106 protein-coding genes, 1 tRNA gene and 5 pseudogenes (1 of these 112 only partly in view) are annotated in these 114,975 nt (G+C 58.6%); 58 read left to right on the top strand and 54 right to left on the bottom strand.

The window, feature by feature from the left end; genetic code table 11:
- The 3 genes from B2M20_RS15545 to ppk2 all read left to right on the top strand — a co-directional run.
- Positions 1–747, top strand: partial view of an efflux RND transporter periplasmic adaptor subunit gene (locus tag B2M20_RS15545; RefSeq protein WP_079447989.1) — the 3' portion only. 366 nt of this gene lie to the left of the window's left edge; the window shows 747 of its 1,113 coding nt (coding positions 367–1,113); the start codon falls outside the window, past its left edge; the stop codon is at positions 745–747.
- The gene (locus tag B2M20_RS15540) at positions 744–3,815 is read left to right on the top strand and encodes an efflux RND transporter permease subunit (protein ID WP_079447941.1); all 3,072 of its coding nucleotides are present in this window, start codon (positions 744–746) and stop codon (positions 3,813–3,815) included. The genes B2M20_RS15545 and B2M20_RS15540 overlap by 4 nt, the downstream gene beginning before the upstream one ends.
- A gap of 118 nt (positions 3,816–3,933) precedes the next feature.
- On the top strand, positions 3,934–4,794 hold the full coding sequence (gene ppk2 / locus B2M20_RS15535; RefSeq protein ID WP_079447940.1) for a polyphosphate kinase 2: 861 nt from the start codon (positions 3,934–3,936) through the stop codon (positions 4,792–4,794).
- Positions 4,795–4,860: 66 nt separating this feature from the next.
- On the opposite strand, the gene B2M20_RS19810 is transcribed toward ppk2, so the two are convergent.
- Positions 4,861–5,154 (bottom strand): hypothetical protein, encoded by a 294-nt coding sequence (locus B2M20_RS19810; RefSeq protein ID WP_079447939.1) that lies wholly within the window; start codon positions 5,152–5,154, stop codon positions 4,861–4,863.
- A gap of 2 nt (positions 5,155–5,156) precedes the next feature.
- Between B2M20_RS19810 and B2M20_RS15525 the strand changes: the two genes are divergently transcribed.
- From B2M20_RS15525 to B2M20_RS15505, 4 genes are all read left to right on the top strand, one after another.
- Positions 5,157–6,809, top strand: coding sequence for a Na/Pi cotransporter family protein (locus B2M20_RS15525; RefSeq protein ID WP_079447938.1), 1,653 nt, complete (start codon positions 5,157–5,159; stop codon positions 6,807–6,809).
- A gap of 51 nt (positions 6,810–6,860) precedes the next feature.
- A complete protein-coding gene (locus B2M20_RS15520; protein WP_079447937.1) occupies positions 6,861–9,596 on the top strand; it encodes a cation-transporting P-type ATPase in 2,736 nt (911 codons plus the stop codon).
- A gap of 711 nt (positions 9,597–10,307) precedes the next feature.
- Positions 10,308–10,754 (top strand): universal stress protein, encoded by a 447-nt coding sequence (locus B2M20_RS15515; protein ID WP_079447936.1) that lies wholly within the window; start codon positions 10,308–10,310, stop codon positions 10,752–10,754.
- 380 nt (positions 10,755–11,134) lie between these two features.
- Positions 11,135–11,407, top strand: coding sequence for a hypothetical protein (locus B2M20_RS15505; RefSeq protein WP_079447988.1), 273 nt, complete (start codon positions 11,135–11,137; stop codon positions 11,405–11,407).
- Positions 11,408–11,437: 30 nt separating this feature from the next.
- Here B2M20_RS15505 and B2M20_RS15500 read toward each other — a convergent pair whose 3' ends face one another.
- The 3 genes and pseudogenes from B2M20_RS15500 to B2M20_RS20385 form a co-directional block, all read right to left on the bottom strand.
- The gene (locus B2M20_RS15500; RefSeq protein ID WP_079447934.1) at positions 11,438–12,721 is read right to left on the bottom strand and encodes a cystathionine gamma-synthase family protein; all 1,284 of its coding nucleotides are present in this window, start codon (positions 12,719–12,721) and stop codon (positions 11,438–11,440) included.
- A 101-nt stretch (positions 12,722–12,822) separates the two neighbouring features.
- Positions 12,823–13,046, bottom strand: a pseudogene (locus tag B2M20_RS15495) (DUF3147 family protein); the annotation flags it as partial.
- A 20-nt stretch (positions 13,047–13,066) separates the two neighbouring features.
- Positions 13,067–13,156, bottom strand: a pseudogene (locus tag B2M20_RS20385) (phosphatase PAP2 family protein); the annotation flags it as partial.
- A gap of 23 nt (positions 13,157–13,179) precedes the next feature.
- Here B2M20_RS20385 and B2M20_RS19205 point away from each other — a divergent pair.
- From B2M20_RS19205 to B2M20_RS15485, 4 genes and pseudogenes are all read left to right on the top strand, one after another.
- Positions 13,180–13,303, top strand: a pseudogene (locus tag B2M20_RS19205) (TrbC/VirB2 family protein); the annotation flags it as partial.
- Positions 13,304–13,404: 101 nt separating this feature from the next.
- Entirely contained in the window at positions 13,405–14,319 is a 915-nt protein-coding gene (locus tag B2M20_RS15490; RefSeq protein ID WP_244553555.1) for an efflux RND transporter periplasmic adaptor subunit, read from the top strand.
- Between the two features lie 17 nt (positions 14,320–14,336).
- Positions 14,337–14,552 (top strand): efflux RND transporter periplasmic adaptor subunit, encoded by a 216-nt coding sequence (locus B2M20_RS20380; protein ID WP_244553554.1) that lies wholly within the window; start codon positions 14,337–14,339, stop codon positions 14,550–14,552.
- A 31-nt stretch (positions 14,553–14,583) separates the two neighbouring features.
- A complete protein-coding gene (locus B2M20_RS15485) occupies positions 14,584–17,757 on the top strand; it encodes an efflux RND transporter permease subunit (RefSeq protein WP_079447933.1) in 3,174 nt (1,057 codons plus the stop codon).
- Between the two features lie 237 nt (positions 17,758–17,994).
- Here B2M20_RS15485 and B2M20_RS15480 read toward each other — a convergent pair whose 3' ends face one another.
- From B2M20_RS15480 to B2M20_RS15465, 4 genes are all read right to left on the bottom strand, one after another.
- Positions 17,995–18,447 (bottom strand): VOC family protein, encoded by a 453-nt coding sequence (locus B2M20_RS15480; RefSeq protein ID WP_079447932.1) that lies wholly within the window; start codon positions 18,445–18,447, stop codon positions 17,995–17,997.
- A complete protein-coding gene (locus tag B2M20_RS19625; RefSeq protein WP_158081550.1) occupies positions 18,448–18,591 on the bottom strand; it encodes a hypothetical protein in 144 nt (47 codons plus the stop codon).
- Positions 18,592–19,138: 547 nt separating this feature from the next.
- A complete protein-coding gene (locus tag B2M20_RS15470) occupies positions 19,139–19,561 on the bottom strand; it encodes a DoxX family protein (RefSeq protein ID WP_079447930.1) in 423 nt (140 codons plus the stop codon).
- Positions 19,562–19,664: 103 nt separating this feature from the next.
- Positions 19,665–20,744, bottom strand: coding sequence for an alkene reductase (locus tag B2M20_RS15465; RefSeq protein WP_079447987.1), 1,080 nt, complete (start codon positions 20,742–20,744; stop codon positions 19,665–19,667).
- A gap of 123 nt (positions 20,745–20,867) precedes the next feature.
- Between B2M20_RS15465 and B2M20_RS15460 the strand changes: the two genes are divergently transcribed.
- Entirely contained in the window at positions 20,868–21,797 is a 930-nt protein-coding gene (locus B2M20_RS15460; RefSeq protein WP_079447929.1) for a LysR family transcriptional regulator, read from the top strand.
- A 99-nt stretch (positions 21,798–21,896) separates the two neighbouring features.
- Here the strand turns inward: B2M20_RS15460 and B2M20_RS19620 are convergent, their stop codons facing one another.
- Positions 21,897–22,070, bottom strand: coding sequence for a hypothetical protein (locus tag B2M20_RS19620; RefSeq protein ID WP_158081549.1), 174 nt, complete (start codon positions 22,068–22,070; stop codon positions 21,897–21,899).
- 93 nt (positions 22,071–22,163) lie between these two features.
- Between B2M20_RS19620 and B2M20_RS15455 the strand changes: the two genes are divergently transcribed.
- Positions 22,164–22,757, top strand: coding sequence for an ankyrin repeat domain-containing protein (locus tag B2M20_RS15455; RefSeq protein ID WP_244553553.1), 594 nt, complete (start codon positions 22,164–22,166; stop codon positions 22,755–22,757).
- 33 nt (positions 22,758–22,790) lie between these two features.
- Positions 22,791–23,126: an MFS transporter gene (locus tag B2M20_RS15450; protein WP_244553552.1), complete on the top strand. Its 336-nt coding sequence runs from the start codon at positions 22,791–22,793 to the stop codon at positions 23,124–23,126.
- A 94-nt stretch (positions 23,127–23,220) separates the two neighbouring features.
- On the opposite strand, the gene B2M20_RS20375 is transcribed toward B2M20_RS15450, so the two are convergent.
- Positions 23,221–23,520, bottom strand: a complete 300-nt coding sequence (locus tag B2M20_RS20375) for an IPT/TIG domain-containing protein (protein WP_244553551.1) — start codon at positions 23,518–23,520, stop codon at positions 23,221–23,223.
- Between B2M20_RS20375 and B2M20_RS20370 the strand changes: the two genes are divergently transcribed.
- Positions 23,510–23,713 (top strand): hypothetical protein, encoded by a 204-nt coding sequence (locus tag B2M20_RS20370; RefSeq protein WP_244553550.1) that lies wholly within the window; start codon positions 23,510–23,512, stop codon positions 23,711–23,713. The genes B2M20_RS20375 and B2M20_RS20370 overlap by 11 nt on opposite strands.
- Before the next feature lie 36 nt (positions 23,714–23,749).
- Here B2M20_RS20370 and B2M20_RS15440 read toward each other — a convergent pair whose 3' ends face one another.
- From B2M20_RS15440 to B2M20_RS15415, 6 genes are all read right to left on the bottom strand, one after another.
- Positions 23,750–25,522 (bottom strand): putative bifunctional diguanylate cyclase/phosphodiesterase, encoded by a 1,773-nt coding sequence (locus tag B2M20_RS15440; RefSeq protein WP_201789030.1) that lies wholly within the window; start codon positions 25,520–25,522, stop codon positions 23,750–23,752.
- 347 nt (positions 25,523–25,869) lie between these two features.
- Positions 25,870–26,514 (bottom strand): maleylacetoacetate isomerase, encoded by a 645-nt coding sequence (gene maiA, locus B2M20_RS15435; protein ID WP_079447925.1) that lies wholly within the window; start codon positions 26,512–26,514, stop codon positions 25,870–25,872.
- 14 nt (positions 26,515–26,528) lie between these two features.
- Entirely contained in the window at positions 26,529–27,875 is a 1,347-nt protein-coding gene (hmgA, locus tag B2M20_RS15430) for a homogentisate 1,2-dioxygenase (RefSeq protein WP_079447924.1), read from the bottom strand.
- A 4-nt stretch (positions 27,876–27,879) separates the two neighbouring features.
- Complete coding sequence (locus tag B2M20_RS15425; RefSeq protein WP_079447986.1) at positions 27,880–28,836, bottom strand: MBL fold metallo-hydrolase; 957 nt, start codon at positions 28,834–28,836, stop codon at positions 27,880–27,882.
- Positions 28,837–28,863: 27 nt separating this feature from the next.
- Positions 28,864–29,073 (bottom strand): DUF2783 domain-containing protein, encoded by a 210-nt coding sequence (locus B2M20_RS15420; protein WP_079447923.1) that lies wholly within the window; start codon positions 29,071–29,073, stop codon positions 28,864–28,866.
- Positions 29,070–30,695 (bottom strand): FAD-dependent oxidoreductase, encoded by a 1,626-nt coding sequence (locus tag B2M20_RS15415; protein ID WP_079447922.1) that lies wholly within the window; start codon positions 30,693–30,695, stop codon positions 29,070–29,072. Before B2M20_RS15415 ends, B2M20_RS15420 begins: the two co-directional genes overlap by 4 nt.
- A gap of 64 nt (positions 30,696–30,759) precedes the next feature.
- Between B2M20_RS15415 and B2M20_RS20695 the strand changes: the two are divergent.
- Together B2M20_RS20695 and fahA are read left to right on the top strand one after the other, a co-directional pair.
- Positions 30,760–30,885, top strand: a pseudogene (locus B2M20_RS20695) (MarR family winged helix-turn-helix transcriptional regulator); the annotation flags it as partial.
- A 123-nt stretch (positions 30,886–31,008) separates the two neighbouring features.
- Positions 31,009–32,280 (top strand): fumarylacetoacetase, encoded by a 1,272-nt coding sequence (fahA, locus tag B2M20_RS15405; RefSeq protein WP_079447920.1) that lies wholly within the window; start codon positions 31,009–31,011, stop codon positions 32,278–32,280.
- Between the two features lie 234 nt (positions 32,281–32,514).
- Here the strand turns inward: fahA and B2M20_RS15400 are convergent, their stop codons facing one another.
- Positions 32,515–33,252: a GGDEF domain-containing protein gene (locus tag B2M20_RS15400; RefSeq protein WP_244553548.1), complete on the bottom strand. Its 738-nt coding sequence runs from the start codon at positions 33,250–33,252 to the stop codon at positions 32,515–32,517.
- A 1,414-nt stretch (positions 33,253–34,666) separates the two neighbouring features.
- Here B2M20_RS15400 and B2M20_RS15390 point away from each other — a divergent pair.
- From B2M20_RS15390 to B2M20_RS20585, 6 genes are read left to right on the top strand one after another with little or no spacing between them, the layout of a single operon-like run.
- Entirely contained in the window at positions 34,667–35,560 is an 894-nt protein-coding gene (locus B2M20_RS15390) for a branched-chain amino acid ABC transporter permease (RefSeq protein WP_079447918.1), read from the top strand.
- A complete protein-coding gene (locus tag B2M20_RS15385; protein WP_079447917.1) occupies positions 35,557–36,600 on the top strand; it encodes a branched-chain amino acid ABC transporter permease in 1,044 nt (347 codons plus the stop codon). The genes B2M20_RS15390 and B2M20_RS15385 overlap by 4 nt, the downstream gene beginning before the upstream one ends.
- A 27-nt stretch (positions 36,601–36,627) precedes the next feature.
- On the top strand, positions 36,628–37,899 hold the full coding sequence (locus tag B2M20_RS15380; RefSeq protein WP_079447984.1) for an ABC transporter substrate-binding protein: 1,272 nt from the start codon (positions 36,628–36,630) through the stop codon (positions 37,897–37,899).
- Positions 37,896–38,708 carry an ABC transporter ATP-binding protein gene (locus B2M20_RS15375; RefSeq protein ID WP_079447916.1) on the top strand — a complete coding sequence of 271 codons (813 nt, stop codon included), beginning with the start codon at positions 37,896–37,898 and terminating at the stop codon, positions 38,706–38,708. The genes B2M20_RS15380 and B2M20_RS15375 overlap by 4 nt, the downstream gene beginning before the upstream one ends.
- Positions 38,708–39,127 carry an ATP-binding cassette domain-containing protein gene (locus B2M20_RS20590; RefSeq protein ID WP_338013176.1) on the top strand — a complete coding sequence of 140 codons (420 nt, stop codon included), beginning with the start codon at positions 38,708–38,710 and terminating at the stop codon, positions 39,125–39,127. The genes B2M20_RS15375 and B2M20_RS20590 overlap by 1 nt, the downstream gene beginning before the upstream one ends.
- Positions 39,115–39,411 carry an ATP-binding cassette domain-containing protein gene (locus tag B2M20_RS20585; RefSeq protein WP_274533969.1) on the top strand — a complete coding sequence of 99 codons (297 nt, stop codon included), beginning with the start codon at positions 39,115–39,117 and terminating at the stop codon, positions 39,409–39,411. The genes B2M20_RS20590 and B2M20_RS20585 overlap by 13 nt, the downstream gene beginning before the upstream one ends.
- Positions 39,412–39,435: 24 nt before the next feature.
- On the opposite strand, the gene B2M20_RS15365 is transcribed toward B2M20_RS20585, so the two are convergent.
- Positions 39,436–39,708 carry a response regulator transcription factor gene (locus B2M20_RS15365; protein ID WP_079447915.1) on the bottom strand — a complete coding sequence of 91 codons (273 nt, stop codon included), beginning with the start codon at positions 39,706–39,708 and terminating at the stop codon, positions 39,436–39,438.
- Positions 39,709–39,950: 242 nt separating this feature from the next.
- On the opposite strand from B2M20_RS15365, the gene B2M20_RS15360 reads away from it, so the two are divergent.
- From B2M20_RS15360 to B2M20_RS19805, 4 genes are all read left to right on the top strand, one after another.
- On the top strand, positions 39,951–44,267 hold the full coding sequence (locus B2M20_RS15360; protein ID WP_079447914.1) for a hypothetical protein: 4,317 nt from the start codon (positions 39,951–39,953) through the stop codon (positions 44,265–44,267).
- 239 nt (positions 44,268–44,506) lie between these two features.
- Positions 44,507–44,782, top strand: coding sequence for a hypothetical protein (locus B2M20_RS15355; protein WP_079447983.1), 276 nt, complete (start codon positions 44,507–44,509; stop codon positions 44,780–44,782).
- 170 nt (positions 44,783–44,952) lie between these two features.
- A complete protein-coding gene (locus B2M20_RS15350; protein WP_079447913.1) occupies positions 44,953–46,548 on the top strand; it encodes a serine hydrolase in 1,596 nt (531 codons plus the stop codon).
- 134 nt (positions 46,549–46,682) lie between these two features.
- A complete protein-coding gene (locus B2M20_RS19805) occupies positions 46,683–46,853 on the top strand; it encodes a hypothetical protein (protein WP_173816033.1) in 171 nt (56 codons plus the stop codon).
- A gap of 215 nt (positions 46,854–47,068) precedes the next feature.
- On the opposite strand, the gene B2M20_RS15345 is transcribed toward B2M20_RS19805, so the two are convergent.
- From B2M20_RS15345 to B2M20_RS15330, 4 genes are all read right to left on the bottom strand, one after another.
- Positions 47,069–49,273 (bottom strand): xanthine dehydrogenase family protein molybdopterin-binding subunit, encoded by a 2,205-nt coding sequence (locus B2M20_RS15345; RefSeq protein WP_079447912.1) that lies wholly within the window; start codon positions 49,271–49,273, stop codon positions 47,069–47,071.
- Positions 49,274–49,307: 34 nt separating this feature from the next.
- Positions 49,308–50,324 carry an FAD binding domain-containing protein gene (locus B2M20_RS15340; protein WP_079447911.1) on the bottom strand — a complete coding sequence of 339 codons (1,017 nt, stop codon included), beginning with the start codon at positions 50,322–50,324 and terminating at the stop codon, positions 49,308–49,310.
- Complete coding sequence (locus B2M20_RS15335; RefSeq protein WP_079447910.1) at positions 50,321–50,827, bottom strand: (2Fe-2S)-binding protein; 507 nt, start codon at positions 50,825–50,827, stop codon at positions 50,321–50,323. Before B2M20_RS15335 ends, B2M20_RS15340 begins: the two co-directional genes overlap by 4 nt.
- 184 nt (positions 50,828–51,011) lie before the next feature.
- Entirely contained in the window at positions 51,012–51,944 is a 933-nt protein-coding gene (locus tag B2M20_RS15330; protein ID WP_079447909.1) for a hypothetical protein, read from the bottom strand.
- Between the two features lie 381 nt (positions 51,945–52,325).
- Between B2M20_RS15330 and nirB the strand changes: the two genes are divergently transcribed.
- The 3 genes from nirB to B2M20_RS15310 all read left to right on the top strand — a co-directional run bounded on the left by nirB (position 52,326) and on the right by B2M20_RS15310 (position 55,929).
- Positions 52,326–54,788, top strand: a complete 2,463-nt coding sequence (gene nirB / locus B2M20_RS15325; protein WP_079447908.1) for a nitrite reductase large subunit NirB — start codon at positions 52,326–52,328, stop codon at positions 54,786–54,788.
- Positions 54,785–55,114 (top strand): nitrite reductase small subunit NirD, encoded by a 330-nt coding sequence (gene nirD / locus B2M20_RS15320; protein ID WP_079447907.1) that lies wholly within the window; start codon positions 54,785–54,787, stop codon positions 55,112–55,114. The genes nirB and nirD overlap by 4 nt, the downstream gene beginning before the upstream one ends.
- A gap of 335 nt (positions 55,115–55,449) precedes the next feature.
- A complete protein-coding gene (locus B2M20_RS15310; RefSeq protein WP_079447905.1) occupies positions 55,450–55,929 on the top strand; it encodes a VOC family protein in 480 nt (159 codons plus the stop codon).
- 50 nt (positions 55,930–55,979) lie between these two features.
- On the opposite strand, the gene B2M20_RS15305 is transcribed toward B2M20_RS15310, so the two are convergent.
- The 5 genes from B2M20_RS15305 to B2M20_RS15280 all read right to left on the bottom strand — a co-directional run bounded on the left by B2M20_RS15305 (position 55,980) and on the right by B2M20_RS15280 (position 59,948).
- Positions 55,980–56,303, bottom strand: coding sequence for a hypothetical protein (locus tag B2M20_RS15305; RefSeq protein ID WP_079447904.1), 324 nt, complete (start codon positions 56,301–56,303; stop codon positions 55,980–55,982).
- Between the two features lie 66 nt (positions 56,304–56,369).
- Entirely contained in the window at positions 56,370–56,687 is a 318-nt protein-coding gene (locus B2M20_RS15300; protein WP_079447903.1) for a hypothetical protein, read from the bottom strand.
- Positions 56,688–56,825: 138 nt separating this feature from the next.
- On the bottom strand, positions 56,826–57,074 hold the full coding sequence (locus B2M20_RS15295; RefSeq protein WP_079447902.1) for a hypothetical protein: 249 nt from the start codon (positions 57,072–57,074) through the stop codon (positions 56,826–56,828).
- 298 nt (positions 57,075–57,372) lie between these two features.
- On the bottom strand, positions 57,373–57,789 hold the full coding sequence (locus B2M20_RS15285) for a DUF1236 domain-containing protein (protein WP_079447900.1): 417 nt from the start codon (positions 57,787–57,789) through the stop codon (positions 57,373–57,375).
- Positions 57,790–58,847: 1,058 nt separating this feature from the next.
- Entirely contained in the window at positions 58,848–59,948 is a 1,101-nt protein-coding gene (locus tag B2M20_RS15280; RefSeq protein ID WP_079447982.1) for a M15 family metallopeptidase domain-containing protein, read from the bottom strand.
- Positions 59,949–60,209: 261 nt separating this feature from the next.
- Between B2M20_RS15280 and B2M20_RS15275 the strand changes: the two genes are divergently transcribed.
- The 3 genes from B2M20_RS15275 to B2M20_RS15265 all read left to right on the top strand — a co-directional run bounded on the left by B2M20_RS15275 (position 60,210) and on the right by B2M20_RS15265 (position 62,515).
- Positions 60,210–61,772, top strand: a complete 1,563-nt coding sequence (locus tag B2M20_RS15275; protein WP_079447899.1) for a L,D-transpeptidase — start codon at positions 60,210–60,212, stop codon at positions 61,770–61,772.
- A 266-nt stretch (positions 61,773–62,038) separates the two neighbouring features.
- Entirely contained in the window at positions 62,039–62,254 is a 216-nt protein-coding gene (locus B2M20_RS15270) for a hypothetical protein (RefSeq protein WP_139372926.1), read from the top strand.
- Positions 62,255–62,302: 48 nt separating this feature from the next.
- Positions 62,303–62,515 carry a hypothetical protein gene (locus tag B2M20_RS15265; RefSeq protein WP_139372925.1) on the top strand — a complete coding sequence of 71 codons (213 nt, stop codon included), beginning with the start codon at positions 62,303–62,305 and terminating at the stop codon, positions 62,513–62,515.
- A 593-nt stretch (positions 62,516–63,108) separates the two neighbouring features.
- On the opposite strand, the gene B2M20_RS15260 is transcribed toward B2M20_RS15265, so the two are convergent.
- Positions 63,109–63,309 carry a hypothetical protein gene (locus B2M20_RS15260; RefSeq protein ID WP_079447896.1) on the bottom strand — a complete coding sequence of 67 codons (201 nt, stop codon included), beginning with the start codon at positions 63,307–63,309 and terminating at the stop codon, positions 63,109–63,111.
- 378 nt (positions 63,310–63,687) lie between these two features.
- Here B2M20_RS15260 and B2M20_RS15255 point away from each other — a divergent pair, with 378 nt between their 5' ends.
- The 5 genes from B2M20_RS15255 (at position 63,688) to B2M20_RS15235 (ending at position 69,217) form a co-directional block, all read left to right on the top strand.
- Positions 63,688–64,506, top strand: a complete 819-nt coding sequence (locus B2M20_RS15255) for an AMP nucleosidase (RefSeq protein WP_244553547.1) — start codon at positions 63,688–63,690, stop codon at positions 64,504–64,506.
- Positions 64,507–64,667: 161 nt separating this feature from the next.
- Entirely contained in the window at positions 64,668–65,192 is a 525-nt protein-coding gene (locus tag B2M20_RS15250) for a hypothetical protein (protein ID WP_079447895.1), read from the top strand.
- A 3-nt stretch (positions 65,193–65,195) separates the two neighbouring features.
- Entirely contained in the window at positions 65,196–65,576 is a 381-nt protein-coding gene (locus tag B2M20_RS20355) for a hypothetical protein (RefSeq protein WP_244553546.1), read from the top strand.
- Positions 65,577–65,631: 55 nt separating this feature from the next.
- Entirely contained in the window at positions 65,632–68,502 is a 2,871-nt protein-coding gene (locus B2M20_RS15240) for an Eco57I restriction-modification methylase domain-containing protein (RefSeq protein ID WP_079447894.1), read from the top strand.
- Positions 68,465–69,217, top strand: a complete 753-nt coding sequence (locus tag B2M20_RS15235; RefSeq protein WP_244553545.1) for a hypothetical protein — start codon at positions 68,465–68,467, stop codon at positions 69,215–69,217. The genes B2M20_RS15240 and B2M20_RS15235 overlap by 38 nt, the downstream gene beginning before the upstream one ends.
- Here B2M20_RS15235 and B2M20_RS15230 read toward each other — a convergent pair.
- Complete coding sequence (locus B2M20_RS15230; protein WP_079447893.1) at positions 69,214–70,539, bottom strand: restriction endonuclease; 1,326 nt, start codon at positions 70,537–70,539, stop codon at positions 69,214–69,216. The two genes, B2M20_RS15235 and B2M20_RS15230, sit on opposite strands and share 4 nt — an antisense overlap.
- A 2-nt stretch (positions 70,540–70,541) precedes the next feature.
- Entirely contained in the window at positions 70,542–71,345 is an 804-nt protein-coding gene (locus tag B2M20_RS15225) for an AbiJ-NTD4 domain-containing protein (protein ID WP_079447892.1), read from the bottom strand.
- Between the two features lie 613 nt (positions 71,346–71,958).
- Between B2M20_RS15225 and B2M20_RS15220 the strand changes: the two genes are divergently transcribed.
- A complete protein-coding gene (locus tag B2M20_RS15220) occupies positions 71,959–75,759 on the top strand; it encodes a hypothetical protein (RefSeq protein WP_079447891.1) in 3,801 nt (1,266 codons plus the stop codon).
- A 206-nt stretch (positions 75,760–75,965) separates the two neighbouring features.
- Here B2M20_RS15220 and B2M20_RS15215 read toward each other — a convergent pair whose 3' ends face one another.
- From B2M20_RS15215 to B2M20_RS15185, 8 genes are all read right to left on the bottom strand, one after another.
- Positions 75,966–76,691 carry a hypothetical protein gene (locus B2M20_RS15215; protein WP_079447890.1) on the bottom strand — a complete coding sequence of 242 codons (726 nt, stop codon included), beginning with the start codon at positions 76,689–76,691 and terminating at the stop codon, positions 75,966–75,968.
- A 1,918-nt stretch (positions 76,692–78,609) separates the two neighbouring features.
- Positions 78,610–79,743 carry an AAA family ATPase gene (locus B2M20_RS15210; protein ID WP_079447889.1) on the bottom strand — a complete coding sequence of 378 codons (1,134 nt, stop codon included), beginning with the start codon at positions 79,741–79,743 and terminating at the stop codon, positions 78,610–78,612.
- Entirely contained in the window at positions 79,736–80,461 is a 726-nt protein-coding gene (locus B2M20_RS20805; protein WP_079447888.1) for a DUF7146 domain-containing protein, read from the bottom strand. The genes B2M20_RS15210 and B2M20_RS20805 overlap by 8 nt, the downstream gene beginning before the upstream one ends.
- 2 nt (positions 80,462–80,463) lie before the next feature.
- Positions 80,464–80,763: a hypothetical protein gene (locus B2M20_RS15200; protein ID WP_079447978.1), complete on the bottom strand. Its 300-nt coding sequence runs from the start codon at positions 80,761–80,763 to the stop codon at positions 80,464–80,466.
- 240 nt (positions 80,764–81,003) lie between these two features.
- The gene (locus tag B2M20_RS18785; protein WP_244553544.1) at positions 81,004–81,228 is read right to left on the bottom strand and encodes a helix-turn-helix domain-containing protein; all 225 of its coding nucleotides are present in this window, start codon (positions 81,226–81,228) and stop codon (positions 81,004–81,006) included.
- A 94-nt stretch (positions 81,229–81,322) separates the two neighbouring features.
- Positions 81,323–81,979, bottom strand: coding sequence for a hypothetical protein (locus B2M20_RS15195; RefSeq protein ID WP_139372924.1), 657 nt, complete (start codon positions 81,977–81,979; stop codon positions 81,323–81,325).
- A gap of 273 nt (positions 81,980–82,252) precedes the next feature.
- A complete protein-coding gene (locus B2M20_RS15190; protein WP_338013175.1) occupies positions 82,253–83,488 on the bottom strand; it encodes a tyrosine-type recombinase/integrase in 1,236 nt (411 codons plus the stop codon).
- A 183-nt stretch (positions 83,489–83,671) separates the two neighbouring features.
- Positions 83,672–83,756 (bottom strand) — tRNA-Leu (locus tag B2M20_RS15185).
- A gap of 216 nt (positions 83,757–83,972) precedes the next feature.
- Here B2M20_RS15185 and B2M20_RS15180 point away from each other — a divergent pair.
- The gene (locus B2M20_RS15180) at positions 83,973–84,512 is read left to right on the top strand and encodes a disulfide bond formation protein B (RefSeq protein ID WP_087881201.1); all 540 of its coding nucleotides are present in this window, start codon (positions 83,973–83,975) and stop codon (positions 84,510–84,512) included.
- A 245-nt stretch (positions 84,513–84,757) separates the two neighbouring features.
- On the opposite strand, the gene B2M20_RS15175 is transcribed toward B2M20_RS15180, so the two are convergent.
- Positions 84,758–85,021 (bottom strand): PsiF family protein, encoded by a 264-nt coding sequence (locus B2M20_RS15175; protein WP_079447886.1) that lies wholly within the window; start codon positions 85,019–85,021, stop codon positions 84,758–84,760.
- Positions 85,022–85,205: 184 nt separating this feature from the next.
- On the opposite strand from B2M20_RS15175, the gene B2M20_RS15170 reads away from it, so the two are divergent.
- A complete protein-coding gene (locus B2M20_RS15170; RefSeq protein ID WP_079447976.1) occupies positions 85,206–85,643 on the top strand; it encodes a hypothetical protein in 438 nt (145 codons plus the stop codon).
- Positions 85,644–85,649: 6 nt separating this feature from the next.
- Positions 85,650–86,316, top strand: a pseudogene (locus tag B2M20_RS15165) (DsbA family protein).
- Positions 86,317–86,467: 151 nt separating this feature from the next.
- Here the strand turns inward: B2M20_RS15165 and B2M20_RS15160 are convergent.
- The gene (locus tag B2M20_RS15160; protein WP_079447884.1) at positions 86,468–86,890 is read right to left on the bottom strand and encodes a group III truncated hemoglobin; all 423 of its coding nucleotides are present in this window, start codon (positions 86,888–86,890) and stop codon (positions 86,468–86,470) included.
- Positions 86,887–87,069 (bottom strand): hypothetical protein, encoded by a 183-nt coding sequence (locus B2M20_RS15155; protein ID WP_158081546.1) that lies wholly within the window; start codon positions 87,067–87,069, stop codon positions 86,887–86,889. The genes B2M20_RS15160 and B2M20_RS15155 overlap by 4 nt, the downstream gene beginning before the upstream one ends.
- Before the next feature lie 104 nt (positions 87,070–87,173).
- Here B2M20_RS15155 and B2M20_RS15150 point away from each other — a divergent pair, with 104 nt between their 5' ends.
- Positions 87,174–87,626, top strand: a complete 453-nt coding sequence (locus B2M20_RS15150) for an RrF2 family transcriptional regulator (RefSeq protein ID WP_079447882.1) — start codon at positions 87,174–87,176, stop codon at positions 87,624–87,626.
- 79 nt (positions 87,627–87,705) lie between these two features.
- Here the strand turns inward: B2M20_RS15150 and B2M20_RS15145 are convergent, their stop codons facing one another.
- The 4 genes from B2M20_RS15145 to B2M20_RS15130 all read right to left on the bottom strand — a co-directional run bounded on the left by B2M20_RS15145 (position 87,706) and on the right by B2M20_RS15130 (position 91,950).
- Positions 87,706–88,677 carry a S1C family serine protease gene (locus tag B2M20_RS15145; RefSeq protein WP_079447881.1) on the bottom strand — a complete coding sequence of 324 codons (972 nt, stop codon included), beginning with the start codon at positions 88,675–88,677 and terminating at the stop codon, positions 87,706–87,708.
- A 129-nt stretch (positions 88,678–88,806) separates the two neighbouring features.
- Positions 88,807–89,364, bottom strand: a complete 558-nt coding sequence (locus B2M20_RS15140) for an HNH endonuclease (RefSeq protein ID WP_079447880.1) — start codon at positions 89,362–89,364, stop codon at positions 88,807–88,809.
- 304 nt (positions 89,365–89,668) lie between these two features.
- The gene (locus B2M20_RS15135) at positions 89,669–91,189 is read right to left on the bottom strand and encodes an ATP-binding protein (protein ID WP_079447879.1); all 1,521 of its coding nucleotides are present in this window, start codon (positions 91,187–91,189) and stop codon (positions 89,669–89,671) included.
- A gap of 107 nt (positions 91,190–91,296) precedes the next feature.
- Positions 91,297–91,950, bottom strand: coding sequence for a DNA-3-methyladenine glycosylase family protein (locus B2M20_RS15130; protein ID WP_079447878.1), 654 nt, complete (start codon positions 91,948–91,950; stop codon positions 91,297–91,299).
- Between the two features lie 45 nt (positions 91,951–91,995).
- Between B2M20_RS15130 and gluQRS the strand changes: the two genes are divergently transcribed.
- Both gluQRS and B2M20_RS15120 read left to right on the top strand, forming a co-directional pair.
- Positions 91,996–92,868, top strand: coding sequence for a tRNA glutamyl-Q(34) synthetase GluQRS (gene gluQRS, locus B2M20_RS15125; protein ID WP_079447877.1), 873 nt, complete (start codon positions 91,996–91,998; stop codon positions 92,866–92,868).
- A 120-nt stretch (positions 92,869–92,988) separates the two neighbouring features.
- Positions 92,989–94,245 (top strand): ATP-binding protein, encoded by a 1,257-nt coding sequence (locus tag B2M20_RS15120; protein ID WP_079447975.1) that lies wholly within the window; start codon positions 92,989–92,991, stop codon positions 94,243–94,245.
- On the opposite strand, the gene B2M20_RS15115 is transcribed toward B2M20_RS15120, so the two are convergent.
- Positions 94,172–95,065 (bottom strand): YihY/virulence factor BrkB family protein, encoded by an 894-nt coding sequence (locus tag B2M20_RS15115; RefSeq protein WP_079447876.1) that lies wholly within the window; start codon positions 95,063–95,065, stop codon positions 94,172–94,174. The two genes, B2M20_RS15120 and B2M20_RS15115, sit on opposite strands and share 74 nt — an antisense overlap.
- A 143-nt stretch (positions 95,066–95,208) precedes the next feature.
- On the opposite strand from B2M20_RS15115, the gene B2M20_RS15110 reads away from it, so the two are divergent.
- The 6 genes from B2M20_RS15110 (at position 95,209) to B2M20_RS15085 (ending at position 99,180) form a co-directional block, all read left to right on the top strand.
- A complete protein-coding gene (locus B2M20_RS15110; protein ID WP_079447875.1) occupies positions 95,209–95,403 on the top strand; it encodes a twin transmembrane helix small protein in 195 nt (64 codons plus the stop codon).
- Between the two features lie 29 nt (positions 95,404–95,432).
- A complete protein-coding gene (locus B2M20_RS15105) occupies positions 95,433–96,005 on the top strand; it encodes a cob(I)yrinic acid a,c-diamide adenosyltransferase (RefSeq protein WP_079447874.1) in 573 nt (190 codons plus the stop codon).
- A 149-nt stretch (positions 96,006–96,154) separates the two neighbouring features.
- On the top strand, positions 96,155–96,904 hold the full coding sequence (locus B2M20_RS15100; RefSeq protein ID WP_079447873.1) for an electron transfer flavoprotein subunit beta/FixA family protein: 750 nt from the start codon (positions 96,155–96,157) through the stop codon (positions 96,902–96,904).
- Positions 96,904–97,848: an electron transfer flavoprotein subunit alpha/FixB family protein gene (locus B2M20_RS15095; RefSeq protein WP_079447872.1), complete on the top strand. Its 945-nt coding sequence runs from the start codon at positions 96,904–96,906 to the stop codon at positions 97,846–97,848. The genes B2M20_RS15100 and B2M20_RS15095 overlap by 1 nt, the downstream gene beginning before the upstream one ends.
- Before the next feature lie 112 nt (positions 97,849–97,960).
- On the top strand, positions 97,961–98,833 hold the full coding sequence (locus B2M20_RS15090; protein WP_079447871.1) for a 3-hydroxybutyryl-CoA dehydrogenase: 873 nt from the start codon (positions 97,961–97,963) through the stop codon (positions 98,831–98,833).
- 155 nt (positions 98,834–98,988) lie between these two features.
- Positions 98,989–99,180: a YjfB family protein gene (locus tag B2M20_RS15085; RefSeq protein ID WP_079447870.1), complete on the top strand. Its 192-nt coding sequence runs from the start codon at positions 98,989–98,991 to the stop codon at positions 99,178–99,180.
- Here B2M20_RS15085 and B2M20_RS15080 read toward each other — a convergent pair.
- The 3 genes from B2M20_RS15080 to tlpA all read right to left on the bottom strand — a co-directional run bounded on the left by B2M20_RS15080 (position 99,177) and on the right by tlpA (position 100,723).
- Positions 99,177–99,575, bottom strand: coding sequence for a VOC family protein (locus B2M20_RS15080; RefSeq protein ID WP_079447974.1), 399 nt, complete (start codon positions 99,573–99,575; stop codon positions 99,177–99,179). The genes B2M20_RS15085 and B2M20_RS15080 overlap by 4 nt on opposite strands.
- Positions 99,576–99,601: 26 nt before the next feature.
- A complete protein-coding gene (locus tag B2M20_RS15075; protein ID WP_079447869.1) occupies positions 99,602–99,961 on the bottom strand; it encodes a DUF1428 domain-containing protein in 360 nt (119 codons plus the stop codon).
- A 90-nt stretch (positions 99,962–100,051) separates the two neighbouring features.
- Positions 100,052–100,723, bottom strand: a complete 672-nt coding sequence (gene tlpA / locus B2M20_RS15070; RefSeq protein WP_244553543.1) for a thiol:disulfide interchange protein TlpA — start codon at positions 100,721–100,723, stop codon at positions 100,052–100,054.
- A 111-nt stretch (positions 100,724–100,834) separates the two neighbouring features.
- On the opposite strand from tlpA, the gene argH reads away from it, so the two are divergent.
- From argH to B2M20_RS15050, 4 genes are all read left to right on the top strand, one after another.
- Positions 100,835–102,223: an argininosuccinate lyase gene (gene argH / locus B2M20_RS15065; RefSeq protein ID WP_079447867.1), complete on the top strand. Its 1,389-nt coding sequence runs from the start codon at positions 100,835–100,837 to the stop codon at positions 102,221–102,223.
- 92 nt (positions 102,224–102,315) lie between these two features.
- Entirely contained in the window at positions 102,316–102,597 is a 282-nt protein-coding gene (gene lptM / locus B2M20_RS15060; RefSeq protein WP_374708889.1) for an LPS translocon maturation chaperone LptM, read from the top strand.
- Positions 102,598–102,755: 158 nt separating this feature from the next.
- A complete protein-coding gene (lysA, locus tag B2M20_RS15055) occupies positions 102,756–104,021 on the top strand; it encodes a diaminopimelate decarboxylase (protein ID WP_079447865.1) in 1,266 nt (421 codons plus the stop codon).
- Between the two features lie 376 nt (positions 104,022–104,397).
- On the top strand, positions 104,398–104,952 hold the full coding sequence (locus B2M20_RS15050; RefSeq protein WP_079447864.1) for a c-type cytochrome: 555 nt from the start codon (positions 104,398–104,400) through the stop codon (positions 104,950–104,952).
- Between the two features lie 610 nt (positions 104,953–105,562).
- On the opposite strand, the gene B2M20_RS15045 is transcribed toward B2M20_RS15050, so the two are convergent.
- The gene (locus tag B2M20_RS15045; protein WP_079447863.1) at positions 105,563–105,970 is read right to left on the bottom strand and encodes a DUF59 domain-containing protein; all 408 of its coding nucleotides are present in this window, start codon (positions 105,968–105,970) and stop codon (positions 105,563–105,565) included.
- Positions 105,971–106,726: 756 nt separating this feature from the next.
- Between B2M20_RS15045 and B2M20_RS15040 the strand changes: the two genes are divergently transcribed.
- Positions 106,727–107,407: a hypothetical protein gene (locus tag B2M20_RS15040; protein ID WP_244553542.1), complete on the top strand. Its 681-nt coding sequence runs from the start codon at positions 106,727–106,729 to the stop codon at positions 107,405–107,407.
- 1,382 nt (positions 107,408–108,789) lie between these two features.
- The gene (locus B2M20_RS15035; protein ID WP_244553541.1) at positions 108,790–108,951 is read left to right on the top strand and encodes a hypothetical protein; all 162 of its coding nucleotides are present in this window, start codon (positions 108,790–108,792) and stop codon (positions 108,949–108,951) included.
- A 935-nt stretch (positions 108,952–109,886) separates the two neighbouring features.
- Here the strand turns inward: B2M20_RS15035 and B2M20_RS15030 are convergent.
- From B2M20_RS15030 to B2M20_RS19605, 3 genes are all read right to left on the bottom strand, one after another.
- Positions 109,887–110,939: a CobW family GTP-binding protein gene (locus B2M20_RS15030; RefSeq protein ID WP_079447860.1), complete on the bottom strand. Its 1,053-nt coding sequence runs from the start codon at positions 110,937–110,939 to the stop codon at positions 109,887–109,889.
- A 267-nt stretch (positions 110,940–111,206) separates the two neighbouring features.
- Positions 111,207–111,479 (bottom strand): hypothetical protein, encoded by a 273-nt coding sequence (locus tag B2M20_RS15025; protein WP_079447859.1) that lies wholly within the window; start codon positions 111,477–111,479, stop codon positions 111,207–111,209.
- 438 nt (positions 111,480–111,917) lie between these two features.
- Positions 111,918–112,115 (bottom strand): hypothetical protein, encoded by a 198-nt coding sequence (locus tag B2M20_RS19605; protein ID WP_158081545.1) that lies wholly within the window; start codon positions 112,113–112,115, stop codon positions 111,918–111,920.
- A gap of 396 nt (positions 112,116–112,511) precedes the next feature.
- Between B2M20_RS19605 and B2M20_RS15015 the strand changes: the two genes are divergently transcribed.
- Positions 112,512–113,780, top strand: a complete 1,269-nt coding sequence (locus B2M20_RS15015; RefSeq protein WP_079447858.1) for a P-loop NTPase family protein — start codon at positions 112,512–112,514, stop codon at positions 113,778–113,780.
- 77 nt (positions 113,781–113,857) lie between these two features.
- Here the strand turns inward: B2M20_RS15015 and tsaA are convergent, their stop codons facing one another.
- On the bottom strand, positions 113,858–114,298 hold the full coding sequence (gene tsaA, locus B2M20_RS15010; protein WP_274533971.1) for a tRNA (N6-threonylcarbamoyladenosine(37)-N6)-methyltransferase TrmO: 441 nt from the start codon (positions 114,296–114,298) through the stop codon (positions 113,858–113,860).
- Between the last annotated feature and the right edge of the window lie 677 nt (positions 114,299–114,975).

Raw genomic sequence — 114,975 nt, 5'->3', positions numbered from 1 at the left:
CAATTGACGCAGGCGCGCAATCACTTCAACCGTCAGGAGACGCTCCTGGCGCAGGGCTGGACAACGCGTGCCAATTTCGATGTTGCGACCCAGGCGCAGCAAACCGCGCAATCGCAGGTTGACGCGGCGGAAGCGCAACTAAGTGCCGCGCATGATCTCGTTAGCTTCACCGAACTGACGGCCGATGCGCCCGGCGTGATAACCGCAACCGGCCCGGGGGCTGGCGAGGTGGTCCAGGTCGGGCAGATGATTGCGAGGATCGCGCGGCAAGACGGCCGCGATGCGGTCTTCGACGTCCCCTCTCAATTGGTCAGGTCGGCATCCGCCGATCCGGAGGTCGAAGTCAGCCTGGCTGATGATCCGACAATAAACGCGAAAGGGCGCATTCGGGAGATCGCCGCGCAGGCCAACGCCATGACGCGGACCTTCGAGGTCAGGGTCGGTCTAACTGACCCCCCGCCGGCGATGCGGCTGGGCGCGACGGTCGTCGGGCGGGTGAGCACGAGTGCGGGGCCGATGATCGATATTCCATCGTCCGCCCTGACCCGGATGAACCAGCGCCCCGCAGTATGGATCGTCGATCCGGCTACCAATACCGTCGCGGTGCGCAACGTGGACGTGCTTCGGTTCGATGAAGCTCAAGTGGTCATTTCTCAGGGGCTTGATACCGGTGAGATCGTCGTCACCGCCGGCGTCCAGGCGCTTCATCCGGGTCAGAAGGTCCGCGTTCTCGGGTCAGAGCAATGAACAGAATCAATCTTTCTGATTGGGCGCTGAAGCACCGCTCGCTGGTCGTCTACATGATGATCATCGCGGTGGTTGCCGGTGCGCTGTCCTATTTCAAGCTGGGCCGCAACGAGGATCCCGCCTTCATCATCAAGACCATGGTCGTCCAGGCCGCCTGGCCCGGCGCATCCGTGGAAGACACCATGAAGCAGGTGACAGAGCGTCTCGAACGTCGCCTGCAGGAGACACCGCATCTCGACTTCCTGCGAAGCTTCACGAGAGCGGGGATCTCGACCGTCTTCGTGAATCTGAACGGGAGCGCAAACGCGAAAGAGGTTGCCGACACCTGGTACCACGTGCGCAAGTCGATCGGTGACATGCGTCATACGCTACCCGCCGGTGTGATCGGGCCCGGGTTCAATGACGAATTTGGCGATACATTCGGCATCATCTACGGCTTTACCAGCGACGGATTTTCCCAGCGTGAGCTGCGCGACCAGGTCGAGGATATCCGCTCAAAGCTGCTTCTCGTGCCTGACGTATCGAAGATCGAGCTCTTGGGCGAGCAGGACGAGGTGATCTTCGTCGAATTCTCTACCAAAGAGCTTGCGGCCCTCGGAGTCGATCGGTCCGCCCTCATTGCGGCGCTCCAGTCGCAAAACATCGTGCGTCCGGCGGGAACGATCGAGACGAGTGCGGAAAGCATCTCGATTCGTGTGTCGGGCAGCTTCCAGTCCGAACATGACATAGCCGACATCAACTTCTCCGCGGGCGGGCGCATGCTTCGCTTGAGCGATATTGCGCGGGTGCGGCGCGGATACACCGACCCGCCCCATCCGATGTTTCGGGTCAACGGCAAGTCGGCAATAGGGCTCGCAATCGCCATGCGAGATGGCGGGGATGTCCTTGCGCTTGGTGCCAACGTCACAAAGGCAATGGCGCAGATCACTGCAGAGCTCCCGATCGGAATCGAGCCAAACCTGGTCGCGGACCAGCCCGTTGTGGTCGACCACGCCATCCGCGAGTTCATGGTCTCGCTGATTCAGGCGATCGCCATCATTATGGTGGTGAGCTTCATCAGCCTCGGCGTGCGACCGGGCTTGATCATCGCGCTCGCCATACCGTTCACGCTGGCGATCGTGTTTCCGATCATGGGCCTGCTCAGCATCGACATGCAGCGAATATCGCTTGGCGCGCTGATCATCGCGCTTGCATTGCTGGTCGACGATGCGATGACGACGACCGACGCGACGCTCACCAAACTGGCGGAGGGCGCCAGCAAGATCGAGGCGGCAACCTTCGCGTACAGGACCCATGCGATGGCGATGCTCGCGGGCACGCTGGTGACGATCGCGGGCTTCATCCCGGTGGGCTTTGCGGCAAGCTCGGCCGGCGAATACACATTCTCGCTCTTCGCCGTGGTTACGATCGCGCTGCTGGTGTCCTGGTTCGTTGCGGTCATCTTCACGCCACTGCTTGGCGCTGCGATCCTCGTTCCGCCCAAGCAGAGCAGGTCGGCGGATCAGGGCAGGATCTTCGGTATGTACCGGAGCTTCCTGACGTTCGCGATGCGCGCCAAGTGGCTGACGATCGCGATGTCGGTGGCGCTCTTCGTTGCCTCCGTCCTCGCGATGCCATTGATCCCGCGGCAGTTCTTTCCGTCGTCGGATCGTCCGGAACTGCTGGTCGATGTCAGCCTGCCGCAGAACGCTTCGATCTACGCGAGCGAGGCTGCCGCGAAGCGCCTGGATGCCGCGCTTGCGGCCGATCCCGATGTGGCGCGATGGAGCACTTATGTTGGACGCGGCGCCATTCGCTTCTATCTGCCCCTCAACGTCCAGCTCCCGAACGACTTCTTCACGCAGACCGTGGTGATCGCGAAGGACGTTGCCGCACGGGAACGCTTGCATTCCAAGCTCGAAAAGCTGCTGGCGCAGGAATTCCCTAAGGCCATTGCGTTCGTTTCGCCGCTCGAGCTTGGACCACCGGTTGGATGGCCGATCCAGTATCGGGTCAGTGGGCCCGACGTGGAACGGATACGCGAGATTGCGCTCAAGGTTGGACAGATCGTTGCGTCCAGTCCGGACACCAAGCAGATGAATTTCGACTGGATGGAGCCTGATCGGCAGGTGCGGATCCGCGTCGACCAGAACGAAGCGCGTCTTCTCGGTCTCAGCTCGCAGGCGATCGCGACCGTCCTGAACGCAGTCATCACGGGCACACCCATCACCCAGGTCCGCGACGATATCTATTTGGTCAACGTGGTGGCGCGCGCGACCGACGAGCAGAGGGTTTCGCTTGATGGCCTACGCAATCTGCAAGTGGCGTTGCCAGGCGGACAAACCGTTCCTCTCAGCCAGTTTGCTTCCTTTGAATATGACCAGGAGTTCCCACTCATCTGGCGGCGGGACCGCATCCCGACCCTGACGGTCCAGGCTGCGATCGTCGGCGACAAGTTGCCGGAAAGCATCGTCACGTCGTTGTCGCCGGCGATCGAGAACTTCAAGAAGACGCTACCTCAGCCCTACAACGTGGTCGTGGGCGGCACGGTTGAGGAGAGCCAGAAGTCGCAGGCATCCGTGTTAGCCGTGGTGCCCGTGATGCTGTTCGTCATGTTTACGGTCCTCATGGTGCAGCTCCAGAGCTTTCCGAGACTATTCATGGTTCTGAGCGTGGCGCCGCTCGGCCTAATCGGTGTCGTTGCAGCGTTGATGCTGTCCGGCAGGCCACTAGGCTTCGTCGCGATTCTCGGTGTGCTCGCGCTTCTCGGCATGATCAGCAAGAACGCGGTTATTCTAATCGGTCAGATCGACGCCGAACGCACCATGGGCAAGTCGCCGTGGGAGGCAGCGGTTGACGCCAGCAGCTCCCGGTTTCGGCCGATCATGTTGACCGCCGTATCGACCGTGCTTGGCATGATTCCAATCGCGCCGACGGTGTTCTGGGGACCGATGGCATTCGCGATTATGGGCGGCTTGCTGGTTGCAACGGTCCTGACGCTCGTGTTCTTGCCGACGCTTTATGTCGCGTGGTTCGGCGCGCCCGAGAGGACCGACAATCCCGCATCGCGCAAACCGCAGGAAGGATGAGCACCAGCGCGTGCGCCTCGCACTGGAAAGACTCGGTATCCAAACTGTGGACCGCCTGCACGTTGTGATCGCGCAGTCGGTGAGGGATTTGTAGGGAGCAGCCAAGGCGGAGACAGAGATGACCAAGCGTAAGACGAAGAAGGAGGCTTCCGAAAACCCGGTTGCGGCAGAACCGTTGGTGTCGGCGGCGCGACCCGAATCGGCGCAGAAGCTCTCCCGCGATGCGTATGAAAAAACGCTGAAGCTCCTTCAGGGCGAGTTGGTGAAGCTTCAGAATTGGGTGAGGAAGAGCGGCGAGCGCATCGTGGTGGTGTTCGAGGGCCGCGACGCTGCCGGCAAGGGCGGCGTCATCAAGGCGCTGACCGAGCGCGTGAGCCCGCGGACATTTTGCGTAGTAGCTCTGCCCGCGCCGACCGAGCGGGAGAAGAGCGAGATCTATCTCCAGCGTTATATTCGGCATTTCCCCGCAGCCGGCGAGATCACGATCTTTGACCGCAGCTGGTATAATCGGGCGGGTGTCGAGCGGGTGTTGGGCTTCTGCACAGACGAGCAGTATGAGCGCTTTTTGCGCATATGCCCCGCCTGGGAGCGTGACTTCGTTGAATCCGGTTTGCGTCTCGTCAAATATTGGCTGGAGGTCGGCCCGGACGAGCAGACGAAACGCTTCAAGGCACGCGTCACTGATCCGAGAAAGACCTGGAAGCTCAGCCCTATGGATCTCGAATCCCACAGGCGATGGTACGATTATTCGCGCGCCCGCGATGCGATGTTCGCGGCCACCGACACGCCGCAAGCCCGCTGGCATGTGGTGGACGCCGACGACAAGCGCCGTGCGCGGCTCAATATTATCGCGCACTTTCTCAGCCTTATGCCTTACGAGGAGATGGAGCTCGGGAAGGTCAGGCTGCCAAAGCGGCAGAAATCAAATGGATACGACGAGCCCGACCTCAGCCGCATGAAGATCAAGAAGAAATTCTGAAGAGGAGCCTTTGCGAGTCAGTACCATATTTGACCCCTCTTTTTCCCCGGAGACTTCTAGGAGTCATCAGCCATGTCCGGTATCGACGATCTCATCCCGAGTGCGACGCAAATTCGGAAGGAAGCTGCCCTCAAAGAGGCCAAAAAGGCAGTAGGACGCTCGCCGTGCGACCGCCTCGAAGGCTTTGCCCTGGTTCGTGGTGCCCGCCGACAGCAAATGATTCACGCGTCTCGTCGTTGCCACCGCCGTCGAGGTCGTGAACGATCTCAACCTCGAATACCCCAACGTCTCGCCGGAGTAGATGAAGGATTTTGCCGTGGCGCGGATGGAACTCAAGCAACAAAAATAGGCGCGGTCCATCCATGTTGACCGCGATTGCCATTCTTGGGGGTGTCGGACTGTTCCTGCTCGGCATGACTGTCATGACCGATGGATTGAAGGCGCTGGCAGGATCCTCCTTGCGAACCGTGCTTGGCAAAGCGGCGGCTACACCGCTCTCGGGCGCCTTCTGGGGCGGAATCATAACCCTGCTGGTGCAGTCGTCGAGCGCGGTGACCATGACGACGATCGGTCTCGTCAACGCCGGGCTGCTGACCTTCCCGCAAGGGCTTGGCCTGGTGTTCGGCGCCAATGTCGGCACAACCGGCACGGGCTGGCTGGTGGCGCTGATCGGTGTGCGCGTCTCGCTTTCGGCCTACGCGCTGCCGTTGATCTTCGTCGGCGCTCTGACCAAGCTGCTGGCCAGCGGACGGATCGCGTCGGCAGGCAGCGCGCTCGCAGGCTTCGCACTGGTGCTTTATGGACTGACCACACTCCAGCAGGGCATGGGCGGCCTTGCAGAGAGCCTGCACCCGTCCGACCTCCCGGCAGTGATCGGCATGCCGGGGATCAGTTGGGCGGCCGGTTGGGGAGGCCTTTTCATCCTGATCGTTGTCGGCCTCGCCATGACAGCGGTCATGCAGTCCTCCACGGCAGCCATCGCCGTCACCATCGCGGCCTTCTACGCCGGGGCGGTGAGCCTGGAACAGGGCATCGCTCTGATCATCGGGCAGAACATCGGAACGGCGACGAGTTCGGCTATGGCCGCGCTCGGCGCGAGCGTGACGGCCAAACGTCTCGCCCTCGCTTATGTGCTGTTCAAGCTCATCGCGGCACTTATCGCAATCCTCGCCTTCCCACTGACGGTGGCGTTGATGACGCGCTTCAACTCGTCTGTCGATGGGACGACGCTCCTTGCCGCCTACCACACCGCCTACAACGTCGTCGGCGTTGCGGTGCTGCTCCCCGCAACGCAGTGGTTTACGCGCGTCGTGGAACGGCTCTTGCCGTCGAAGGAAACCGCGCTGGAGTGCGCGCTGGATCCGAGCGCGCTCTCCAATCCGGTGATCGCCGTCGAGACCGCCCGGCGCGTCGTGGCGGATATCCTTGGGACAACGGCCGCTTCGGCCGCCTCCAGCGGAACCCCGCAGGGTATCGCGGCGGCGGCCGCCACGCTTGAGCAGGTTCGGGAATTCCTTTCGGGTATGAACGATCCGCCCCAGACGGAAGCCGAGCGGCACCGCATGACGAGCACCTTGCACGCGCTCGAGCACGCCTCGCGGCTTATCGAGATTCTCGGGGACAGCGAGCCCGCAGGGACAGGGCCTAGAGCCTCGCATGATCCGCGCGCGACCGCGCTTTGCAAGCAGGCAATGCGGGCCACGCAGACGATAAGCGCATCCATCACCGCCGAATCCGCTCTCACCGTGCAGGCAGAGCCGATCGGATGGGCGGCGTCGGCCGAGGTCGCCGCAGCTCTTGCCGAGGCCGAAAAGGCGTCGACCGCGCTTGACGCCATGCAGCGCGATCACCGCGCCGCCACCCTCGCCGCCGTGGCGCCGGGCGAACTGACCGCAACCGAAGCCTTCACCCGGATTGACGCCGCGCGCCGGATCGACCGGATCGTACACCACGCCTGGCGCTCGGCGTCACATCTTCTCGGCCGTGCCGGCCCTCGAGCGAAGGCAACGGCCTGAGCCGCGCGAGGCTTCCACACCAGAACACATCGCAACCGGAGAAAAACCAGCATGCACTCAGGCGATGTCACGTTTTTAGGGACAGCATCGATGCCGTGGCACGCGATGCCGGCCGAGGAGGTCGAAAGGCAACTGCATGTCGACCGCGCGCTCGGCCTTGATGCGGCCGAGACAGCCGTGCGGCTGAAGAGCCAAGGGCCGAACCGCCTGCCTCAAGGCAAAAAACAGGGACCGCTGATGCGGCTCCTCGCCCAGTTCAACAACATCCTCATTTATGTCCTGCTCGCAGCGGGCTTCGTGAAGCTCATGCTGAGTCTGTGGCTCGACGCTTCCATCATCTTCGCGGTCGTCATTCTCAATGGGCTTCTGGGTTTCCTGCAGGAGGGACGGGCGGAAAGGGCGCTCGATTCCATCCGCAACATGCTCTCCGCTGAGGCCCGCGTGGTGCGCGCCGGAGAAACCCGCGTGATCCCGGCGGAGGATCTCGTTCCGGGCGATGTCGTGCTTCTGGAATCGGGCGACAGGATTCCGGCGGACATGCGCCTTCTCGACGCCAAGAATCTTCGCACGGAGGAAGCGGCGCTGACGGGCGAATCCGTTCCTGCCGAGAAGGTCACCACACCGGTCGCCGCCAAGGCGACCGTCGGGGATCGCGAGAACATGGCGTTCTCCGGCACCATGGTCGTGTCGGGCCGAGGGACCGGCATCGTCGTGGCGACGGGCGGCGAGACGGAGCTCGGCCGCATCAACCAGATGCTCGCAGACGTGCAGGTGCTCGAAACGCCCCTGCTGCGTCAGATCAAGAAATTCGGCTACGTCATCACCGCAGCTATCGCCGTTGTTGGCGTTCTGCTCTTCGCCTGGGGCCATTGGCTCGGTCATAAGACCTTCGTCGAGCTGTTCCAGGCCGTCGTCGGCATTGCCGTTTCGATGATCCCGGAGGGGCTGCCGGCGCTGATTACTATCACGCTCGCCATTGGCGTACAGCGCATGGCCGAACGCAACGCCATCATCCGTCGTCTTCCGGCGGTCGAAACCCTCGGGTCAGTCTCCCGTATCTGCTCGGACAAGACGGGTACGCTGACGCTGATGGAGATGATGGTGACCTCCGTCATCACGGCAGGCGAAGCCTATGAAGTCACTGGAGATGGCTACGCGCCCGAGGGTGAGGTCAAGGCGAACGGTCAGCCGGTCGGCGACACACCCGAGACGCTGGTGTTGATGGGCCGCGTATCGCTGCTGTGCAACGATGCCGAAATTTTCCAGGACGACGGCAAGTGGAAGGTCGAGGGCGACCCGACCGAGGGCGCGCTCTATCCCTTCGCCGCCAAGCTCGGCATGGACCGTGCGGCGGAAACCGCTGCTGCGCCACGGATCGACGGGATTCCCTTCGAATCCGAACATAAGTTCATGGCCACCTTCAACCGGGGGGCCGGCGGCGAGATGCTGCTCGTGAAGGGCGCGCCGGAGGTGATCCTCGATCACTGCGACCGGCAGCAGACGGCGGACGCTCTGGAGCCCCTCGACCGCGGCCGTTTCATGCGGGAGGGCGATCGGCTTGCCGCGCAGGGCGAGCGCGTGCTGGGGCTCGCCTGGCTGCCTGCCCCGGCCCTGGCCGCAGGCAACCTCAAGGCTGAGGACCTTCCCAGAAATCTAATCCTGCTGGGCCTCGTGGGACTGATGGATCCGCCGCGCAAGGAGGCGATCGACGCCGTCAGGGAATGTCACGGCGGCGGCATACGGGTGACGATGATCACCGGCGACCATAAGATCACCGCGGCAGCCATCGCGAAAATGCTCGGCATCGGCGATGGCACGACCGCCGTTGCTGGCACCGAGATCGAGGCCATGAACGATGCGGCCTTGCAGGAGTGTGTGCGCGACGTGGACGTCTTCGCCCGTGCAAGCCCGGAGCACAAGCTACGGCTTGTGAAGGCGATCCAGGCCAACCGACAGATCGTCGCCATGACCGGTGACGGCGTGAATGATGCTCCGGCGCTCAAGAAGGCAGATATCGGCGTGGCCATGGGCATCAAGGGCACCGAGGTTACGAAGGAAGCGGCTGGGATGATTCTCGCCGACGATAATTTCGCCTCGATCTCGGCGGCAGTGAAGGAGGGTCGCACCGTCTACAACAATATCGAGAAGGCGATGCTTTTCCTGCTGCCGACCAATGTCGCCCAGGGCGCGGTGATCGCGGTCGCGATTCTGTTTGCCTTTACCTTGCCGATCACCGCCCCGCAGGTGCTGTGGGTGAACATGGTCACATCCGTCGCCCTCGGACTCGCCATTTCCTTCGAGCCGCATGAGGCGGACGTGATGTTGCGGACCCCGCGCACAATGGATCGGCCGATTGTCACCGGATTCGGGATATGGCGGATTCTTTTCGTCGGCGCGGCGCTCGTGCTCTATACGCTCGCGGCGTTCTTCTGGATGAAGGCGCAGGGCGCCTCTGATCCGTTGGCGCGCACGGTCGCCGTCAACGCCATCACGATGGGGCAGATCTTTTACCTGCTCAACAGCCGCTATTTGCTCGACTCTTCCCTGTCGGTGCGCGCCCATATGGGCAATCCCTATCTTTGGTACGGAATTGGCGTGGTCGTGGTGCTGCAGCTTCTGTTCACCTATGCGCCGCCGTTTCACGCAATCTTTGACACCGAAGCGCTGCCACAGTCCGCCTGGCTTTGGCTGCTCGCCGGAGGAATCGTCTTTTTCCTCGTGGTGGAGATCGAGAAGTTCATTGTCAGATCCAGTCCCGCGCTAAGAAAAGCCGCGACGTCTCGTTGACGCATCCCGCAGGCACTACCTCGCTCGGCAACTTGACGTCGAGCGAATTCGTAGGACTGTGATTTTTCGTGGAATTAGGGCTCTGACGCATTTCGCTGCGGCCCAGCATCTGCCGGACGAATTTCAAATATATGACTGGTCGTCAGAGGTTGCAGAGACAGTGGAGGGTTTCCTTTTAGCTTGATCGACCTCAGGTCAAGCTTCATCGTGAATCTGCGATTCCGATCATGATGCAGCAATATTCGATCCACAAGACGGGAAAGCAGTATGTCGTGCAGGCCAAAGGTAAAGACCGGCTGGGTCGTTATGTGTCGCCTAAATTTGGTCTGATCCGCCACGTATCGTCCAGCTCGGACAGGTTAGCAATCCCCTTTGTCCCACCCCAAAACCGTCGGCGAATCTCCGCGCCGACGGTTTTTGCTTTGGCTGCTAACGCCACAAAACACACAACGCTGCGCGGCAGAATATGCTCGACGGCGGCGTTGGCTGATACGCACCGGGCCCTGAAATCCCCAGCGCTAATGAGACGATCGAACCCGTGAAAAGGTTCAAGGCCACACACGCAAGCGCACGAGGCCGTAGCAAAAGACAATGGCATTGCATTGCGCGTTGTCAAACTGCGACAACGTAGCGGCCGGCACAGCGGCTCCTTGTTGAGGTCAGATATGATTGCTATGATCGTAGCAGGATTTCCGAGTGCGGAGCGGCACCATGTACACTCACATTCTCATTTCCACTGACGGCTCCGAACTGGCGCAGAAAGGTGTCGACCATGGCTTGTCGCTGGCCGACGAAAACGGCAGCAAGGTTACAATCATCACTGTGACGGAGCCATTTCCAGTTCCTTCCATCAGCGCAAGCGGATGGGGTATGGCGGGAATGGACCCGGATCGGCTTAAAGATGCCAACACACGGCATGCACAAGCTATCCTTTCCGCAGCGAAAGCGGCGGCGGAAGAAATGGGACTGACGGTCGAGACACTCCATATCCCGAATGCCTTACCGGCCGCAGCTATCGTTGACGCGGCGAAGGCGCAGGGGTGCGACCTGATCGTCATGGCCTCCCATGGTTACCGTGGGATCAAGAGGGTCCTTTTGGGCAGCCAGACTGCCGAGGTTGTTGCTACTGCGCATATTCCGGTTCTTGTGGTCCACTAGATCGGCGGCCGGCGACGCACACCCCGCCGATTTCGACGGGGTGCGCAGGTTCGCTACGACCGGGCCAGTGCCACTTTCCGTTTTTCGCGAAGCCGGGTGGCAGTCACCGACCCGGTGGCCTAAGCTGGATGCGTTTGTTTCGACGATTGATCACTGGCTTGATGAGGACATGAAGGTACCGCGCAAGCAGCGCCCTTTCGATACGACGAAAGGCACCTTACGAGGTTCTCCGTGCACGACAATCATCGACGAGCGGATGTCTCATAAGTGCGACGTCATTATCACACTTGATATCGAACGATTTAATGCCCTCTGGAAGTGCTGACTGAAGCATCCAGCGTATCGTGAGGGAGAGGCCATCGCTATTTAAGAGGAAGCAATTGCGCAATTTCTTGCTGTGGTTCTTCCGAAATCGTGAAACGGGCGAGGTCACGATCGTCCAAGCGCCCAATCTCGCTTTGTGGGTGGTCATCGTAGCGGGCGTTCTGCTTTGGATTTGGCCTGAACCTGGCAGCCCACGCTTTGCTTTAGAAATTGTCTTTAGGGGTGGTCTCATCGTTTGGGCAATCGATGAGATTGTCCGCGGGGTAAACCCCTGGCGGCGCTGTCTCGGAGTGGCCGTGTTGATTTATGAGCTCACGACCATTCTATGATCGGTCGTTCGAATGAATTGCAGCCCGCGGTTATCGCGCGTCCAGGGCTTGAGCGACATCCGCGATCAGATCGTCCGGATGCTCGATGCCGATCGAGAGCCGGATTGTGGAATCGAGAATCCCTATCCTCTGCCGGACGTCGGCCGGTACGCCGGAGTGCGTCATGCTCGCGGGCAGGCTTGCGAGCGACTCCGTGCCGCCGAGGCTGACGGCGAGTTTGAAAATCTGCAACGCATTGAGAAATCTGAACGCGGCGGCCTTGCCGCCCATGATGTCGAATGAGAACGTGGAGCCGGCGCCAGTGCATTGCTGCTTATAGAGCCGGCCGGCCGACGAGTTCTCGTCGAGGTGACCGAGGTAGTGTACTTTGGCTACCCCGGCGTGGTCGCGCAGGTAGTCCGCGACGAGCCGCGCGTTCGAGTCGGCTTTCACCATCCGGATGCTCAGTGTCTCCAGTGATCGGCTGAGCATCCAGCAGGAGTGCGCTTCCAACTGTGTGCCGATGGCTCCACGCAAAGCCTTCACGTCCTTGATGACGGTCTTCGAGCCGAGTGCGGCGCCTGCGATGAGGTCAGAATGGCCGCCGACGTATTTGGTCAAGGAGTACAGGGAGATGTCCGCGCCGTGTTCAATGGGCCGCTGAAAAACCGGGCCAAGCAGCGTGTTGTCGCAGGCGACGAGCGGCGTATGACCCTGCGCCTGACCGATCATATCGGCGATGCGACGCACCATAGCGATGTCGACCAGGCCGTTCGTTGGATTCGCAGGCGTCTCGATGAAGATCATGGCTACCCGACCTTTGCGCATGGCGTCCTCCGCCGCCGCGCTGACCGAGGCTTCGTCGACCCCATCGGCGAACCCAACCGCGCCGATGGACAAACCCGCAAGCGTCTTGGCGAAGAGGGTCTCGGTCCCGCCATAAAGCGGTTGGGAATGAAGGACCACGTCGCCCGGACGCACGAACGCGAGAATGGTGGTCGCTATCGCGGACATGCCGGATGAAAACAGCGCGCACTTGTCGGCGCCCTCGTAGATAGAGAGCCTGTCTTCGACGATTTCGCTGTTGGGATGGTTGAAGCGCGAATAGACCAAGCCTGCACCACTTCCCTCGGGCGGCTCGCGACGTCCGGAGACATAATCGAAGAAGTCCTGTCCGTCCTCGGCGGTCCTGAAGACGAACGTCGACGTCAGGAAGACGGGGGGCTTGACGGAGCCTTCCGATAATTGCGGATCGTACCCGTAGTTCAGCATCAGCGTTTCCGGATGCAGCTGATGGTTGCCGATGTGTGTCTTCGAAGGAAAGGGCTTGACCATGGACCGTCTCGATTTTTGCATTCACCGGAGTGAGTTTGGCAGAATTTGAGCGGGAGTGCCTGAGAGATTGGCCCCTTTTCCGCGGAGAGCACGCCCCCGTCGCTGTAGCACAGCAAAGCAATGCCTCCCAAAATCATGAGCTCGCCTGAACGCCGGCATAATGGGAGCCGTGTTGAGCCCAGGCGATGCCGAGAGTGGCAAGCGCGACAGAGGGAGCGGCGCCGAACAGTCCCGCAAAGCTCTTCGGTCGAACAACGTCTCCGATGATGGCGAACAGCGAGACAAAGAGGCCGCCGGCAATAGATCGAAGAATATATTCGGTCAGGACTTCCGCCCCCGCGAGGTGGCCGAAGCGAGCGCGCCCATGTGAACCGCATGGCCCGACGGAAATGCGTCGAGACTGTCTCCGGACAACGGGATGCCATGGAGATGACCTTATCGATGCCGCAGGAAAATGGCCGCTCCAGAAGATCCTCCAGTCGATCGAAGGGCAGGTCGCGAAGATCATCGCGGTAATCATCAATCATCATCGTCACTAGCCTGACGCTGGCCTTCGGCGACACCTCGGGCGACTTCCGCCGCCGGGGTCGTTAGTGCAGAATGAACAAATTGAAAATGGACTCGCTTTCACTACAGTATTTCGAAACACTCTCAAGGACTGACGCGTGTTGGAGGCGGCTCTGATGGTACGAGCTCCATTTTTAATAATTGTCTTGTTTCTGGCCGGCTTGCTTTCCGGTTGTGACACCAAGCCGGCGGCGAGCACCAATCATCCTCCGCTGCCATCCGTCACCGTTTCGAAACCAATTCAGAAGTCGATTACCGAATGGGATGAATACACTGGCCGGTTCGAGGCGCTGAAGACAGTCGTTGTTCGTGCACGCGTCTCCGGTTTCATAGACTCCATTCATTTTAAGGACGGTCAGATTGTCAAAGAAGGTGATCTCCTGTTCGTGATCGACCAGCGGCCCTATAAACTCGCGGTCGATCAGGCTAAGTCCGATCTCGAACGTGCGCGAGCCAAGCTTGATATCGCCACGGCCGACGTGGAGCGGGGGACGCCGCTAATCAGCCATCAGACCTTAACCGCGCGTGAGTTCGACACGCGAAAGTCCACGCAGCGCGAGGCCGCAGGCGGAGTTGGCGCGGCAGAAGCTGCGCTCAAACAAGCCGAACTCAACCTCGAATGGAGCGAGGTCCGCGCCCCCATAACCGGGCGTATCTCCGATCGGCGCGTCGATGCCGGAAATCTAATCACGGGTGGGCAGAGCGGGGCGACGTTGCTGACCGTAATTGTTTCGCTTGATCCCATTCACTTCATATTCGATGGCAGCGAATCTGATCTTCTGCACTACCTGCGTCTCGCCGCATCCGGAGGGCGACGATCGTCGCGCGACGTGGAGAACCCGGTTGCCGTTCGTCTCGCCGACGAGACTGATTTCAAGCACACGGGCCGAATGGATTTCGTCGATAATGCCATTAACCCGAAGACAGGTACGATTCGCGGTCGTGCCATCTTCGATAACAAGGATGGATTGCTGACGCCTGGTTTTTTGGGCGGCTGCGGTTGTACGGCGGCAACAGCGAAGCATTCCTGATTCCGGATAGCGCGATCGTGTCCGATCAGGCGAGCAAGATCGTATTCGCGGTCGCTGAAGACGGCACGGTTGGCGTCAAGAAAATAGAACTGGGCCCGATCGTCGATGGACTGCGCGTCGTTCGCTCGGGCCTTGCGCCAAATGACCGTATCGTGATCGAAGGTTTAGCCCGCGCGCGGCCCGGACAAAAGGTCGAGGCCGAGGACGGAACGATCAAGGCCGCCGCGAAATAAGCGTCGCTCAGCGCGGGGTGGTGAGGTTCGAATGCGCTTTTCTCATTTCTTCATCGACAGACCAATCTTCGCTAGCGTGCTTTCAATTATCCTGACGCTTGTCGGCGCGATCGCTCTTCGCGCGCTTCCGATTACTGAATATCCTGAAATCGCTCCGCCCACTATCCAGGTGACGGCGACGTATGCTGGCGCCGCGGCAGATATCGCGGCGGATACGGTGGCTTCGCCAATAGAGCAGGAGATCAACGGCGTCGACAACATGATCTATATGGTGTCGCAATCGACGGGCGACGGCACGACACAGATTAACGTCGTCTTCAAACCCGGTACAAATATCGACGACGCGCAGGTCTTGGTGCAGAATCGAGTCTCGATCGCGTTGCCGCGTTTGCCGGAAGAGGTGCAGCGTATCGGCGTAACCGTCAAAAAGAAGTCACCTGACCTGATGATGGTGATTCATTTGATTTCGCCCGATGGCACGCTCGACCAAGCGTATATCTCGAACTACGCGACTATCAATATTAAAGACGTGCTAACCCGGGTCGACGGGGTTGGTGATACGATCGTGTTCGGCGCGCGTGACTATTCCATGCGCATTTGGCTTGATCCGGCCAAAGTGCAATCGCGCGGTTTGACCGCGAGCGATGTGATCACCGCATTGCGCGGCGCTAATATTCAGGTTGCCGCTGGCGCCATCAATCAGCCGCCTGCGAAGTCGCCGGTTGGATTCGAGCTAGCGGTGCAGACATTGGGTCGGCTCTCTAGTCCGGAGCAGTTTAGCGACGTCATTGTCGCGACGGATCAGGACGGCCGGGTGACGCGCGTGCGGGATATCGCCCGTGTGGAACTGGGCGCTTATACTTACACTACGAACGCTTATCTTGACGGCAAGGTCGCAACCGGAGTCGGCATTTACCAGCGTCCCGGCTCAAATGCGCTCAAGACCGCAGCCGCTGTAATCGCGACGATGGACGACCTTGCGAAGAATTTTCCCCCCGGTCTTAGCTACCGCATCGCATACAACACCACCCAATTTATCGAGCAATCAGTTCACGAGGTGATCAAGACCTTGTTCGAAGCACTGGTTCTTGTAGTACTCGTCATCATTCTATTCTTGCAGACCTGGCGCGCCGCGATCATTCCTGTGGTCGCTATTCCGGTGTCGCTGATCGGTACGTTCTTCGTGTTGGCCGCCTTTGGTTTCTCGCTGAATAACCTGACTCTCTTTGGACTTGTCTTGGCTATTGGCATCGTAGTGGACGATGCTATCGTCGTGGTAGAGAACGTCGAACGTTATCTTCGCCAGGGCCTGATCCCGCGTGACGCCGCACACAAAACCATGGATGAGGTGGGTGGCGCACTGGTTGCAATTGCCCTGGTTCTTTGCGCTGTATTCATTCCCACCGCATTCATTACTGGCATTTCCGGCGCGTTCTATCGACAGTTCGCTATCACCATTGCGTCTTCCACGATCATCTCGGCCATCGTGTCATTGACGCTATCGCCAGCGCTAGCTGCGCTGTTTCTGCGACCGCATGATCATGAGGAAAAGCCTGGCTTTTGGATGACCTTCGGCCGACCGTTCAATGCCTTCTTTACCGTATTCAACAATGGGTTTGAGAAGCTTTCGAACGGTTACGCGGGATTGACACGACGGATCGTGCGAGTCGTGGCGTTGATGCTCCTAATCTATGTCGGTCTGATTGGCCTGACCTACTTCCAAATGTCCCGCACGCCGTCTGGGTTTATCCCACCGCTGGACCGTGGCTACTTCATCACGGCCATCACTTTGCCGCCGGGATCTAGTCTCGAACGCACCGACGTCGTTATGCGCAAGGCGTCGGACCGTCTCTTATCACGGCCAGGAGTCGCCCACACCGTGACTTTCGCCGGGTTCGACGGCGCGACTTTCACCAACGCTCCCAATTCCGGCGTCATCTTCGTCACTCTCAAGCCTTTTGAAGAACGGGAAAAAGATAAGCTTAAAACTGAAAAGATCCTTGATGATCTGCGCGCGCAGATGCAAGCGTTGCGCGAGGCTTTCGTTCTAGTCATTCCACCACCTTCGGTCCCCGGCATCGGCACGGGCGGCGGCTTTAAACTGTATGTCCAAGATCGCGGCGGTCGCGGTCCCCGTGCGCTTGAGCGAGTCGTCAACGCGATAACTGGCTTGGCCAATAAGACTCCTGGGCTCATTCAGGTCTTTACGTTATTCAACGCCTCGACGCCGCAGGTTTTTGCCGACATCGACCGCACGAAGGCCGAAATGCTCGGTGTGCCGATATCGCGTTTCTTCGACACGCTGTCGACCTATATGGGGTCGACCTATGTCAATGATTTTAACATCCTGGGGCGCACTTATCGGGTGACAGCGCAGGCCGACAACCCATTCCGGCTTTCGACGCGCGATGTGGAAGCCTTACGGACCCGCTCGAACGCGGAGGAAATGGTGCCGCTTGGTGCGGTTGCGACTTTCCGTGACATTACCGGGCCGTACCGCGTCCCGCGCTACAATCTCTTTCCCGCCGCAGAGGTGCAAGGTGCCACGATCCCAGGGTTTTCGACCGGTCAGGCGATCGGTACTATGGAAGATATTCTCGCCAAGAACTTGCCGTCCGGCTTTGGCTTCGAATGGACCGAGATCGCCTTGCAGGAGAAAGTTGCTGGAAATACCGCCGTTGTCGCATTCAGCTTTGCGGTGGTGTTCGTGTTTCTATTGCTGGCCGCGCAATACGAAAGTGTATTGCTGCCACTTGCAGTAATCTTGATTGTGCCGATGTGCCTGCTTGCGGCAGTGACCGGCGTGCTGTTGCGCGGCATGGACAACAACATCCTCACTCAAATCGGCTTTGTGGTGCTCATCGGCCTCTCCTCAAAGAATGCCATTCTCATCGTCGAATTTGCCCGGCAAGCGGAGAATGACGGCGCCAGTCGCTGGGATGCAGCAGTACAGGCGGCGCGTACCCGGCTTCGCCCGATCCTGATGACCTCGATCGCGTTCATCCTTGGCGTCGTACCATTAGTGATCGCCACCGGCGCAGGTGCCGAACTTCGACAGGCTCTCGGGACCGCCGTCTTCTTTGGAATGCTTGGCGTTACGCTGTTTGGCCTCGTGTTCACGCCGTTATTCTATGTTTTGGTACGCTGGATTGCGTCAATTTTCTCCCGCTGCGGTACGGCCGACACGACGCAACATCCTTCATAACCGCGTCGCCGTCATGGCACGTTTACATCGAAACGCCTCGCCGAAGACGTGGAGCGGTTCGGATACAAGGTAGCCGCGACGATTCTCAGCAAGACGCCTCCCTTTTGTTGCAAGAGCGAGCGCGAAGTAGCAGGTGTGTTTTCGACTGTATGGGGTGAGGATTCGACTCATCGATATTACCTCATTCGTTGATTGCTGAAAGCGTCGAACGCCCAACGTCCCGAGCGGCTACCACCTCTAGCTCGTAGCCATCCCCTTTCCCGCCAGCTCCTTTTTCGCGCTTTCGTTCTTAGTCAGGTGCGTCAGACCCATGCCGCGCAGAACGTTTGGAGCCTTGGTGAACTGGATATTGTCATAGCCCACGATCTCGATGCGATTGCCCCAGGGGTCGCGGAAATCGAGAAACGGACCGTCGATCGGCTCGACCCCCGCAGCCTTCAAGGCGCTACGCGCCGCCTCTTTGTCGTCGACAACGAGGCCGAAATGCCGACCATCATCGGCGGACTGTTTGCGTCCCGCCATCAACGCGATGAATTGGTCGCCGAGATCGATGAAGGCCATCGCCTCGCTCTTACCGCGCAATTGAAAGTCGAAGATGCGACTATAGAATTCCAGCGCTTCCTCTATATCACCGACCTCCAGCGCCACGTGGTTGAAACCGATGGCGCGCGGCTTTGTGAAACTAACCATTTAGTCCTCCTCTTGGTCGATCTGCCGCTCCTTGACTAGCCAGGCGGGGTTCGCTGCCGAGCCATAAGCACTGCCGGCGGCAAGATGCCGGGGCTTGAAGATATCAATTTCGTTGCGCGGTCCAGTAGCCCGAGCATCGCTCATTCCCCTCGTGGCCGTTCCATGTCCCGCGGCCAGAAACACTGGAGAGTCGGCCGGAGCCGGAGGCGTATTTATCTTGAACGGTCACCGAAGCGCGAACCGCGCCAGATTTCGCGACGTATCCTCTGAACCTTACGAGATTAGGATGCGTCACAACTCCATTAGAAATATTGACAGTGAAGTTGTAGGTAGGATCGCACGCGCCTCGTTGCGTCACGAAGACGAGGTCCCAAGAACCATCATAAGCCGATCGCGCGTTTGCGGTATGCGATAGGACAACAAAACAGATTGTTGCCATCGCGCGGAGCGAAAGCATCTTCATAATGATTTCTCCCAACGTTAGCGTACTTCTTTAACGAAACTAAGTTCCTTGAACGATTTTCAAAAGGCCTGAATGGCGATGCAGCGGCTTGAGGTGAACCGACCTGCGATTGTTCTGTTGCAGGAAGATCAGGGAGCGAGCGCCGCGACGACGTCCTCAATGTGATGTCTGCGATCTGACTTGGTTCGTCACGGTCGAAACTGCGAGTGAGAACGTCGTGGCGGATGGTCAGGCGGTCGCTCCGAGGCTTGAACCTATGCCACCGGCCTCGCGCTGGTTGTCGATGCTGAATGCGCCGGCGCCAAATGCCGCGATCTGCAGAAGCCCGCCCGCCATCATCACGTTCTTGAGGAAATGGATCATCTGGTTCTGGTCGGCAAAGTTGTTATGAAACGACACCGCTGCTGCGAGCGAGAACAGGGCAAGAGCAGCGGCGACGGAGCGAGCACGATAGCCGGCGATGAGAAGCAAACCGCCGCCGAGTTCGACGGCTACGGCCACCGCATAGGCAAGCGGCGGAATTGGCAATCCGACGGCGTTGATCATGCCGGTTGTGGCGCTATAGGCACTGAGCTTGCTCAAGCCGCTCATTGCAAAGGGAAGGCCGATCATCAGCCGACCGGCGAAGGGAAGATAGCGGATAATGCTCATGGCAATGACTCCTGTAATTGGAACGTTCTATTAAGTTCGGGCCTGGCGGTCCTGAACTGCCCGCACTGCGCAGCTCGATCTGTGACGGACAACGTCGCGCGGCTCAGGCGGCGGCGACCTCAAGCGCGGGATAATCGGTGTAGCCTTGTGAGGTGCCGCCAAAGAAGGTGGTGTGGTCCGCCTGATTCATCGGCGCATCGCTCTTAAGCCGCGCGACGAAATCAGGATTGGCCAGCACCATCTGGCCGTAAGCCTCAAGGTCGGCCAGTCCCGAAGCCACATCAGCGCCGATTTCCTCGCGCGGGCGTCCGGGTCTGTTCAGGATCAGCGCCTGCTTCCATTGCGCGCGCAGGTCGGCCATCAGCCTATCGTCGCCGTTGTGCATGACGTGGATGTAGGCAAGGCCGAGCTTGTTGAGTTGGGCGACGAGATGGCGATAGAGATCGGGGCCGCTCGCTCCCTCGTCGAGTCCGCCGAGGGGTGATCCGGGAGACAGGCGGATGGCCGTCCGGTCGGCGCCGATTTCCTCTGCGATTGCCTTGGCGACTTCGACCGCGAAGCGGGTGCGGTTCTCGATCGAGCCGCCATATTGGTCGGTGCGCGTGTTGGCGTTCGGGGCGAAGAACTGCTGAACGAGGTAGCCGTTGGCGCCGTGGATCTCGACGCCGTCGGCGCCAGCCTCAATGGCCGCGCGCGCCGCGTGACGGAAGTCGGCAACGGTCTGGTGGATGTCTTCAGTCGACAATGCGCGCGGCGCCGGAATCTCCTGCATCCCTGTCGCGGTGAACATCTGCGATGCGGGTGCGATTGCGGATGGCGCAACAGCTTGGCGATGGTGCGGTGTGTTGTCGGGATGCGACATCCGCCCGGCATGCATGAGCTGGATGAAGATTCGACCGCCTTTGTTATGCACGGCCGTTGTCACCTTCTTCCATCCCGCGACATGCGCCGCTGTGTAGATGCCCGGCGTCGTCAGGTAGCCTTGCCCGTCGTCCGAAGGCTGCGTGCCTTCCGCGACGATCAGGCCGACGTCGGCGCGCTGCCCATAATACTCGGCCGCGAGGTCTCCCGGCGTGCCGTCGGGCTTGGCGCGGCTGCGGGTCATCGGGGACATGACCAGACGGTTTTGCAGGACGTAGCGTCCGAGACGGACCGGCGTGAATGTGTGGATGCGAAGTGTCATCGTGTGCTCCTTCGGCTGCTTGGGCAGCGGCGTTGCCTTCACGCACAATATGAGGGATGGCTTATATCGGGTGGAGCCAGTATATTTTGATATTATCTATCGGCTGTACCGATGGAGTGATCGATGCTTGAAAGCGTGTCGTTCGACCAGTTGCGGATGTTCGTGGCCTCTGCCGATGAAGGCAGCTTTTCGGCCGCAGCGCGCCGCGTGCGAAGAACCCAATCAGCGGTGAGCGAAGCGATTCTGAGTCTGGAGGCTCAGCTTGGCGTCGTGCTGTTCGATCGTGCGGGGCGTTATCCCAGGCTGACGAAGGAAGGTGTTGTCCTGCTGGCGGATGCGCGCGCGGTAATCACCGGCGTCGACGCCATGAAGGCGCGGGCGAAGGGGATTGCTGGCGGACTCGAGGCTGAGTTGACGGCTGTCCTCGACGTGTTTCTGCCGATAGAGGTGATCGCCGAGGCGGCGCGAGAATTTCGTATCCAGTTTCCGGCGACGCCGTTGCGTCTCTATGTCGAGGCGCTCGGTGGCGCGGTGCAGCCGGTTTTGGATGGGCGAGCGAGTTTTGGTGTCGTGGGTTCTCTGCCGACGCTTCCAACCGGTTTGATCAAGGAGCGCCTGTTCGATGTCAAACTGATGATGGTGGCTGCAGCGAGCCATCCTCTTGCATCCTACCGTGGCATCATCCCGAAAGAGGAGTTGGCGCGGCATGTGCAGCTTGTCCTGACGGATCGATCCACGCTCACGGAAGGCCGCAACATCGGCGTGATGTCGCCGTCCACCTGGCGCCTGGCGGACCTCTTTGCGAAACACGCCTTCCTTGTCAGTGGCCTGGGATTTGGGGGCATGCCCCTGCACACCGTGGCAAGGGATATTGCCGAAGGGCGGCTCGCCGAGCTTTCGATTGAAGAGGCACCGCCTGGAGGGCTGCCTCTTCCCATGTTCGCTGTTTATCGGGAAGGCGAACCTCCAGGACCGGCCGGGCGATGGATCATCGAGCATTTAAAGAAATGCTCGGAAGGCGTCGCGGCGAAGGAGGGGCCACGAGCATGCTAAACGGAGCGCGCCGTTAGGGTTGCAGGCTTCTAAATACGAGCTGCTGCCGACTTGTTGGACGGCTGACTGAAATGCATGTTGTTGTGTTAAGGCAGTATCCTATGTGCGCCGGGCGCATCTGGCAGCGAGGATCGCTTCCATCTGCTCGACCAGTTCCGCGGCCCTGCGCGTTCCCAGGCGTAGATGGAGACGGCCATCGCCGGCCGCCGTCGGCTCGACCAGTCGCGCCGCGCGGTCGGTGATCGCGCGGGTCAGGCAACCTGACTCCGTCATCACAGGAAACAGACGATGCTTCGCCGTTCCGTCCTTGTAGGTGTCGCTTCCCTGTTGTTGACGGCTGCCCCTCTCGTTGCGGCAGGAGAGACCATGCGTGGAACCTCATTGCTTTTGGCGGCGAGCAAGGATGATGTCGCCGCCATCAAAATACTTCTGGCGGACGGCGTGCAGATCGATGCGCGCGACGACAGCGGAGCGACCGCGCTGCTGGTTGCAACCCACGTCAACGGAATCGAGGCGGCCAGGGCGTTGATCGAGGCTGGCGCCGACGTCAACGCCAAGGATAAAATCGAGGACAGCCCGTATCTCTATGCCGGAGCGCGCGGCCATCTCGACATCCTGAAGATGACTTTGGCGCACGGTGCCGACCTGAAAAGCATCAATCGCTACGGCGGCACAGCGCTCATACCGGCTTCGGAGCGCGGTCATGTCGAGACGGTGCGCACGCTGATTGAAGCGGGAGTCGATGTTGATCACGTCAACAGGCTCGGTTGGACCGCGCTACTGGAGGCGATCATCCTCGGCGACGGCGGCAAGCGGCACCAGAAGATCGTCGATCTGCTCGTCAAGGCCGGAGCCGATGTCAATCTGGCCGACGGCAAGGGCGTGACACCGCTCCAGCACGCCCGCGCGTACGGCCACGATGCGATCGAGCGGATTCTCGCCGTCGCCGGAGCGCACTGACAAAGGAAGGCGCCATGAATGACAGGATGAGCGATGCAGCGAGGTTGTTTCGCCATATCGATGATTGTGGCGCTCGACCACCTAGCCGATCCGGCCGAGGCGGGGGCGCTGTCGGCGCTGATGCAGGGCGGCGGCTTCCTGATCACGGCGCTGCCGCCATGGATCGTCGCGATGCTGCACGATCTCACCGGCAGCTTCATGGCCGGCTGGCTGCTGCACCTCGCTTCAGTCGCTGTTGTTGTCGTTCTGTACTGGCGCATGAATCCGGGAAGCTATGCCGCGGCGATGAGCCTGCCCGCGGTTTCGATAACACTTTTGAACGGTTCGTCGGCGAACAAACCGATAAATAAAAAGACAGCGCGTGCTTAAGTGCGGAATTCCCTGATTGCGGGCACCTTCACCCGCTGACCCTGTGTCGTTCGTTTAAGGAAGCCCAAAGTCATGTGTCGAAAATCATCGTGACTTAACTCGAATAAATTCGACACTTTCGATTCAAAGCCGAATAGGTGAAACCATTCGGAACGGAGCCGGTGCCCCCTGGCGTGGTCACCGCGACTGCGCCCGCCGCGTGCGGCGGCGTCGACGCAGTGATCGTGGTGTCATTGACCACGGTGATGCCCGTCGCCGCCGTTCCGCCGAATGTCACCGCCGTTGCGCCCGTGAAGCCGGTGCCTGTGATCGTGACCGAGGTGCCGCCGATCGAGCCGCTGTTCGGTGCGACCGAGCTGACCGTCGGCGTGCCGGCATTGATAATGACCGTCACATTGGCGGGGGCCGATGAGAACGTACCCGTTCCTGTCGAACTGTCCGTTGCTCTGACCGTGAAGTTCAAAGTCCCGGCAGCGGTCGGCGTACCGCGTAGCGTACCGTTGCTTTGCAGCGTGGTGCCTGCCGGAAAGGCGCCGGAGACCAGCGCGCGGCAACTTAACCCGAAAGAAGCTGAAGCGTTGATATGACCTCAAAGGGAAACGCGCCGGCAGACTGGATCGGTTCTAAGCCCTCCTAGGCGCAACTATTTGAAGCGCATTATCGCTATATCTCGACCTGGGCAACAGCTGGAGCAGCACGTAACGCAAGCGCTCCATGGTACAGGCTTTGGAAAAATACCAACCCTGAAGACCGTCGGCACCGAGTTGCTGAAGAAGCGTCGCCTGCTCTTCAGTCTCGATTCCCTCAGCCGTTACGGATTTACCGAGAGCATGGGCGATATCAATAATACCTTTGACAAGGACCAAGTCTTCTCCACTCGCTGGTAGGCTGGAAATGAACCCTCGGTCTATTTTGACACGGTCGATCGGTATGCGCCGGAGATGGGTAAGGGACGCAAAGCCTGTTCCGAAGTCATCGAGCGCGAGTTCGACGCCGGCATCGTGCAGACGTAATAGGCGGTCTTGAAAGCTCTGGAAATTGGTTCCCAGAAATACCTGTTCAACGACCTCGACGCAAAACCGGTCGGGTGAGATGCCGGTCTGGGCCGAAAGTTCGAAAAATCGATCTACAAAGCGGTCGGATCGAAAGTCCGCATTGGCCACGTTAATGGCAACGCGGTCCACAGGAAGGCTCAATTCCAGTATGCGTGCCATGTCTTTGAATGTTCGTTCGACAACAAACATTCCGATTTCCGACTCCAGTCCAGGATCATTGATCTCCGTTAGAAATGCATCGGGCGTGAGGAGACCGCGCTCGGGATGCTGCCATCGCAGCAGACCTTCCAGCGAGATCAACTTGCCGGGAACGGTTGGTACAACAGCTTGATAGTGGAGACTGAACTGGTTCCGATCGAGACCCGCCTCAACAGCCTGCAGCAACGCGCTTTTGTATTCGACCGCTAGTTGGAGGCGCGGTGCGAAACATTGGCGTTGATCTCGCCCTGAAGCTTTTGAGTGATAAAGCGCCATATCGGCGGCCTTGAAAAGCCCATCAGGTGTCTTGGCATCCTTAGGAAAGGCAGCCACGCCAATACTGGCCGTATATCGGTGTTTAATATCACCTAGCCAAACAGGCTGTTTTATGCTGTCCAGCACCTCGTCCAAAAGAGCTGGAACATCTGCACACGCCTTGTCAGATATCACAATTCCAAATTCGTCGCCGCCAAGCCTAGCAATAAAAATATTCTCCGCCTCAAAAGCGCGAAGCCGCTCTGCAAAATTTTTGAGGAGATTATCGCCAGCAACATGGCCGAACGTATCGTTGATTTCTTTGAAGGCATCGATATCGATCAGGGCTAGGTAAACCGAAGTGTGAATGGAATTTCTCAGTTCGAGCGTGGCCGTCAGATACTCCTGAAACCGTCTTCGATTGGCAGTGCCGGTTAAGGCGTCTGTACTGACGGCATGACGCAAGTCTTCCTCAATCTGATGGCGCCTCGTAACGTCAAAGCGAATAGATGTGTAACTATCCGGATTGCCGGCGGCATTCAGATGGGGAACGATAGTCGTATCGACCCAATAGGTTGTCCCATCCTTCCGACGATTGCAGATTTCGCCGCGCCATACCTGCCCTCGGGCGATCTGCCGGTACATTTCGCGAAAGAACGCCTTGTCATGAGCATCCGAGCGCAGGAGTCGGTGATTTTGCCCGATAAGTTCGTGTTGCGAATAGCCCGAAATTTCACAGAATTTATTGTTGACGTGTGTGATTGTGCCCTGAACATTGGTAATGGCCACGATGGCCGTGACATCGAGCGCGTAGTGAATGAATCCCGTTTCGGATTTGACTACCTCTACCTCACCGAGATCATTCGGCCCGTGAGAGTGTTGAACCACAATCATCCTCCCGTCACTTCTCCCTCCAGATTACGGCGAAACGTTTAACAATACTCTGGTGGCGTCCCGATTGATCGGACACGCGACGTGTTGGATTAAGCACCAGCGGCCTTGGCTCTGAACGAGGAAATACCTATCAATTAGCTATAACTTTAATTTGGTCGCCAGGGAGCGATCATTGGTCGAGGTTCGCGCCAATACTATTTAACGGACCGACCCTGAATGGGTTGCGCCGGGCCGGGCGCCAAAACATCTCCCGCGAATACCCTCAATCTGCGAACCGCCGGCAACGACATGGATTCGACCCGCGGCATCGCGGGGGCCAACTAGTTCCTTTATTCCGAGTTCTATTCTGCGTCGGGCTGACGGCTTGGTTCAGCCATGGCAAATGCCTTGAGACCGGACGCTGTCGCGTCGATCTCAAGGATTCGTTTGTATGGAGAAAGATCAACACCGAAACGTCGCGCATTAAACACCTGCGGGATAATGCAAATATCGGCTACCGTCGGCTGTTCACCGAGCGCAAATGGCCCCGGCAGGTGCGCAAGGCGGGCTTCGATTGCTTCGAATCCGACTTTGATCCAGTGCTGCGACCATGTTGTACGGGCGGCCTCGTCGACTCCCATTTCGGCCAGCCGATTTAAAACACGAAGGTTTCCGATGGGATGAATGTCGCTTGTCACAACCAGCGCGATTTCGCGCGCGATAGCGCGTGCTCTCGGGCTGGATGGCAGCAAAGGGGGAGCCGGGTGCATTTCATCGAGATATTCGATGATCGCGAGCGATTGAGCGAGGCGAAAGTCGCCCTCGATCCAATAGGGCACCAGTCCAGCCGGGTTGATGTCGCGATAGGCCTGCTGGGCTTGTTCGCCTTTGCGTAAATGTACGAATTTGGTCTCCGCGCTCAATCCCTTGAGTCCGAGCGCTATGCGGACGCGGTAGGCTGCGGTTGACCGGAAGTATCCGTATAGCAAAGCGTCGCTGTTGGTCATCTCGCGGTTGCACCTTACGGCTTGGTCGGATCGAAACGGCGCTCAAGCCCTTGCCAACAATCCGCATAGTCGTCCTGCAGCGCGTCGGATGTTGCGGCATATTCGGTCACGCGCTGTGGGAAGCGTGTTTCGAACATGAAGGCCATCGTGCCGGTTAGCTTGACGGGCTTAAGCTCGGTCTTGCTGGCATGGTCGAACGCCTCGCGGTCCGGCCCGTGAGGAAGCATGCAATTATGCAGGCTAATGCCGCCAGGTAGGAATCCCTGCGGCTTGGCGTCGTAAACGCCGTATATCAAGCCCATAAACTCGGACATGATGTTCATATGATACCAGGGTGGACGGAACGTGTTTTCCGCGACCGCCCAGCGCTCCGGGAAAATCACGAAATCGATATTCGCCGTGCCAGCGATTTCCGAAGGCGACGTCAGCACGGTGAAGATCGATGGATCGGGGTGATCGAAGCCGATTGCACCGATTGGCGAGAACGTCCTTAGATCGTACTTACAGGGCGCATAATTGCCGTGCCATGCCACGACATCAATCGGCGAGTGAGGCAGAGCCGTGGACCATAACGCTCCACCCCATTTCACGAACAGCTCGGTTGGCTTGTCGTCGTCCTCATAAGCGGCGACGGGGGTAAGAAAGTCGCGTGAATTGGCAAGACAATTCGCGCCGATGGGTCCCCGTTCAGGCAGCGTGAACGCGCCGCCGTAGTTCTCGCACAGATAACCGCGCGCAGGGCCGGATGGAATTTCGACGCGAAACTTCACGCCGCGCGGAATGACGGCAATTTCGCCCGGCTCGGCGTCGATCACGCCGAATTCAGTGACGAAGCGAAGGCTGCCCTCCTGCGGTACGAACAGCATCTCGCCATCGGCATTGTAAAAATGCTGATCGACCATGGATTTCGTAATGAGATAGATATGCGCGGCCATGCCGACCTGAGTGTGGGCGTCGCCCGCGGTGGTCATCGTCCGCACGCTCTGCACGAAAGTCAGCTCGTCCTCTGGGATGGGCGTGGGGTCCCAGCGCAGTTGCGCGATCGGCATGTCGTGCTCGAGGCACGGCGCTGTGCGCCAGAGTCTTGCATCGGCCTTAACGAAACGCCCGGAATGACGAACCGAGGGGCGGATACGATAAAGCCACGAGCGTTCGTTAGCGCCGCGCGGCGCGGTGAACGGCGAGCCGGACAGTTGTTCGGCGTACAATCCGTAGGCGCAGCGTTGAGGTGAATTGCGACCGATCGGCAATGCGCCCGGTAGTGCTTCGGTCTCGAAGCTATTGCCAAAGCCCGACATATAGCCGGGCGTCTCGTTGGTACTGCTACGATTGACGGCGACCGGATCGAAGTTGGTGTTCATCGCCTTATCCTCCCTGAAGGGCCGCCCACATCTCGCGGTCACGGTCCGCGGTCCAGATCACCGGATTGTCGATGCCCGATGCTTCATCGAAAGCCCGGGAGACGTTGAACGGCAGGCAGTGTTCATAAATGGCGAAGGTCGAGAATTTTGGGTCCATGATTTCGCGTGTCGCGGCGACCGTCTCCCTCAGGCTGTGCCCTTTGGCGACGGACAATTCTGCCGAGCCGTATAATGCGGTGACGAAATCACGTGTCATCGCAATTGCCTCCCGTGTGATGGACTGCCCATTGAGGGCGTCACCGCGGCCGGGAGCGACCGCCTTGGGATTGAATTTGCGAATTTCATTCAATGTCGTCGGCCATTCACGCAAATAGGCATCTCCGCAATAGCAAGCGGAATGGTATTCAATCAGATCGCCTGAGCACATCACTTGCGCATCGGGGACCCATGCCACGATATCTCCGGATGTGTGGCCGGCGCCCAGATGCATCAACCTCACCGCGCGCTTGCCGAGATAGATTGTCATCTCAGTCTCGAACGTAAGTGTCGGCCAAGTCAGACCCGGGATGCTTGCGGCATCACGGAATAGCCGCGGAAACCGGCCGAATTCGGAATCCCAATCCTGTTGTCCGCGCTCTTCGATCAACCTGTGCGTTTCTTTCGAGGCGACGATTCCCTGTGCGTGATATGCAGAAGCGCCGAGCACGCGCACTGCATGGTAGTGCGATAGAACAACATACTTGATGGGTTTGTCGGTTACGATCCTGACGCGTTCGACGACGCTGGTCGCCATCGCGGGCGTCGCCTGCGCGTCAAACACAATGCAGCCGTCGTCGCCGACAATGACCGCCGTATTTGGATCGCCCTCGGCGGTGAACGCATAAATGTCCGGGCCGATTTCGGAGAATGTGATTTTCTTCTCCGCCATATCAGTCGTGGAAGCGAAACTCTTGGCGCTCATTTGTTTTCTTTCGTCTTCGAACTCCACTCACCCGCACTGATCATTCCCGAGGCGTCGCTTTGCTAACAAAACCGCCTCGCGAAGGACCTCTACATCCCCGATATGATTGGCAAGAATCAAAACGAGGGCGGTATCGAGCGACGCGCTCTGCTCATCGCTCAGGCCACGATGCGCCTCGACCACCAGGCGGTAAGCGGCGTCCGGGTCAGGAAAGTTGGACTGCGTCGAAAGCGTCATGGCATGCCCTCGATTAGCGCACTCGCCCGCGCGATTGCGGCTTGCACTACGGGTAACGTGGGATGTCTGAACCGCGCCGCAACGTATCCATCCGGTCGAAGCAAATAGGCGGACCCATCGGAAGCATCATAGCGCTTCGCGAATAGTCCGGATGTGTCGCGGAGTGGTGCATCGGGTCCGATGCTGATGCAGTGACAATCAAGCGGATCGAGAGCCGATCCGTTCCCGGATTCCAGCAGAACAAAATTGTCGCAGGCTGCTTTGAAAGCTTCGGTAAGATAAACACGGTCGCCGCTCGTTGCCGTCAATGGCGCGTCCACGATCGGCGCGCCCGGACGTGGGCCGGCACGCCATGTGTCGACGTCGCTGGTAGACAATGGCGTATTGTAAGTTGACGGCGTTGCTAGCCGTCCGCCGTTCACCATGCGCCTGGCGAAGTCGACCTCCTTGGCAAGTCGAAGCACCGCATGACGCATTCGCCGTTCGTGGTTTGAATGGGGGGCAATGAAATCTGTCGAGCGAGTCGACGCGCGAATATTTTCGTCCGCCGCTGCGCTGCGCTCGCTCTCATAACTATCGAGCAGGGAAACCGCGGCCTTGCCCCGCAAAACGAGGGCGAGCTTCCAGGCAAGGTTTTCGGCATCCTCGAGCCCGGAATTCGCACCGCGTGCTCCAAACGGGGAGACCTGATGAGCGGAGTCGCCTGCGAAGACAACCCGCCCATGAATAAACCTCTGCATGCGCCGGCACTGAAACTTATAGATCGATATCCATTCGAATTCGAATTCCTTGTGTCCCAGCATGCGTTCGATCCGCGGCCGCACATTCTCCGGAAGCCGTTCAACGGTGGGGTCCGCGTCTGGGCCAAGTTGCAGATCGATGCGCCATACGTCGTCGGGCTGGCGGTGAAGCAGCGCGGACTGTCCGGAATGGAATGGCGGGTCGAACCAGAACCAGCGTTCGGTTGGAAACGCGGCCGTCATTTTTACGTCTGCGATCAAAAATTGATCGTTGAAGGATTCGCCGGAAAAATCCGCACCCACGAAACCCCGCAAGGCCGATCGTGCGCCATCGCAGGCGATCACGAAATCAGAGTTCAGTTTGTATCGTCCGTCCGGAGTTTCAATCTCAACAACGGCGTGGTCGTTGTGCTGCTCCAGGCCAACGACCCTGTTTCGCCAGCGCAGATTGATCAGCGGCAATTCCTGAACGCGGTCGACCAGATAAGCTTCGGCATAATACTGCTGAAGATTGATGAAAGCCGGCATCTTGTGCCCTTCTTCGGGCAACAGATCGAACCGGTAGACCATCTCGTCCTTGAGGAATATCTTGCCGACTTTCCAGGCAATCCCCTTTTCGACCATCCGTTCGCCGACACCGAGGCGATCCCACAATTCCAGCGATCGCTTGGAAAAACAGATCGCCCGCGACCCGTCACCGATCCTGTCTGTATCATCGAGCAGTACGACGGCTTGTCCGCGCTGTGCCAAATCGATCGCGAGTGAGAGGCCAATCGGCCCGGCACCGACGATGATGACCGGATGGTGCGCAGCTTTACCTTCAGTGCGCTCCTGATCGGGGTGCGGGCGATAAGCAAATTGCCTGACAGACCGCTGGGTCATGGTCGCTCCGGATCAAGCTCCGTCGCAATTGAAAATCTGGCAAAGAGGCTAGACCATCGCTAAAATGGTCGCAACTGCAACTATGAAAGTGCCGCTGAATTTTGCCGCCGACACGGCATCCGTTGCGAAGCTCGACCTGTTCAAATTCGTGCCATTTCGGCTGAACCGGCTGGCTGCCGAGGTCAGCGCTGATCCTGAACTGGCGCTGTCGATTGCGATCATTAAATATCTCGACGAGACTTTCCGAAGCCGCTGCTGAACTGGGCTAGGAGCGCCGCGCAGAATAGTAAGCAAGAGCAATCCGGATGAGAAAATGCACCCGAACGATCCCAGGCTTCGCACCTTCGTTGACGTCGATGCGGCATCCGACTTTCCGATCCAAAACCTGCCTTACGGGGTGTTCTCAATGCCGGAGCAGCCGGAGTTGCGCGTCGGCGTGGCGATTGGCAGTCAGATTCTCGATCTCGCCGTGCTGGAATCCGCCGGTCTGATCCGTTGCGACGAGGTTAGAGGAGTTTTTGCAAAGCCTTCGTTGAATGCCTTCATGGCGCTCGGACCGAAGGTGTGGTCGCAGACGCGCGGACGGATCAGCGAATTGCTGCGTCATGATAATCCGGAACTGCGCGACAACGCGGACTTGCGCATGCGCGCGCTTGTACCTCGGAATCGCGCGCAAATGCATATGCCGATCCGCGTCGCAGGCTTCACTGATTTCTATTCCTCGAAAGAACACGCCACCAATGTCGGCACCATGTTCCGCGATAAGGCCAATCCATTGCTGCCGAACTGGCTGCATATTCCTATCGGCTACAATGGCCGGGCATCGACCGTCGTAGTCAGCGGCACGCCGATCCGCCGTCCACGCGGGCAGTTGAAGCCGCCAACGGCGGAGCTTCCGAACTTCGGCCCGTGCAAGCGGCTCGATTTCGAACTGGAAATTGGCGTCGTGATCGGGCAGGGCTCCGCGATGGGCGAGATGTTGACCGAACGACAAGCGGAAGAGATGATCTTCGGCTTCACGCTGCTGAATGATTGGAGCGCGCGCGACATCCAGCAATGGGAATACGTGCCGCTGGGGCCGTTTCAGGCGAAGGCGTTCGGCACCTCGATCAGCCCGTGGGTCGTGACGCGTGAGGCATTAGAGCCGTTTCGGGTTCATGGTCCGGCGCAGGATCCGAAGCCGTTGCCTTATCTGCGCCAGACACAACCGAACAATTACGACATACGGCTCGAGGTAGACCTGCGAACGGAGAAGATGGCAAAGTCGGCCAGAATCTGCCGGACCAATTTCAAATACATGTACTGGTCGTCAGTGCAGCAGCTCGTGCATCATGCCTCTTCAGGTTGTGCAATGAATGTCGGCGATCTTTTGGGGTCAGGCACCATCAGTGGTCCCGAAAAGGCCGAGCACGGCAGCATGTTGGAGCTGAGCTGGAACGGGACCACGCCGCTTGAGATTGATGGTGGCGAGCGCCGTTCGTTCCTCGAAGACGGCGATTCGCTCCGCATTCGCGGCTGGTGTCAGGGAGACGGCTATCGCGTTGGCTTCGGCGAGGTCGAGGGCTCGATTGTAGCCGTAGAATAGTTGCTGAGGTGTGACCTGACGGATGTGGCGTTTTCGCTGATGATGTTTGCGGGCACGGAGACCGATATTGCAGCGATGCATGCGGTCGTTGGAATGACCTAGCCGCCACATCAAAGCCACGTTCGCTTCTTGTAGACGTTCGTGCGGGCTGCTGCGCAAGTCGAGACTTGGCTATGACACTGGCTATGGCCGAAAGCGGCGCATATACACTTCGTCATACGCGCGCTGATTTGTTCAATGCGCAGCTGAAAGTGGAGCGCTGCTGGCTAACTGACAAAGCTCAACTCGATTTCGCCCTTTCCGCTTTGCATCGTAGAGCTGTTTATCGGCGAGCTTGTATAGCTCCGAGAACGATGTTCTTTGGACAAAGGTCGCTCCGCCGATGCTGATCGAGAGATCGCAGGAAACCCCTTCGAAACAAAATTCCGCAGCCTTCACAGTTTCCCGGATTCGCTCGGCAACCACGACGACCCGGTCCGAAGCAATGCCTGGAAGGAACACGCTAAATTCCTCGCCGCCCATGCGACCGACAAGGTCTACTTCGCGCAGCGTCGATCTGATGCTTTGAGCGATCAGTTTGAGAGCCTCGTCGCCTGCATCGTGACCGAAATTGTCATTGACGTTTTTGAAGTGATCGACATCCATGACTAGCAGCGCGCCATCGCAGCGCCTTTCCTGCTGGTTCACCCGTTCAAGATAGGCGTCTACCAGGGTCGTGAATGCAGCGCGATTGAAACAGGATGTCAGGCCGTCGGTTGAGGCTATAACTGTCAGTTGCTTATGCGCGATTGCCAGCTGGCGCAATTTGCTGAGAAGGTAGAAAAAGAACGGTGGCGCGATCAGCAGGGGAATGATCACATCATTCTCGGGGCTGGTCCCCAATCTCCATACGCCTTCCTTGAAGGAGTAGCTGTCGATCGTAAAGGCCAAGACGACGCAGCAGAGCGTCCCGGCGATCGTCAGCAGGATCACTCGGGCCCAGCTTTGAACCGAGGGTTCGACGGCTTTCGATGTGAACCAGCCATTCATACGTTAGGCGCTAAGGGACGAATATTAACAAACTATTCGGATTGGTAGCAGCATTTAGCGCTTCATCCGAATATCGAGCCGACAATCTAGGCGACTGTGTCCAAGGTTCTCCATCGCACTCGGCGCAAGAGCATATGATGCCAGACGGAGGGCCAAGTCTGAGGCAGGATTGAAATCGTCAGTAGGAGCTTTTGGCTATCGCATCAAGTTTGCGTACGGGCATATTCAAGACACGGGCCGCGACGCGAAAGGCAGAAAGCACTATCGCTACGAGGAGGCAGCGGTTCTAGCTATGCTACGGGGTCGGTTAGCCCGAGAACTCTCAGGCAATGGGCGGGCGAACAATCGCATGAGCGTGAACGCTGCCTAGCGATATTTTGCATTTCCCCGCTGAGGCGATCGACATCCTCCTCCTGACCGTTGCGCCGGATCGCATGGGGCAGCGTCGACTTGTCGTCGAAGGTAATCGAAGCATCGTCGAAGAGAGAAGCGGCGGGAGCTCTGTCATGATAGGCGTGAGATAACGAGAAGCGCCGGCCGTACGTCTTGTGGCTTACTGACTTTCCAACGCAGAACATCGCGCTTTATTTCGCGGATGTCGTAAACCGGGTTCCTCGCCTCGTTTCGTGTCCGATTGCAGCCTTGACGGCTCGCGCGGGACTCGTGAACAGCTGGCCTTCAAGAACGTCGAACTCCTTTTTTGCTGAAAAGAACATGAAACCGCGACCGCTGCGAACGACTAGGCCCGCCGCGCCTTGAGACGGTTCAATAATGTAGTTGTCGGCCATGGACGTGTTATCCGTTTCAACGACTGTGCCAAGTACTCCTGCAATCGAGCCACGCGTTCGAATGGTGGTCAAGCTGCCTGGAAAAATAAGAATAACTCTGTCGCCGAAAGCTATAACCGGCGAATGACCGCGATTTGATCGTTGAAACGTTTGGCAATTGTTTTTTCAACATCCGCCTCGCGAGTATCCTGCGAAGAGCATGTCGATGCGCTTCCATTTGCAAATTGCGAGCATCGATCGATCACCCTGCGAATCGACCGGCTGAATTGTGAGATGCTAAAGCAGGAGCGTCGATGGTGTCCGTTACGTCTGAAGCGCCACCTGTTTCCCAGGAACGAGTCCGAAGAAGCATTGGCTTCCGTAACGCCGGTCGCCATTCGAAGCGCTCGAATCTGATTGGCGTCACGGCCGCTCTCAAAAGAAGATTATGTATGAGCGCCGAATAGTCAGACGGACAAGATCACTTAACAACAAGCAAAATACGTAAAATAAATCTGCGGTCTGTTTGCTATAAAACGTGCGCGCACAAAAAACAGCGTGCGATGAGTCCGAGTGGTGGAGCGTGAGGCTTGAACCTCGAATTGTTTCTCACGGTGGCGCTCAACGGTCTTACCGTCTCCGCTCTCTACTTCATTGTAGCGATCGGATTTTCGCTGATCTTCGGCTTGATGCGCTCGGTGAACATGGCGCACGGAACGCTGTTTCTTGTCGGTGCTTACGCCGGCGTTGCCGTTTTTTATCCGCTTTACGATGCCGAAAATGCATATGCCTGGATTGTAGCTCTGGTCGTGGGCATGGCTGCATCGGCGATTCTTGGCGTCGTGCTGCAGGTTGTCTTTCTTGGTTGGATGCAGGGTCAGGAGTTGCGCCAGACGCTGGTGACGATCGGCATCTCCATCATCGTTGCGGACCAGCTTCTGGCGATTTTTGGCGGGCTGAGTCAGCAATTCTACGCGCCCGACATTTTGTTTGGGTCGGTTCCGGTCCCGTTCGTGCAAGGCGGTCAGTATTCAACCTTTCGTCTGTTTCAGGTGGTGGTGGCGATCGGCGTTGGTTTCGGCCTCTGGCTGATCTTACAGCGGACCAAGCTCGGCATCGTCGTGCGCGCCGGTGTCGATGATCGCGCCATGCTGTCGGCTCAAGGCGTCAACGTCCCGCTCGTCTCTGTTGTCGTTTTTGCAATCGGCGCTGCTCTTGCCGGTTTGGCCGGAGTCGTAGGCGGCACGGCACAACCCTTCGGCCAGGAGAAGGATATCGAATTCCTGCTGACCTCACTCGTGGTTGTGATCGTGGGTGGCATGGGATCCTTGCCCGGGACGGCGCTTGGCGCCCTTCTGGTTGGCATGGCCGAGCAGTTCGGACAGTCGTTGTTCCCGGCCTACTCGGTGATGCTTACGCTGCTCATCATGGTGGCAGTGCTCGCGTTCAGGCCTCGCGGTCTGTTGGGAAGAAAGTTCTCATGAGTGATGCGGTTTCCACATCTGCAGCGTTCAGCGGACGATCCTTGGCCTCGCCTGCTTTGATGTCGACGCTTCTTCTGATCGTCCTTGTCTCGCTGCCGGCTGTGCTACCGGAGTTCTGGACGGTCAACATATTCGTGCGGGCTATGATCTTCGGGATCGTGGCGCTCTCGCTTACGTTCCTTGCTCACTATGGCGGGTTCATCTCGCTTGCCCAGATGGTTGCCGCGGGCGTTGCCGGATACACGATAGCCGTGACGGTGCCGGATGCCATACCGGCCAATCGCTTCCAGCTTCCTTATGCGCTTGCCATCGCTCTGGCGCTTGTATTCTCGACTATTGCGGGGGTCGTGATCGGTGCCGTCGCGGTACGAACACGCGAGATCTATCTGCTGATGATCACGCTCGCGACCGCAGTGAGCTTTTACTTCTTCGTGCAGGCCAACGTCGAGTTTCTCAACGGCTATGAGGGGATTCGCAATGTGATGGGTCCGGATATTCTGGGTGTTCCCTTGCGTACGCCCGCGATCTTCTTCTATGCGGTTCTTGCCGTGTCCGCGGCCCTCTACGCACTTGTGATCTATGTCAGCCGCGCTCCTCTCGGATTGGTCCTGCAAGGCATTCGCGATAATCCGCGCCGTGTTTCAGCGCTCGGTTTTAATGTTGCTCTACATCGAATTGCGGCGTTTGGCCTTGCCGGCTTCATTGCAGGGGTCGGCGGCGTGCTGCTTGCCTTTTACAACATTGGAATCTCGCCAGGTACCGTGTCCACCCATGCCACGATCAGCATCTTAATCATGGCTGTGATCGGCGGCTTGGGTCATCCAATTGGTGCGTTCATAGGCGCACTCATTTTCACGATCTTCGACACTTTCGCTGCTGATATCTACGACCGCGATCGTTTCAATACACTCATCGGTATGGTCTTTCTGACGATCGTGGTTGCCTCTCCCGACGGAATTATCGGCCTAATAAAGCGTAGCAAAGCTTTTTTGCGCGATCGCAGATTCGCATCCCATTCGGAATCCACCACAGCTATTTAACGAGATGACCATTTGAGGATCATGATCATGGCAACCAATCCTACCAGGAGGCAAATCCTTCAAGGAGCTGCGGCTATTGCCGGCTCTGCCGTCTTCGCTCCGGCCGTTCATGCCTCTCAAGTTCCTATCAGACTGGGTACACTGGCTTCGCTGGAGGGACCGCTTGCTGTCAATGGGCAGGATTCTTATCGCGTCATAGAGCTTCTTCTTGAAGAGGCTGGTTACAAAGCGGGCGGTCGCAAGATCGAATGGATCCGGGAATCCTCGAACGCCAAGCCGGACGTCGCGCTTGCACGGACCCGCAAGCTGATCGAGCAGGATCACGCTGATGTTGTGATCGGGCCATTGTCGGGGGCCGAGGGTATCGCGGTTCGGGATTATTCGCGCACGGTTCCGAACAAGACCTTTATCAATGGTTCGTCTGCCTCGCAGGACAACACGCTCCGCAATTCGTCGCCGAACTATTTTCGCTTCAGCACGGATGGCACGCAATGGACCGCAGGACTCGGTGAATACACCAAGAATACTCTTAAGATCGACGAAGTGACCGTTGTCGCCTCCGACTACGCCTTTCCTTACTCACAGGTGTTTGGATTTAGTCTTGAGTTCACGCGGGCAGGCGGCAAACTCAACTATCTCTGGACGCCGTTTGGAACGTCCGACTACACTTCACTGATTGCGCAAATTCCAAAATCATCCGGCGCGCTCTATGTCGTCTATGGCGGGTCCGACGGACTGGCCTTCCTTACCCAGTATGCGCAAGCTGGCGGCTCGCTGCCGCTTCTTGGCGGGACCCTCCTTGCCGATCAGACGCTGTTCTCAGCCCGCGGCCCCCATCGCAAGGTGCTTGAAGGCACCATTTCCGCCGGCCCGATCGGGGACTATTACGACAACCCGGTCTGGAAGGATTTCCAGGCGCGCTACGTCAGGCGCTGGAGCAAAGATGTCGGGCAGCAGACACCGGGCACACTTGCGTTCTCCTATTCCACCAACTTGCAAGCGGCACTGCTCGCCCTCAATGCCGTAGAGGGCGATCTTTCCGGAAACCAGGAGGCTTTTCGTGAGGCGTTGCGAAAGCTTGAATTCAAAAACTATATCGATGCCCTGGTGAAGCTTGACCACAACAGGCAGGCAATTTCCGACAATTTCCTCACCAAGGTCGAGGTGCGTGACAAGCGGTTGCAGTCGGTGGTGTTCAAAAAAGTGCCGAACGTGAACCAGACGCTTGGATTTCCTGAAGACAAGTATGTCGCGCTTGGCGCTCCATCCCGCAACAACACCGGAAATGTGAAGATATGACAGCTTTGAGACAATCGGGCGCCGCCGTCGTCTCGACGTTTCTTGCGGATGCAGTGCCCCAACCCAGTCCACTTGCCCTCGAGCTATCGGGAATCAGTCTCAGCTTCGGAGGATCGCGGATTCTCTCGGGTGTTCAGCTTGCCGTCGCTCATGGTGAGCGTCGCGTTATTCTGGGGCCGAACGGCGCCGGAAAGACAACGCTTTTTAACGTCGTTTGCGGTGATTATTCGCCGAACGCTGGGTCCATCCGCTATTTCTGGCGCGACATAACGCATCTGAAACAGCATATGCGTGCGCGCGCCGGTATTGCGCGTACCTATCAAAGCTCGCTTCTGTTTGACGGGCTTACCGTGCTCGACAACATCTTTCTAGCTATACGTGGTGTCAAAGGAAACAGGCTCTCGCTTCTGCGTCCCAGGGCGAGTGATCTCGATCTCGCGCGAGCGCGCGAAATCGCAGACCGTGTGCGCATCCGCCATAAACTCAATACTGATGTGCGTGATCTGTCGCACGGGCAGCGCCGCCAGTTGGAGCTCGGTATGGCTCTCGCTGCGGGACCGAAACTTCTCATGCTGGACGAGCCCGCCGCAGGTCTTTCGCCCGGCGACAGACCAGAGCTGCTATGCACATTGCATGAACTGCCGCGCACCTTGACGCTGGTGATTGTCGAGCACGATATGGATGTTGCCTTGCCAATTGCTGATATTGTTACGGTGATGAAGGACGGTGCGGTCGTGATCGAGCGGACCCCGGACAAAGTCGAGCACGACTCCGCTGTGCAGGCGATCTATCTGGGGGAGGCCGCGTGATGTTGTCGGTCACCAATTTGCACGTCAACTATGGTCGCGCTGAGATTCTCCATGGGGTCTCGCTCGACGTCGGCGAGAAGCCAGTGTCCGTCGTCGGGCGCAACGGCATGGGAAAGACGACGTTCTGTTATGCCATTATGGGAATGATACCGATTCGGAGCGGCGCTATCGTGCTTGATAACGTGTCTCTTGATCGTAGATCTGCGATGCAGGTCGCGCGGCGGGGAATCGCGATCGTTCCGCAGGGGCGGCGAGTCTTTCCCTCGCTCTCCGTCGATGAGCACCTCAAGCTCGCAAGCCGGGGCCAGAAAGCGGCATGGACCCGGAGCGGATCTACGACACTTTCCCTCGACTCGCGGAGAGGAGGTCGAACGGCGGCGCTCAATTGTCGGGTGGAGAGCAGCAGATGCTTGCGATAGCTCGCGCATTGCTTCGTAATCCCAGGCTGGTCATCATGGATGAACCCTCGGAGGGATTGGCGCCGGTGATTGTCGATCAGTTGATTGATGTTCTGAAGAGGCTGTCTCTCGACAAGATCGGTCTTTTGTTGATTGAGCAGAACCTGCGGGTGGCCACTTCCGTTTCCGACACGGTCGCTATCATGCTGGGAGGCAGAGTTGCAGCTACGCTTCCGGCCGCTCAATTGAGTGCTGACGCGAGACTCCAGCGTCGCTACCTAGGCGTCAGTTCGACTATGCATTGATTCCGTTCATTTAAGGTGTGCCTGTTAGCTGATGTTACCGTTCGCTGTCAGGAAGATGATCGGCAAAATGTTGCCAGCGCTACTCAGACGCTCCTGCAATCCGAATCCGTCGATGCCGGCCATCTGGAGATCGAGCAGGATGCAACCGGTCTCGTCGGCTGGTGGCTGTTTCAGAAACGCATTGCCGGACTCATAAAGCGCCGTTTGATAGCCGGACGCGCGCAATAACCGTGACATCGACGTGCGAAACGACAGATCGTCATCGACGATGTGTATAAGCGACGCCGGCACGGTCATGCGGCGGACCTCGCGAGCGGTAGAACAAATCGAAAGGCCTGCTGCAGATGCACGCGGTTTCAAACGTACAAACACGTCTTGATGGCCACGTAAAACAATCCCGTTGCTTTCCCGTTCGCGTTTCTCTTATGAATACATCCGTCCTCAATTTCCAATGATTGAGGCGCACAGCGAAAATACTTACGACTTGATTTAATCGCTCGGATTTACTCGACGAAATGGTCAGGGAAGGGGGATGCGTGATGCATATCGACCGTAAAGGAAATCGGACGGGCCTACGCAAATGCCTCCCTTACAGCGCCTTTCTGTTGCTCGGACTTTCAATCTCGCCGGCGTTTTCGGCTGAAACCGGAAGCCGCGCGCAACAGGGCGCCATGGTCACATGCTCAAGCGGATTTCTGCCGGGCGCGGGAGTCGTCAATAATCCGCCCGACCTTCTGGTCAACGGCGAGTGCCACGTCAAACCTAATCAGACGTACTACTTCGAGAACGTCAACGTTCTCGACAAAGGTCGGCTCGTGTTCGATGAACTTGATAAGACGATTAAGCCCACGGCCACTCACTTCTGGGCTCAATCGATGGTGATAGAGAATGGCGGGACAATCGCCGCCGGTTCAGCGAGACAGCCCTATGGGAATTATGGCAGTGTTCTGACCATTCATCTCTACGGAGCCGACCGCAACGCAAGTGGTCCCGCGCTCGGCGCGCTTTGCCGGACCGCGCAAAATGCCGATACGGGCCCTTGCGGTATCCCCAAGTCGGCATGGAGCGACAACGGCAAGACGAAGCTTGAATTGCCTGGCGGCGTCTCGGACTTCTTCTACCGCTACGGCCCGCTGCACGGCGATGGCAAATGCTCCGACGGCTCGGTCTGGTCGAGCACATCGCCTTGCGATGATAGTCAAGGCAAGCAGGTTGGGTATTTCGGCTACAAGGTTCTTGCCGTTTCCTATGGCGGGAGTCTTGAGCTCTGGGGCGCAACAGGCTCCTGCAACTCGATGGGCTGCTCCAATCCGCAACTGACCCATCCGAGCTGGACCCGGCTGGAAGGTTCGGTCGCGGCTGGCGGCGGCACTGGGGCGAATGATCCGCTCGTCGTCGCCGGTCCGAGCAACGAGCATCCGGAAAACCTCTATGTCAAAGCCGGCGATCAGATTGTCGTCACGACGACAGACTATCTGCCCGGTCATTCCGAAACCTTCGTTGTCAAGGACGCCAGCACGGGCGTTGGTCCGGCGGGACGATGGCTCGAGAAAATCCGGGTCGATCACGGCGCGGGGTGGCACCATAACGGCGAACGCTACGCGCTCACCGACAAGCTGGCGCCATCGCAGGGGCGCCTCGACCTTGATCCCGATCTTGTCAAGAACGGCGTCGAGACCCGCGCCGCTGTCGCCATCCTGAATCGTAGCATCCGGATCGTGTCCGGAGGCGACCGGCCGGGCGAGGAGTTTCCGGCCTCGACACCCGAGAACCCCTGCGTCGCCCAGGACGGCAAAGGGCCGTGCTATTCGCTCGGCGGCCATGTCGTGTTCCGGCAGGGGTTCAAGGCGGTGCACGTCAAGGGAGTTGAATTCAAGGAGCTCGGGCAGGGCGGGCGGATGGCGCACTATCCGGTGCATTTCCATATGGCTCGCCAAACACCGGCAGGAACATACGTGCAGGATTCGTCGGTCAACGAATCGATGACCCGCTGGATCGTCCTTCACTCGACGCAAGGCGTCCTGCTTGCCGGCAACGTCGGCTACAAGTCCATCGGCCACGGCTTTTATCTTGAGGACGGCACCGAGACCGACAACAAGCTTTACGGCAATCTCGGGATCCTCGCGCGCGCCGCGGTCGCCAATGAACAAAATCCGCGACGGATTCCTGGAATTCTTGCGGCTAATGAAGATCACAAACCCGTGCCGAAATTTCCGTTCCTGACCGACTCGACCTATCCGTCGGTGTTCTGGATCACGAACGGCTGGAACGAGTTCATCGGCAATATGGCGGCCGGCGCCACGGCCTGCGGATCGGCCTACTGGTTCGTGCCGACCTGGAATAGCGACAGACCGGATGTGATGACCCCGAATAACAGCCCCGATCAACGGCATATGAAGTGGTCCGGTTATGCCGGACTGCAAAAGGACGGCGCTTATCGAGGCTCGACGCCGCTCAAGGCATTCGTCGGAAATTTTGCCACATCGACGATGATGTCGTTTCAGACGACCGGCGACGCACCGGAGTGTTCGGGCGTCGTCAAGCCTGACACAGCAAAGGTGAGCGCGCCCGCCAACAACGTTCTTACGGCGGTTCGCAGCCTTGCGCCGGATCCGAACGATAATGAGGCCAACGATCATTACTATCCGCATGCGGTCGGTGGAAACCGGCACGCGACGGCCTGCAACAGGAAGGATGACGGCACTTATGATTGCGAGGGCATCAAATTCTGCGATCCGGGTCACCCTGAAAATTGCGCGGTGACCGTCATTGACAAGTTCACGTCGATGTTCCATTGGGCCCAGCACAATGTCGCGGCGATCTGGCTGCGCAATCAGTGGTATCTCGTCGCCAACAGCGTGCTGTCGGATGTTCAGAACGGCGGCCTGACCTTCATCACGGGCGGCGATTATACCCATGCGTCGGTGATCCGGGGCTATTGGGCGCTTGCGCGCAAGAGTGTTTTCATCGGCCATACCCAGCCGCAGGACGACATCCATGCCTTCGCGCTGGATGCCGGACCCTTCAACGCGCGTTCGAAGCTCCGCTGCGATTGGCAGGTGGCGGGCCTTGCGCCGAGCAATTATTGCCTCAGCGCGAAAGAGGGCGTCTCCATTCCGCTGGTCAATTTCGACTCGGGGCAGCGTCTCTTCAACATCTACGACGGTCCCGCCTATCAGGATTCCAACGCCTACCTCGACATCACAAAATCAGACTGTCCCATTCCCATTACCGAGCTGAGTACCGATCCGGGCTGCATGTATGGCTCAGGCGTGGTCCTGGGCGTCACCAAGGATCCACTGAACGGGCAATGCTATCTGCCGAACGCGGCCATCGGTTGGAAACAGAACAACGGCTTCTTCTATCCACCCGCTTTTCACTCGGCGAATCTCTTTTTCAGCAACGTCGACATCCGTCATTTCGTATTCGATCCGTTGTTTCGGGCGCCCGATGGCGTGACGGGTGAAAAGGACTTTGGTCAGGGCGGCACCTATCGCACGGCGACCTCCGGCCCCAACGCAGTGAAGAATTTCTATTGCACCTCGACGGAAAACATGTTCGACGGCTGGAGCGGTATCGACCGGCAGACCGAGCTCACCGACGACGACGGGACGCTGACGGGACTCATCAGTTCAAAGCCCGGCGGCGAGACGGTGTCGATCAACGAGGATCAGTTCTTCACCGCCAAGCTTGAAACCTCCGAGTGCAAATCGAACCTGAGGGTCAGTCCCTCGCTGGTATGTCCGCAGAAGCCGCCGCCGCCCGCGCCGACGCCATCGACCGCAAAGACGAGTCCCTATGATTACGTGGCCACGGCGATCGCACCGGGGTGCTCGGAGAAGTCCCCACCTGATCCGTCGAAACCCTATGGCCGCTGCGGAGACTCGCCGGATCTCGGTCAGGGAGGCGAGTGGTCGAGCGAGTGCTCCAACGGAGCCTGCTACGGCGTGCCGCTGTACCGCCAGTATCTGACCACGTCCGAGCAAGGTCATTGGCAGACCAACGGCTGCGTCGGAAATCCCGATACGCCCGCGTGCCGCTGGCCCTTCATGCGCATGGGCGGCCAGAACATGTATCAGCGCGAAACGCTGACCGTGAACAACGGTGTCTACTACGTCGACACGTCCGTTTCCAAGACCACGCAGAATACGGAGAACTATACGACAATGAAGCCGCGGGACGTGAATGTCTTCGCCCCCGGCCAGACCTATTACATGTTCTTCCTCTATGCGAAGCCGAGCACGGCCCAGACCTACCAGATCTATGTCGGCGAGGGCTTTGATACGGGAACAGTGAAGCCCGTGCGTGGAAGCCTGGCGACCGCGCCGATCAAGTTCAGCCCGGACGCCTCACCCAATGCGGGGAAGTGGTTCGCCGTGAAAGGAGTCTCCAGGGGCGTTTTGACCATCGAGACCAATTTCGCGGGCCAGTCCGAGCTCGATCCGAAGCAACCGAAAAACGGGCTTTGCGGTCCGGCGACCTTTTGCGGTTGGAAGAAGGACGGGAGTTGCGGTTCAAAGCTCGCGGCCACAGATCCGGGCAAGGAGCCGTTGCTTGTCGCCGATCCGGCGCTGGCCAAGGAAGCGGACGCTGTTTGCCGGACCTGGGCTGTCAAGGATCTCGATTGTCCGTCGGCCGGATGTTTCGGCTTCTCGTTCACGCTCCCGGCCGGTTTCAAGACGCAGAATCAGGGACAGGCGGCGCGCCCGACCCCGGTCGCGTTCCCCGCGACGGGTGACTTTGCAACGCGCTTCCTCAACACCAAAGCCGTCCCCGACAACGCCAGTCATGCCAAAGACGGGGTCGAGACGGAATGCTTCTATCCAAGACTGCCCGGCAGTTGCCCGGCGCAATAGCCGGACCCGTTTTCCGTTCCGGAGCGGCGTCAATGTCACGATGGCTTTGGCGCTGCCGATCCTGAAACGGATTATAAGTGTAACAGGTTGGAGAGTGGCCCATCCGGACCGATGTGAGGTGTCCACTGCCGGGATCGTTTTTAATCAACGCCGACACGCGCAGGTAAATAATATTGAATGTGCGCGATTGGATAAGGATCCTCCCGAGATCAGTTCGAGGTCAACGAAACATGCAAGACATGCGGTTAAACTTCTACGGTTATTCCGCTGCCCTTGTGGTCCTCATTTCATGTGCGGCAAATGGCGCGATGGCGCAGTCTCTCACGCCGTTCCGGTATGAATCCCAAGCGCAACGCAATTGTCCCGGCGATACGATCGTCTGGCTCGATTTCAGAAAAGAACGCTATTATCTGAAAGGCCAACGACGCTATGCGTCGGGAAATACCGGCAGCTTCGTGTGCAGGAATGAGGCCCGCGATAGTGGATACCGGCGCTCGCCCTTGGGATTGAGATAAACCCGCTCGCTACCCCATACGCAACGCGCAGCAGGTGGGCATCGCGTCTGCCAGAGGTTCATCTCTGAAATGATATGTAAGCCTTCGCGTTTGTGATTGCAGTGGACCGATGGTAATCGCAAAACGTCATCATGCATCAAAGTGACGGTACAAACAGCTGAAGGCCGCATATGTTCTTGCAGAAATCTGTTGTCGCATTTCGCCTGAGGGCAATCCTCGTCAAGCTGGTAGCTTCCTGCCTAGTCTGGGCGTGCGCGACAACATCGAGTTTTGCGGAGACCTCTCCGCCTCAGACCTCCGGCGTACCCATTACCCATGATCAGATCGAGAAGGCGATCACGAGCCTCGACGCGATCGTCGGCGACATCATGAAGAAGAGCGGCATTCCGGGCATGGCGATCGCGGTGGTCCATGATGGCAAGATCGCCTACGCGAAAGGCTTTGGCGTCCGGAAAGTCGGCGAGAACCAGCCGATTGACGCGAATACCGTTTTTCAGATCGCATCGCTTTCGAAATCCCTTGCGGCCAGCGTCGTGGCCCGCCAGGTCGGCGTGGGCGTTGTCAAATGGAATACGCCTGTCCAAGCGCACTTGCCCTGGTTCAAGTTGATGGACCCGTGGGTGACGCAGCATGTCACCATTGCCGACATGTTCAGCCACCGTTCGGGCTTGCCGCAGCATGCCGGCGATGATCTCGAGGATCTCGGCTATGATCGTCGAACGGTGCTGGAGCGCCTTCGTCTGCTACCGCTTCGCGGATTCCGGGACGTCTATGCCTACACAAACTTCGGGTTGATGGCGGCGGCGGAATCCGTTGCTGCCGCATCGGGCAAGGACTGGGAAAGCCTGTCTGAAGAAGTCCTTTACAAACCGCTCGGCATGAGCGTGACCAGTTCGCGCTTTGCTGATTTCGAAAAGCAGACCAATCGCGCCATTGGACATGTAAAGGTCGGCAACAGCTTCCAGCCCAAATATCAACGCCGGCCCGATGCGCAGTCAGCCGCAGGCGGCGTCAGCTCGTCGGCAAACGATCTTGCGCGATGGTTAGCGTTGGTGCTGCAGAACGGCGAATTCGAAGGCCGGCAGATCATCCCGGCAGATGCGCTGCTTCCAGCCATGACGGCCGAAGTCGTTTCTATTCACTCCCCTTCAGCCGATGCGAGGCCCAGCCTGTACGGATATGGATTCGGCGTCGGAATCACGCCGGCGGGCCGGACAACGATCAGTCATTCCGGAGCCTTCGCGCTGGGTGCCGGAACTTATTACGCGATCATCCCCTCGGCCGGGATTGGAATTGTCGTGCTGACCAATGCAGAACCAGGTGGCGCAGCGGAGGCAGTCGGCACCTCTTTCACGGACATTGTCCAGTTCGGGATGGTGACGCGGGATTGGTTTGCTGCTTATGGCACGGCTATGACGCAGCTCACGGCCCCGGCGGGGGATCTCGTCGGCAAGTCGCCGCTCACCGCGCCAGCACCGGCTGCGCGTTCTTCATCCTATGTTGGTCGCTACGGCAATCCTTACTTCGGAGACGCTGAGATCGTCGATGCAAATGGTCATCTAGAATTAAAGATCGGCCATTTGAGCCAATCCTATGTGCTGACGCACTGGGATGGTGATGCGTTTTCGGTCCGCCCTTCCAGCGAAAACCAAACCGACGGTTCGTTGTCGTCGGTTACGTTCAAACGGGCTGGTGACGAGCCAGCCCGCGAACTGACGATCGAATATCTCAACGGCAACGGGCTCGGCCAGTTTATGAGGCGCTGAATAACATTGTGCGGGTGAGCTTCTGATCCGCAATCCTCACGCGAGTTGCGCCAGGATAAACTGCCAGCCCGAAGTTTCATCGGAACCAATCCGGAGGGGAACCCATTGTCCTTTGCAAACGAAGGAGTTCTCCAATGACCAACCCGAATGAGAAAAATCCGGACCAGAAGCGTGATCAAGGCCAAAAGGCAGGCCAGCACACGGAAACCAAGCAGAAGTCCGAAATCCGGAAGGGTGTCCAGGAAGATATGCCTGACAACAAGCCTCAGGGCCAAGAGAAAACCGGATACAGCGGCGGCACCTGATAGGCTGCTTTAGCCATGGTAAAGGTCGCAGCCATGGTAAGGGCCGCCCCAACGGGCGGCCTTTTTCTTATAGGAGTTTATGTCGCTTGAGATGGGAAGATTTTATCAAAGTTGGAAAAAAGGAACCTGCGAGCAAAGTTCGGTCTCGCTGCTTGCAGCATATGAGATCAAGAAGTTGTCGGCTTGCGCTCGCCAGCTGCCAAGATGAAATGCGCCTAGGCGTCACGTGTTAACTTGTCGAGAGTGATCGGAAGGTCTCTCACACGTTTGCCTGTGGCATGATAAACCGCGTTGGCAATCGCCGCGGGAACGCCGACGATGCCGATCTCGCCCAGCCCCTTGATGCCCATCGGGTTGACGATGTCGTCCTGCTCATCGACGAAGATCACCTCGATGTTGTGGACGTCGGCATTCACCGGCACATGATACTCGGCGATATTGGCATTCATGATCCGGCCGAAGCGGTGGTCGACGAGCGTCTCCTCGTGCAAAGCCATACCCATGCCCCAGATCATACCGCCCATCACCTGACTGTGCGCGGTCTTAAGGTTGAGGATACGTCCCGCAGCGACCGCGCCGACGAGCCGAGTGACGCGTATGACCCCCAACTGCTCGTCTACTTTTACTTCGGCAAAGATTGCTGAATGGGTGTTGTGGGCGTGCTTGCCTCCCTTCTTAAACTTTGTGGCCTTTTCCTGAGTGACGCGCTCGATACCGGCGTGACGCATGGCGTCGGCGACCATGACGGTGCTGCGCGGATTCTTCTTGGACATGATCGAGCCGTTGGTCAGCATCACATCGTCGGCCAGCGCGCCTTTCAGCGCCGAGTTCGGCATGGCCTGCGCCATCTTCAGGAGTTCGTCGCGGATGGCGTTACTGGTGGTGACGATGCCGTTCGACACCGACGCGGCGATCCACGACCCTCCTTCGACAGGAGACGGTGGCAACGTCGAGTCACCGAGCTTGACAGTGATGTTATCGATCGGAAGGCCGAGCATATCGGCGGCGACCTGTGCCATGATCGTATAGGTTCCGGTCCCGATGTCCGACGTCGCGCACGCCACTTCGGCGTGGCCGTTTCCAGTCAGCGTGATCCGCACCGTGATAGGCACCTGCAGCGCTTCCCAGATGCCCGTGGCCATGCCCCAGCCGATCAGATCGTTACCGTCACGCATCGATCGAGGCTCGAAACTGCGTTTGTTCCAGCCGAACGCCTCCGCACCTTGGCTGTAACATTCGCGCAGGTTCTTGCTGCTGAAGGGCAGGCCGGTAGACTGGTCGCTGTCCGAATAACACTTCAGCCGCAGTTCGAGCGGATCCATCTTCAGCGCAACCGCAAGTTCGTCCATCGCCGCTTCGAGCGCGTAAACGCCGGTTGCCGCGCTCGGCGCGCGCATGTCGCACGCTGTCGGAAGATCGAGGCGGACTAGGCTGTGCGCGTAACTGGCGGCTTCGCTCTTGTAGAGCAGACCGGACCATGTCGTCTCATTGCGATGAAAGTCCTCGTATTGCGACGTCATTGTGGTGGCGTCGTGTGTGATCGCATTCAGCGTGCCGTCCGGTTTTGCGCCGAGCTGGATGCGCTGAATCATCGCCGGGCGATAGCCGATCATGTACATTTGCTGCCGCGTCAGGACGAGGCGGACCGAGCGTTTGAGTGCGCGGGCGCCTAGCACCGCGAGCACCACCTGATACTGCGGCCGCAGACCGGAGCCGAAGCCGCCGCCCATGAACGGCGACATCACCCTGATTTCGTCGGGCTTGGTCTCGAACACGCCGCATAGATAGCGCTGAACGTTCTGCACCCCTTGCGTCTTGTCGTAAACCGTGAGCTTGCCGTCGTGCCACACGGCGGTCGATGCGAACAGCTCCATCGGATTGTGATGCTCGATGGGCACGGAATAGTCGGCCTGATGCTTGATATCCGACGTTGCGAACGCCTTGGCCGCGTCGCCACGCGGTTTGGCCGGTGGATCGAGCGCAACGGCGTTGCCGAGTTGGCGCTCCAGATCGGTGACATGCGGTTGCTCGTCGTAGTCGACCTTCACGAGAGACGCTGCATAAGTCGCGGTCTCGAAATCCTCCGCCAGCACCAGCGCAACCGGCTGGCCGTTGAATTTGATTTCGCCGTCATAAAGCGGACGATAGGGCGAGCCTTCGGGCGCGACATCATCCTCGTATGCCTTGTCGCTATCGGCCATCGGCGGCCGATTCTCATGGGTGAGAATGACGAGGACGCCATCCACCTTCATGGCTTCGTTGGTGTCGATCCGCCTGATACGGCCTTTGGCGATGGTCGACGTGACCACGCTGCCATGTGCAAGATCGGGTGCGTCGTACTCGCCGGCGTAACGAGCGGCGCCGGTGACTTTGTCGCGTCCATCGACGCGCAATGTCGCCGTACCGATATAGGTCGTCATGGCTGTGCTCGATGGATGGGGGTGAAGCACCGGCTCATGCGATTTTCTTATCGGATTGAGATTGCGGTGTACCGTTCGCGGCTTGCGTCAGCGCTCGGGTGATGACTCGACGGGCGAGGCCGATCTTGAAGGTGTTGTGGCCGAAACCCTTGGCCTCGTGCAAAACGATGTCGGCCGCGCGAGCGAAGGCATCGTGAGTGGGGGGCTGTCCGTTCAACGCCGCTTCGGCTTCCGGATTCCGCCACGGTTTATGGGCAACGCCGCCGAGCGCCAGTCGCGCGTCGCGAATCGTTCCGTTATCCATCTTGAGAGCTGCCGCGACAGAGACCAGCGCGAAGGCATAGGACAGACGATCCCGGATCTTGAGATAGGTATAGTGCGTGTTGAAGCCCTGCGCCGGCAATTCGATGGCCGTGATGATTTCTTTCGGGTCGAGATTGGTGTCACGCTGCGGCGTATCGCCGGGCAGGCGATGGAAATCCACCATTGCAATGGCGCGCTCACCATTGGGGCCGGCGACATGCACCTTGGCATCAAGCGCCGCCAGCGCGACGCACATGTCGGAGGGATGGGTGGCGATGCAGGCATCGCTGGTGCCAAGGATCGCATTGATCCGGTTGATGCCGTCTTTTGCCGAACAGCCAGAACGGGGATCTCGTTTGTTGCATGGTGTCGCGACATCATAGAAATAGAAGCATCTGGTCCGCTGCAGCAGGTTGCCGCCGGTGGACGCCATGTTGCGCAGTTGAGCCGAGGCGCCGGCGAGGATAGCGCTTGAGAGCAGCGGATAACGTTCCGTCACCAGTGGGTGCCAGGCGAGGTCAGAATTCGGCACCAGCGCACCGATGCGCAGGCCGCCGGCAGTCGTTTCCTCGACTTTGGCGAGAGGAAGGTGCGAAATGTCGATCAGCCGGCTGGGTTGTTCGACGTCATATTTCATCAGGTCGATGAGATTGGTGCCACCGGCAATAAACTTTGCCGAGGCATCGGCCGCAATCTGGCTCAGGGCGTCAGCAACATCCGTTGCCCGCGAGTACTGGAAATTGTTCATGACGCATCCATGGCCTGCTGAATCGCAGCGACGATGTTCGGATAGGCCGCGCAGCGGCAGATGTTTCCGCTCATCAGTTCGCGAATGTCATCGGGCGTCTTCGCCTTGCCTTCGGCGATCAGGCCGACCGCCGAGCAAATCTGCCCCGGTGTGCAGTAACCGCACTGGAATGCGTCGTGATCGATGAAAGCCTGCTGCACGGGATGGAGGACGCCATCAGTCGCAAGACCTTCGATGGTGGTTACCTCGGCACCGTCCTTCATCACCGCAAGCGTCAGGCAGGAATTGATCCGTCGGCCGTCAACCAGCACTGTACAGGCACCGCATTGACCGTGGTCGCAGCCTTTCTTGGTACCCATGAGGCCAAGGCGATCTCGCAATGCATCGAGCAACGTTGTCCAAGGAGCAATATCGAGCTTTTCCTTGGTGCCGTTGACGGTCAGTTCAATGGTGATCAAGCCGGGAAACGAAACGGTTGCCGGAGCGGTGTTTGACCGAGCCATCCGATACCCCCGCCAGTAAAGAAGGACGGGCTATAACGCGATCCCGCCGCACATGTTCCCACAGGGGATAATCCCTTGCGTGCCCGGACCGGCTACTCCGGCATGTCGCGATGCCGGCCAGTCGTTCACGCGGATATTAAACGATTTTGAATGCCGCACGTCGTCGCGTTCAGGCTTGCGTCGTTTACCGCACCGGCAACGGCGGCCGGGGAGCGCTGTCGTCACCAGGCTGTGCCGGAAGTCGGGCGGGTACCGGCGCTTGGGACGGAATGTAGGCGTCGCGTTGCGGGGGGATCCGGCTTTCGGTCGCCGGTGGCGGCGAAGGGGACGGAAGAGGAGGATTGTATGTTGCCGCTTGAGGCGAGGGGCGTTGTGGCCGTGGCGGAACAGACTTAGCCCGGTGCTGCACGGGGGGCTTGGGGTGAGCCTCGCGCTCTGCGGCCGCTGCGATCTCTCGGCGCAGTTGCTGCTGGCTGGCTTTCAAATCCTCGACCGCGCTTTTCAGCGCAGCAATCTCGCTTGCGTTTGCCTCAAGCGACTGTGCAATTTCGGCCGGAAGCGCAGCTTGAGTTGGTGCAGCTTGCGTCGGGGGCGTGATGGGATCCGTTGACGGTGTTGATGGCTGGGCTGCGGTCGCAGTCTCTTGCGCAGGTTCCGCTTCGGCATTTGGTTGAGGCGCGGCGGCTTGGGTCGCCGTATCCTGCGCTTCAACTGCATTTACGCCCTGCGTAGAGGCGGGAGCCTCCATTGAAAGGTGCGGTATAAGAGTCGAAAGCCTCTGTTTGGCCTCTTCACCATAGGAATGCCAGGCCACGCTTGCGGCAACGCCGATACAGATGGCTGACAGTACGGTTAAGACACCGCGATAAGACCGTGCGCGGGGGATATCTTTTAGGAGTGCGTCAACGTTGTCGTTCGACGGCGCAGGGTGGAACGAGGGTTCGCTTGCCGGCAGGGATGGTGCGGTCGATAGCGACGTCTCTTCAACCTGTGACGGCTCGTGATTGGCTTCAATTTGAGGATCACGCGTGATTCGCGGCGCCAAGTCGCGAAGTTGCGCGGCTATCGCGTCGTGCGGATCGGCTTGAGGACCAGCAGGTTGTGATCTGAATAGCATTTGAGTTCCAGGTTACAATGTTGCGCGGCCGGATTCCGGCTGGTCTATATGTCGAGATGAAGGCTTTGGGTTTGACCTCAGCAAGGCGGCAAGATGAAAAGTGTAAGGCAGGGAAGCCAAGGTGACTGCCTCTCAGTGCTTCCCATACTTGCCTAAGAGTTAACGGCGCTGGCGGACGTCCCTGATAGGCCGATGTTGCGTTGCACAATTTTTCAGCACCGTCTGCTTCCGTAGCGAGCGATCCTGCCCGGTCGTTTTTGGGAGCGGTCGATCTCCGCAATGTTCTGAGGGCAGCGTAGTGCATTTTCAGGATTGGCACGAGTCTTGCGTTAGTGATCCGCGACGGCTCTCGCTATCTAAGGACGACGGAGCAAAATCAAGATGAACAAGAAAGAGAAGCTCGTCATCGTCGGCGCAGGTATGGCCTCCGGACGGATGCTCGAGCACCTATTCGAAGCTGACCCGGAACGTTTCGACATTACCCTTTTTGGAGCGGAGCCGCGCGGAAATTACAACCGTATCATGTTGTCGCCTGTGCTGGCAGGCGAGAAGTCGTTCGATCAGATCGTTACGCATGATGCGGCTTGGTATGACGCCCACCAGATCAAATGCCGCTTCGACGAGACGATTACGCGCATCGATCGTGCGGCGAAGACGGTGCACTCGGCGAGCAGCGAAACTCCTTACGACAGGCTAGTGATTGCGACCGGATCCGCTCCCTTTATGATTCCCGTTGCCGGGCGGGACTTGCCGGGTGTCATGGCATTTCGCGACTATGACGATGTCCAGGCGATGGTGGCCGCAGCCAAGAAAAAGGACGCCAAGGCTGTCGTCATCGGTGGCGGTCTGCTCGGACTGGAGGCCGCGGCGGCGCTCAGGCTCCATGGTATGGAGGTGGTGGTCCTGCATCTGATGGGCCACCTGATGGAGCGCCAGCTGGACGCGGCGGCGGGCTATCTCTTGCAGAAGGAACTGGAGAGCCGCGGCATCAAAATTCACTGCAAGGCACAGACCAACGCGATCCTCGGCCACGGGCGCACCGAAGCGGTGCTGCTCGATGACGGCACCCTTTATCCGGCGGATATCGTGGTGATGGCGGTCGGCATCCGCCCGGAGGCGCGGATCGCAACCGATGCGGGCCTCCATGTTGAGCGCGGCATCGTCGTGGACGACCAGATGCTGACCTCTGATAAGAATGTCCTCGCCCTCGGCGAATGCTGCGAGCACAACAACATTTGCTATGGCCTCGTCGCGCCGCTCTATGACATGGCCAAGGTCGCGGCGAAGACTTTGACAGGAGTCGAAGCGACGTTCCGCAGCGTCGAAACAGCGACCCAGTTAAAGGTGACCGGGGTGAGCCTTTACTCGGCGGGCGACTTCACCGACGCGCCTGATCGGGAAGATATCGTGCTGCGGAATTCGGGCGCGGGAGTCTACAAGCGGCTTGTGCTGAAGGACAACCGCATTGTCGGCGTGGTCCTTTACGGCGAGACCGCGGACGGCGCCTGGTACTTTGATATGCTGCGCAAGGGGACAGATGTCTCGGAGATGCGCGAGACGCTGATTTTCGGTCAATCCCGTCAGGGGAGCACGTCCCTCGATCCTATGGCGGCGGTCGCAGCCTTGCCGGATGATGCCGAAATCTGCGGCTGCAACGGCGTCTGCAAGGGCAAGATCGTCTCGGCCATCACTGCCAAAGGCCTGACGTCGCTCGACGACGTGCGCGCCCACACAAAAGCATCCGCATCCTGCGGCTCCTGCACGGGTCTCGTCGAACAACTCATGACGCTGACGCTCGGCGACGGCTACAATCCCGGCGCCGTACAGCCCGTGTGTGGTTGCACCACGCTCGGACATGGCGATGTCCGCCGGCTTATCAAGGCGAAGAGTTTGAAGACCATTCCTGCCGTCATGCAGGAACTGGAATGGAAGACTTCATGCGGCTGCGCAAAGTGCCGGCCGGCGCTCAACTACTATCTCGTATGCGACTGGCCGGACGAATACGCCGATGACTATCAGTCGCGTTTCGTCAACGAGCGCGTCCATGCCAACATTCAGAAGGATGGTACCTATTCGGTTGTGCCGCGCATGTGGGGTGGCGTCACCAGTGCGAAGGAATTGCGCGCCATCGCCGACGTGGTCGATAAATTCCACATTCCCACCGTGAAGGTCACGGGCGGCCAGCGCGTCGACATGTTGGGCGTCAGGAAGGAAGACCTGCCTGCGGTGTGGGCTGATCTCGGCAAGGCCGGCTTTGTCTCGGGTCATGCCTATGCCAAGGGCTTGCGCACAGTAAAAACCTGTGTTGGCACCGACTGGTGCCGCTTCGGCACGCAGGACTCAACCGGGCTCGGCATCCGCATCGAGAAATTTATGTGGGGCTCGTGGACTCCAGCCAAGGTCAAGATGGCGGTCTCGGGTTGTCCGCGCAACTGCGCCGAGGCGACTTGCAAGGATGTCGGCGTGATCTGCGTCGACTCCGGCTATGAGATCCATTTCGCCGGCGCGGCGGGCCTCGACATCAAGGGCACGGAGGTTCTGGGTGTCGTAAAGACCGAGGATGAAGCGCTGGAGCATATCGTAGCGCTCGTCCAGATGTACCGCGAGCAGGCCTACTATCTCGAGCGCATCTACAAATGGGCGAAGCGCGTCGGCCTTGACGAGATCCGCCGCCAGATTCTGGAGGACCCCCAGAAGCGCAATGACTATTTCGATCGCTTCGACTTCAGTCGGAAATTCGCTCAGGTCGATCCGTGGTCTGAACGCGTGTCTGGCAAGGACAAGCACGAATTCCGGCCGATGGCGACTATCGGTTTTCCGGTTGCGGCGGGGGGAGCACGATGAGCTGGATTGCTATTGGCCAAACGGCAGATATCCCTCTTCGCGGTGCGCGCTGTGTGGCGACGCCGCAGGGGCGGATTGCGGTGTTCCGCACTATCGAAAATCGCTTCTTCGCTATCGAGGACCGCTGTCCCCACAAGGGAGGCCCGCTTAGCCAGGGGATCGTGCACGGCGCTCAGGTCACCTGTCCGCTGCATAACTGGGTCATCTCGCTCGAGACAGGCATGGCTGTTGGGGCCGACGAGGGTTCTGTACGCACCTTTGCGCTGAAGGTGGAGGGCGGAAAGCTCCTGATCTCCTCAGAAGCACTCGTCAGCATGACCGCATGACGCGAAGAGATTTTGCTGAGCAGCGTTAGATACTCCGTTCGACCGGGAGAGCGTGAACTCGATTCCTCGCGCTCCAGCCAACCCGTCCGCTCATTCTTAACCTCTGAAGACCCGAAAAAGTCACCATACGGGGCTTTTATGTCTTCGGCGTTCCTCTTGACGAAGCTCAGGTCGAGACTATTGACCGCGACTGGGTGCACCCTGGTTGTAGATCGCGTGTTGCTGGAGGAGCGTCATATGCCATTCTACGTTCGCGTATCCGCTAAGACGGCTGTGAACCGGCCACAAATGCATGGGACGGGGGTGAATTGGTTTCAAAAGCAAAAGGACAAGCAATGACCGTCGCCAAGAACACGATCTGTCTATGGTACGACAAGGACGCCGAGACTGCAGCCCGGTTTTACGCCGAGACTTTTCCTGACAGCTCGGTAAGTGCCATCCACCGTGCTCCCAGCGATTACCCATCCGGTAAGGCTGGCGACGTACTGACAGTCGAATTCACAGTGGCCGGTATCCCCTGTCTGGGGCTCAATGGCGGACCTGCGTTCAAACATAACGAAGCCTTCTCATTCCAGATCGCCACGGACGATCAGCAAGAAACCGACCGCTATTGGAACGCCATCGTCGGCAATGGCGGTCAGGAAAGTGCTTGCGGTTGGTGCAAGGACAAATGGGGCATCTCCTGGCAGATCACGCCGCGCGTGCTGACCGAGGCGCTGGCGGCCGGCGGCGCTGAAGCAAAACGCGCGTTTGATGCGATGATGCATATGAAGAAAATCGATGTTGCCGCGATCAAGGCGGCTAGGGGCGGTTGATGGTCCTACGGAGACCTTGCATCACTGGTTTTGACCGCAAGGGGACCGGCTCATTCCAGCCACCACTCATTCGACGTGCCCATGCCCTCAATGAGATGCCAGCGCCTGATCCGCTCCGGCGTCAGGGACGCATAGAACCGCTCCCACGCGGTCCTGAATTCGTCCTTCGCGGCCTCAAGGCTAGCAGCCGTGCCGCTGCACCACGGCGGGATAGGAAGAGGCGGATTGATGCGCCACTCCCACGCGGCGACACCCTGCCGTGACCGTTCCCCCGCAAGCCTGATCCGACCGACCGATCGGCCGTCGTGGATCACGCAATAGTCGTCTGTCAACTTGTCGCCGGCGTTGAGAGTAGGGCGGAGGGAAAGGTCCATGGCCCGAATCTAGGGCGAACGTCCCGGAATCATAGGGCTGGAACCGCCATCAGGAAGCTGGTTGAGTCATTTATCCCGCTCAAATCCCACGACAGCGTCCAGGTTTTCCGGAGCCAGCTTTTCTTCTGCAACCCAACCATCGCCTTCGCGCCTAAAATCACCGGGGTGGACATTTTTGGCGTTGAGAGGTTCAAAGTCTGCCGGGAGCGTCCCGACACGACGACCGTGGTGCATAACTGGGACACGTTCGATACCCAGCCATTGGATGAGATTATCCGCTCCAAATTGCGCCACAGCGTTTTCATCGAGCGTCACGTAACGACCGTCGTCTAACTGATACGTGATGGTCCCGCGTCTTTGGTCTTCTTTTTCGATCCTTTTCATCTTTCCATCCTGCCTGAATGCATCAGGACTAAACCGCAATGAGGGTGGAAAGTTCTCGCAATATTCGGGTTTTCAGATGAGCTTCATTCCTATCAGTAGGTCGCGTTTCGGCAATCACCGTCAAGGCGGGGAATGCGTTCAGGAATAAAAAGGCCTGGATTGTCCCGCCTTTTCGATCTCTTCGTCGACAACTTTTTTAAGCAGGTAGAGCGCGGTTTCCTCGTACGATAAGTCCGGCAATTTCTTGATCGCCGGCACCGCAGCCGTGAAGTTCTCAGGAAACAGTCGGACTAAATCGTCACTTTTGTCGGCTTCATAGTCTGCCGAGTATATCCGTCTTTTTCCCCGGTATTTGATGAAGCCAGTGATCTGGTCTTCGTTGGTCATGGTCGTACCTTCCGTTCGGCTTGTCCCGGATCAATAATAGCCTCCCTCTCTTGGTGATCTCAATGGCGTTTGCTCGGTTGGCGATCATTGATCGTGGGATGCCGACGCTTGCACTGCAGCTAACTACGGCTCTATCAAAGCGGCCGCCGGCGTTTTGTGCATACGAAAAGCAGGTGCCTCAAGCCGGCACTCACCTCGAACGGGATCCCGCGGGGAAGTTCGGGAGTCTCCATTCGAAGCAAGGGTCTTAAGGTTCAAGCAAGCGCGAGCAGGCCCGGCAGCCCGCCGGATCGATCACCTAGTCAATGATCTCGACCACGCTATGCGTCCGCGGATCGACCAGCACGGTTTGGTCGTTCACAACGGTGTATCGATAGTGCGGCGCACCATATTCGGCAGGCACCTCGTAGTAGGTGAGGCCGCTATCCGGCAGGACTACGCCAACATGCACCGGTTCACGATAATGAAATGAAGGATGATGCTGCTCGACCACGTATTGCCGGAAGCGCGGACGCTGATCGATGCCGAGCACGCCGGCTACACCGCCAGTAACGGCCCCGACGGCCCCACCGACCACGGCACCGACCGGACCCGCTGCTCGATCACCTTCGCGCGCGCCATGTTCCATGCCTCCAATCACACCCTGGGCCATGACCGATGCGGGCAATATCAACGCAACTGAAATCGCTGCGGCTCTGATCAACGAACGGGCCATAAATTTTTCCTCCGACCTTTAAACACGGGGAGCAAAGTCGGAGATCGTCGTTTTCGTTCCACCGATCCGAGCTCAAAAAAGGCTCGAAAAAAGGCGTTCATTTGGAACGAAACCTGGGGTCTTCTGCGAGTTGATGGGGAAGGTCATCACTCGCAGACAGGCCATGAGTGGCATGTTGAGCTCATTCCGATCCTAGGGCCCGCGTGCCTTGGTTGGCTCACACTCCGCTTCGGCATCAGCCGACTAACGGAATGGGTGACGTGAACTGGCCGCGCTACAATTCGCGCGACCAGTAGATCAATGTCGATGAGTCCGCCCGCCTACCTCTTGTTTCTCTTCTTCTTCTTATGTTTCGTCGTATGATACTGTTTCGTATGATAGCCGTCTGTGTCGGACACATGCGGTGTTTGGGACCTGCTTACTCCCCTGGCGGTGCTGGCTCCGTGCTCCGCGACGGTGGGCACTCCGCTCCGCGGATGAGCGCCACCGTCGACATTGTCGGCCAACGAAGCGGAAGCCGAACCAAAAGCCAGCCCGATGCCCAGGGCAGCTACTGCAATTGCGTTTTTCATTATTCACTCCAATGTTGGTATCGCAGGAAATATATAGCTCGGACCGCAGCGTTCCAGATAGGGTGCATATTTAGGCTGTCGCTGAACATCAACGGCCCAGTCGCGTGGACCTGTCCGGGTATCTGCTGCGGCTGTGAAATGGCATACCAACAGCTCCGTTTACCAATCGGATATCAACGGGAATGGAGGGGGATTGCCACTCAGCGATGTGGGAAGTGTCCGTGTATTTGCTGATCAGAATCGGACCTGAGCGAACGGTAGCGGAGAAGCTTCTGTTGCTCTGGCCGGAAACGAGTTATTTGATAACTATCTGATTATATTTGATTATTATTTATAATAACCTTTCCGTCTGGCTGGCGACGACAATGCAAAAGAGGGCCAGCAACGGACGCTACGGATTCCCAGATTTCATTTGGAGCCTGATATCGGCCAAGCCACTCAGCTCGCTTTCGGCTTTGAGGCGGCTGCAGTTCTCGGGCGCTTGGCTCAGCGTGAGTGATCGCGTGTGGCCACGCCCTTCGCCTTCTTCTTCAGGCTGGTCTCCTTGGCGTCCGATGCCGCCTGTTTTGTACCGCCGCTATGCTTCGCATATTCCTGGCCGTCGACCGGTGCGACATGCGGCGGGTCCCTGCCGAGATATGGGCGTCCGATTCCGAACTCCTTCCCGTGCGCATCAACCCACTTCCAGAATTTTTCCGAGGAAGCAAATCGCTGGTTGCGCGTTCCGCCTTCGACGCTCACCACATCGGCCGCGAGCCCATGCCCATAACCACCGCGCAAGCTGCCGCCATGATACGACCTGTTGCTCGCCGCCTTGAGGCCGCTTGCGATCGATTGGCGGTAGTCGTCACGGAATGCGCTGGTGATGCCCGGCGAAAGCCCGGCTGCCTCCGCCGCATGAAACATACGAAACAATTTTAGTTTGAAGCTCCGGTCCATGCCGCCGATCACATAGTCCATCATGGACATGCCGACGCGTTCCGCCGCCTTGGGATCCTTCCACCCGAAATTTTGATCGACAAGCTTGGTGAAGGCTCTGGAAACACTCACCCTCTTGCCCTTCCTCTTGATCGTGACGCTCTTCCATTCACGTATCCTGATAGTATCTTCCTTGGGCGTGCGCTGATAAAGCGCCCACAGATAGCGATCGACGCAGATGTCCACGACCTGGCACTTGTCGACCATCTCGATGGACTTCGTGGCTTTGTTGATATCGACAGGTTCGATATCCGATGGATTCACGCTTGCGATTTGCACGGACGCTGGTTCGGCAGGCGAGATTTCGACAGGTGCCATCGGTTCGTGGGCGATATCTCCCGCAAGCGAGAGTTCGGTCATCGCCACATGAGATATCAAAGGGGGTTGCAGATCGGTTTGACTCAGATCGTGACGAGACATTGAACTCGGCTGCAACGCCTTGGTGAGTTCCTGTGCAGCGGAGGAAGAAGGCGTGCTGATAGTGATCGGTGTCGCCCCGCCCGTGGTCTGGCGTGCCTCTGATCCCATCGCAAGCAGAGCGTAAATGCCTGCCGCGAAAACGACCCATAGCAAGGCGGGCGTCAGCGTTGAAAGTTGCCGCGGGTTCATCATGCCAGCCTCATCGGAACCGGATTACATAGCCGAGGATGTGGACGCGACGATTGTTTCGGGAAGGAAATAGCCGCGCAATGGCGCAACCGGGCAGACCGTGTCCTTTTCCCCGAAGTGTTGCCTGTGTGCAACTGAAGGCTTGCGAACGCTCTCTGTCCGTTTTGTGCCAATTTCAGCTGCGAGCATGCTTGTTTTTCACGAGTCGGCTATCTGTGAGGTCGGTCACGGCAGCGGACATGCGTTGCGACGGGGAATGGAATGGTGAATCGATTGACGTTGGTGCGATCTACGGTGGCGATGCACCATTGGGGACGTTCGGCCGTCGTGATGTTCGCGGCGATGGCCGCGCTGATCGCACCGATTGCTGAAGCCACGGCGAAACAGGCGCGCCGCGCGCAACCCGCCGAGACCACGGCGCCGCGCGAAGCCGGCGAGCCGATCATGGCAATTGTGTCCATCAAGAGCCAGCAGGTCACGTTCTATGACACCGAGGGCTGGATCCTGCGCGCCCCGGTATCGACCGGCATCAAGGAGCGCGAGACGCCGGCCGGCGTCTTCGCCATCGTAGAGAAGGACAAGGACCACCACTCGAGCATGTATGACGATGCCTGGATGCCGAACATGCTGCGCATCACCTGGAACGGCCTTGCATTGCATGGCGGGCCATTGCCTGGTCATGCGGCCTCACATGGCTGCGTGCGAATGCCCTATGGCTTTGCGGAGAAGCTGTTCGACAAGACGCGGATCGGGATGCGCGTGATCATCTCGCCGGACGATGCGGCCCCGGTCAACTTTTCTCACCCGACGCTATCGCTCTTCATGCCGAAGGCGGAAATCGTCGCAGATGCTCCGGCGACTGCCGAGAGACTCGCCCGCGAAGCCGCCGAGGCTGCCAAGGCGGCCGATGAGGCCAAAAAGACTGCGGCCACAGCGGCTCGCGAGTTGGCACCGCTCGCAGCGTCTCTGCGCAAGCTGGAGCGAATCAAAGTCCGGGCCGACGCCGCAGTTGTATCCGCCGACAAGGCGCTGGCCGCGGCCAAGACCGATCAAGCCAGGACGAAGGCTGAAGACCGCAAGCAAAAGGCCGTTGCCAAAGCGGCGGAGTTGGCGACCCAGTTAGACACCGCCAAGGCAGACGCGAAATCAAAGCTCGACACAGCCAACGCCGCAAAGGAAGCGGCCAAGGCGGCTCAGACAAAAAAGGGCGGCATCGCCAAGGCGGCGCTCGACGCGAAGCTCGCGCTCGAGCCGGTCTCGATCTACATCAGCCGAGCGACGCAAACGCTTTACGTTCGGCGCAACACACATGAACCGGCGCCCGACGGAGGCGGCGAGGTATTCGATGCAACCATCGAGGTCCCGGTCACGATCCGCGATCCCGGCACACCACTGGGCACGCATGTGTTCACGGCGGTGGCGCGCAACGATGCGGGCCTGCGTTGGACCGCCGTCACGATCGAGACTGGGGATGACGCCAAAAACGCGCTCGACCGCATCACCATCCCGAAGGAAGTCCTCGATCGCATCGCGCCGGCCGCGTTGCCGCGATCCTCAATCGTCGTCTCCGACGAGCCACTGAGCAAAGAGACAAACTATCGCACCGAGTTTGTTGCAGTGCTGAGCGACCAGCCACAGGGCGGCTTCATCACGCGCAAGCCGAGCGAGGTCGTCGTGGCGGACGATAGCGGCTGGAGCAACGATAGCCCGCAGGGAGACGACGGCTTCGGCTTCTTTTTCCAGCGCAGTCCGAATCCCAACCCGAGCAATACGCGCAGGGGCGGCGGTCAGTTCTTCCCTCCGATGCAAGGAGGCTGGTGGTAAGACGCGGCACGCTGCGTGTTGGCCCGGTTGTCCGCTTCGGGCCATTCGAATTGGGCATGTCCGCAGCATGTTCGGTTGGGCAACCGCAAACAACGCGCGGTAGAAGTCCTTGGGTGTATTGGACGCAGGAAAAGAAGCCGGTTCGGTTACGCAAAGCGTCCGGCGCTATGGGCAATCGATGTGTGAAGGTGCGCCGCTTTCAACGGAGGGCTAGCCTCGTAGCGGGTGCCGCCTATCTAAGAAAACAGGCTATCAGGAGCATGAAGATGAGCGACGATCATGAGCGGCAGATTCAGGAGATACTGGCGCGGTTCAGCGACGGCCCCGAAAGCACGGACGCGAAGGTGCAGCAGGTCAAGGATACCCTGGAGGCGTTCCTCGAGAGCGGACCCGGCACGCGGGAGGAGCGGCAGCTGATCGTGCTCGACAAGCTCCTTCTGATCGATGCTTCGTTCAATGACTTCCGGAGCAAGCGGAACTAGCCGCACAGGCGTGCGGTTATGGACGGGAGCATTGGGAGGACCGTGGCGGTGAATGACATAGAAGAGCGCGTGCAGGACATCATGGCGGAGTACGGCGACCTGGTCACGGGAGAGGAGCCGCAGGTGGAGGAGTTAAAGAGGGCAATTCAGGACTTCCTCGAGCACGGCCCCGGCATGCCCGACCAGCGCCGCCAGGCCTTGCTCAAGCGTATGAAAGGTTGGGACCCCGATTACATAGCCTACCTGACGAGGCCTACCTGACGAGGCCTACCTGACGAGGCGGGGCTGAGCCGGAAGGTCGAAGCAAGACGGTTGCCCGCGACGTTTCCAAACCTCTAAGAAGCAAACCCCAACGCCATTTCTCCGGCTAATTCGTTTATGTGGTCTACGCGCACGACCTTAAAATACACGTGTTTATCGGAGAAGCTAAATCGATAAGCGCTACGAGGGTCAGCTTGAAAGCCGGAAGTAGTTTCGGAGAGAACCAAACGATTGGTTCTGATCTCTTTCGTTTCCGATTCACCGTAAAAACTGAGCCCTGCGTATCAAAGCGTATCTCGTTTCAGTCAGGGATAGAAATGTACTTCGCGGGGGACAGTTCCTTTCCGCTTGGCACCTGCTGCTTGGAGAATGAGCCTAAGCCGAGCAGCAGCGCGATCAACGCCGCCAAGCCTCCTGCCATAGCGATAAGGAAATAGCGCGACATGCGTTGTCAACGCCGGCGCCAAGCGATTGTTTCGTATCGCAACTTATCGTGCGGCAAGAAAAACCCGCCGGGCTCAAGGGCCGCGGCGGGCAAAGTCTGTCAAACTTCATCGCGGGCAGACAACGTCGAGAGCCCGTCTCTGTTCCTATTACTTCGGCGGCTGCAGTTCGGGCGAGGTCGCCCACCTCTCGATGTTTGCGGCAGTTTCGGCCTGCCGAATTTTCTTCAGCAACTCGTAGTGATCCGCACCGCCCGGCCCACCGTCCGCCTCAGATCGTGCGCCCGCGATGAAGTCCGAAAGACGGTCTTGAAACGACGTGGTCTGCTTGAAACGACGCCGGGTCTGCATGGCGCGCTCCTGTCCGTGAGAAAGAGGCGGGACGCAGTCGGGCGTTCTCATCACCGAGATAAGCCACGATGATCCGTGCGGTGATCAGCCATCATCGCGTATTCGAAAGCGGAGTTCTGCGCACTAGTGGACATAGCGCGGTTCACAACCGCTTGAAGGCCACGGGCCTTCCCTTGGACCCATCCATCGCCTTTCTCCACTTAGACCAGTGCGCGCCCTTGTCCCTCTCCGCGAACCCCACGCATGAATGTTTCGCGGTATGCGCGCGGTCCCGGATCAGCTAATGAAGGATTGTTGCTAGCCGCAGGATTCGTGAGCTGAGACGATCCATTCAACCGTGTCTTTCAGCGGGAAAACGCGCATCTAGCTTCGGCCAATTTGACGTGGGAGCAGAAACTGAAAGAGAAAAGGGACATCGTCGAAAATTGGCTGCCGCGTTATACGGGCACGCCGCTTGGCGAATTTGGACAATATGTTCTCTTGACGAATTTCAGCGGCTACGTCGCGTGGTTCGCCGCTCAGCACGAGGTATCGATCAAGGGGACGGATCGACCGATGCCCAATGCGACTGCCGATGGCATTACCTTGATCAATTTCGGCATGGGAAGCCCGAATGCCGCGACCGTGATAGACCTCCTGAGCGCCATTTCCCCGAAGGCTGTTCTATTTCTCGGAAAGTGCGGCGGCTTGAAACGCAAGAATCAGACTGGCGATTTCATTCTGCCCATTGCGGCCATTCGCGGCGAAGGCACTTCGAACGATTACCTGCCGCCGGAGGTTCCTGCGCTTCCCGCATTCCAACTGCAACGCGCAGTGTCAACCATGATCCGCGACCTGGGTCATGATTATTGGACAGGCACCGTGTACACAACGAACCGTCGTGTCTGGGAGCATGATGATGCTTTCAAGGAGAAGTTGCGTCGCACACGGAGCATGGCGATCGACATGGAGACTGCAACAATCTTTGCCGCCGGATTCGCCAACCACATCCCGACCGGTGCGCTGCTTCTCGTTTCCGACCAGCCTATGATCCCTGAGGGTGTGAAAACCGAAGCGTTGGATTTGGTTGTGACCGCAAACTATGTTGAGACGCACATCAGGGTTGGAACAGAGGCCCTCAAACTGGTGCGGCGTCATGGCCGAAGCGTGAAGCATCTGCGCTTCGAAAGCGAATTCGAAGGATCACGTGAGCCATAAGGCGTTGCGGCCCTGGATCGCTTGGCCACCATCGTTCGAGGTGCCGACATTTCACAGCAGCGCGCGGTGGCCTTATCCTCGTGAGATATAGCAGCTGTGGCGGCGACCATCTGGACCTGTGTCCTGATCGGTTTTCGCGTGGTTTGACCTTATGCGTGGCAATGGCTCCTCGCAATGCTTGCGTCGGACCGGCCTTTGCCCGCGTCGTCTGGATGGCGTGCCGAAACATCGCGCCGATGGTGCCTCGCACGGGCTGCCGTCTCCAATTTTCCGGCTGCCTCGACCGGCTCAAGGAGAGCCAGAACCTCAACGGGCTCGATTTCGCAGCCTTTTGTGTGATCGCGAACGGTGACGAACGTCTGGAAATGCTTCGTGGTGCCCTGGCCGGAATCCAATTACGGGATCATCTATTTGTTTATATTGATTATTATTTTTTGATTGCCTTTGAAATACCAACGAAAATACCAACAATAACAAACTATTGGTCGAAGCGAGAGACGGTCCAAATCATCACAGACTGTCTCATGAACTTTATTCAGATTGCGATATCCGCACAGCTCGCGCGCGGCGATCTCGTTAGGTGCGGACCCAACGCTCGAAGTCGGGCCGAAAGCCCATGCAGTCCGATTAATCTTATTCAAGCAGCTGTTCGTTCGTTCGCGAACGTGACCGATTGGAGGGCATAAGCCGTGCTGGACATCGAGGTGGGTAGCCAGGAAGCGATACGCGCGATGCCGGCCGGCCGTTGCCTCGCGCTCCCCGCGATCATAGCGCCCTGCGGCCTTTTTCTGATTCCTAGAGCCGGAAATCTAGAAAGCGGGATTGACGGATTCCTGTCTTTCTGGCTTTCATTACACGCGGTCGGTGCCTCAGCGAGGTTCTTTTTGATGGCGATGCAGCGCAAAAAAACGCAAACCCGCGCGGACGCCGACAAGGATCAAACGCTCAATTTCCGCGTGACCGCCGAATTCAAGAAGGCCTTCAAAGGATACGCCGTCTCTCAAGGAATCAGCATGACTGATCTCCTCAAGGAGGGGTTCGTCCTTTCTAAGAAGGCCCGCGAGAAATGATGGCTTATGCAAGCGGTCGCAAGCCTTCGACTGTCAGCGGCGTGAGCATCGAACAATGAGCGCGCGGGCAGCACCGCGCCGCGAGGCCGACGCAAGTTGGTTGTTCGAAATCGGGACTGACGCTCCTGACTCGGTTGTCGACGGTCTGTTACGGGTCGATGACTTCGTCGCAACCTCTTATGCGCCTGAAGTTGTTGCAATGTTGGAGAAGGCCCGCCATTACGGGGCTCATTCAGTTTTCTTCGAGGCGGCGCGGAACGGCCGCGCGCCGGTCGCGCAGGCATTCATCTTCGTTGCCGCCGGAGGTCTCGATGACGCCGCGTTCGCGCAACTGCATAAGCGTATGTGGAGCTGGGGGGGCGTCCCCCTTTTATACCGCGTGGCGCCTGGGCAGGTTCAACTGTTCCGATGCGCCCACCAGCCGGATTTCGTCGATCCTTCCGGAGTACCAATATGCAACCCGGTCCGGACACTTGAGATCGGCGCCGCGGTCGCCTCGGCGGATCGATGGTGGGATAGAGAGCAGCTCCGCAATGGAGCACTTTGGGACGATCCGGCCGCATGCCAGTTGATGCTGTCTCCACACGGGTCCTCGCATCGAAAGCTTGTCGACTCCGTACGCGCGCTGCACATCGAACTATCGGCAGAGAATCTCTTAGACCCGAATCTCCGGCGCCGTCTGCTGATCCTCTCGCTTCTGATTGCTTACCTGGAGGAACGCGGAGTTCTCGAAGCGGACTACTTCGACTCGTTCTTGCCGGGTGCCACTCGCTTTTTTGAAGTGCTCGGCAACGGGCCTGCTCTTGTTAGGTTGCTTGCTGCGCTAGAAGACCGCTTTAATGGTCACGTTTTCACGCTGCCGCTCGAACAGCGTCGCTTGCTTGAAAACAGCGGCCAACTCGGCCGCTATGCAAGACTCATCGAAGGCTACGAGGAAGCTGGTGGCCAAATGAGCCTTTGGCGTCTGTACTCTTTCAGAGATTTGCCGATCGAGTTAATCAGCAACATCTACCAGCTCTTCGTAAAGGACGCGGCTAGCTCTGTTTATACTCCTCCTGCCCTTGTCCGAGCTATCCTAGAAGAGGTGCTAAGTTGGGATCGCCTCGATCGAATAATGCAGACCGACGAGGTCATCCTCGATCCGGCGTGCGGCTCAGGCGTCTTTCTGATGGAGGCCTACAAACGCATCGTTCTTCATTGGCGCAGTAAGAACGACTGGGCGAAACCTGGAGTGGAAAACCTGCGCTCCCTGTTGCACAGAGTCCACGGTGTGGACTTGGAGGATGGCGCTGTCGAGCTCGCCGCATTCAGTCTATGCCTCGCGCTTTGCGACGCTCTCGAACCGGAAGAAATCCGTTCAAGCGTAAAGCTATTTCCGCCACTAGCGGGCGTGAGCTTGCACCGCAGCTGCTTCTTTGAAGCGAAGGCTAAGGGAGTGATTGGCGCTGCTGTCGCAGCAGTCGTCGGCAATCCACCGTTCGCGTCGTCTTTGACCACCCCGGGGGCTCAAGCCGCATACGCCGCCTACACCGCCGATTATGGTCAGCTGGCGGATCGTCAACTCGCCTACCTATTCCTCCATGAGGCCATGGGACTTGTGACTCAGGGTGGGATGGTCGGAATGATCGAACCGTCCGGTTTTCTGTACAATCATCACGCTCTCCCATTCCGCCGCGCCTTCTTCTCGAAGTGGCGCGTCCGGGAAATCCTCGACTTCGTTTCGGTTCGTGGCCTCTTCAAGAAGGGTGAAGCCGACCCGAAGATCATCGTTGTCGTGGCCCAGGCTTCAGCGCCGGTTGGCGAACCAATCTTGCACGCCGTCTTCCGCCGGAGCGGACGCGCAGCTGCCGAGCAGGGGTTCGACATCGACTATTACGACCTTCACTGGCTGGGCTCCGAAGACGCGGCGAACAATCCGAATGTCTGGCGAGCTGACCTTATGGGTGGCCCTAGGGTACTCAGCCTGGTCGAGCGGCTAAGCGCACTGCCAACTCTAGGTGAGTTTGTGCGCCACCAGGGTTGGGAGGTGGGCGAGGGTTATATCGCCGGCCGCCAGGGAAGCTCGGGGGACGCCGCGCATCTCGCAGGAAAGCCTTTGCTGGAAACGACCGCGCTGACGATTGAAGGTCTCGATGCCAAAAGGATTGGCGTAGTGCCGAGTGGGCCGATAATCCGACCGCGCACCGCCGCGCGGTTCACGCCCCCGCTGCTTTTGATAAAAGAGCATGAGGATCTTCCTCATGCTCTTTGGGAGAAGGACTTCCTAGCCTACAAGCATGAAATTCTAGGAATTTCGGCTCCAAAGGCTGACGCCTCGACGCTCCGTGCGGTTAATAAGTGGCTGGATCGAGAAAGCGTGGCGCTGCGCGCATATGTCGCCAGCACTAGTCCGCGGCTTTTCAATCAGCGGGCAACGGCGATCCTCGCTGACGACATACTGGCGCTTCCTTACACTCCAGACGTCGGACTGGATCTCAGCGATAATGAGAAAATCGTTGCTGAAGACCTCGTGCACTTCCAGCGGGATTATATTCGCCTGGGGGCTAAGTCGAAACTGATGGCGGTGCCGACTTCTGCGGAGCTGAAAGCGTTTGACGAGTCCCTTATTGCCCAGCTTTGCACCATTTATCGGAGCCCGTCCTTCAAGGCTCTTCCCGCCTACGATTGGCCAGGCGCGATTTGTCGAGCATTTGTACTTGGCGACGGTGATGTTGACTGGACGGGCGCGGACGCTCTTCGCGGAAAACTCGACGCGCTATTGAAGGAAAGTCGCGGCTCCGGCGTCAAAACGGCCCGAGTCGCTCGCCTTTACGACGATCGCTTCATCTTCCTTCTAAAGCCCGACCGGCTGCGTTTCTGGACCCGTTCAATCGCCCTTCGCGACGCCGATGACGTTCTCGCCGACCTCCGTTCTCAAGGCCTTTGACGTGCTGGCCGACGAAGCAGCTTTTTCGAAGGTCGCCGGTCGGCTCAGCGACGATCTCCACCTTCCGACAGAATGGAGGGCGTCTCTGGTCGCCTTCATTGCCAACGCCCTACCATCCTGGCGCGACGACCCGCTACGACCGGCAGCGACCGCGGAGACGATCCTTACGGCCCAACTCTGCGCGCTCCTCAATAGTGCAAGCCGAAAGTCGCGTGGATGGGACTACCTCCAGTTTCGGATGGAAGAGCCGGACGAAGTAGTGCGAGGCCGCGCGATAGATCTTGTCGCCGCGCCCTTAGGACAGCTGATTTGGATCGACGGACGTCGGTATTCTCAATACGAGCCCTTGCTTCCGCTTGAATGCAAGCGCTTGCCAACGCCAGCCGGCCGCGAACGCGATGAAAGAGAGTACCTGCACAGTCGGCATGGATCGCGCGGTGGTGTTCAGCGCTACAAGACTGGGGACCACGGTGCGGCGCACGCTCAAGCTGCGATAATCGCCTACCTCCAGACCGACGACATTCCGACCTGGTATGGACGCATCGGGCAGTGGATTGTCGACCTGTCATCAGAAAACACGAATTGGACCGACGACGACCAAATCACTCTTAACAGCCATGATGTCGAACGCGGGTTGGCACAATTGTCTTCCAATCATGTTCGTGATCGAGGCCTGTCCGGGATCGCCATCGACCATATCTGGATCTGTATCTAGGATGACGATGGAGCCGACGTGCACTGCGTAGCTTTTTGGCGACGCGACAACACTGGCGTCCGGAACTTGAGAACGCGCGTCGCGATCGCAAAGAAGTCATTGAGATTCTCGACTGAAATGTCGGTCTGATACAGGGGGCAGGATCGCGGGTTGTCGACCTGGAAGCCAACCCTGCAAGGCTCTGCCGTCCGTTCAAGGCGGGCATAGGATTGATCGTTCGCTTTCGGCGGCGTGCCGTGGCGGCCGAACCGCGACCAGTAGCCTTCGATGGGATGCCTGCGTTCCCAATGTTTCAGACTGTCCGCTCTGTCAAAGCGGTCACAATCGCTGCTGCACACTAGCTGTAAGTCGCCACGGAGACGATCGAGGATCGGACCCAGGAGGAGATCCAGAACCTTCGCCGGAAAGGGCTCACCAGCCTCGGTCCGGAGTGCGATCTCCATTACCTCGTGCAGTCGGTCCGACTGTTCGTGACGGAGGCTGGCCAGGATTAGGTAGGCGACCGCTTCGACGATCGGCTCCTGTTTCAAGCCAGCCTTCATCAGTTTGCTATAAAGGAACAGCAGATTGAAGATCGCCATAGAGCAGGCTGCAAACACCTCCTGGGCCGTGCAATACCCACCCCAGGGCCGTTCGTGGATGCTGCCATGGGCGAACTCGTTGGCGATGAGCGCTATTCGCTCCATTGGTCCGATCTTAAGCGTTTGCCGCTCCGCCCAGATCCGCCGAGCGCGCTCGATGGAGCTGAACTCTAAAAGGCTCCAGAAGCGTTCTGTGATAGCTCGCAAATATCCGGCGGAACTCAGGCCACTCTCGAACAAGCGCAACACGGTCGAGGGCTGGTCGCTCAGCATGCGCTCCAGAACTGGCTGATCCCACAGCAGGACCTGCGGTTTGGGAAAGCGCGCCTGCCATGTCTTCACCCAATCGCGGGTCGGGTTTGAAAACGTCGTGTTTGTTACGATCAGCAAGCAATCAACGTTGCGGTCGGACAAGACGTTGTTGCAGGCCGACGTCACTGCATCCTTCTCGACTGTCCCGGTTCGCCCCTTGCATTCGACCCACCATCGCTTCGGCTCGATCTGCCCGTCCGCGCCCGGCGTGTAAAACCGGGCCTCAAGATCGCGGCCGCCGTCGGCCGCGCCGCTGCCGATGCCTCCCAGACGCCACTCGAGGTCACGCGCGCCGATCCCATCAAGTAGCCAGAACAAGCATTCTTCCAACGCTCTGCCTTTGAGTTCCTTGAACGGGATCTCTGTCGGCAAGACCCATTTGGGGGCGCCGTTGGGACCGTCACCATCGGTTTCGCCGTCTTCCGTCAATGTTACGTTGCCTTACCTGCAGCGCGCAGGAGATAGACGCTCACGGCGGACGCCACGGTGACGACAAGTTCGGCTTCTTCGAACCGCGGCTCGCGACCTTCTTGGATGTGTCGGCCCTGTTCGGAGGCAAACCCCCAAAGCTTATGCAGCGCAGTGTCGAGCGGAGGAGGGAAGCTCAGCCGGCCGATGATCTTTCCGAGGGTATCGGTGCTCCCGTCAACCTCGCGCGCGACGCATTCCAAGGCTGCCATGGCGTGCTGGATGGTACCCGTCAAGTCAGCGGCTGGTCGGCGCGAAATGTCCTTGAGCGCCTCATGCAGTTCGTTGGCAGCCGTCGGCGTCCCGGCTCGACGCATGATTTGAGCCGCATCGCCGGTGGCCAGTTCGAATGGCTCAGAGCCGCGAGCGACGATGATTCCCGCTTTCATCTGCCAGCCAACACCATGTTCCTGAAACAGTAGGTTTAGTCGTCGCTCGAATTCCGGCCGCCGGGTGTCTGTGTGGTCGCCCTCGCCGACGGCGCGGTAGAGGCGTTCGGCGATGTCATAGACCCTATACCAAGCTGCGCCGTCGATCAGGTAAGAGACCTCGGTTTCGACGTTCCCGGCCGACCAGTTGTTCTGATCTGGTCTCTTGAGCAAAACCTCGCAGACAGCGTCTCGCATTGCCCCTGGCCCGAGGCCGCATGCATAGCCAAGCATCACCACGCCATCCCGCACAACCTCGGGCGCGTCCTCCCTGATAGTGATCACGGCGTCCGGGGGCCGAAACCCAAACCGATCTGAAAATTGCGATGACCCATCCATTTTTAATATCTAGCACGGCTCGAAAGATCGGAGATAGGCCGCGACACCTTGGGCGGGCTGGAATACATGATTGACGCTACGTGGCTACGACCTCAATCACCAGCCGCAGGGATCTCCCCTTCTCTGGAGCTTGCTCAGCATATCCCTATGTAAGGGGCCCCTAGGACTTCGGGACACCCACTCAGCCGGCCACGCCGAAATTCGGATTCTCTGACCATAGTTGCTGTTTCATCACCGTATGGGCTAGGTGACCTTATTTCATCGGAACGGCCCATTGGCTCGGAGGCATGCGCGAGAAGTCGGGAGTTGCCGCACGCTAGCTCGACGCAGATAAAGCGTTTGGCTAAGTCTACCATCGTATTGAAAAATTCAACGCTCGGGATAGGCCATGAGCGGGCGGCTCGTAAAGATTCCATTACGGCGAATGCACCGAGACCACCACGAACCAGAGCAACTTTCATCTGATCCACGCAGGCGCGGTTGCCCGACTGGCCTGAGGTCGGGGATCAAGAAGCCTTCAAACTGAAGAGCGCTGGCTAGCAGTCAAAGAGCGATCACCAAGTCGGACCGGGACACGGTTGACCGAAGTCAGTATGCGCGCCAAGGTTGAACCATGCTTGAAATCACCGGCGATGATATCGCTCTTTTGAGCGATGGAGACCTTCGCAATCTAATCGGCCTCTTGTGTGAGGCAGACTTGCGCAAACGCGGCCTTCCGACCTCAGTTGTCACGTGGGGTGGCGACCAGGATGCGAAGGACGGAGGTATTGACGTGCGGGTGGCGCTTCCGGCTGGGACGCTGATCGACGGATTTATTCCCCGCGCCGCAACTGGCTTCCAGGTGAAAAAACCGGACATGCCGCCCTCGGCCATCGGTATCGAGATGAAGCCTAAAGGTACAATACGCCCCGCTATTGGGAAACTCGCGAAGGTATCAGGGGCGTACATCATCGTCAGCTCGGATGGTTCAGTCTCGGACTCCGCTTTGGCGGACCGCAAGAAGGCGATGGCGGATGCGATAGCCGGCCTTCCTGACGCGCTCAAGCTTGCGCTGGATTTTTACGATCGCACTCGCATTGCAAGCTGGGTTCGCGAGCACCCGGGCATGGTCCTCTGGGTACGATCTAGGATTGGCAAAGCAATTCCGGGTTGGGTCGGTTTAGAAGCCTGGTCCCATGCCTCAGTGCCACGTGAGGAATATCTTACCGACGATAACGCTCGCATTCATTCGGGAAGCTCCGATGAAGGAGAGGGACTATCGGCGGTCGATGGCATCACCAAGATGCGCGATGTAGTGCGGCAGCCAGGAAAGGTGGTTCGTCTGGTCGGTCTGTCGGGAGTGGGCAAGACGCGGTTTATCGAGGCTTTGTTCGATGAAAGAATCGGGAGCGAGCCGCTCGATCCTGCTTGGGCGGTTTATACGAACGTCTCTGACGATCCAGATCCGCAGCCAATCGGCATGGCTTCCGATCTCAACGCCGCCGGTAACCGTGCAGTCCTGATCGTCGACAATTGCGGAATGGAACTACATCGTAGACTCTCGGATATAGCGCGGATCGCTGGTTCAGTCATCAGCGTCATCACGGTCGAATATGACATTCGCGATGACCAGCCGGAAGGGACCGACGTCTTCAAGCTCGAACCCTCTTCAGCCTTACTCGCCGAAAAACTGATCATCGGTCGATTTTCAAATGTTTCGCGGATCGATGCGGAGACCATCGCAAATTTTTCCGGCGGCAACGCCCGCATTGCGATTGCCCTTGCGGAAACGGTGCGGGCCGGAGAGAGCATCAAGGGGCTCAGCAACGTTGAGTTGTTCAAGCGTCTTTTTGAGCAGCGCCACGAGGTCAATGAAGCGCTCTACCTCATCGGGCAGGCGGCTGCTTTGGTCTACTCATTCGATGGTGAGGATGTCACGGGTGACACCTCCGAAATGGCAGTCCTCGGGCACCTGATCGGCACCGCCGCACCGGAGATGTATCGCGGCGTGCAAGAACTCTGTCGGCGCGATCTTGTCCAAAGCCGCAGCCAATGGCGGGCAGTGCTGCCTCATGCGATTGCCAATCGTCTTGCAGAGGTGGCGCTTCAGAACATACCTTTTACTATAATTCAAGCGGCTTTGATCGATGGTGGATCGCCGCGACTTCTGAAGTCCTTTTCGCGCCGGCTTGGCTATCTCGACCGGAGTAAGGAGGCCCGGCGCATCGTCGGCGAATGGCTGTCACCGAATGGTCTGCTGGCCGAGGTCGCATACCTCAACGAAGAACAGCAAGCGATCCTTTACAATGTTGCGCCGGTGCTTCCCGAAGCAGCCCTTGGCGCATTGGAGCGGGCGCTTGCCACACCCGATCCAGCGACACTCAATACGTGCCGGGTGCATATTCGATTGCTGCGATCGCTGGCTTACGATCCCGCTCTGTTCGACCGTGCCGTCGCGCTGCTAGTCAAACTTGCGATGGCGGATACAGTTGGACGCGGGGAGACCGATGCGTCAAAAGCAGTTGTCTCCCTGTTTTCGATTTTGCTTTCCGGCACCCATGCATCAGTCGAACAACGGCTTGGCGTGCTCGGTAGGCTGCTGGCTTCTTCGGACAAATTAACTCGGCAGCTTGGGCTCGATGTGCTGGAGGTCATGCTCAAGACGGGTCACTTTACTTCAAGTTACCGCTTTGAGTTCGGAGCTCATTCTCGGGACGACGGTTGGCAACCCCGGACCGCTGCTGAGGTCGGGCGTTGGTTTAGGGCGGTTCTGCAATTCTTAGAGCCCTTCGCAGTGTCGCCAACGCCCGTCACTGAACAAGTGCGCAAAGCGATCGGCTCGCATTTTCGCGGCCTTTGGACAACTGCCGGACGGTTCGATGAACTGGAGTATTTGGGTCGGTCCATCACGGGGGCGGCTGGTTTCTGGCGGGAGGGCTGGATCGGCGCGCGGCAGACGCTTCGGTACGATGGCAATGGCCTGAAAGGTCAAGCAAAGGTCAGGCTTGTCGTGCTTGAAGGGCTACTCCGTCCCAAGAACTTGGTGAATCAGGTGCGCGGTGTCGTGCTTGAGACCAGAGATAACGGTATCGACCTCGATGATTTCGATGAGGATGAAATACCGAAGAGGCCACGCGACCGCAGGGAAGCGACCATTTCCCGTCTCGGCGCGGAAGTTGCGCTTGATGCTGTTGCTTTCAACGAGCTTCTACCGGAACTTGTAGAGGGTCGAGGTCAGCTCTTGAGCTTCGGGAGAGCACTTGCATGCGCGGCGGATGATCCCGGCGCGATGTGGGAATCGCTTGTGGCTGCCTATGCGGCATCCGCGGCCGGCAACACGCGAGTCCTGAGCGGCTTTTTGCTAGGCCTGCAATCCCGAGATGTAGCACTCATGTCACGTAGCCTGAATGAAGCGCTTCGGCATCCGGCACTGGCGCCGGTCTTTCCCAGTTTGCAGACGAGCGTGGCAACCGACGTCGACGGCGCGAAACGGCTTATTTGTTCTTTGAAACTCGGTGCGGCGCCAACACTGGAATATGACAATCTCGCGAACGGCAGGGCCTGTGATCTCATGCCGGGTCGCTTGTTTTGCGATCTCCTCCTCGGCATCGCCAGCAAGCCCGGCGGTCAGACGGTCGCGCTGCACATACTTTCCATGCGCATATTCAGTGACCGCAGCGAAAAGCGTGAGACAGTCCCGGAGGCTGTGCAAGCCGGGCGCAGGCTCATGGCTGCACTAGATTTTTCAAGCCGGAAGGCAAACGACGAGGTTGATGATTCTGACCTTGCCCTCGTGGCTTCGGCCTGCCTTGGCGGCGGCGAAGGCCTGCCTGTTGCCACTGGGCTTTGCCAGAGAATAATTGAGGCTATGAATGGACATTCGTTGAGCGCATCAGATTACGCGGAAACGATTTATGCGCTCTGCGAGCTCCATGCAACGGCCATGCTGAACACGCTGTTTGCCGGTGATACAAAGGCGCAGGCGAGAATGGCGCAGAACATCAGCGTGTCTATCCGGCACAGGAAGAATCCGCTTGATGCGATTTCCGACGAGGTCCTGCTTGCTTGGTGCGACGAGGAGGCCGCAACTCGCTATCCTTTGATAGTATCCTGCGCGTCGCTGTCGTCATTCAACGGGGAGCAAGACGAGCGCAGAAACTGGAAGCCCTTGTCCGTCAAGCTTTTGGAGAAGGCGCCGAGCCCCGACACTGTCCTGAACGCGATTCTTGCGCGCATGCAGCCGATGAGCTGGAGCGGCTCGCTCGCCTCCGAGATGGAAACGCGGTTGCGCTTTATTGAAGAGCTCGCTTTGCCGGACCGACCGGGCCTCGCAGAGGTTCGGATCAAAGCCGTGGCAGCCTTTAAGAGGAGAATTGAGGTCGAGCGAAAGAGCGAAACCGAGGAAGAGCGGCAACGCAGCGGCAACTTCGAGTAACGTGCCCTAGCCGTCATACTTGCGCTCTATCCAAGGCAAGCGAGGCGCCGCACTTGATTACTGGGACTCATGGGACCTTTTAGGATTACTTCCGAATGTCGAAGAGATCAAACGCACATTTGACGGCGCCCATCTTCCCGGAGAGAACGGCGTGGATGCCCAAGTAACGCAACTTGATTCTTGATTTGGCGTGGTCACCCTGAGTTTCACTCTTCATCATCAAAGTCCTCGAAAGTTGCACGTGAAATCGTATGGATACGCGGCGAGCGCGGCCTGTCATCATCGTCATCGACGGCGGGCGTAACCATTGCTGCGCGCGTAACCGGCTCGGTAGTGGTTACGCGCGTTACGATCTGCGGCTGCTGCGGACGGATCGCGCTCGGCTCGATGTCGGCGTGATCGATAACCTTCGGCTCTGGAAGGCGCGGGCGAATGGCGTGTCCGGAAATTTGCTCGGCGAGCAATCGGAGCGGACTGTCGGTAGCCTCGTTTTGCTCGATTTTCTGCTTGTGCTTCCACCGATCCGGCGCGCGGTTCGTCAGCCAAAACTCTCCGGCGCGAGGATCGGGCGGCACGTGCTCGAGGTACGACGCATAGACCGGCTTGCTCGCGCCGGCCGGCATGAAGATCTTGGTGCTTTCGTGCGTGTAACCAACGGCACGCTCGAACATGCTGCGTTCGATACGATCGGTCGCTGCTTCAAGACCCAACCGACACGACTCGAAAAATTCCGGGTGGCTGACCTTCCAAAGCCATATCGTGCTGATCGCAACATCGAACGCGGCGGCTAACTCGGCAATCGTCGCGCCCTTGGCGCACAAGGCTTTTGCGGCTTTCGGATGAATGTCAGGATTATAGCGGGGTGGGCGGCCGGGATTGTCCGCTCGTCTGTCGCACTTGGAATTTTTTGGAGTGGGCTGCTTCTTCGCCATACCATTGTGCGTAACTAGTTCGCGGCGGAATCACAAGATACCTAGTTACGATTGGTTACACATTGACCAATTGAATGAGTGTGGCCTGTGCGTAACCAACCACATCAATTCAACGGTGAGATTATACGAGAGTATATGTCAAAACCGGAGTCAATGAAAGGCGCAGCTGGCAACCGGATTAAAGCCCTGGCAGGCTAAACCTTCCAATTCACGGAGTAGCGGCCCGTCCTCCGTAGAAGCCAAGCACTCCTCTATGGCTGCGTGGTGAGCGGTTTCTGACTCTCGTTCAACGACTTTAATGGAATGAGTTTTGCGAGCTACGGATCCTAGAGCAAGAAAAATTAAGGTGGCACGCAGGTCATTCGTCGCAATGCGTAAGGGCAGTCTAGGCCAACTTACGCGATAAATGGTGGCTCGAATTGCTTGGTTAATAGCACACGACATGTGTTGGTGGCCCCTTGGCCCAAGATGCTGATCCCAATCATCGAGCGCTGGTTTCAGACCTTAAAGAACAATCCGTGCTCGACAAGTATTGCCTGCCTGGCGATCTTGAGCGACAGATCACCGCCTTCGTCGATCATTACAATCATCTCCGCTAGCAAGAAAACATCTGCAATATGACCCCGGTTTGACGTCTACTTCGGCAGAGCTGAGACCATCCTCGCAGAACGTCAACGCACTAAGCGCGACACTATCGTAATCCGTCGCTTGTAGCATCGACTGCAGGCCGCTTAAACTCTAATCCCAATGTCAGATCCTCTCTTCGTGCCGCCTAACATGCTCAAATCCTTTGACGATGGACACCTGACACACTGCGGCATTATGATGACAAGTATGGCTATCAAATCGTTCGGTCAGCCGTATTCTTTCGGAGGTTCATCCGAGGATCATCTTTGAGAAGGAGGCGCAATGCGAACACTCAGCGCGTTAGGCGCATTCATGATTGCGTTCCTATCGAGTACAATTGTAAACGCCGAAACGTACAGATGCTTGTTGACCCGGCATATTGATTTGGGACCCAATGGGCTGCTGTCTCCGTCTGTAGCAGTAGGTGAAACGAGAGAAGCATACATCGCGCTGGAGGGCAGCAATTCCCGAGGTGGTAAGTTTAGTATTTGCATCGATGGCACATGCTCCGATCCACTCAAGGTGGAGATAGTGAATCGGCAAACGAGCGGCGAAATGCGAGGCGTTCGATTTACAATGGGAAACGGTGGCATGTTCTGGACTATTGAACAAAGCGCTGATCAACCTGATTACCATGCTGTCGTCGTCTCTGTTCCCTCAACGCAGAAGATCGAAAGCTCATTCGGCACGTGTACAATGGTGGTGAAGTAGTGACGCAGAGTATCAGCCGGACCAACGATCTCCATTCAGAATTGGGATCCGGAAAGCACCAGAAAGCCGGGCATAATCACAAACGAAAACCGCTATGCGAGCGGTACCCGTCCGAGCCGGCACCCGCGCTAGCATAGGTCGACCATAAGCCGCCTCAGTCGCTTGGCAGCTCCGGGGTTCGCTTCATAGCGCAGCGGCGCTTGGGAACTCCAATGCGTTGCGATTCTCAGTATGCGAATGATTTAGTTGTCCCCTTTTTCCGAGCTGTCAGGATTCGAAAATTGGTTACTGGTGGCATTTGATTGATTGAGCAGGAGAAGGACCAAGGAGGAAAATGAACAGGGAGCGGAGGGCCACTTTGCAGAGTCCCGCTCAGCCGCTGGGGCAGACAAAGCCGGTACAGTGCAAAAAGGCGCACTCGCACGCCGTTGGTCTTATTGGGCATTTCTTTAGACCTCTGGTTATGAAGGTCGTGTTTTGTCTAGAAATTCTGAGCAAGGGTAACTTGCAGCTGTCCCTGAGTGCCCAACTTGGGAGTCTTTTCAGACAGTCGGCAAAGCCCCAGAGGCTGTCACACTTGTCACATGGTCACATTCAGCCGGGTATTCGGGCATTCCGCGTATTCGCTAGGATCAGTCTCTTTCGTGACAATGTGACTGTCGTGACAGGGATCTGATTGTGACAGATCCGGGTGAGCATAGCGGCCGCGGCTAAACTTCACGACTTCACCGATTTTGGCCATGCGTGACAAAGTTTGCCGCGCGTTCTCGTTCTTCATCCCGGTAGCGTGGGCAACCGCGGTCGGTGACATCGGCGTGCCGGCCTCGGCCAATGCCGTCAGGATCGAGCTGCGCTCGTCCGTCCTCCGCACGTCGCTGACTTTGCCCAAAACCACCCACCGGCAAGTCGCCTTGTCGAACTGTACAGCCGTCTCAATTTCCTCGATATCGCGACCGCGGCCGTAGAAGGTGCAGCCGTTCTGATCACGGTCCAGAATGATGGTCGTATCGGCAGCACCGGACAGTCCAAGCGTGCCGCTAACTTTTTCAAATGGGTCAGTCTCGGAACCGCTCTTGCGCGTGTGGTGCACCACGACGATCGCCACCCCGGTTTCCATCGCGAGGCTTTGCAGTTCCTTGATGGCCAGGTAATCCGCCTCGTAAAGCGTCTGATCCTTTCCCTTCGCGATTGACTTGAACATTGCCAAAACATCCACGATGACGAGACGGGCATGTGGATGATCAACAATCCACTCCCGGATCGCGGCGATCCCGCCCTCGTTGGCGCGGGGCCATTTAGTTACAAGATGCAGGCGCTCCAGTACCGCCGCCTGGGCAACGGCTTTCATCTGCCACAGCTTACGAATGCGGGACTGGAGCCGGCGGTGGTTATCCTCGAGAGCGAGATAAAGCACATCGCCCTGTTCGCACCTGACGTCGCCAAGACAGACGCCGCCGGTGGCGATGGCTAAACCGATCTCCATGCAAAACCAAGATTTGCCAAGCTTGGGCTTGCCTGCAAAAAGGGTTAGACCCTCAGCAATATAGCCAGGCACCGCATACTTGATCGGGTCGAATTTCATCTCGCATAACTGGCTGGCCGTGAAGATGGGCGAAGCGTTTCCGTTGCCTCGTTTCTGGTTAGGTGCAAAGCGTTCAACGGTAACACCCTTGTCGTTCGGGAAACCGACTGCGGAACGAGCACGATCAAGCATGGCGGGTCATCCGATCATTAAGGTCGGTGCCGGCTTGAGTCGGTGAGACAATGATGACTTCAACCCCGGCGGTGCATAGGTGTTCGGCGGCGGCGCGTGCTGCGTTCTGTCCCGCCCATGACACGTCATTGTCGGCGGCAATCCACACGGATTCGATACCGGGCAGTGCAGGGAACCGGGAGACGCCATTGGCGCTTAGCACAGACCACACCGGCATATTCGACAGGTCGGAAACTTCACGGATGGAAAGGGTGGTCTCAATTCCTTCGCCAATTGCGAGCACGCGCTCCACGTGTTCGTCGTCGGTGAGTTTTACGGCGCCGCCACCAATCTGCCCATAGGCCCTACGGTCAATCTTGGAGCCGTTGGCGGTGATTGCTGTTCTATGGATCGCCTGCGGTTCATTGGTCATTATGTTGCGAACTAAGCCAAGCATACAGCCGAGTCGTACACCCTGGCCGAAAGGGCAGCATGGATGCCAGCGGAGCGCCTCGCCCTCATAGGAGATGCCCCGGCTCGCCAGATAGACTTGAGCCGGTGTGCCATCGATCGGTCGAGCCTCGCGCCAAAGAGCGCTGGCTCGCTCGACCCGCACACGGTCCTCGGCCGCGGAGACGATTACCGGGATTGGCCGGGCCGGATGCCACTCGTCGTCGGGCGCCCGTGACGTAGCACTGGTTACGTTTAGTGGCGCGAATGCCTCATCTGTAGTGAGCATAATTATCTCTCATGTATTCCAAGCATCGCGGCGAGCCGGCGCGCGGCTTCGAACTGCGACAGATCGAATAGATAGGCGGCAAGGCTGACCGGATCCCCGCCGGTGTCACCCGTGGCGAAGTCGGCCCAGCGGCCCGTAATGATGTTGATGCGGAAGCTTCCCGCTGTGCGGTCGGCACGGCGCGGGTTGCGAGCGATATACTCGCGCCCCTCTCGGCGACCACAAGGTAGCCAGCGCGCCAAGAGCGACGGCAACGCTGAAAGCGCGGCCATGTTGACGCGCACAAAATCAATTGCGTTCATGCGCGCGCCCTCGACCTGGTGCGCTAACCATGCCGTCGGCCGCCATCCGACGTAACCGCGCTGAGGCGGCTTGAGGCGGCCACCGTCTTTGTACATTCAAGGATGACGGTGATTGGTTCTGGCGAAGTGGCTTGAGTAGCCGTAACCGACTTAGCTTTTCCGAACTGATCGAAGCGCTAGCAAGACCGTTTCGGAGACTTGCATTTGCCGATGTGAGCCCATTTTCATGGTGGTGCATGATTATTCAGCCTCTGGTCCGGCAGGGACCAGGCGATTGGTTAGCCAAGCCTCGGCATTTTCGCGCTTGATGACCGTCTTGGCACCAATCTTATGAAGCTTAAGCCGGCCAGCATTGGCCTCGCCATACAGAAACGTCTTTCCAATCTTCGCCCAGTCACAGAATTCGGGCACAGTCATCAGCGGACCGAAACCATCTGGGGGGGTGCCAGCAGAGCAATGAGACATTCGTCGGTTCTCCAATTCCGCACGAAAGCGAGCGGATTGGTACGAACCTTGGGGGGAACAAAAATTCGCTGTAAAAGATAATAAATCGCCGTTTTTACGATTTCGGCGAATTATGAGCGGCCGATGGCCTTCCGACTCTCCGAGTGAGGCCAGCCTCCTTGAGGGCGTCACGAATGGGCCCGCGCGCCGGCTTGTAACCCAGCATTTGTAATTTCTCTATGACGCGACCTGCGGTGACGGGTGCGCCAGATGCGCTGATCGATGCGACAGCATCTTTGATAATCTTAGTGCTGGGACGTGGCGTTTTCGGCGTAGCTTCCGGCATGGCGCCGTCGAGCGTCTTTAGGAAAGTCTCCAAGGTTTTCGTCCGTACCTGCACCTTAAACCAGCGTTGCGGATGAACTCCGTTCTGAGCTGCAAAACTCGCGGCTACGACAAAACTGTTGTCCTGCTCCTGATGCAGTGGCGCGAACCAAAGCTCATTGGAGTCGGGATCGATTCCTCGCGGCGTTCTGACCCACCTACGGGCCCGCACCCCGAACCATTCTGGTGGCACTGGAATGAGCGCTTTTCCATGCTTAGCTTTCAGCCCACGAAACTCCAGCCTGCCATTCAAGCCGGCCTCACTCATCGCATCTTCAGTCTCAAGATTGATCACATCGTCGATTTCAGAGCGCCGGGCAAACACCCGTTCGTCTGCCCGCAATTTAATCTTTGGAGTCAGCGCGATAAGGTCGAACGCTTCGCCCAACGGCATCCATTCTTGTCTTTCAGCCATACCATCCCTGGCCTTTCTTTTAAAACGTTACCGTCGCCCTTCCTATCCGATCGGCAAGTCACCGTGAGCCCCGAGCCGCGCCATCCGCGTCTTAGGACAGCCAGCACACCGCTCGGGGTGCGCTGGCGCGAACTTCACAATCGCCCCGTCCGCGACCTTTGAGATTGCGGACTTGATCGAGTGGCGGTTAGCGGTACGCAATCGGATGCGCGTGCGCTCTTGCTGCTGCTGAACGCATCACCCTGTTCACTGCGTGGCTTCCTTGAACCGCAAAACCTTCGCGCCCTGGCGAAGCACGTCGCAATGGTCTGCCCACCACATCATCATCCGCACCCGCTCGTCCCAAAAATCGCCGCGGAGATAGGCTCGGCGCACGTCATTGTTTTCGACATGGGCGAGTTGACGCTCGATGGCGTCGGCGTTCCATTTGCCGCTTTCGTTGGCCAGCGTGCAAAATGTCGAGCGAAAACCGTGTGACGTGTGTTCCTCCTGCGAATAGCCAAGACGCCGTAGTGCCCCGTTCATGGTGTTTTCGGAAATGGCCCGGTGCACCGACCGCAGGCCGGGAAAAACAAGCCCACCGGCGCCTTTTCCCGTGACCAAATGTAGAGCGTGGAGGATTTCAACAGCTTGAGCTGGCAGGGGAACGCGGTGAGACCTGCGCATTTTCATGCGCCCCGCCGGAATGTTCCACACACGGTTTTCCCGATCAAATTCGACCCATTTCGCGTGGCGTAGTTCGCCGGGACGGCAGGCAAGCAGGGCCGCAAGTTGCAGTGATGCCTTGGTAGTCGGTTGGCCCATGAAACCGTAAATGGCCCGCAACAAGCCACCAAACGCCAACGGATCAGTGATGGCAGCTCGTGGTTTGACCTTGGGAGTGGCGATGGCCCCACGCAATGCTTGAGTTGGATCGGCCTTTGCCCGCACCGTCTGGATGGCGTGCCGAAACACCGCGCCAATGGTTTCCCGGACACGGCTCGCCGTCTCCAATTTCCCCGCGGCCTCGATCGGCTGAAGGACTGCCAGAACCTCAACGGGCTCGATTTCACTCATCGGTCGTTGTCCGAGGGAAGGGCGGGCATGGTCCAGCAACCATTTGACCTTGCCGATGGTCGTCTCGGCGCGGAGGTTGCGCTTCATTTTCGCCAGATAATCGTCGGCCAGGGTGTCAAACGTATTGGCGTTGGCCGTGAGCCTCGTGGCCTTGTCGAGCTTCTTCTCTGCGCTTGGGTCTTTGCCTTCCGAAAGCAGCTTGCGCGCATCGGCACGTTTGCGGCGAGCGCTCACCAACGAAACGATGGGATAGGAACCAAGGGCGAGCAGCTTTTGCTTCCCGTCATATCGATAGGCAAGGCGCCAGAGCTTCGCGCCAGTCGGCATGATCCAGAGTTGCAGGCCGTTACCATCAGACAACTTCACTACACTGTTTCCCGGCTTGGCCGTCTGACATTTCCGATCTGAAAGCTGGGCCATCTCCATCCCCACCCCTGTGCTGTCGATACCAACACGATACCAACGGAAACTTCCGAGCTACCAACACCGATACCAACAGATTGTGCGGATTGCCGGGAGCTGATGCGGACACCAGAGAACAAGGAATGCCTGTTTTACAAGACTTTTTCAATGATCGCGAATGGTGGTGAACGTCTGGGAACTGCTTCGTGGTGCCCCTGGCCGGAATCGAACCAGCACTCCTTGCGGAACTCGATTTTGAGTCGAGCGCGTCTACCAGTTCCGCCACAGGGGCATTCGCGAGTCATACGCCGAGTGCGGCGGTGGTCTTGCGAAGCGGGGCGGACTATAGCGGCCGATCCCTGCCGGTCAACCCGGTGCGCCAAGCGTCCCCCGTCAACAGGATCATTTGGTCTCGAAACACTGCAGTGTGATGGCTGCCGGCTCGACAGCGGTAAGGCTCGCAAGCTAGGACGCATGGTGCAATCCAAGCACTTCGCCGGAGGAAGCCGTGACCCTCGATGCTGTCGTGAAATCCGCCTCCGGAGTCGGTAGAAAAACCGCCTTCGCGACGACGCTGGCCGTGGCCTTCATCGCCGCAGCGACAATCGCAGGCGCGTGGTTCTTTCAGATCGTGCTGGAGATCCTGCCGTGCCCGCTCTGTCTCGAGCAGCGCTATGCCTACTATTTTGCGTTCCCCTTCGGCCTGCTCGTGGCATTTGCCCTCGCGAAAGGCGCACCACGTTGCCTCATCATACCGCCTCTCGCCGTTCTTACGCTGGTTGTGCTGGTCAACGCCGGGCTCGGCGCCTATCACGCCGGGGTGGAATGGGGCTTCTGGCTGGGGCCGACCGAGTGCAGCGGAACGGTGCTCGATCTGGGCAAGGGAAGTCTGCTTGAGAATCTCGATAGAGTGAAGGTGGTGCGTTGCGACCAGGTGCAGTGGCGCTTCCTCGGCCTGTCGCTGGCTGGCTACAATGCGCTGATCTCGCTGCTGATGGCGGCAATCTCGGGGTGGGGCATCGCAGCTTTGGCAGGCAAGGTCAGGTAAACTCTGCGCAGTACGGGATGAAAAGTGTGTCGCGGCTTTCCGCTCGCATCCCGCTCATCGCGATCCAGTGACATCCAACCTTGATAGCAATCAAGGTAGAGCTCCAACAGCTTGTTTTGAGCCGCATTCTTTACGCGAACCGACCCCGGACTCGCTTGCGGTCGAACATTTTGATCAGGCTGGCGGATGGCAAGCCCGATAGTGTCGCAGGTTGGTTGACCTGTCGACACTAACGGGCGAGCGGATCAGTTCGGGTTGGCCGCTTTGGCCTTGCACCCAGAGAGGAATTTCTTGCGTTCCTTGCCGTGCAGGCCTTTGGCGGTGGCCTCTTTCGAGCATTCGAGCGAAGCTGCGGTGCGCGGCTTTTGGACCTTCTTGGTGGCGGGCGCCATCTTTGAAGTCGGTGCGGGCGTTGCGGGTGCGGTAGGCGCGGCAGTCTGGGCGAATGCCGTGCCGCCGAGCAGCAGAGACGCAGCGAGGATCGCAATGAAGCGGGAAGACGTGGTCATGAAAAATTCCTCAGGTTGATAACGGCTTCAACGTCGCGGAGCCGGCCTGAACGGTGGCTGAACGGCCTTGAGCCGATCCCCCACATGAAGCATTTTTTTGGAGTCGGTCCGGGCGCGGCGTTGAAACGGCCGTGGGCGACGCTAGGATGTCGGCCCATCCTCGATGTCCGGGAAGGACAAACACATGACAGGTTATTTGAAACTGCTGGGCGCCGCGACGGTGTCCGGTCTGCTTGGACTTTCGGTACTGCCCGCCAAAGCACTGACCGCGCAGGAGTGCAGCGCAAAGTATCAGGCCGCGAAATCAGCGGGCACGCTCAACGGTCAGAAGTGGAACGACTTCCGTAAGGCTCAGTGCGGAGCGGCGGCAACTGCCCCGGAGGCAGCCGAGACGCCAGCGCCCAAGACCGCAGCTCCTTCGGCCACGTCAGCCGGCAACGCGGTTTTCCCATCGGCGGTGTCGTCGAAATATGCCAGCGAATCAGCTGGCAAGGGGCGCAGGCACACTTGCCTTGATCAATACAAGGCCAACAAGACCACCAACTCCAATGGCGGGTTGAAATGGATCATGAAGGGCGGCGGCTACTACAGCGAATGTAGCAAGCGGCTCAAGGGCGTCTGATCGATCATGCCAAAATCGCAGGACACGTCCGGCAACCCGACAAGACGCGGGCTGCTGCGGGCCTTCGGCCTGGGAGGTCACGGCAGGTCTGACGCGCGCGCCGACGCTTGCCGAGACCTCTGACGAAGTTCTGACTGAAGCACAAGTGTTGCGCGATCAGGAGATTCCGGCGGCGGGCAACGTGCATGGCGATATCACGATCGTCGAGTATTTCGATTACAACTGCTCCTATTGCCGCAAGCTTGCGCCGGAGCTCGCTCAGGTGGTGCATGACGACGGCAAGGTTCGGCTGATTCTCAAGGATTGGCCGATCCTTGGCCCCGGTTCGGTCTATGCATCGCGTCTGGCGCTGGCGTCCAAGTATCAGGGTAAATTCGTTGTCGCGCACGAAGCTCTGATCAGTACCAGTTCACGTTTGACCGAGCCGCGCATTCGCGAACTGCTGGCGGATGCGAAGATCGATGTCGATCGCGCGGTCAAGGACATGGTCGCCAACGCCGGCGCGATCGACTCCATTCTGAAGCGTAACAGCGATCAGGCGATCGCCTTCGGATTCAACGGAACACCTGCGTTTATTATCGGGAAATTCCGTGTGCCTGGCGTATTGACCACGACGCAGTTCGGTCAAGCCATCGCGGATGCGCGCAAAGCAGCGGCTACGAAGACAAAATGAAAGCCACGATTAGAGCATGATCCCGACCCGAAGGACCGCACCAGCGCAAAGTGAAACCGATTTTCGGATGAGTGATGCTCAATCGAAAGAATGAACAGAGTTTGATTCAACGCAGTTGAATTGGACTCGAGTGTAGCGTCAGTTCGTCGGATCACGTCACATTCGTGGAAGCCTGCGGCGGCCACGGCCGGTCAGGCCGGTAGAACACCGCAATTTTCAGGCTTTCAGCGATGCGTTCGGCCTTTTCCATGAAGGCTGCGCGGATCGGCTCGTCGCACAGTTCACCGCAGGTCTCGTCGAACAGTGCGAGCCATTGGGTGAACAGCTCCGGCCTCATGCCCGGTATCACCATGTGCTTCATCATAGGGTTGCCCTTGTAGCGGCCGGTGGTCAGCATTACCGACGACCAGAACGCGTACATCTTCTCAAGATGATGGGGCCAGTTATCCTTGATCTTGTTCTCGAAAACCGGCCCCAACTCGGAATCGACGCGCACCTTCGTATAAAAAGCGTCGACGAGCTGGCGAATGCCGTCCTCGGTCACGTGATCCATTTTGTCGGACACGAGTGTCATGCGAGAAAAGCCATGACGATGACTCCGGCCACTGTCCAAATCAGTGAATTAACCAACATGCGGACCAGGTGGGAATAATCCCCGGAGTTATTGCGGATTCCGAGAGCGTTGCAGACGACCGTCCCCGGCAACAGGAAAGGCTTTGCGACGGTGTCACTGATCGTGGCGTTCTCGCGCATGAAACGCTCCTTTACAAAAGTCAGCATGTCCATACATGTGCAGTTGCGCAAAAGCAATATCTAAAATATAGCTTTTGCGTGACCGTCGTCACGGGAAAATCTGCATGCGCCTCACCACCTATTCGGACTACGCATTGCGGGTACTGATGTATCTCGCGCTCAGGTCCGATGGGCTGTCGACAATCGCGGAGATTGCCGGGAGCTATAAGATTTCCGAGGCTCATCTGATGAAGGTGGTTCATCAATTGGGGGTAGCGGGATATATCGAAACCGTGCGCGGCCGCGGCGGCGGACTGCGCCTCGCTAAGCCCGCCGAGACGATTGGGCTGGCAGAGGTCATTCGTACGACTGAGCCGGATATGGCGATCGTGTCGTGCTTGAAGCCGCTTAACGCGCCCTGCATGATCAATCCGAGCTGCGTGCTCAAGCGCGCGTTGGAGCGGGCGCAACGGGCTTTCATGGAGGTTCTGGAAGGATATACGCTGGCCGATCTCGCGGCTCCCCGCGCGCGCCTTTCAGGTCTGCTTGGCATCTCTCCAAACGCATCAACGCAATAAAGGTCAGATGGCGGACTGGCGCGGCTTCCGGCAAGACAGCGTCATGAGGCGCACGACGCCGTGAGTGGAGAAGCCTTGCTTAGTGAAGTCTTGGCTTCTTCAGCATTCGGGCACGGTCGGTGGATTTTATCACCACGTCGAAGGTGTCTCCCTCGCGATGGAGCGTCAGCGGCACATCGACGCCGGCGGGACCCAGCGCCCACAATTTGCGATAGAGCTGGGCCGCGTCCGACACCTTTTCTCCCTTCACCGCGAGGATCGCGTCGCCAGCGCGCAGTTCGGCGCGGTCTGCCGGTCCTTTTGGCACGATGCCGACGGCGACCACCCTGTCTTCGATCTCGGCGGTGAATATGCCGAGCCAGGGTCGGGCCGGCTTGTTGACCTGCCCAAACTTCCGCAGGTCGTCGAGAACGGGCTTCAGCAGATCTATTGGCACGTTCATATTGAGATGCTCGTTCCGGCGAGCGTCCTCCCGCTCGAGCTGCAACGAGCCGATCCCGATCAATTCGCCAGCTGCCGAGATCAGGCCGGTGCCGCCCCAATTGGGATGCGCCGGGCGAGTGAAGATGGCTTCGTCGATAAGGTATTCCCAGTAGCCGGCGAATTCCTCCTTTGAGATGACCTGGCCCGCGAGCGAACGGGACCGTCCGCCGACTCCGGCGACCACGACCGGGTCATTGACTTTGGCGGCGGCCGATGAGCCTAGCGGCAGCGGTTCAAGATCGAGATCACCCAGGGCTTGTACCAGGCCGAAGCCGCTTTCCCGATCGACGCCAACCGTGTCCGCCTGCACCACGCGGCCGTCCGCAAGATGCAGCCATACAGATTCCGCCTCGGTGACGACATAGCCAATCGTCAGAACGAGGCCATCGGCGATCACGACGCCATTCCCGGCGCGCTCGGTGCCGAGGGTGTCCGCGGTGAGGGCATCGGGCGGAACAATAGAATGCAGTCCGACGACGGTGGACAGCGCGCGGTCCAGATCGAAGCGGTAGTCCTCCGGACGCGGCTGGGCGGAGCTTGGCACCTTCCATTCGGTCAATGAAGCCATGCGGATTCTCCGTGCGGTGCATATGCGGACAGGCCGTTCGTAGGCATCAGAAGATGTAGCAATGCCTTATGCGAGCAATCAGCTTGTGAGCTAAGCGTTCTCCGTGAAAGCGGCATGGCGACGTTGCGGCTAAGGATCGAGCTCGGTGTCCCAATAGAGATAGTCCAACCAGCTGTCGTGCAGATAGTTCGGTGGAAACAACCTGCCGTTTCGGTGCAACTGATGCACGGTCGGCGCGAACGGTGCCTGACGCGGGAACATCCCGGCCTGTTGTGGCGTCAGGTTGCCCTTCCGCAGATTGCACGGTGAGCAGGCAGCGACAACGTTGTCCCAGGTGGTTTGACCGCCCTTGCTGCGCGGAATGATGTGGTCGAAGGTGAGATCCTCGACAGCTGTGCAATACTGACACATGAACCTGTCGCGCAGGAATACATTAAAGCGGGTGAAGGCGGGGTGGGTCGACGGCTTCACGAAAGACTTCAGCGACACCACGCTCGGAAGCTGCATTTCGAACGAGGGGCTGCGCACCGCGCGGTCGTAGTGTTCAACAATGTTGACGCGATCGAGGAACACCGCCTTGATCGCATCCTGCCACGACCAAAGAGACAGCGGATAGTAACTCAGCGGCCGGAAGTCTGCGTTCAGGACCAGCACCGGCCAGCCGCCCTGCGAGACATGCGCGTTCAATTAGCGCCTCCAGAGCACTTTTCCCGACAAAGTGAAACGCCGGTTTGCCGTGGAAAATGCATCCAATATCTATGACTGAGCGCACTCTGATCGCAAACCGGCGTTTTTGCGGAGCACGCTCCAGTTCCCTGTTCAGCCGCATCGGCTTTGAGGCGGCTTACGATGGCATAGTACAGTCAGCGTGACGGGATTGTGAAGAGCGTAAGCCCGGCTTTTCTGCTGGGCCAGCTCGTCAGCTGGTCTGGACCTCTTCCACTCCCGGCGCGGCAAGAAGCAAAAACCGCCAACCCTTGTTGCGGAATCGCTAGGAGGACAGCTTAGCGAGAGCCTGGCTCAGCTCATGAATTTCGTAGGGTTTTCGAAGAACGTGAAAGTCCAGCTTGCGTCCAGCAAGAGCTTCGCTGTAGCCGGTGGCCAGCAACACCGGCAAGTGCGGATACGTCGCGCGGAGCATCTTGGCCAGACCGAGACCATCTATTTTTCCCGGCATCACGATATCGGTGAAGACCAAATCGATGCCATCACGCTCGATCTCTAACAACGCAGCCTCTGCATTGTTGGAGACTCGCACGCGATAGCCAAGCTGTTCAAGCAGTCCCGCGCTCGCCTCCGCGACATCCGGATTGTCTTCGACGAGCAGGACGGTGCCGCCTCTCGCTCTCGTGCCGCGACGGCTCGACCCGCTTTCCTCTGCGCAAAGCGTGTCGGTGGGCGGAAGATAGAGCGTAACTGTGGTACCATAACCGAGTTCGCTCTCGATGCCGACATGCCCTCCGGCTTGATGAGCGAAACCATGCACCTGTGACAATCCGAGACCCGTTCCTTTTCCGGCGGGTTTCGTTGTAAAGAACGGGTCGAACACCTTTGCAAGGATATCTGTCGGAATACCGTCTCCGGTATCCTCAACTGAGATGGCGACATAGCGTCCTTCGGGCTCGTCCGTTTTGGTTATGTTTCGCGCCTTCACGATGACCTGCCCACCATCGGTCATAGCGTCGCGCGCGTTGATGACCAGGTTGAGCAGCGCCGTCTCGAATTCGGTTGCGTCGATCGTGACCGGCCACGCGTCGTCGAGCGTGTCGATATGCAGGGTGATCGCCTTACCAAGGCCGCTCCGGAGAACGTCGGCGATTGATTGAATGTGTTCAGAGACATCGGTCGGCAAGGGGTTGAGGCTTTGCCGTCGGGAGAACGTCAGGAGTTGCCTGGTGAGCGAGGCCCCGCGTTTGGTTGCTGTCTCGATGGCGTGAACCGCCCGCAGCGCTTTCGGTTCGCTCTCGACAATCTTTTTCAATGTTTGGATGTTGCCGCTGACGATCATCAGCAGATTGTTGAAGTCGTGAGCGACACCGCCCGTGAGCTGGCCGAGCGCATCCATCTTCTGCGATTCTGCGAGTTGCCGCTGCACGCGCTCGAGTTTCTGCTGGGCCTCACGGCGTTCCGTGATATCCCGCGTGACCTTTGCAAAACCGATGAGATTTCCGAAGTCGTCGCGAATGGCGTCAATAACGACGCTGGCCCAGAAAAAGGAACCGTCCTTACGGACTCGCCAACCTTCTTCGTCGTATCGCCCCGTGGAACTGGCAATGTTTAAAGCCCGGGCGGGTCGCCCGGCGGCGCGGTCTGAGTCCGTATAAAAACGCGCGAAGTTCTGGCCGATGATTTCGTCGGGATGATATCCCTTGATACGTTCTGCACCCGCGTTCCAGTTAATGATGGTCCCCTTGGGATCCAGCATGAAGATCGCGTAGTCGATAACCCCTTGAACAAGAATTCGATGCTCGCTGTCGAACAGGCCTTTGTTGTTATTATGTTTTTTTGGCATTTCCCGACGCTTAACTCCACAGCCCGTCGGTATAATCTGCGTTCGGTCGAAAAGTTCCCATCTTGCGCATGAGCGCAGGCCGTCCGCGCTGCCGACGCCAGTCCTGTCTACTTCGGTTCGGGAACGATACCTTCTCTGCGCTTGATAACCTTATAGTATGCCCACCACAAATGCGCTGCAGCGCCGCGCAAGGGTCGCCATGGCTCCGCGAGCGGCGCCATCTGTTTCGGCGTGGGCCGCATCGTCAGCCCGAGGCCGACCTTGATCGCCTCCTGGAGCGCGACGTCGCCGGCGGGCCAGGCATCGCCATGGCCAAGGCAGAACAGCAGGTAAACGTCAGCGGTCCACGGTCCGATGCCGCGATGCCGGACCAGCGTCGCATGGGCGGCGTCGGCATCCTCTTCGGCGAGCACATCCAGGTTGAGCCGGCTCGCCGTGATCTCGCGTGCGAGCAGCTTCAGCGTGGCGATCTTTGCCGCTGACAATCCCAGCCGGCCAAGTCGGTCGGTGCGCGCCGTGCGAATCGCGTCGTGGTGGAACGGCTCGAAGGCGGCGCTGAGTCGTCCCCAGATCGCGCCGGCGCTTGCGGTGGACAATTGCTGGCCGCAGACGATTGCGGCGAGACCTTCGAAGCCAGGCTCGCGCCGGCGCAGGGCAGGAAGGCCGGTGCGCGCGAGGATCGGTTTCAGCCGCGAATCCTGCTTCACCAACGCGCTGACCGCGTCGTCAAGATCGGATTGGGTTTCCAGGCGGACCGTCATTCGTTAGTACTTCAGCGTCACGGTCGGTTATGCAAGCAAAGATCAATGCCGCCACCCGTTCTCCGTTTTGCACCGTCGTCGAACGGTTTTCTGCATCTCGGACACGCCTTTTCGGCGCTCATGAATTTTGAATCCGCCCAGCGGAGGAAAGGTCGCTTTCTGCTGCGGATAGAGGACATTGATGCAACCCGGTGCCGTCCCGAGTTTGAAACGGCGATCTACCAAGACCTCGCCTGGCTTGGCGTTTCATGGGAGATGCCGGTGCGGCGGCAGTCAGAGCACCTTGCCGATTATCGCGCAGCGCTCGACCGCCTCGCTATGCTTGGAGTGCTTTACCCGAGTTTCGAGAGCCGCGCCGAGATTGCAGCGCTCGTCAAAGCTCGCGAAGTAGATGGCGCCTGGCCGCGCGATCCCGATGGCGTACCACTTTATCCGGGTACAGCGAAATCGCTCGCGGCCACTGAGCGCGAACGGCGGCTGCGGTCCGGCGCGCCCTTCGCGTTGCGCCTGGATATGGAGGCGGCGTGCCGGCTCGCAGGCCGTCTCACGTGGATCGAGAGGGGCTCCGGCCCGGACGGGGAGACCGGCGAGGTTCTCGCGCGACCAGAAGTCTGGGGTGATGTCATTCTCGCCCGCAAAGACATTCCGACCAGCTATCATTTGTCGGTTGTGATCGACGATGCGCTCCAGGGGATTACCGACGTGATGCGCGGGCAGGATCTGTTCGGGTCGACCGCCGTGCACCGGCTGCTGCAAAAAATCCTGGACTTGCCTCAGCCGGTTTACAACCACCACGATCTAATCCGCGATAGCGACGGGAAGAAGTTGTCCAAGTCGTCAGAGGCGATCGGGTTGGGGGAGCTACGCACCCGCGGAATGACGCCCCGGGAGGTCCGCAGCTTTGTCGGCCTGCCTTGAAACTGCCGCAACGCGGCTGCGTTGGTTGGCCGTAAAGCATCTTTGCACGACAAATCATCCCCGACGTGACTCGCGCGTTCGAGCCGTGGCATGCTGGCGCGGGGTGGGGAAAGCAAAATCATGGCGCCGACATCGCGCGGGTTGCGCAGGTCGCCGAAGCCTAAAAGGCGACCGGCGAGAAAGCGGGTTTTGAAGAAGTCCTCGAAGCTTGCAAAGACCAGGCGGCCGCCTTCTCAATCCACGTCTGGCGTCGTCGAGGCTGCGCTTGCCGCGTTTGCGCATGAAGTGCGGACACCGCTCACCGGGATTCTCGCCATCAGTGATCTGCTCGCCACCTCCGATCTCGGCGAGCGCGAGCGGCGCTGGGTTGAGACCATCAAGGCCGGCGCTGACCATCTCGCCAGTCTGGCGACGTTGTTCGTCGATGCGGCGCGAAGCCGCCGTTCAGCGCCGGGCGGACGGCAGGATTTCTTCGATCTGCGAGCGCTTGCGCGCAACGCTGGCGATTCGCTGGCCGGCCGCGCAACGGCCAAGGGCCTGCGCTCTGCTGTCGAAATTTCAGACAGGTTGCCGGTGTTCGTGACCGGCGATGCCGTCCGCCTGCGCGCGGCGCTGGAGAATCTCATCGACAATGCGGTCAAGTTTACCGAGCAGGGTGACGTCGTCCTCAAGGTTACGGCGCCGCGGCGGTCAGGAGAACAAATCGGCGTGACCTTCGTGGTATCCGATAGCGGGATCGGCTTGTCTCTCGCCGAAATCCGGCGGCTGTTCCGGCCGTACTCGCAGGCCAATGTCTCTATCGCATCGCGCTTCGGCGGCGCCGGCCTCGGGCTCTCCTCGGTGAAGCAACTGGCGCGCGCGATGGGCGGAGATGTCACGGCGACGCAGCGGCGCGGCGGCGGCACCACGTTCACCTTCACCGTTCTGCTGACGCCAGCCAAGGGACCGGTAGCGATCCAGTCTGGCGACGACCTCGATAGGTCTTCGGATGTTTCGAGCGGACTCCGCGTTCTCAGCGTCGAGGATAATCCGTTCGGGCGCGTCGTGCTCAACACAATTCTCACCGAACTTGGCCATCAGGCCGAGTTCGTCGGACGAGGCGAGGATGCCGTTCAGCGTATCGCGCAAGGAGGATTCGATGCGGTGCTGATGGACATGGTGCTGCCTGGGATCACTGGGATTGAGGCGATCGGACGTATCCGGGCGCTTGATGCGCCCGTGGGGCGCGTTGCCATCATCGGCGTGTCCGGCAGGAGCGACGATGAGGCGGCATCGCGCGCAGCCGGCGGCGACGCGTTTCTGGTCAAGCCTGTTTCTCCTCGGGCTTTAGCGACTGCGCTGCTTGAAGCGAAACACCGCGCGGCAACCTCGACTTGATGATCGCCGCGTTCAGTTCGCCGCCGAAAACGAAGATCGCGGCGATGAAATAGAGAAATACCAGCGCGATGACGACCGATGCGAGGCCCGCATACATTGTGACGTAATTGTTGGCGAAGCGTGCAAGATAAAGGCCGAAGCCGACGCCCGACATCAGTGAGGCCAGCATGGTGAAGATGATGCCGGGGATGATCTGCAGAAAGGATCGCCGACCCGCCGGCAGCCACGCGTGCAGGATCAGCAGCGCGGCAAACATCGCAAGGATGGTAATGCCATAGCGGGCGAGGTTGAGCAGGCTCTCATTCGATTCGACGATCAGCGGGATATGGCGTTTCGCGGCGGCGATGATCAACGGACCGAGCACGATCAGGAACGCCATCGCCAACGTTGTCACCGCGGCAACCAGCGTATATCCGATCGATTCCAGTCGTAGCCAGTACCAGCGGCGCATCTCGATCACCGCATAGGCGCGGTTTAAGGCGACCCGCAGGCTTTCGACGCCGTTCGATGCGAAGTAGACCGCGAGCACGAGACCGACTGTCAGCGCATCGCCGCGCGATGTCGTCAGCACGTCATGGATTTCGCGCGACAACGTATTGGCGACCTGATCCGGCCAAATCTGTAGCATCAGGTCTGCCGCTTGGTCGGCGAGCTCCTTGGATCCGAAGAAGCCTGCCAGGGACGTCAGGACAATCAGGAACGGGAATAGCGCCATCAGCGCCGATAGCGCGATATGGCTTGCGATTGCCCAGCCGTCGTCGGCAAGAAACGTGTAGAAGGCGTCCGTTCCGACCAGACAGAGGTATCGGATTTGTCTCACGTTTCACCCTGACAACGTCGAGGGGCGCCGCCTCGGCGCCGTTTACTATCTGATATCAATACATAAAAGACCAGATTGTTGCGTGGAATTGAATCTCGTTGCCGACAATGGCGCAGCTGCGGTTGCGATGATATGTATGAACCATGACAGTGTTTTTCAGCATGGTATTGGTTCCCGTCGCGGTGGCCTCGGTCGCTACTGTATTGGTGATGGGTCTGGTCAACATGATGCGGGGCGGTAGTCCCAACCTCTCGCAGAAGCTTATGCGAATGCGGGTTGTCCTGCAGTTCGTTGCGATCATCGTCACCATGGTCACGATCTGGATGCTTGGGCAGTGACGGATTGATAGCCTGGCACCGGAGCACCGATGGTCGTTCTCAACCGAATCTACACACGCACAGGTGACGACGGCACGACCGCGCTTGGCACCGGTGAGCGACGCCCTAAATACGATCTCCGTGTCGGCGCCTACGGGACTGTTGACGAGACCAACGCCGCGATCGGCGTGGTCCGGTTGCATCTTTCCGGCGCGCCCGATCTTGATGGGATGTTGGGCCGCATTCAGAATGATCTGTTCGATCTCGGCGCTGACCTTGCGGTGCCTCAGCGCGAGGGCAAAGCCGAGCGGCTTCGCGTGGTGTCCAGCCAGGTCGTGCGTCTGGAGAACGATATCGACAGCCTCAATGCAGGGCTGCCCGATCTGACGTCGTTCGTGCTGCCAGGGGGGACGCCCGCCGCCGCGTATCTCCATTCGGCTCGAACCGTTTGTCGCCGCGCGGAACGCATGATGGTGGAACTCGCCGCGCGGCCCGGTGAGCCGGTCAGCGATGCCGCCGTGAGATACATGAACCGCTTGTCGGATTTTCTATTTGTGGCCAGCCGTTTTATGAACGCCGCGGGCGCGGGCGACGTGCTCTGGGTGCCCGGTCAAAATAGATGATTGCGGCCCGATAGCCTGCCTGCGCCGGGATCATCGAGGACGCGTTTTTTGGCCTTCCCGCGTTGACCACCGGAAACGGGACCTTTAGGTTCCGCGCCGAAGCTCACACTCACGGTTGATCCAACCAACGCTCGGTTCGAAAGAGGTCGATGAAGATTCTGGTGCCGGTCAAGCGGGTCGTCGATTTCAATGTGAAGATCCGCCTCAAGGGCGACGGATCTGGCGTCGAGCTTGCCAACGTCAAGATGTCGATAAATCCCTTCGACGAAATAGCGGTCGAGGAAGCCTTGCGCCTTCAGGAGGCCGGCAAGGCCACCGAAGTCGTATTGGTGTCGATTGGCCCGTCTCAGGCCGCGGACACGATCCGCACCGGCCTCGCCATGGGCGCCGACCGAGGCATCCTTGTCACGTCCGATGAACCTGTCGAACCGCTGGCGGTTGCCAAGATTCTCAGGGCAGTTGTCGAAGAGGAGGGCCCCGGGCTGATCATTCTCGGCAAGCAGGCCATTGACGACGATTCAAATCAGACCGGTCAGATGCTGGCGGGGCTACTTGGATGGGCGCAGGCAACCTTTGCGTCAAAGCTCGAGGTCGATGGGACCTATTTCAATGTGACACGTGAAGTGGATGGCGGGCTGCAGACGGTCAGGCTGAAAAGGCCCGCGATCGTGACGACGGATCTGCGGCTCAACGAGCCGCGCTATGCCAGTCTTCCGAACATTATGAAGGCGAAAAAGAAGCCGATCGTCGTGAGGGCTGCCAACCAATACGGCGTTGATCTCGCGCCGCGCCTCGAAATCCTCAAGACCACCGAACCTCCGGGCCGCAAGGCGGGCGTCAAGGTCAAGGATGTCGCCGAGCTGGTGTCCAAGCTCAGGAACGAAGCCGGGGTAATCTGATGACCACGTTGCTGATCGCCGAACATGACCACGCGTCGCTGAAGGATGTCACGAGCAAGGCACTGACCGCTGCCATTCAGCTCGGCTCGCCGGTCGAGGTGCTTGTCGCGGGTGAGAACGCCAAGGGCGCCGCCGAGAGCGCGGCGAGACTGAAGGGCGTCGCGAAAGTGCTGCTTGCGGACAACCCGGCCTATGGCCACGATCTCGCCGAGCCACTCGCCGCGCTGATCCGCTCCTTGGCGTCTGGTTATGATGCATTGATTGCGCCGGCAACCTCTCGCTTCAAGAACGTGATGCCGCGCGTTGCGGCGTTGCTCGACGTGATGCAGATCTCGGAAATCATCAAGGTGGTCGCGCCCGATACCTTTGAGCGGCCAATCTACGCTGGCAATGCGATTCAGACGGTCAGGTCCAGGGATGCCAAGAAGGTCATCACGGTGCGCACATCGACCTTTGCCGCGGCCGGTGAGGGCGGTAGCGCCCCAGTGGAGACCATCGTCGCGGTGGCTGATCCGGGACTGTCGAGTTTCGTCAGCGAGCGGGTTGCCAGGAATAATCGCCCGGAATTGGCCTCGGCGAGGATCATCGTCTCCGGAGGCCGCGGCATGCGAAGCAGCGCCAACTTCACTAAATATATCGAGCCGCTGGCGGACAAGCTCGGCGCCGGCGTTGGTGCGTCGCGAGCCGCCGTGGACGCGGGCTTCGCGCCAAATGACTGGCAGGTCGGGCAGACGGGCAAGGTGGTGGCGCCGGACCTTTATATCGCCGTCGGCATTTCCGGTGCAATTCAGCATCTGGCCGGAATGAAGGATTCCAAGGTCATCGTGGCGATCAACCAGGACGCGGATGCGCCTATTTTCCAGGTTGCGGATTACGGCCTGGTGGCTGACTTGTATCAGGCGGTTCCTGAACTTACGGAAGAACTGGGAAAGCTAGACCGCTAACGATGATCCGAGGAGTGCTCCCGGAGCAACGGACTTCAGCCGGGGTTTGTGCAAGAATGGAGTGCGCCGCGGTCTGCGCGGTTCAGGACCGGTGAGATGACGAGATGCGGCAATGATTAGAAAAGTCGGCGTGATCGGTTCGGGCCAGATGGGCAACGGCATTGCGCATGTGACCGCTCTTTCGGGGTTCGACGTCGTGCTCAACGATGTTTCCGCCGATCAGCTCAACTCGGCCATGGCGACGATCAACGCGAACCTGTCCCGCCAGGTCTTGAAGAAGATCATTACCGACGACGATCGCGAAAAAGCGCTTTCGCGGATTTCGCAAACCCAAACTTTCGACGGGTTGGCTGATTGCGATCTGGTGATCGAAACCGCCGTCGAGAAGGAGGAAGTGAAGCGGAAGATTTTTCATAATCTGTGCACGGTGCTCAAGCCCGAGGCCATCGTCGCCTCCAACACGTCATCGATCTCGATTACGCGGCTGGCCGCGTCGACCGATCGGCCGGAAAAGTTCATCGGCATTCATTTCATGAATCCGGTGCCGCTGATGGAGTTGGTCGAACTCATCCGGGGCATCGCGACCGGCGATGCGACATTCGATACGGCCAAGGAATTCGTCATTAAGCTCGGCAAGCAGATTGCCGTGTCGGAGGACTTTCCGGCTTTCATTGTTAACCGCATTCTGCTGCCGATGATCAACGAGGCCATCTACACCCTGTATGAAGGCGTGGGTAACGTCGAGGCGATCGATGCCGCCATGCGGCTCGGCGCGCATCACCCGATGGGTCCGCTTGAACTCGCCGACTTCATTGGGCTCGACACCTGCCTGTCTATCATGCAGGTGCTGCACGAAGGACTCGCCGACTCCAAGTATCGGCCCTGTCCGTTGCTGGTGAAATACGTCGAGGCCGGATGGCTCGGGCGCAAGAGCCAGCGCGGCTTCTACGACTATCGCGGTGAAAAGCCGGTTCCCACGCGCTAATCGTTCCGCCAGGATTTGTTAACCACAGTTCGCTAGAGTCTTTCACCCTTTCACGGAAACGGTGAAAGATTCTATGTTTTGATTTGATGCGTTTTCTTCACGCGAACCGGTATCCCGCTCGAAAACGCCTCTAGAACGGACGTGGAGCTGTCCACATGTATGTAGGTTTAGTTGCGGCAGCGGCCGGCATGATGGCGGCCAATACGCAATCGCAGGTCGCGAACCGGGTCATGAAGATGAGCCTCGACGCCCAGGCGCAGGTGCTTCAGTTGCTCGTCCCATCGCAGACCAGCCCGGCAACGAACAACGCGCCGGGCATCGGCGGTCATCTCGACGTTTCAGTTTAGGTCGATTTCGGGCTTTGGTCCTGTGTCGGCGTAATCCAGCCGACACCGACGCCCCCCGGCTGCATCAGGATCGCCAGCCGGCCAACATTTGGAATATCGAAAATCGGCTTCATCAATTGCGCGCCGGCGGCCACCGCCTTCGCGACGCGCGCATCGATGTCATCGACGGCGAGATACGGCATCCAGCCATCGGGAATGCCCTCCAGGCCGGGACGGTTGGTAGGGAAGATGCCGCCGACCGGCTCGCCATTCGCTAGCGCCACCCAGTAGCATTCGCCATCCGGTTGGGTCTGCGCCTCATAGGTCCATCCGACCGTTCGGGCGTAGAATGTCTTGAATCTTTCCGGGTCGCGGGTGACGAATTCAGTCCAGTGAAAGTGACCATGTCCCGTCATTGGATCTTCCTTTGTATCTGTGTCGATCACGCGCTGACGAACACCTCGAAGCCGCCATAGATCATACGTTTGGCATCGAACGGCATCGCCTTCGGATCCATCATGTCGGCGAGGCGCGGGTCCTTCATCACCTTGGTGTTGACCCTGTCGCGATGCTTGCGCGACTTGTAGGTAATCCAGGCAAACACCACAGTTTCGCCCGGCTTCAGCTTCACGCTGCGCGGAAACGACGTCCACTTGCCGACCTTGACGTCCTCCGCCACGCATTCGCGATAGTCCAGCGCGCCGTGCTCGCGCCAGACCTTGGCGGCCTTGCGTGCCATGGTACGGTAGGCATTGAGACGCTTCTTCGGCACCGGAACGATGAATCCATCGACATACTGCATGGAATTCCTTTCGGGTGCGCTCAGGGGAGCCGCAGGTGCGGGGACCCGTCCGTTCGTTGTGATGCTTGACCGGTCAGTAGTGAACCGGGGTCATGGCGCCAACGATGCCTCAATCAGTTTGATCGCGTCGGGGCTGTCCCATTCAGCCGGTCCGGCCATGTTGCCGATTTCGCAACCGTGGCCGTCGATCAGCACCGAGGTAGGCATTCCGACCGCCATGCCAACGCTCTTGAGCGCCTGAAAAACGGACGCTTTGTCGTCATGAAAATTGCCGAGATGAGTCAGGTTGGCTTCTTTCAAAAAAGCCTTCGGTTTGTCGGAGTCGCGGGTGTCGATATTGATGGCGACCACGGCGAATTTATCGCTGCCAAGCTTGCCCTGAAGTCGGTCCAGGGCCGGCATTTCCGTCCTGCAGGGCACACACCAGGTCGCCCATAGGTTCACGAGAACGGTCTTCCCTTGCCAGTCCGAAAGCTTCCTGGGTTGGCCGTCGCCGTCCATAAAGGCCAGGTCCGGCATCTGACGTGGTTTCGATGCCATGGTCAGCGAAGCTACTTCGCCTATGGCCTGCGGGGCGAGCTTTTTGGACAGTTCCACCGCCGTACCGCAGGGTACGAAGGCGTGAGCGGCGGACTTCGCATGCCTGAGGTGCCCGACACCTAAAAGAGTGGCCGTAACCCCTACGACGATAGCGACTGCGACCAACGGGCCTATGGGAAGCTTGCTTTCGGCGCGGTGAGGTGGCGTGGGGGTATCGGTCATATCGTTTGTCATCCTGTATAAGATACGGGTATGCAGGCGTCGGCTTCAGACGGCTACACCAACCGGACGGGATCAATCGTCCGGCAAGCATGATGAAAATGAGCGCGCGGCATGAGCAACAAGATGTGGGGCGGCCGGTTCGGCGAAGGACCCGATGCGATCATGGAGGAGATCAATGTCTCAATCGACGTGGATCGCCACCTCTACGCCCAGGATATCGCCGCGTCAAAGGTCCATGCTGAGATGCTTGCCGCTCAAGGCATCATCGCGGCGGATGATGCGAAAAAAATAGGCAAGGGTCTAGACACGATTTTGTCAGAGATCCGCAACGATTCCTTCGACTTCAAGCGAGCGCTCGAAGACATTCACATGAACGTGGAGGGCCGACTCGGGGAACTGATCGGGGCTGCGGCGGGACGATTGCATACCGCGCGCTCTCGTAACGATCAGGTTGCGACCGATTTCCGCCTCTATGTCCGTGACGTCATCGACGAGACCGATGCTGCGCTCGATGCCTTTCAGCAGGTTCTGGCGACGCGCGCTCTGGAGTTTGCAGGGACGGTGATGCCAGGTTTTACGCACTTGCAAACTGCTCAGCCGGTGACCTTCGGTCATCATCTGTTGGCCTATGTCGAAATGGCAGCCCGTGATCGCGGGCGCTTCGCCGATGCGCGCAAGCGTTTGAACGAGAGCCCGCTTGGAGCGGCCGCGCTGGCGGGTACATCCTTTCCGATCGATCGCCATGCCACCGCGAAGGGACTTGGGTTCGATCGCCCGATGGCGAATTCGCTTGACGCGGTTTCTGACCGCGATTTCGTTCTGGAGACACTATCGGCCGCGGCGATCGCATCGACACACTTGTCGCGTTTCGCGGAGGAGATGGTGATCTGGACGTCGCCGCTGGTGGGCCTTGTACGACTTTCCGACAAGTTCACCACGGGTTCGTCGATCATGCCGCAAAAGCGCAATCCGGACGCTGCCGAATTGGTGCGCGCCAAAACCGGTCGCGTCGTCGGAGCGCTCACGGGGCTGCTGGTCGTGATGAAGGGATTGCCGCTGGCCTATCAAAAGGACATGCAGGAAGACAAGCAGGGTGCGATGGAGGCGTTCAGCGCGCTGTCGCTGGCGATCCGCGCCATGACCGGCATGGTCGCCGACCTCGTGCCTGACGAGACGCGGATGAAGGCCGCGGCCGGCGACGGCTATGCGACCGCGACTGATCTCGCAGACTGGCTGGTCCGGACGCTGAAGATGCCGTTCCGTGATGCGCATCACGTCACCGGGCGTATCGTTGCCGCTGCATCGAAGCAGGGCGTCGCCCTGCATGAGCTGCCGCTGTCTGCGATGCAGGAGGTGGAGCCGCGCATCACCCACGACGCCCTTATGGTGCTATCCGTGGAGGCATCGGTGAAAAGCCGGACGAGCTACGGCGGGACCGCGCCGAAAAATGTTCACGCGCAAGCCGAGGCCTGGCTCAAGCGGCTGAAAGAGCGAAAATAGAATCCGTCCTTTTTTCGCTTGAATTTCCCTGTCTTCCGGTCTCGCCAGAACAGGGCATTCTTTGTATGGTGCCCCTGATTGGGGAAATCGCCGTGAACAGCACTTCGAGATCCGTCTCAGCGAGATGGGCACTATTTTTTCTGACAGCAGCTGCGCTGGCGCTCGCCGGTTGCGGGCGAAAGGGCGAGCTCGATCCTCCCTCGACCGCGTCGGAACAGCCGCCAGCCGCCGCCCCGGCGGCGGCGGACCATGAGCGCGTTAATACAACCCATGGCAACTTGTTCGATCCGTCTTACGGGATGAACAGTGATCCGGCTGCGTCCAAGGGCACCAAGAAATCCTTCATCCTCGACCCGCTGCTCGACAGCCGTTGAGATGCGGCCGTGGCGGTTCAGACGTTTGCCTCATGATCTCTGCACTCCTATGAGCCGAGATCACAACAGAAGCGCAACCGGTGTCCTTCTGAATCCGAAGTTCCCTAGAGAAGGTGCGACATTGGTGAAGCGAACGTCGGATTCGGGAAACTAGTTTTATGCACCACTTCGATTATCGCGACGGCGTGCTCCACGCCGAGGGCGTCGATCTTTCAATGCTCGCCGAGGTCGTCGGCACGCCGTTCTATTGTTATTCGACGGCTACGCTGGAACGGCACTACCGCGTATTTGCCGAGGCTTTCGCAGGGACCGACCATTTGGTCTGCTACGCCGTGAAGGCAAATTCCAATCAGTCGGTGCTGCGAACCATGGCAAAGCTCGGAGCGGGAGCCGATGTCGTCTCCGGCGGCGAACTTAAGCGCGCGCTCGCTGCGGACATTCCGGCGAGCAAGATTCTCTTCTCGGGCGTCGGCAAGACCGAATCCGAACTACGCGCGGCGTTGGCAGCGGACGTTCTTTGCATCAATGTTGAATCGGAACCAGAACTCGACCTGCTGTCCCGGCTTGCGATTGAAACGGGTCGCACCGCGCGCGTCTCGGTCCGTGTCAATCCTGACGTTGATTCCGGCACTCATGCCAAGATTTCAACGGGCAGACTGGAGAACAAGTTCGGCATTCCGATCACCCAGGCGCGTGCAGTCTATGCCAGAGCGGCGAAGCTGCCTGGTATAAAGGTCACCGGCGTCGACATGCATATCGGCAGCCAGATCACCGATCTCGGTCCGATGGAAACAGCCTTCCGTTTGCTGGCGGATTTTGTCTCCACGCTGCGCGCCGATGGTCATGTCATCTCGCATGTCGATTTTGGCGGCGGCCTCGGCATTCCCTATTACGAGGATCGATCGGCGCCGCCAGAACCGCTTGCCTATGCCGACATGGTCAAGCGCGTGACCCACAATCTTGACTGCACGCTGATGTTCGAGCCGGGCCGCATGATTGTCGGCAATGCAGGCATACTGGTGACGCGCGTCATCTACGTGAAGCATGGCAATGCCCGGAATTTCGTCATCATCGATGCGGCCATGAACGATCTCATTCGCCCCACGCTATACGAGGCCTATCATCAGATCATGCCGGTGCGCGCCGCATCCAAGGATGCCACGGTGATGGTTGCCGATGTGGTCGGTCCGGTTTGTGAGACCGGGGATTATTTGGCGATCGAGCGCAATCTGCCGGAGCCGCAAGCCGGCGACCTTCTCGCGATCATGACCGCCGGTGCTTACGGAGCAGTGCAGTCAGGAACCTATAACACCCGCGCGCTGATCCCCGAGGTGTTGGTCAAAGAAGACCAGTATGCGGTGGTCCGCCCGCGCATCGAAGTCGAGCAACTCATTGCAATGGACAAACTTGCACCCTGGCTGTGATCGCCGCCGCCTCGCTCAATTCCAATGGTGTCACTATCGATCGTGCAGTTGCGCTGCAACATGAGGGCGCTTCGCGACTGCATGCGAATGAGGGCAAGCTGAGGATAATGCAAGAGTAAAGGCCCAAGAGCGCGAGTCAAAAGCCGCGCTCGCAGGGCAAGATCCGCCGGCCTTCAACGCCGGGCCGAGTCCGTTGCACGATATACATCTATTTGGTATGGGTGTGCCCGCCGCTCCCTTTAGGCACGCGAAACGGGCTAGAGTGGGGCTGTTCGAGATTGGTGTGCCGGGGGTGCCGCAGCCATCGATCTTTTCAGTTCGTCCGGGACATCCCGGGTTTCTTTGGCTCCTTCATACCGCTGGGAGTATTGTAGTAATGAGCTCTGGTAGTGATACAGTGCATTCGAACCGGTCCAACGCGATTCTCGGCGCGCTGCTGGGAACATTGTTGTTTGTGCAAACGGTACGCATCATCGACGAATCGTTCAGCGCGCCAGAGTCGTCGCACGCTGAAGCCAGCCATAAGGCCGAGACCAAGGAAGCCGCAGCCGCGTCGAGCGCCGGTGACGCGGAGTCGTTCAACAAGGCGCTAGCCAGTGCCTCTGCCGAGCGCGGTGCCGGGCTCGTCAAGCAGTGCCAGAGTTGCCACACCATTGAAGAAGGCCAGGGCAAGAAGGTTGGTCCGGGCCTTTACGGCGTTGTCAATCGGCCCATCGCTTCGGAGGAGGGCTTCAACTACTCAGCCGCCTTGAAGAGCAAGGCTGGCGGCAAGTGGACCTTTGCCGAACTCAACAAGTGGCTGGATGACCCGAAGGCCTACGCCAAGGGCACGTCCATGGGCTTCCCTGGGTTGAAGAGTGAGACCAAGCGCGCTGACTTGGTTGCCTATCTCAATACCCTTTCCAAGAGTCCGGCGGCGCTACCGAAGTAGGCCGTCTTACATGCAAGCCTTGGGACTTAAAAGGCTTGCATGATCCGAACTCGATGGCGCTCGCTCGCGAGCATTCCGCTCGCGATTACCGCCAGGGTGAGTCAAACACAACGCCCGCCGGCTGCTGCTGGCGGGCGTTGCTCTTTGCCAAAGAGAAAAGTTGGGGCGGATCATTGCCGCAGCTTTGATTTTCTCGAGAACCTCGCGCAGCGAGGGTAGGCGGCTAGCGGAAGCGGATACGCCGTTACGAATTGACGCTAACGTCTGCCACTCTCTCTCTCTCTCTCTCTCTCGCCGTGGTCTATCTCTATCGCCATGGTCTATCCGTAAATCACTGACAGCCAAGCGATGGGCCACTAGCTGCGATTGCAGGGGCTGGCCGCGATGCAAGCTTCCCTTTTCGGTCTTAAAGATCCGATTTTGCGTCGATCCGGCCGCTGCCGGGCGGCTGATAAGCTCCCTTTTCTAAAGGTTTCGGGCTGCTCTGCAGGTTAGCGAGGCCGAGCCATCACACTGCATGCTGAGGGAGAAATGAACCTCTGGCGAACATCGATCGCCGGATCGTTGCCGGCGGTGTGTTCACGAATCAATCCCGAGCCAGCGCGGGCCATCACCACATGTTGAGGACGGTGCGCGCCTCGTCTGACATGCGGCTAGCATCCCACGTCGGTTCCCAGACGATGTTGACCATGGCATCGTGCACGCCCGAAACCCCTTTCACCGCGTTCTTTATCTGGCCAGGTATTTCCGCTGCGGACGGACAATTTGGGGAGGTCAGTGTCATCTCGATACTGACCACGCGATCGTCGTCTATTGCGATTTTATAGATCAGACCAAGCTCGTAGAGATCAGCCGGAATTTCCGGATCGTAGACTGTCTTGAGCGCGGCGATGATTTCTTCGCCCATCCGTGCCATTTCGTCAGGCGGAGTGTTTGAGGAGTGATCCGTCGCGTCACTCGCGCGAGCCTCGACTAGGCAGGCGCTTTCGGTTCCAGCCACATTCGCCTCGTCCATCATGTCAAAAACTCCTGCGCTGTGGCGAAAAGCTCGCGCCAAGCTTTGACCCAGGTCCACCCAGTTCGGCTCGCTAGGTTCGAATTCGGATAGGTCTTCCGCCGCACGTCTCTTGGAGCGGCTCGCCGACTGGGAGTCCCTAGGCCAGCGTGTTTAACCTACATAGCGCAGTTGCCCGCCTTATCCAAGCAGCAAGCAACGTTGGCCTTGCTGCATCTCGAAATTCGTGCCGCCAAGTCGCGACCAACCCTTTATAAGACGAGATCGCACGTGGTCCTGGGTGATCGCAAGAATGTGTTCGGCCAAGGAACTCGCCGCATCTCGACTCAAAGGGGATGGAGTTCCCCCGGCGCGATCGCCGAGAAGAATTTAGTGGAACGAAATTCTGGAGCAATTCTAGCCATGTCCCGGCTTTTGCCTGTGGGCTACAGTAGGGGATTTGGTCGAGCGCGTGGGCCGCACCCGCTGATTTTAAAGCAGAATTGTGCTTCGAATGGACGAAGTGGGCTGGGGAAATTGAGTTGACGCGAACGTTGTTACCATGGTAAGTTTTGGACCGTACCAATTTAGCATGGTTGGATTAGTTGGACTTAATGCGCAGCCGCCAAGGTAGGAAGATTGGCGGAACGAGTTCACATCGTTGGTATTGTATTGATGTGCGGTAATGCGTAGTCCCAACCAGAGGAGCCCTTCATGTGCGACTACAGTCTGCATCACGTCTCTTCGCGGCCTGCCAAGGTCGCCGATAAGCTGGTCACTATGGAGCTCGCAAAATCGAACGTGCGCGGCTTTGCCGCCGTGGGCGAGCTCGGTCCCAAGCTTGTAATTCATGACAGCCCGCCTGAGCTGGCGGTCTGCTTGCTACCTGGAACGGAACTCGCATTTGATGAGAATGTTCAGTATGAGCAACCCCGGAGCTTTCTTGGGATAAAGTTTTCCGGCAAAGCTCGTGTTGATCACAAGGTCGCGAGCTTCCGTAAAGTCGATACGGATAATCCGTACGTCCAGCACGACGCACTGGAATTTCCGAATGGACAGGTTTTGAAGGTTGCTCAGCTTGTGGCGGGGCAAACCGCTACGGTATTGCAGCTGCCTGTCAATGCGCAGCCGGACGAACACGATCACGAGCATACCGGACGTCGGCGTGCGCGCGATGCGCGTCTGGCCTTGAACCGCTCTGCCAGGCAAGGAATGTTTGTGCCCAACCAGGGCATGGTAATGTTGTGGGATTCAGTCCGTGGCAGGGCCATTGACCTTTCGAGCGCTTTGACAGAGTCGTTCCAGCGTCTCACCGCGCCGAAGCAGCCTTCGATTCTTGAAGGTGAAATGGCGGCAGGCATGGGTGCTGAGGTAAGCTTCGAGAACGGCGTGCCCACAGTTACATCGACGGCTGCTTCTCAGAAGCCGGAGAAAAAGATCAGGGCTGGCTCGTCTGTCTAGTTGCCCTCGACTGCTGTTTAGTTGACAGGGCTGAACGCCTTAGTGAAATCAATTAGCGCCCGCGAAAAAGCGGGCGCTAATTTTTTTGGTGAGAGCGTGGCGCCAGATGGTTGCGCATGCGACCGAACGAGCAAAAACAGAAGAAAAAACAGAAGATAGGTTGATGGGACCCTGTCGATAGGGCGATGCGTATCACGTTCTGCCCTCGTGGTTGATGGTGACTGCAAGTCTTCGCTGACCGAGCTCGCCATCAAGACCGCCAGACTCACGAATGGTTGGTTCGCGCTGACCACGGGTGAGCTTTAACTTAGCTTTCAATTCGGCAAAGCCGTTAGGCGATTCGAAAAGCACGTGGCCGTCGTTGCGGCGAGAGCCGCGTTCTGATGCGGCGATGGGTCGCGACAGCCGAACACACGATACAACGCGTAGGGCGCGAGTTCATCCCGACCGATAAGTTCATGCGAGCGCAACGTAGGAAACGTCGGCTCAAAATCTCTCGGATATGAACGCGGGAGTCGAGCGGCTTTGATCGCCTTCTAATTCTTCCCAATCGCACGAGGTTCTGACCCTTTCAGGCGGTAACCAGAACAACATGCTCGCACCGACATCTGTTGCGATAACGCATCGGGTCAAAAGCGCGAAGCGACAACACGACCAGTGAGACGTCCGAGGTGCGATGATTGGAGCGCGATGATGCGGTTTTGACGAAAACGGGCCATGGCACAGCGCCTAGCACAGGCAATGCGGTGCTCGCTAAGCTCCCCCAATGTCAAGTTCACGATTCTCGCGCCGCGCCCTTGGTGACATCGTTCTGACGACGCAATCAATTTGAGCGTTATCAGTCACGAAGAGCCCCATGGGACGGGCCTTGCTGCACGTCGCCAACAATCAGCTCCTCCTGCGTCGGGATAAGCGGGCGGCTTTGTCGCAAACATGGACTCGAGCAACAATAAATGAGTACACGCCAGAACCAAGCGCTTCATCCAGGCCGCTCTCAGGGAATGGCCTACGCTCGGGCATACCAACCTCGGATCGAGGACCTCAGAACCTGCCGATGTGGACACATATCTACAACCGGCACCGACCCCACAGTACTCAAAGCAACCCATCAGTGGTCTCGCTCAAACCGAGACAACCTCTTCAGGCTCCGCATCCAGAGCGCACATGAATGCCAATTTTTCTCGCTGATTGAATAACTCACCAAGATGACCTCTCCTCAATGCGGACTTACCGTGTTGGGGAGGAAGAAATCCCGATCGTAAATGGAGTTGAAGCGAAGGCCGAGGCCGCATAGTATGGCATACTCGCTTTTGGTCTCATTCAATAATCCGGGATAACGCCTTAGAATGCACGCTCTATTCAGAATCGTCGGAGTTATCACCTTGATCGCCGGACTGGGCTTTATGGGGCAGGGCTTCCGCTTTTACGGCTATCCTGCCGATGGCATCATAGTCAGGCATACCGAATGGGTCTATTACGGCGCGGCGATGGCTGTCGTCGGATTTTTGCTTATCATTTTTTCCAGGCCCTCCGAGGAACCATAAGCGCCATAGCTGGTGGGCTGCAACCGCCCTCGTCTCTGGCGCCGCTCTAATCGCAAGCCCTCAGAAGATTGTTTATTCGCCCGGTCATCGGCGCTGAAGCTCGGCTTCAGTGTTTTCGAAGGGTGAATAGACATCAATAGGGTTCGCGTAGTTCAGCGTCCTGATTGAGTCTTGACGCTTGCGCTGCATGGCGCGCGCGGCTGCATCGCGTGCAATCGTACGCAACCCGCGATCGACTCCGTAACAAGCGCGGCCTTGCGGATACTTGGCTCATTGCCCGTTTCGGCTTTTGCGATCTGCTGAAGCCAGGGCTGCCCTCGCCCGGGACCAACATCCTCACAAGCCCTGTGGACTGCTGTCGCGATTTGCAACGCACGCAGGAGAGCCTGATTCAACATCCTCTACTTGAGCATCGTCCTGCAGGCCCGTTTCACTGGCGCTCGGACAGCCTTTCGCGCAGGGCATCTTTACCAGCCGACGAAAAACAAGTGAGGATTCGCAGTGATTGGCTCCTCGGAATTTTCAATCCTTGCCGGCGCCATCAAACTTGTTCGCGAGGTGCCAGGTTCTCGGCTTGGAAGGACTTCGCTCGATGTCAATTGCGGCCGCTCTTCCCGGTATCGATCCACTGCGTCCGGTGCGTATTCCGACTCCGGCCGCTTGCGGCATCCGCGTTGAGAAAACGGCAAGTCGTCCAAGCGCCAGGCATCGACGGCACGGCTAAGACAGGACGTCAACAATGACAGGACGTCAACAATCGTACGCCCGCAACTGGGCCGGGATGAGGGGACGTGTTTTACTGTTTAACCGTCCGCATCCCGGTCTAGAGTAATGGGATCGATCGCGTTTCTTGGGTCGATCGATCCAGAATCATCGCAACGTGCGACCCGTGCGCGCGCACCCTCTCATCGTGACAGCACGCGGTCGGGCCTCGCTTAAGCGACGCAGCTCTCGAATCCTTCGGTGATCATCTGTTCGGGCAAATTGCGGCCGATGAAAACGATCCGGCTTTGACGCTTTTCGTCCTCCTTCCAGGGCCGTTGATGGTCGCCGTCGAGAATCATATGCACGCCTTGGAACACAAAACGACGATCCTCATCCTTGAAGGAAAGAATGCCTTTGCTGCGCAAGATGTTCGGGCCTTCCTTCTGCACCAGATCCTCGACCCACGGAAAAAACTTGTCTGCGTCGAGCGGCTTGTCGGTTTTGAGCGAAATCGATTGCATTTCCTCGTCGTGGTAGTGCTTGAGCCCGCCATGATGGTCGTGGCCATGGTCATGATGATGGTCGTGATCATGGTCATGGTCATGATGATGATGGTCATGATCGTGATCATGGTCCTTGCCTTCGAGGAAGGTCGGTTCGATATCAAGAATGCGGTCGAGATCGAAGGCGTTGCGTTCTAGAATCTCGTTGAGCGGGATCTGCGCTCGCTGTGTCCTGTGCAACTTCGCGTAAGGATTGATGCCGCGGATGCGCGCTTCGATTTCGCTGAGCTCGTCGGGCGAGACGAGATCTGTCTTGTTAATCAGGATCACGTCGGCGAAGGCAATCTGGTTCTTGGCTTCCGGAGCGTCCTTGAGCCGGTCATTGAGCCACTTGGCATCGGTGACGGTCACGACCGCGTCGAGCTTGGTCTTCTTCCCGACATTCTCATCGACGAAAAAGGTCTGTGCCACCGGCGCCGGATCGGCGAGGCCCGTGGTCTCGACGATGATGGCGTCGAATTTGCCATTCCGCTTCATCAGGTCGGCCAGGATGCGCATGAGATCTCCGCGCACGGTGCAGCAGATGCAACCGTTGTTCATCTCAAACACTTCCTCGTCTGCGCCGACGACGAGGTCGTTATCGATGCCGATTTCCCCGAATTCGTTGACGATAACGGCGTATTTTCTTCCGTGCTCTTCCGAAAGGATACGGTTGAGCAGTGTGGTTTTACCGGCGCCGAGATAGCCGGTCAGCACGGTGACCGGGATTTTGTCAGTCATTTTGTTCCTCCGCTGGTTCGCCTATATAGGCACCCAGCCTCTTTGCATCAATCATCACGAGGGATTGTTTCCTCGGCGTTGGTTTTGGCGGCCATCGCTTGCTTTGAGCGCCGATGTTGATTTTGCGCGGGCTGTCGGATCTCGCGCTCCGCTGAAGTTAGGCTTGGTGCTGCGCTTAAGTTGGGTCTCTGTAATAGCAAGCAGCAGAGGCTCGACGGATATCCGTCAGAGCGTAGCAGTTTTCCTGCGAGCCAGCCGATTCTGGCTCTACTTGCGATCGGCCTCCTGGTTCGCCGCATCCGGCTGCGTATCATCCGGTTCGCGCGTGAGTAGTCCGCCCCTCAATAACCCGGCAATGAACATGTCCGGGCTGAGCGTTGAAACGTGGATACCCTCCTGGAACATGCGATCCGCAACCGCTTCCATGTACGCCTCATCGCTGAGGTTCTGTTCGTTCCAGCTCGACTCTCGCAGGCGGCGGATTGCACCGGCCGACGTTTCGGCCTCTATCAGCAGTCCCTGGTTGGTGCGGTATCGCATCGGCTATTTTCTCCTAAGACAGGTGTTTCTGGGGCTCCGACATCAGCCTTAATCACAGGCGAGTACGGCTTGTCCATGAGGGCGATCGACACCTGATCCGGATGTGTCTTGAAATAGCGCCGGCTCTGGCCGGGCGCGTCGCTCCCGCCGCGCGCCGTCGATCGACGTGGGAAACTATTTTTTCTCAGCTGCCGTGAAGAATTTGGAGATCCCGGCGCTTTACGGAACCTCATTCGGGCCCGTCTCGCAACCAAAACGACAAATATCGTAAACGCCGAACATAAACCTCGGCTCGCTTATGGCTGATCCATCCAAAAGCGCCAAATCGGTTGTCAGCTACAACCTTATGATCGCGGAACTATCCTCGCGCCGCATTTTCAGGCTTCTGCAATTCGCCGCTTACAAAAGGGATGCGAGCATGCACCTTCCCGGATCAATTCAATCGGCGAGTACAACCATTTCGCCGTCGATGACCTGATATTCGGCAAGAAGCTCTGGAGTGGCTTCTGAATCGACCTTGATTTCCGCGTCAGGGAGGGTCTCCTTGACCGCGCGAACAGCCGCGTCCTGGTCGGCGATGGCGACAAGGATGAATTCCCGGCGTAACGCCCCGCTGGCGCCTCTGCCCGGCCTCACGGTGCTGATCTTCCAACCTTTAAGCATAGCCTAGTATGACATGGATTCGCGCCGGCGTACAATCCCGTCGGGTTCGTTTTACGCCGGTTATGCTCGTTCCCGTTCTTCACCATTACCGTCAATTATTCCGGAATGAGGCAGCAACGGATATACAATTATATTGCGGAGCAACAACGGACGCCTGGCCGCCTCATTCGCTATGAGTGATCGTTTTGGTGATGCCTGAGCGAATTGCGTCCGTCTATCGCGTCAAGCCCTCGACTTGGGAGGAGGCGCATTCCACTAACCAGGTCGAGCGTGTTGCGCGGCAAGGGTTGGCCTTCGGCAGCGGATTATTCATTGAACCCGAAGGTTTGCGATTGTAAACGTGCCACCTTCACCCCAAGAGGTCATCTGATGCCGGATACCGCGCTGAGCGTACTCGTTGATGCATTGAACCGGCCCGTCCATTTTCCGAAGCTTGACCAGACTGGATCTCTCTTCATCGCGGAGCCGCCGACCCCGTTCGTGCCACCGAGATTCGAAACGGAGGAGGGCGATCGGGCGGTTCTGGAGAAGGAGATCATTTTGATCGAGGCGTCTGCAGCGACCGGCAAGAGTACCCTGGCAAGACAATTGTCAGCGCAGCTCGAGATCCCGATCCTCGATCTGGCAAAGGTGCCCGTTTCCGCCGGATCGCTCCATGCCCTGTTGGCCGATCTGGAGGCCGCCGATAAGAGCGAACCGATAGCGGCGTTTCACGAGGGGCGGATTCCCGTCATTGTCGACGCTCTTGACGAAGGGAGATTGCTGTCGAACGAGACCGGGATCGAGCAGTTTCTCGGATCAAGTGTCGAATTATTGCAGAGGGACCGGCGTGTTACATCAAGGCCCAAACTGGTCCTGTTGGGAAGGTTCGAGTCGATTGAACTGGCGCGACAGCAATTTGAACGCACCGCGCCTGGAGTTAAGCACGTCACGGCGAACGTCGAGTTCTACGACAAAGAGGGTGCCCGGCAACTTATCCACGCTTATGCCAAGGCGGCCGCCAGGCCAGGCTCACACTATCTGGAGCACCCGGACCTCGCCGAGGATTTCATAACGACTTTCTTTGATGCGATCGAAGCTGCGCTTGGCTTGTCGGCAGGCGAACTGTGGCACGACGGAAGAGGAAAGGTATTCGCGGGCTACGCGCCATTGCTTGCGGCGGTAGGGTCGATCCTGGCTGTGATCGACGATTTCACAACCGTCGCCAGAAACCTTAAAGCAAACCGTGGCCGCGAGGCATGGGGAGTAGTCGAGGCGGTCCTGTACGAGATACTGTGTCGCGAACAGGACAAGTTGCGGGATCGGATGAGAGATCAATGCGAGTCCTCGTTGCCGAACGCGGTTTATGATGTAGAGGAGCAACTGGCGCTCCTTGCACAACATATCGAGTCGAAGCCGCTCGAGGGTGCCGGCCGTGTCAGGCTCTCGGCGTCTGACATGGGAAAATACAGAGCGATGGTGCAAATCTATCTGCCGCATCATCCCTTCTTGCGAAGGCACGAATTTGGTGATGCCGTGCTCGGCGCGAACGCTGTGTCGCGCGCGGTCTATCACGGCGGGACGATTTCCCGGGAACGACTCATTAGCTTGTCGCGACAATGGCGCCAGTCGGCTCCGACGGGCCCGCGGTCGCGTTGATCGCGCATGCCATAGAGCCATAGAGTACATTCGTCGGGTGAGTGCCGAGCGATGTTCTCATGAAAAGTCGATGTCGCTCACGGCGTTAACCGGCCCGTTGCGGTCATCCACCATTGCGGCGCTCGAAGTTCGGTGATGGCGTCAAATGCATCATAGGGTTTGATATCGAGCACGGGAGTGCCGTCGTAGGCGTCCAGAGCCTTGACGGTCAGAATATTTTCGTGGCGCTTCAGCAACTCGACAACGGCCAGTCCAATCGGATTGGGCCGTTCCGGGCCGCGGGCGCAGAATACACCCACTTCCGGCAGGTCGGTGCGATGCCGAGGGTGCGTGGTTAATGGGACAGGCTTGCCGACGAGCTGATCCATCCAAAACAGGATGATCAGATGCGACCATTCCTCAATGCCAGTCAGCGCCTCCGCAAGATCCTCACGCACGACGATTTCCGCGACGATGTCGCGGCGTGATATTCGCATCTCGTTTGTGAATCGGCTGCGCACGGTAGCGATGGATCGCATACAAATCGTCATGGGTGGCTACCAGTGTGGAATTGAGTGATCCAAAGCGGTTGTCCGGCGAGAGGCATTTGCGGTCCGTGGTCTGCTGAGCATTTTACATTGCTCCAAGATCGAGCGTCACGACAAGAGACACGAGAGAAGTCAGGACAGGAGATGTCATTCGGCATCCGCATCCTCAGTTTGTCAAAGCTTGCGAACGAGACATGAAGCTCTGATCAAGTTCAAGTTGTGATCAAGTTCCAAGGGGCCTAGGCGCCGCGTTTGCACTTCGGTAAATGTTTCAGCGCCGCCGCCGCTTGCGCCGTCGATGATTAGAATTCAGCACATGGTCAAGAAAGAGTAAGAAGATTTGCGGTCGCTGATCGTACGATCGAGATGACGTATCGACGTAAAAACCTCGGCGAGACGTTTGATACAGCGCAAAGATGCAATTAGTTCTCGCGATTGGAACGTTTTCGTTGTTGCCGCATAGCAGCATGAACGGCGCTTGCATCTTAAAATATACTCCTTTAAGAAAACGGCCGGTACGTAACGCGCTTGTTAGGCCCGTATCAAAGGCCGTCAGGTGCTTGTGCGGGTTTATGACAAGGAGCGCGAGCGGCATGAAGATGTCGATGGGCCAGTCTGGCCGCCGGTTTGGCCGCCGGTTTCTGGGATTAGCGTTTGGCGGAGCGGCG

It is taken from the genome of Nitrobacter vulgaris (assembly GCF_002028545.1).
Lineage (GTDB): Bacteria > Pseudomonadota > Alphaproteobacteria > Rhizobiales > Xanthobacteraceae > Nitrobacter > Nitrobacter vulgaris.
The sequence above is the reverse complement of the archived record's forward strand: the minus strand, read 5'-3'. Positions and strand labels throughout refer to the sequence as shown.

Coding starts and splice junctions, on each gene's coding strand:
- B2M20_RS15540 (WP_079447941.1), top strand. CDS start 744: ATGAACAGAATCAATCTTTCTGATTGGGCGCTGAAGCACCGCTCGCTG.
- ppk2 (WP_079447940.1), top strand. CDS start 3,934: ATGACCAAGCGTAAGACGAAGAAGGAGGCTTCCGAAAACCCGGTTGCG.
- B2M20_RS19810 (WP_079447939.1), bottom strand. CDS start 5,154: ATGGACCGCGCCTATTTTTGTTGCTTGAGTTCCATCCGCGCCACGGCA.
- B2M20_RS15525 (WP_079447938.1), top strand. CDS start 5,157: ATGTTGACCGCGATTGCCATTCTTGGGGGTGTCGGACTGTTCCTGCTC.
- B2M20_RS15520 (WP_079447937.1), top strand. CDS start 6,861: ATGCACTCAGGCGATGTCACGTTTTTAGGGACAGCATCGATGCCGTGG.
- B2M20_RS15515 (WP_079447936.1), top strand. CDS start 10,308: ATGTACACTCACATTCTCATTTCCACTGACGGCTCCGAACTGGCGCAG.
- B2M20_RS15500 (WP_079447934.1), bottom strand. CDS start 12,721: ATGGTCAAGCCCTTTCCTTCGAAGACACACATCGGCAACCATCAGCTG.
- B2M20_RS15490 (WP_244553555.1), top strand. CDS start 13,405: ATGGTACGAGCTCCATTTTTAATAATTGTCTTGTTTCTGGCCGGCTTG.
- B2M20_RS15485 (WP_079447933.1), top strand. CDS start 14,584: ATGCGCTTTTCTCATTTCTTCATCGACAGACCAATCTTCGCTAGCGTG.
- B2M20_RS15480 (WP_079447932.1), bottom strand. CDS start 18,447: ATGGTTAGTTTCACAAAGCCGCGCGCCATCGGTTTCAACCACGTGGCG.
- B2M20_RS19625 (WP_158081550.1), bottom strand. CDS start 18,591: ATGAGCGATGCTCGGGCTACTGGACCGCGCAACGAAATTGATATCTTC.
- B2M20_RS15470 (WP_079447930.1), bottom strand. CDS start 19,561: ATGAGCATTATCCGCTATCTTCCCTTCGCCGGTCGGCTGATGATCGGC.
- B2M20_RS15465 (WP_079447987.1), bottom strand. CDS start 20,744: ATGACACTTCGCATCCACACATTCACGCCGGTCCGTCTCGGACGCTAC.
- B2M20_RS15460 (WP_079447929.1), top strand. CDS start 20,868: ATGCTTGAAAGCGTGTCGTTCGACCAGTTGCGGATGTTCGTGGCCTCT.
- B2M20_RS19620 (WP_158081549.1), bottom strand. CDS start 22,070: ATGACGGAGTCAGGTTGCCTGACCCGCGCGATCACCGACCGCGCGGCG.
- B2M20_RS15455 (WP_244553553.1), top strand. CDS start 22,164: ATGCGTGGAACCTCATTGCTTTTGGCGGCGAGCAAGGATGATGTCGCC.
- B2M20_RS15450 (WP_244553552.1), top strand. CDS start 22,791: ATGCAGCGAGGTTGTTTCGCCATATCGATGATTGTGGCGCTCGACCAC.
- B2M20_RS20370 (WP_244553550.1), top strand. CDS start 23,510: ATGACCGTCACATTGGCGGGGGCCGATGAGAACGTACCCGTTCCTGTC.
- maiA (WP_079447925.1), bottom strand. CDS start 26,514: ATGACCAACAGCGACGCTTTGCTATACGGATACTTCCGGTCAACCGCA.
- hmgA (WP_079447924.1), bottom strand. CDS start 27,875: ATGAACACCAACTTCGATCCGGTCGCCGTCAATCGTAGCAGTACCAAC.
- B2M20_RS15425 (WP_079447986.1), bottom strand. CDS start 28,836: ATGAGCGCCAAGAGTTTCGCTTCCACGACTGATATGGCGGAGAAGAAA.
- B2M20_RS15420 (WP_079447923.1), bottom strand. CDS start 29,073: ATGACGCTTTCGACGCAGTCCAACTTTCCTGACCCGGACGCCGCTTAC.
- B2M20_RS15415 (WP_079447922.1), bottom strand. CDS start 30,695: ATGACCCAGCGGTCTGTCAGGCAATTTGCTTATCGCCCGCACCCCGAT.
- fahA (WP_079447920.1), top strand. CDS start 31,009: ATGCACCCGAACGATCCCAGGCTTCGCACCTTCGTTGACGTCGATGCG.
- B2M20_RS15385 (WP_079447917.1), top strand. CDS start 35,557: ATGAGTGATGCGGTTTCCACATCTGCAGCGTTCAGCGGACGATCCTTG.
- B2M20_RS15380 (WP_079447984.1), top strand. CDS start 36,628: ATGGCAACCAATCCTACCAGGAGGCAAATCCTTCAAGGAGCTGCGGCT.
- B2M20_RS15375 (WP_079447916.1), top strand. CDS start 37,896: ATGACAGCTTTGAGACAATCGGGCGCCGCCGTCGTCTCGACGTTTCTT.
- B2M20_RS20590 (WP_338013176.1), top strand. CDS start 38,708: ATGTTGTCGGTCACCAATTTGCACGTCAACTATGGTCGCGCTGAGATT.
- B2M20_RS20585 (WP_274533969.1), top strand. CDS start 39,115: ATGCTTGCGATAGCTCGCGCATTGCTTCGTAATCCCAGGCTGGTCATC.
- B2M20_RS15365 (WP_079447915.1), bottom strand. CDS start 39,708: ATGACCGTGCCGGCGTCGCTTATACACATCGTCGATGACGATCTGTCG.
- B2M20_RS15360 (WP_079447914.1), top strand. CDS start 39,951: ATGCATATCGACCGTAAAGGAAATCGGACGGGCCTACGCAAATGCCTC.
- B2M20_RS15355 (WP_079447983.1), top strand. CDS start 44,507: ATGCGGTTAAACTTCTACGGTTATTCCGCTGCCCTTGTGGTCCTCATT.
- B2M20_RS15350 (WP_079447913.1), top strand. CDS start 44,953: ATGTTCTTGCAGAAATCTGTTGTCGCATTTCGCCTGAGGGCAATCCTC.
- B2M20_RS19805 (WP_173816033.1), top strand. CDS start 46,683: ATGACCAACCCGAATGAGAAAAATCCGGACCAGAAGCGTGATCAAGGC.
- B2M20_RS15345 (WP_079447912.1), bottom strand. CDS start 49,273: ATGACGACCTATATCGGTACGGCGACATTGCGCGTCGATGGACGCGAC.
- B2M20_RS15340 (WP_079447911.1), bottom strand. CDS start 50,324: ATGAACAATTTCCAGTACTCGCGGGCAACGGATGTTGCTGACGCCCTG.
- B2M20_RS15335 (WP_079447910.1), bottom strand. CDS start 50,827: ATGGCTCGGTCAAACACCGCTCCGGCAACCGTTTCGTTTCCCGGCTTG.
- B2M20_RS15330 (WP_079447909.1), bottom strand. CDS start 51,944: ATGCTATTCAGATCACAACCTGCTGGTCCTCAAGCCGATCCGCACGAC.
- nirB (WP_079447908.1), top strand. CDS start 52,326: ATGAACAAGAAAGAGAAGCTCGTCATCGTCGGCGCAGGTATGGCCTCC.
- nirD (WP_079447907.1), top strand. CDS start 54,785: ATGAGCTGGATTGCTATTGGCCAAACGGCAGATATCCCTCTTCGCGGT.
- B2M20_RS15310 (WP_079447905.1), top strand. CDS start 55,450: ATGACCGTCGCCAAGAACACGATCTGTCTATGGTACGACAAGGACGCC.
- B2M20_RS15305 (WP_079447904.1), bottom strand. CDS start 56,303: ATGGACCTTTCCCTCCGCCCTACTCTCAACGCCGGCGACAAGTTGACA.
- B2M20_RS15300 (WP_079447903.1), bottom strand. CDS start 56,687: ATGAAAAGGATCGAAAAAGAAGACCAAAGACGCGGGACCATCACGTAT.
- B2M20_RS15295 (WP_079447902.1), bottom strand. CDS start 57,074: ATGACCAACGAAGACCAGATCACTGGCTTCATCAAATACCGGGGAAAA.
- B2M20_RS15285 (WP_079447900.1), bottom strand. CDS start 57,789: ATGGCCCGTTCGTTGATCAGAGCCGCAGCGATTTCAGTTGCGTTGATA.
- B2M20_RS15280 (WP_079447982.1), bottom strand. CDS start 59,948: ATGAACCCGCGGCAACTTTCAACGCTGACGCCCGCCTTGCTATGGGTC.
- B2M20_RS15275 (WP_079447899.1), top strand. CDS start 60,210: ATGGTGAATCGATTGACGTTGGTGCGATCTACGGTGGCGATGCACCAT.
- B2M20_RS15270 (WP_139372926.1), top strand. CDS start 62,039: ATGAGCGACGATCATGAGCGGCAGATTCAGGAGATACTGGCGCGGTTC.
- B2M20_RS15260 (WP_079447896.1), bottom strand. CDS start 63,309: ATGCAGACCCGGCGTCGTTTCAAGCAGACCACGTCGTTTCAAGACCGT.
- B2M20_RS15250 (WP_079447895.1), top strand. CDS start 64,668: ATGGCTCCTCGCAATGCTTGCGTCGGACCGGCCTTTGCCCGCGTCGTC.
- B2M20_RS15240 (WP_079447894.1), top strand. CDS start 65,632: ATGAGCGCGCGGGCAGCACCGCGCCGCGAGGCCGACGCAAGTTGGTTG.
- B2M20_RS15235 (WP_244553545.1), top strand. CDS start 68,465: ATGACGTTCTCGCCGACCTCCGTTCTCAAGGCCTTTGACGTGCTGGCC.
- B2M20_RS15225 (WP_079447892.1), bottom strand. CDS start 71,345: ATGGATGGGTCATCGCAATTTTCAGATCGGTTTGGGTTTCGGCCCCCG.
- B2M20_RS15220 (WP_079447891.1), top strand. CDS start 71,959: ATGCTTGAAATCACCGGCGATGATATCGCTCTTTTGAGCGATGGAGAC.
- B2M20_RS15215 (WP_079447890.1), bottom strand. CDS start 76,691: ATGGCGAAGAAGCAGCCCACTCCAAAAAATTCCAAGTGCGACAGACGA.
- B2M20_RS15210 (WP_079447889.1), bottom strand. CDS start 79,743: ATGCTTGATCGTGCTCGTTCCGCAGTCGGTTTCCCGAACGACAAGGGT.
- B2M20_RS20805 (WP_079447888.1), bottom strand. CDS start 80,461: ATGCTCACTACAGATGAGGCATTCGCGCCACTAAACGTAACCAGTGCT.
- B2M20_RS15200 (WP_079447978.1), bottom strand. CDS start 80,763: ATGAACGCAATTGATTTTGTGCGCGTCAACATGGCCGCGCTTTCAGCG.
- B2M20_RS18785 (WP_244553544.1), bottom strand. CDS start 81,228: ATGTCTCATTGCTCTGCTGGCACCCCCCCAGATGGTTTCGGTCCGCTG.
- B2M20_RS15190 (WP_338013175.1), bottom strand. CDS start 83,488: ATGGAGATGGCCCAGCTTTCAGATCGGAAATGTCAGACGGCCAAGCCG.
- B2M20_RS15175 (WP_079447886.1), bottom strand. CDS start 85,021: ATGACCACGTCTTCCCGCTTCATTGCGATCCTCGCTGCGTCTCTGCTG.
- B2M20_RS15170 (WP_079447976.1), top strand. CDS start 85,206: ATGACAGGTTATTTGAAACTGCTGGGCGCCGCGACGGTGTCCGGTCTG.
- B2M20_RS15160 (WP_079447884.1), bottom strand. CDS start 86,890: ATGACACTCGTGTCCGACAAAATGGATCACGTGACCGAGGACGGCATT.
- B2M20_RS15155 (WP_158081546.1), bottom strand. CDS start 87,069: ATGCGCGAGAACGCCACGATCAGTGACACCGTCGCAAAGCCTTTCCTG.
- B2M20_RS15150 (WP_079447882.1), top strand. CDS start 87,174: ATGCGCCTCACCACCTATTCGGACTACGCATTGCGGGTACTGATGTAT.
- B2M20_RS15145 (WP_079447881.1), bottom strand. CDS start 88,677: ATGGCTTCATTGACCGAATGGAAGGTGCCAAGCTCCGCCCAGCCGCGT.
- B2M20_RS15135 (WP_079447879.1), bottom strand. CDS start 91,189: ATGCCAAAAAAACATAATAACAACAAAGGCCTGTTCGACAGCGAGCAT.
- B2M20_RS15130 (WP_079447878.1), bottom strand. CDS start 91,950: ATGACGGTCCGCCTGGAAACCCAATCCGATCTTGACGACGCGGTCAGC.
- gluQRS (WP_079447877.1), top strand. CDS start 91,996: ATGCCGCCACCCGTTCTCCGTTTTGCACCGTCGTCGAACGGTTTTCTG.
- B2M20_RS15120 (WP_079447975.1), top strand. CDS start 92,989: ATGGCGCCGACATCGCGCGGGTTGCGCAGGTCGCCGAAGCCTAAAAGG.
- B2M20_RS15110 (WP_079447875.1), top strand. CDS start 95,209: ATGACAGTGTTTTTCAGCATGGTATTGGTTCCCGTCGCGGTGGCCTCG.
- B2M20_RS15105 (WP_079447874.1), top strand. CDS start 95,433: ATGGTCGTTCTCAACCGAATCTACACACGCACAGGTGACGACGGCACG.
- B2M20_RS15100 (WP_079447873.1), top strand. CDS start 96,155: ATGAAGATTCTGGTGCCGGTCAAGCGGGTCGTCGATTTCAATGTGAAG.
- B2M20_RS15095 (WP_079447872.1), top strand. CDS start 96,904: ATGACCACGTTGCTGATCGCCGAACATGACCACGCGTCGCTGAAGGAT.
- B2M20_RS15090 (WP_079447871.1), top strand. CDS start 97,961: ATGATTAGAAAAGTCGGCGTGATCGGTTCGGGCCAGATGGGCAACGGC.
- B2M20_RS15085 (WP_079447870.1), top strand. CDS start 98,989: ATGTATGTAGGTTTAGTTGCGGCAGCGGCCGGCATGATGGCGGCCAAT.
- B2M20_RS15080 (WP_079447974.1), bottom strand. CDS start 99,575: ATGACGGGACATGGTCACTTTCACTGGACTGAATTCGTCACCCGCGAC.
- B2M20_RS15075 (WP_079447869.1), bottom strand. CDS start 99,961: ATGCAGTATGTCGATGGATTCATCGTTCCGGTGCCGAAGAAGCGTCTC.
- tlpA (WP_244553543.1), bottom strand. CDS start 100,723: ATGACCGATACCCCCACGCCACCTCACCGCGCCGAAAGCAAGCTTCCC.
- argH (WP_079447867.1), top strand. CDS start 100,835: ATGAGCAACAAGATGTGGGGCGGCCGGTTCGGCGAAGGACCCGATGCG.
- lysA (WP_079447865.1), top strand. CDS start 102,756: ATGCACCACTTCGATTATCGCGACGGCGTGCTCCACGCCGAGGGCGTC.
- B2M20_RS15050 (WP_079447864.1), top strand. CDS start 104,398: ATGAGCTCTGGTAGTGATACAGTGCATTCGAACCGGTCCAACGCGATT.
- B2M20_RS15045 (WP_079447863.1), bottom strand. CDS start 105,970: ATGATGGACGAGGCGAATGTGGCTGGAACCGAAAGCGCCTGCCTAGTC.
- B2M20_RS15040 (WP_244553542.1), top strand. CDS start 106,727: ATGGAGCTCGCAAAATCGAACGTGCGCGGCTTTGCCGCCGTGGGCGAG.
- B2M20_RS15030 (WP_079447860.1), bottom strand. CDS start 110,939: ATGACTGACAAAATCCCGGTCACCGTGCTGACCGGCTATCTCGGCGCC.
- B2M20_RS15025 (WP_079447859.1), bottom strand. CDS start 111,479: ATGCGATACCGCACCAACCAGGGACTGCTGATAGAGGCCGAAACGTCG.
- B2M20_RS15015 (WP_079447858.1), top strand. CDS start 112,512: ATGCCGGATACCGCGCTGAGCGTACTCGTTGATGCATTGAACCGGCCC.
- tsaA (WP_274533971.1), bottom strand. CDS start 114,298: ATGCGATCCATCGCTACCGTGCGCAGCCGATTCACAAACGAGATGCGA.